This is a genomic window from Paenibacillus sp. L3-i20, from assembly GCF_022180385.2.
Classification (GTDB): Bacteria; Bacillota; Bacilli; order Paenibacillales; family Paenibacillaceae; genus Pristimantibacillus.
In genome coordinates this window covers 288,358-403,700 of record NZ_BQME02000001.1, presented here as the reverse complement: position 1 = coordinate 403,700, position 115,343 = coordinate 288,358, and the positions used below count along the sequence as shown (strand labels likewise).

Here is a 115,343-nt window from a genome sequence, read left to right as displayed (position 1 = left end):
AATATTTCAAGGCTTCGGCGACATATGAGTAAACTCGATTGCCGAAACAATAGGAGGAAAATAATATGACTGAAAATCAAAGATCAATAGAACAACTTTCTATAGATACTATTCGTACACTTGCTATCGATGCAATTGAAAAGGCGAAATCTGGACATCCAGGAATGCCGATGGGTGCAGCACCAATGGGCTACCAGTTGTTTGCAAAAACAATGAAGCATAATCCTTCCAACCCAGAGTGGGTTAACCGTGATCGTTTCGTATTGTCTGCGGGACATGGATCAATGCTGCTATACAGCTTGCTTCATTTGTCAGGTTATGATCTTCCTATGGAAGAGCTTCAAAACTTCCGCCAATGGGGTTCGCTAACACCTGGACATCCTGAATTCGGTCACACAGCGGGCGTAGACGCAACGACTGGTCCACTTGGACAAGGGCTAGGGATGGCTGTTGGTATGGCAATGGCAGAAGCACATCTTGGTGCTGTTTATAACAAAGAAAACTTCAAAATTATTAATCATTTCACATATTCGATTTGCGGCGACGGCGATCTCATGGAGGGAATTTCTCATGAAGCGGCTTCACTTGCAGGTCACTTGCAACTTGGCAAGCTCGTAGTTATGTATGATTCCAATGACATCTCGCTTGATGGCGAGCTAAGTTTGTCTTATTCCGAAACCGTTCAAAGTCGTTTTGAAGGATATGGCTGGCAAGTGCTTCGTGTAGAAAACGGAAATGATCTAGCGGCATTGTCCAATGCTGTTGCAGAAGCGCAAAAAGAACTAAACAAGCCAACTTTGATTGAAGTTAAGACAGTTATCGGCTATGGCAGCCCGAATAAAGGCGGCAAAGGTGGACACCTTGGAACGCATGGTTCCCCGCTAGGTACAGATGAGACAAAACTTACGAAGCAATATTATGGATGGTCAGAAGATCACCAGTTCCATGTACCTGATGAGGTTAGAGCACATTTTGGTGATGTAAAAGGTCAAGGTGAAGCGGCTAACGGAGAGTGGAATGCTCAATTTGCATCTTATAAAGAAGCATATCCAGAGCTGGCTGCTCAATTCGAGCTTGCAATATCCGGCGACCTTCCAGAAGGTTGGGATGCGGAACTTCCGCACTATACAACGGAAGACAAGCCTTTGTCTACTCGTGTAGCTTCCGGTAACGCTTTGAACGGTCTTGCGAAAAACGTTCCAAGTCTTGCAGGCGGATCTGCTGACCTTGAAAGCTCAACGATGACTCATTTGAAAGGTATTGCACAGTTCAAGCCAGGCAGCTACGATGGCCGTAATATCTATTTCGGTGTACGTGAGTTTGGTATGGCAGCAGCTATGAACGGTATTAGCTTGCATACGGGTATGAAAGTATTCGGCGGAACTTTCTTTGTATTTACTGACTACTTGCGTCCAGCTATTCGTCTTGCTGCTCTAATGAATCAGCCAGTTGTATATGTGCTAACACATGACAGTATCGCTGTTGGGGAAGATGGCCCAACACATGAGCCGATCGAGCAACTTGCATCAATTCGCATTATTCCAGGTTTGACAGTTATCCGTCCTGCGGATGGCAATGAAACTTCTGCTGCTTGGGCATACGCAGTTGAGAATAAGTCTAACCCTGTTGCACTAGTGCTTACGCGTCAAAACTTGCCGATTCTAGAAGGTACAGTAAGTGGTGCTCGTGATAATATCCGCAAGGGTGCTTATGTTGTATCTGATGCTGCTAATGGCAGCCCGCAAGCGCAAATTATTGCAACTGGGTCTGAGGTTCAACTCGCTGTTGCTGCTCAGAAGGAACTAGCTGAACAAGGCATTTTCGTTCGTGTTATTAGTATGCCAAGCTGGGATCTATTCGAGAAACAATCGAAGGAATACAAAAATTCCGTGTTGTTGCCTGAAGTAAAAGCACGTCTAGCTATCGAGATGGCTCATCCGTTTGGTTGGGAGCGTTACACTGGCGATCAAGGCGATATCCTTGCGATTGACCGCTTTGGCGCATCGGCACCTGGTGATCGTGTAATTAAAGAATACGGTTTTACGGTCGAGAATGTCGTTAGCAAAGTGAAAGCAATGCTATAATAACGGCTTCTAGTCATTAATCCCATATATAAAGGAGCACACTTCATCATGTCTCAATTTGAAAATGTATCTGTTGTCAAAAAAGCAAATGTATACTTTGACGGCAAAGTAACGAGCCGTGCTGTTCTGTTCGCAGACGGCACGAAAAAAACGCTTGGCATCATGATGCCTGGCGAGTACGAGTTCGGTACGGATTGTCTTGAAATTATGGAGATTTTGGCTGGTGATCTTAAGGTTCTACTGCCTGGTGAATCCGAATGGCTGCATATCCAAGGAGAAGGCGTGTTCAACGTTCCAGCCAACACAAAGTTTAAGCTACAAGTTGCTGAAGTTACGGACTACTGCTGCTCATACATCTACGAATAGACATTTGATGGAGAAGGAACCCTTCGGGATGCGAAGGGTTCCTTTCCTATTATTGGGTCATTTAACAAGTTAACCACTTTCAAAATAGTCAATTCAGCAAAGATTCGTTATTTTGTGACAATAGAACCTGCTCACGCATTGAATCCTTTCATACAAATCGGCTAAAGTTAACATATACAACTGAGTTGAAAATTGGAGGTTCGTAACGAATGAAAGAAAAAAACTACACGCCGTTAGTAGCTGTGCTTACTGTCGTCATTGTAGCGCTTATCGCCATACTGTTTTTCCTGCCTGCGTATGACGGGGAAATCGGCTTCGATGTAAAGATATTGCCGATGTTGAATGCGATATTTAATAGCTTCACGTTTCTTGCGCTGATTGTAGCTTTAATCGCAATTCTCAAGAAGAATATAAAGATGCATCGTACATTTATCGGTCTGGCGTTCACGACTACAACACTATTCCTAGTTTCTTATGTTACTTATCATTATTTGACTGAATCGACGCCTTTTGGCGGCGAAGGCATTGTAAGAAGTATTTACTTTTTTATCTTGCTAACACATATCGTCCTAGCTATCGTTGTCGTGCCGCTTGCCTTGCTCTCCGTTGCTCGAGGTCTTTCGAATCAAATTGATAAGCATAGGAAAATAGCGCGCTGGACGATGCCGATTTGGCTTTATGTCAGCTTGACTGGTGTTATCGTCTACTTGATGATCTCGCCTTATTACTAAAAAAGAGTCTAACGTTTTACTAATTCTTCATCTACTTTTCACTCGGCCTTTGCTTGTGTTTACCTATGTAATCCGATATTCTTAATTAAAAGTTGAAAGTCGTTCTCCTATTACGGGAAGGACAAGTTCGAACAATTTAGGAGGTATTCGTTATTATGAGTAAAACAATTAAATTCGATTATAGCAAAGCTCTACCTTTTGTAGGTCAACATGAAATTGATTATTTGACGGATCAAGTGCGTGTTGCTCATGAGCAACTACATAATGGCACTGGTGCAGGCTCAGACTACTTGGGCTGGATTGATCTGCCTTCAAACTATGATAAAGAAGAATTCGCTCGTATTAAGAAGGCATCCGAGAAAATTCAATCTGACTCTGAAGTATTGATCGTCATTGGTATTGGCGGTTCCTATTTGGGCGCTCGTGCAGCAATTGAAATGTTGTCGCATTCTTTCTATAATATTCAATCGAAGGAACAACGTAAAACTCCGCAAGTATTATTTGCAGGAAACAATATTAGCTCGAACTATGTTACTCATTTATTGCAATTGCTAGAGGGTAGAGACTGGTCAATTAACGTTATCTCCAAATCGGGTACAACGACTGAGCCTGCTATTGCTTTCCGTATTTTCCGTGCTGAGCTTGAGAAGAAATATGGCAAGGAAGAGGCTCGCAAACGTATTTACGCAACAACTGATAAGGAGAAAGGAGCACTTAAAAAGCTTTCTTCTGAAGAGGGTTATGAGTCCTTCATCATTCCTGATGACGTTGGTGGACGTTACTCTGTTCTAACAGCTGTTGGATTGCTTCCAATCGCGGTTGCCGGTATTGATGTTGATGCGATTATGCAAGGTGCGGCAGATGCAGCAAAAGAATACAGCAATCCTAACCTAGCAGAAAATGAAGCTTACCAATACGCTGCAGCACGTAATGCTCTATACCGTAAAGGTAAAGCAACTGAAATACTTGCGAACTATGAGCCAGCTTTGCATTTCGTATCGGAATGGTGGAAGCAACTATTTGGTGAAAGTGAAGGCAAAGATTACAAAGGTATTTACCCGGCTGCTGTTGACTTCTCGACGGATTTGCATTCCATGGGCCAATTTATTCAAGAAGGTAACCGTAATATCTTTGAAACTGTCATTCAAGTAAGAGAAGTAGGGGAGCATATTACGATCCAAGCAGATGCTGATGATCTGGATGGTCTAAACTTCTTAGCAGGTAAAACGATGGACTTCGTAAATAAAAAGGCATTCGAGGGAACGCTTCTTGCTCATACTGATGGACAAGTGCCTAACCTAATTGTAAATATAGCAGATATGACACCATATACATTTGGTTATCTTGTTTACTTCTTCGAAAAGGCTTGTGGAATCAGCGGCTACTTGCTAGGCGTTAATCCATTCGACCAGCCAGGAGTTGAAGCATACAAGAGCAATATGTTCGCTTTGCTTGGCAAACCAGGATTCGAGAAGGAAAAAGCGGAGTTGGAAGCTCGCTTGTAGTAGGAAAGACTAGGGGATTTTAAATGATGTTAAATAGATACTCCACTGTCAGAGCTGAATCGAATAAGGAGATCGTTATTAAGAGGTCTCGTTTTATCGGATATGCGAAGCCGGTTGAAACGGAAGAGGAGGCAGTTGCTTACATCGATGAGATTAAGCGACTGCACCGGTCAGCAACGCACAACTGCTCGGCTTATGTCGTAGGTGAACGAGACCAGTGGCAGAAGGCTTCAGATGACGGTGAGCCCAGCGGAACAGCTGGCAAGCCTATTCTTGAGGTCATTAAAAATAAAGGTCTCAAAAATGTTGTTGTTGTCGTTACCCGTTACTTCGGAGGCATCATGTTAGGCGCTGGTGGTCTTGTAAGAGCTTATACAGATGGAGCAGTTGCTGGGATTGAAGCAGCTGATGAAATTGTAAAGGTGCTTCACCGTGAAGTGTTTGTTGACGTAGATTATACGTGGTATGGTAAGCTGGAAAATGAGCTTCATGGACGTGGTACACGAGTTGGCGGTACTGATTTCACCGATAGAGTGAAGGTGCGGTGTTTGCCTGAATCGCCAGATTCGGAATCATTTATTGATTGGATCACTGACCTAACGCAAGGACAAGGTATTATCACGATAGGTGAAGAATTATACTTCATTGATGGTGAGTAAACGTAACAAAGAGTCGAGCCCTAACGGTGCTCGACTCTTTGTTACGTTTACCAGTCCAAGAAGTTATAATGTTGACATATATAGGTAAAACAACTACCATATAGTTAGATATCTAACTGATAATAGAATGAGGTGATTTCTATGAAAGCATGCTCCATCAACTCTAAGAGGCCCAAGTTTTTTGGTTGCTTAATTTGTTATGTTGCAGGGTGGATCATGTATTGGAGCCAAAAGATTAGACAGTACAAAAGTTAGTGAGTAAGAGTCTCTTTGGTAGCATGTTCATAAACGTGACAAACGTTTATAATGAGTATGTAACTTAAGAGCGGTAAGAAAAGGGAGACCACGATGAATACGACACTAAATGGATCCATTGGATTTTGGCTGAAAAAGAACTTTAGGAACGCTTGTAATTATTTAGACAATCGTCTTGAAGAGCAAGGTCTTACAAACTCGCAATTGGGTGTTCTTATTATTTTATGGGAACAAGAAGGACTCACCCAAAAGGAGATGGTAAGTATTCTCGGCATCCAACCAGCTTCCATGACATTTTTACTTCGTGGTTTAGAGAAAAAAGAAATGATTCGCCGCGTTCAAGATAAAGTTGATACTCGAATTAATCGAATCTTTTTGACGGAAAAAGCAATGTCAGTTAAAGATGTTTGTTTATCTATTGTTGAAGAAGGCGAGAAGATGATTCGCCAAGGCTTCTCAGATCAGGAAATTGAGTTAATGCTGCATTGGATGAGGCGAGTGGACAAAAATTTTGATTAGGTGGATTTGTCCATATCACATGCCAGTCTTATACTAGCTATTAACATTTATGATTGCAGTAAATAAATAGGTCAGTCTTCATCATATAGTTAGATATCTAACTATATAGAAGTCGAAGCGTTGGATCTTGGACATTCTTATTATGAAGTTTCATTCCATAATCATTATTTAAATATACGGAGCTCACCTATAGCATTAATGCCCTTAATGCTTACGATGTTCAGTCAAATGTAGGAGCTCATAATGAATAAAAATATATCAATTGTAGAGGAGGAGCTTTGATGAATACAACAGCTATAATAATTGTTGGTTGTTTGCTTGTAGCCTGCTGTGCGTTTATCGCTGTGAAGGTGATGCGAAGAAAAACGAAATGATAGGTACAATAATCGATTATATGGTCGTACTCTCGTTAACTATTTACTGTACTTATCCATCCAGTAAGTTTGCCATTCATCAAAGTTCATATCGTGCACTTCTTCTATCGTCTTACCATCAATTGAATATCCACCACCTAATTGAATAACATTGTTATTCGGTGACTCATTAGAAATTCCTCCAATTGGTTTATTGTCAATAACAAAGACGATTACATCTACGTTTGCAGTTGAAATAGGATGGTTTGTTACAACAAATTTTTCAACGTAAACGGTTTTGCCCAACAGCTTAATTAGGTCTAGGTCTGGATCCTGTAATCCCCAACTCATCATATACGAGCTATTTAACAGATTCTCTTTTGTTAAAAGAAAACTTGGTTGTCGTCCCTCATAAGATATAATCTTAAACTTTTTGTTTTCCAAATATCTAAGTAATTCTACAGGTGGACCTTCTTGTTTGCTGCAAGCAGTTAAAAAGAGCAGAATTATGGTAACCATCATTGCTATTTTTTTCATGAAAATCCCCCTGAAAAAAAATGTACGTAGAGAGAATGCTCTGCTTAAAGAAGCTGAGCATTCTCTTATTCATTTTAATACAAAAAGTTTATTGTGGGGACTTACGTTTGCGTATCCACATCAATGTAATAAGCCCAATTGCAATAATTGATAAGATAATGATGGATGGTAAATTAATGATTGGTGGTTTAGATGAGTTTGCTTCGCCATCTGAGCTACCGCCACCACCTAACTGTATAACGCCATTTACGGTTTGTTCAGATGCATTTTCAGCGTTGATACTTTGAATGGTATTGTTAAATTGAGTCAGAGAGATACGTTCATGCTTTTTAATATTCAAAAACATATTGTCTCTCATTGTAAGGATACTTCTCTCTCCTGTTAATGTTGCGACTTCAAGGGCATATATGTCATGTTGCATGTTATATATTAACGAAAGTTCATCGGTCGCTTCTAACATTTTTTTTGCATTATCTAGTGAGGGCTGATAAGTATTAAAATCTTTCTCGACTGCTTCTCGAATATTTTTGTCCGCATATCTAGTGATGTTTTGCGTAGTGTCAGCATGAACTAATCCAGGGATAAGTAGGCAAGTGGTCAAAGTAATGATTACTATACATTTAAAAAGGTGTTTCACAAAGAATCTACCTCCTTTTAATATATATTTTGAACAGTAGATGCCCATGTAAATCCAGCATTACTGACGAAGTTACTATAGCTTAATATTTTTTTTGATTTATTCGAAGGGTCAATGAAATAAACGTCTTCTTTAGAGCTATTAGTATCTTGATAGTAGCCGTAAATGACTAGCGCATGCCCATCATTATTAGGATAAGTTACACCAATTGGTTTTTTCTTGTTTAATTGCAGGTACACTTTGTAGCTTGTATGCGACATAAGCTTCTACTGTTTGTGAAACCAGTAATGTGAGGACAATAGCGAGGGGGATAATAAGAAAATGTTTTTTTAAATGGATATACATTTTCTGTTTCATAAGTGTTACTCACTTCTTTCTTAAATAGAATGTATTTTGAACCGGCCGGTATCAAAAACGTTTTAAATATGTGAGCAAAGAACAATGCTGTAAGTAAATATGGGATACCCAATTTAATATCTAAATGTGTGAAAAAGGCCATGTCGATATTTTTATATATTTTACATAAAAAACGATTTGTGTAAACTCCTTTTTGAATCATGATGATCATAATAGTCTACAATTTCAAAGCTCATCTGAGGTGTGGAACCCGCTTATTATTGCATTTCCAAAATATAAGCAAATCGAATAAAACTTTAAAATTTATGTTATTTACCATTGACTTCCTTTAGCGGGGGATGCTACATTTATAATACCTAGTAAGCTCATAGGAATTATGTAATTATGAGTACGGTATTACCGACGGCACGAGCCGATGGTTTGGAGGGTTAGTCATAGTGAATGCTTTATTTCGGGGAAAAGGTTGGAGCTTTGGATTTAGATCAGCAATTATGCTTTATTTTATCTTCCTAATCGTATTGCCGATATTCGGGATTTATACGCAATCCTTTTCACTAGGCTGGACTCCATTTTGGGAGAGTGTTACTGATCCACTCGCTTGGAAGGCTGTACTATTAACGATCAAGCTGGCAGCTATCGCTACTATAATTAATATTTTGCTTGGTACGATGATTGGCTGGGTGTTGATCCGCTACCGATTCCCTGGTAGAAGTTTATTGAATAGCCTTGTGGATTTGCCATTTGCACTTCCAACTGCTGTTGGTGGACTACTGATCCTATTACTGCTTGGACCTAATAGCTTAGTAGGCTCATTAGCAGAGTCGATTGGTTTAGAAATTGTGTTTCATGAACCAGCTATTGTTGTAGCAATGTTATTTGTTACATTTCCATTTGTTATTCGTGCGATTCAGCCTCTACTTGAGGAACTGGACAAATCAGAAGAGGAAGCAGCCTATATGTTAGGTGCGTCCAAAACGATTACGTTTATCCGTGTTATCTTCCCTGCGATGCTTCCCGGCATCTTGAGCGGAGCTATGCTCGCTTTCTCCAGAGGACTTGCTGAGTTTGGTGCAGTAGTGCTCGTAGCAGGCAATATTCCCGGGAAAACATTAGTCGCATCGGTATATATTTTTGGTGAAATCGAAAGCAACAATCCTCAAGGAGCGGCAGCAGTATCTGTCATGCTTCTTACGTTGTCCTTCCTCATACTCTGGGTAGTCAACCTTCTTCAAGCTAGGAGGTCAGGACTATGACGGTTAGAAAGCTCTGGATTATTTTGACCTATATCGTATTCGGAATTCTTCTTATAGCACCACTCGTTAAGATTTTCACTGGTGCATGGGAGGATGGAGTTGATGGTTTCCTTGATGCACTATTACGACCCCAATCCCTTCATGCTTTAATGATGACTGGCATAATAGTTGTTGTTGTAACTGTCATTAATACGCTGTTTGGTGTAATGCTTGCCCTTTATCTTGTTCGAGCAGAATGGCTTGGAGTAAAGCTGAAGCGACTGCTTAACAGTATTGTTGATCTACCGTTTGCGGTATCGCCGGTTATTGGCGGTCTCATGATCGTGCTCATTCTTGGGCCGAATGCTGTAATGGGTGCTTTTTTTGAAGATGCTGGGATCAAAATTGTTTATGCATTGCCAGGTATGATTTTGGCGACATTGTTTGTTACGTTCCCCATTATGGTGCGTGAAGTAATGCCTGTTCTTCAAGAGATTGGTGCACAGCAAGAGGAAGCAGCATCCACTTTAGGTGCTTATTCGTGGTATACCTTCTGGAAAGTTACATGGCCCTCTATACGCTGGGGTGTCATATATGGGGTTGTCCTAACTGTTGCACGTTCATTGGGCGAGTTCGGTGCAGTGCTTGTCGTCTCAGGAAATATAATGAACAAAACTCAGACGGCGACAACATTGGTTTATCAGGATGTAGAAAATTTTAATGTCGTTGCAGCTAATGGTATTGCGCTAGTGCTTGCGACATTCTCTGTAGCGTTGTTGCTCCTAATGGAATGGTCCAAAAAACGAAAGGAAGTGCATTAACGATGCATATTGAAGTGCGCAATTTGGACAAAAGCTTCGGTGATTTCCACGCAGTCAGAAATGTAAGCTTTGACATCGAAAAGGGAAAGCTGATTGGTCTGCTTGGACCAAGCGGAGGGGGGAAAACGTCCATTCTTCGTATGTTGGCGGGTCTTGAGACACCAACCTCTGGCGACATCGTGTTTCATGGCAAGCGGGTTAATGATCTCCCGCCGCAAGAGCGCGGTATCGGCTTCGTTTTTCAAAACTATGCACTGTTCAAACATATGACAGTATACGATAATGTTGCGTTTGGCTTGAAAGTTAAGAAACAATCCAAAGAACAAATTCGTGAGCGAGTGATGTACCTAGTGGAGCTAACGGGTCTAAAAGGATTCGAACACCGTTATCCGCATCAGCTCTCGGGCGGTCAGCGTCAGCGGGTTGCATTCGCTAGAGCGCTTGCACCTGAGCCGCAATTGTTACTTCTTGATGAACCGTTTGCTGCAATCGATGCGAAAATTCGTTCGGAGCTTCGCACATGGCTTAAGGATATGATTGAGCGTGTTGGTATTACCTCTATTTTTGTCACCCATGATCAAGAGGAAGCAATTGAGGTAGCGGATGAAATTATGATCATTAATAAAGGACAGCTAGAACAGAAGGGCAGTCCTTGGGATATTTATAAAAGCCCTGAAACACCATTTGTTGCAAGCTTTATTGGGGAATCGTCTATCGTTGAAGATATCTCTTCACTGAAAGGTTTCGAAAATTCTTTTAGCGATATAGAAACAAAAGCACTAATTCGTCCTGAATATATTGAGATCGGTAAACCAGGTGAAATTAAGCTTGCGTCAGCAACGATGCCGGCGACTGTAAAGCATCTGCATTTCCGCGGTAGTGAATGGATGGTTGAGCTGGAAGTTGGCAAGACGAAGCTTATTACGTATCGATCACTGGAGAAGGATGTGCTCCATCCCGGTGAAGCAGTAAATGTTCTTGTGCATCGTGCTTACCTATTTAATGATTTCGATAGTTGGATTATGGAAAATCCGCTTAAAGTAGATCCAATGCCAATTCATATTTAAGGGGTCGACCCCGTAGAAAGAGTGTTGTTATGATGATACAAATTCAAATAACAGCAAGGCGATTATTTCCAGTGCTACTTGCCCTCTTACTATTAATGGCAGCGACTGGATGCAGCAACAAAGCAGTTCCGAGTAATGGAAATGAAGCAGTTGACGGTGATGTTACGTTAGTAATTGGAGCATATTCTGTTGTAAAGGATGCTTTCGCAGAGTTGCTCCCTAAGTTTCAAGCCGATTGGCTCCAGAAAACGGGGCAGCGAGTAACGTTCCAAGAGTCATATGAGGCATCGGGTACACAAGCAAGAGCGATCGTCGGAGGTTTTGATGCTGATGTAGCAGTTCTTGCAATGGAAGGCGATATTGGCAAAATTGCTAGTGCAGGGTTTATAACTCATGATTGGAAAGCTAAGCACGGGGGCGGTATGATTACTAGCTCTATCGTTGTTCTTGGTACACGTACAGGCAATCCGCTAGCGATTAAAGATTGGTCTGATTTAGGTCGTGATGGAGTTAAGGTTCTGTATCCGAATCCTAAAACTTCGGGTGGCGCACAATGGGATATTAATGCCATCTATGGCGCTGGCCTGAAAATTTCGGAAGAACAAACCGGTGAAAAATCTCCTCAATATGCGAAGGAATTTTTGAGTGCCATACATGCCAATGTCGAGTCTCTAGATAAGAGCGGAAGAGCTTCGATGGCAGCTTTCGAGTACGGAGTAGGCGATGTTATCGTTACGTATGAAAATGAACTGCGTGCTCGTATTAATAAGGGCGTTCAGTATGACATCGTTATTCCTAAACATACCATTATAATCGAAAACCCAGCAGCAGTTGTTGATAAAAATGTAGATAAACATGGGACCAGGGCAGTTGCTGAAGCATTCGTTGACTATCTACATAGTGAGGAAGTACAGCGACTGTTCGTCAAGCATGGATTCCGTTCCCTAAATCGTGTAGTTGCAGAAGAGACCAAGGAGCAATTTGTAACACCCGAAGGGTTATTTGATATCGGATATTTAGGCGGATGGGATCAGGTTCGTGAGGAGCTGTATTCTAAAAAAGGTGTTTGGTATCAAGTATTAGCTGGTATATAATGTACAATCTGAAAAACGCTAGTGGCCTTACTCTCGTTCTTCATTATTCCAGATAAAAAATGGCCGTACAGGATTCGATACTGTACGGCTATTTTGCTATTTCTAAATAAACGACGGTTGCTTTCTCATTGGAAATCGAATACCATTAGATTAGAATAATTCTAATTAGTTAGCATACCAATCGATTAAATAGTTGACTATAGATGGGATCAATATCGAAGGAGTGATAGAATGGGTGTTACAGCTGAAATCGATAAAGTAAAAAAGTGTTTGATGGAGAACGGATACAAGCTGACGACACAACGTGAAATCATCGTTCGCGTTTTGCTTGAGAATGAACAAGATCATCTTAGTGCAGAAGATGTGTATATGCTTGTAAAGAGTAAATTTCCTGAGATCGGACTTGCGACGGTATATCGCACACTAGAGTTACTCTCAGAACTACAAATTGTAGCCAAGATGAATTTTGGTGACGGTGTAGCTCGATTCGACCTAAGAGGCGATGATCATGAACATATGCATCATCATTTGATTTGTCAGAAGTGCGGATCACTCGAAGAAATTAAGGAAGACTGGTTGACTGAGATTGAAGAGCGTTTGGAGAAGGAATATGGGTTCAAAGTAATTGATCATAGGCTTGATTTCACTGGTACTTATCAGAGTTGCTCGAAAGAAACATGCAAGCGTGGCAGCAAAGCTGTATCCTAATTATAAGACAACATATGTGGATTTCCCTATAGAAAACGAATGGCTATACAGGTTCTCTTACTGTATAGCTTTTTTCTTATTCCATTTGACGCTGAGAATGGATGTCACTAGAATGGGGAAGATGATGGAGTGTCCGGTATAGTAGAAAAAGGAGGGACTAAGTTTTGAGACGTATTTTACTCATTGAAGATGAGGTTAATCTTGCGAGATTTATTGAGTTGGAACTTCAACACGAGGGTTTTGCTGTAACTACTGCTTTGGATGGAACTACGGGATTGGAGCTGGCTTTGGCAGAACAATGGGACATCATTTTATTGGATCTCATGTTACCTGGAATAGATGGTTTAGAAGTATGTAAGAGGATCAGAAAGATGAAGCAAGTACCGATATTGATGATTACCGCTAGAGATAGTATTACGGATCGAGTTTCTGGACTCGATAGTGGAGCAGACGATTATATTTCGAAACCTTTTGCGATTGAAGAGCTATTGGCAAGAATTAGAGTAGTGTTCCGAAGACAGCAAGAAGTAGTCGAAGAAAGCCAGTACCTGCTCAGCTGCGGTATTTTGCGACTTGATTCATCTTCCCGAATCGTTAGCCGCGGAACGGATACAATCGATTTAACGAAACGTGAATTCGCATTGCTGGAGGCTTTTATGAAAAATATTAATCGCGTGCTGCATAGAGAAACGTTGCTTGATATAGTGTGGGGCTATAATGCAGTGGTGGATACGAATGTCGTAGATGTTTACGTTCGATACTTGCGTAATAAAATTGATCTCCCTGGTACGACTAGCTATATAGAATCCGTTCGCGGTATCGGATATGTGATGCGGAAATGAAGCGAATATTATCGATTTTCTCATACATCCCTATACATTGGAAGCTGACGATATGGGCGGCTCTATTGTTATGTCTTCTGTTTGTTGCTAACAATGTCGTCCAATTCGTATTTGTAGAAAAGTGGATGATGAAGCAGGAAGAACAACGAATTGAACGAGAGATGAAAGAACTTCTTAACGTACTGCTCGCCAAAGAAATTACTCTGGAACAACAAAATCATGCTCTTATTCTTACTTTTTTGGAAAGAGAAAATGTGCGGAATGGCATGATTAGAATATTGTCAGAGGAAGGGGAGCCCATTGTGGTTGCAGCAGATAATATGTCTGAGCAATGGGTTAATCGAAAGCTAACGGACGAACATAGCAGAGATGTGTTATTTGTAGAAAACGAAATGATTGTTATGAGGAAACCTATTACGATATTCAGCTTTCAAGGAACGGTGGAGGTTGTTCGAAGTATAGGTGAAATTGAGCGGTTAATAACGGCATTTTATCGCATTATGCTGATAAGCTGTTTTGTGGGCATCATCATATGTGGATTAGGTGGTCAATTGTTGGCTAGAGGGCTCATGAAACCTTTGCAATCGATGAATGAAACAATCCGAAAAGTAAAACAAAATGGACTGCAAGAGAGAATGTCACCTGGCAGTGCCAATGACGACATCTCATCACTTAAAAAGATGTTTAACGACATGATGGATCAAGTGGAACGATCGTTTCATCAGCAAAAACAATTTGTGGAGGATGCTTCTCATGAACTTCGGACTCCAATCGCTATTATTGAAGGACATTTGGCACTCTTGCGCAGATGGGGAAAAAACGATCCAAAAGTGCTGGAGGAGTCGCTACAAATTTCTATGACCGAATTAGTTCGACTGAAAGGTCTGGTGGAAGATTTGTTAGTCTTATCCCGTGCAGAACAATTGAATGCAATAAAAGTGAATGAGTGTTGTTCCAACCCAGTCGAAGTGATATCGGAGGCAGTTAAGAAGATAGAAGTTGTTCATCCACATTTTAAATTCCAACTTGAGATTGATCCGCTTCAAGGTTTGACACTGAAAATGAGTGACATTCAGCTGGAGCAAATTATTCATATTTTTGTTGACAATGCAATTAAGTATTCGGGGAACAGTAAAGATATAGTCATTTGTGGCTCGAGTAACAAAGAGAATGTGACGCTTACGGTAAAAGATTTTGGCATTGGGATTTCGGAGGAGGATATGCCATTTGTTTGGGATCGTTTCTACCGTGCGGACAAATCGAGAAACGGCAGTAGTGAGGGTTACGGCCTAGGGTTATCTATTGCAAAACATATTGCAATGAACATAAAGGGAGATATTCGCTTGTTAAGCCATCCCGAAGGAGGGACAAGCGCAATTATGATTATCCCAATTCATTCGACAATCAAGAAATAGCCTGTATTATTTTCGTTTTCACAGCGTTTTCTCATTTTCATCATATACAATAAGTTTGGTAATGATATTCATTATCAAATAAAACGATCGGAAACGAGAGGGAGTCAAACGATGAGACAGAAGTATGTAGCAGGTTTTCTTACACTAATGATGATGGCAGTATTCGTTTTGTCTGCATGTGGTTCAGAAAGTAGCAAAGGTGAAGAGAAAGCTGTTGAAAATGCAGGAGCGGCGAAAAAGAATCAAGTCGTTAATGTATTCACGGCTAGACATTATGATATAGATTTTGCATTGTTTGATGAATTCGAGAAACAAACAGGTATCGTCGTAAATGAAATTAAAGGTACAGCTGAAGAGCTTGTTGAACGTATGAAGCGTGAAGGCGAAAGCTCAGAAGCAGATCTATTTATTACAGTAGATGGTGGCGTGCTGAATTATGCGAAAGAAAACGGCGTTCTACAACCTATCAAGTCAGATGTTATTAATGGTAATGTTCCAGCGAAATTCCGTGATAAGGACAACAACTGGGTTGGCGTAGCTACAAGAGCGCGCATAATCGCATATGCTAAAGATCGCGTTAAGCCAGAACAACTATCGACTTATGAAGCTTTGACTGAAGAGCAATGGAAAGGCAAAGTGCTTGTTCGTACCTCTGGAAATCTTTACAACCAATCGCTTGTAGCTTCAATGATCGCGTTGAACGGTGAAGCACAAACAGAGCAATGGGCTAAAGGTATTGCAGGAAATCTTGCTCGTGATCCAGAAGGCGGCGACCGTGACCAAGCGAAAGCAGTAGTAGCTGGTCTAGGTGATTTAGCGATTATGAATACGTATTATGTTGGTCAAATGCTTAACTCCAAAGATGCTGAAGAAGTTAAAGTAGCTCAAAACATTGGCATATTTTTCCCGAACCAGTCCACTACAGGTACACATTTGAATATTAGTGGTATTGGTCTTGCTGCACATGCAAAAAACAAAGAAAACGCTATTAAACTAATTGAATATATGACTGGTAAAGAAGCTCAAGAAAAATTGATTAACAGCAGCTTCGAGTTCCCAGTCAATGAGAAAGCCGAAGTCCCTGCATTGCATAAAGAGTGGGGAGAGTTCAAAACGCAAGAGCTTGATTACGCGAAACTAAACGAATTTAACAAAAAAGCAACTGAGCTTATGAATAAAGCTGACTGGAAATAGGATGAAGAAACTATCTCATCTCCTTAGATTTAAGCACAAAATAAATGGTTGGATGTTAATAAGCGGAATAGGGGCTCTTGCAGCTCTTCTTCCGTCTCTTTATATTTTGACGGGTCTACTTAGCAAACCGAATGAAAATTGGGCTCATATAAAGCAATATATGCTAATTGATTATGCTTGGGAGTCAGTGATTCTTGTAGTAGGTGCTGTATTCGTTACATTAATTATCGGTGTTTCATTAGCTTGGCTGACGGCAGCTTATGAGTTTCCTTTGCGGAAATTTTTTTCGTTTGTACTCGTGCTTCCACTTGCGATTCCTCCCTATATCGCTGCATATACGTATGGGGAAATGTTCAGTTACACGGGCAGTATCCAACTTTTTTTGCGCAATAGGCTGGGACTAACAATCGATCAAAATTATTTTGATATTATGTCGATGGAGGGCGCAATTTTCATATTTTCGTTATCCCTTTTTCCATATGTATACTTAATAACAAGAACGTTCTTGGAAAAGCACAGTGCGTCTTACATCGAGAATGCTAGGCTTCTCGGTAGACATCCTGTAGCTATATTTTTCAAAATTGTGCTCCCATTATCACAAGGTGCTATCGTTGGCGGTGCAAGTCTTGTTGCTTTTGAAGTACTTAATGATTATGGCGTATCCAAACATTTTGGACTGCAGACGTTTACTACTGCAATTTTCAAAACATGGTTCGGTATGTATGATGTTGATTCTGCGATTCGTTTGGCTGGATTGTTAATGAGTATAATCATTGGCATATTCATAGCTGAGAGATTGTTGCGCCGGAGGAAAAGATATCATAGTCCCGTCAATCGAAGCACCCCGCTTCGCCGAATTTCACTTGGTTACATGGGCAGTACATTAGTTATTAGTTTCTGTACAGTGGTGACACTATTATCGTTTTTTATCCCAGTTACACAATTAATAGTGTGGGCCACTTGGACATATTCTGATATTTGGAATGATAAGTTCATTACTATGATTGGGAATACATTGCTTGTATCGTTTTTTGCAGTTCTCTTCATTATGATACTTGCTGTAGTTGCTGCTAATGTAAATCGTACTTGGCGCTCAACCTTTACACTAACGCTCAGCAAACTGCTTTCGATGGGATATTCGATTCCAGGGGCAGTGATGTCGATTGGAGTTTTGGCAGTTTTTATATCGGTAGATAAGAGACTGGCGGGATTTTATGAGGCGTTAGGGCTCGGATCGAACAAGCTGGTGCTAAGTATGTCATTAATTATGCTTGTTTTTGCATTTGTAATCAGATTCGTATCGGTTGGTTTTAATGCAGTTGATGCGGGGTATGACAAGATTGGCAACCGTTATTCGGAAGCTTCGAGGATGCTCGGACATGGAATGACTGCAACGTTTTTTAAAGTGGATTTGCCATTAATTAAAGGTGCACTGTTAACAGGAGGTATTCTTGCTTTTATGGAGATTGTAAAAGAACTCCCGCTGACATTACTGCTTCGGCCTTTTAACTTTGATACTTTATCAACGAAAGCTTATCAATACGCAAGTGACGAGCAAATCCATCAAGCTTCTATCCCGTCCTTGCTAATTATCGTGCTCGGCATCGTGTCAGTATGCCTATATCATTGGATGGGAAGGAGGGGAACGGAATGACATTTGTATCAGTGAACAATATGACTTACGCCTATCCAGGTTCCTCCTCTGATGTGATTGTGGACTTTTCACTAGATCTGAATCAAGGGGAAATTGTAGGGCTGCTAGGGCAGAGCGGCAGTGGGAAAAGCACATTTCTGAGACTAGTTGCCGGTCTAGAAACGCCTAAAGCTGGAACTTTGAATATTGATGGTGTAACGATGGTTAGTGATCTTCATTGTGTTCAGCCTGAGCGCCGCGGAGTTGGAATGGTGTTTCAGGACTACGCTTTATTTCCTCATATGACAGTTGCACAAAATGTAGCATTCGGTCTGCACAACATGGGCCGCTCGGAGCGTAAGGAACGTGTGTCTGAGATGTTGGAGCTGGTGAGGCTTGAGAGTTATGGGAAACGTTATCCTCATGAACTGAGCGGAGGTCAGCAGCAACGTGTCGCATTCGCCCGCGCACTCGCTCCAAAGCCGAAGCTGCTCTTAATGGACGAACCCTTTAGTAATCTCGATGCAGACCTTAGAGCAAGTATACGGGAAGAGCTGAGGGGGCTCTTGCGGATATCAGGCATTACGTCCATTTTGGTGACGCATGACCAAGAGGATGCGGATGCCATTTGTGATCGCATCGTTCGAATGCCGTCACTTGTATTAGCATAAGTGAAATAAGAGTTTATCGTTATGGTGCATGGGGGATTTTCAAGGAGTCATTCTTTGAAGCTGAATTTCTGAAGTTTTTGACGCAGTTATTACATATACAAGCTTTACCAAGGCTAGTCTCTGGAATAAGTGCGAGCAGTTCTTTAGGAATAGTTGTGTGGAAGCACCAGCAGTCGGAAAGCGGGGCGGATTGCTCCATCTCGCATTTGTTGTTTTCTCCACATAGCGGACATCTATCACTCAATGTTATATCACTCCTTTAAGGGACAGCCCCGTGATTTACTCACGGGGCTGTTCGTTTAAAATATAAGAACTTATAAGTTTTTCATCATATAAGAGGCTTATATTTCTCCGCGAAACGTAAGCTAAGCCTCCAAAGGACGGTTTTAGCCGTTTACGCTTTTTCGGTACTTTTTAGTACAAATTTATCAATAACATGTTTCACACCATCATCGTTGTTTGAAAGAGTAACGTAATCGGCAAGTGCCTTCAACGTATCAACAGCATTTCCCATCGCAACACCAAGTCCTGCTGCTTCAATCATCTCACGATCGTTCCACGCATCTCCGATTGCAATCGTTTCATTCATCGTGCAGCCAAGGTGAGAAGCCAAAAATTGGAGTGCATGTCCTTTTGTTCCTTCCTTATGCATAAACTCCAAGTAGTGCGCTTTTGACTTCGTAATATGAACACGATCTCCAATAAGCGGTTGAAGCTCGAGAGCGATCTCATCCAGACGCTCCGGTTCGTCGATAATGAGTAGTTTGTTCATCGGTTGCTCGATGAGTTTATTCGTGTCTGGTTCGATACGATATGGAATATTAGTAAGCTCTGAGTAGGCTTTTATTCGATCATTATCATGTGCGCCATAAAGTTCATCATTTACATACAGCTGAAGATGAAGTCCGTTTTTCTCACAGTAAGCGTGGAGTTCTTTAGCTGCATCTATAGGCACATACCGTTCATATAATACTTGTCCGTCGAGCAGTGTTTTGACGAGTGCTCCCTGATAAGTAATAATAGGTACATTAAGATTAATTTGGCTCGCGATCTTTTGAGCGGAAGCGAACATACGTCCAGTGGCCAGTGTGACGGTCACACCTTGTGCAATAGCGGCCTCCATTGCTTTTTTTGTACCTTCGGTCACAATTAGTTCATCATTTAATAATGTATCGTCTACATCAATGGCAATCAGCTTATACATACTAGGGGTGTAGCTCCTCTCCCTGTCACTATAGTAACAATAAGGATGATTGTAGCGAAAAACTAGCATACATACAAGGAGATAATGGAATGAACAACTACACTGATACACCAGCTAAGCAACGATCGGGCTTCTTATATGTTATTGGGATAGTATTGCTGATCGGAATCGGTTATGTTTTTGGAATGCTCTCAACAAGTATGCGTTATCCTATTTTAAAGGAACCAGAATTTAAGCAATTGAATGCTTCGTACACAAAAATATTAAATGATTACTTGGATGGCGCTACACCTGGAAAGTTAATTAATGGTGCGGCGGAGGGAATGGTCGCATCGCTTGAAGACCCTTATTCGCAATATTTGGTTGGAGAAAAAGGGGAGGAATATACGCAATCCTATGAAGGACAGTTTTATGGCATAGGTGCTGAGATGAGGCAAGAAGAAGGACTATTCATTATTACAACGGTTATTAAAGATATGCCGGCGGAGCGTGGCGGGGTGTTGCCTGGCGATGCGATTTTGGAAGTGGATGGGAAGGAAATGAAAGGGAAGTCCTTCCATGAACTTCTTGCCCTTGTCCGTGGCGAAGAAGGTTCATCTGTTACGTTGACACTTCTAAGAGGAGGGGAGAAAGAACCGCTTAAAGTTACGCTTAAGCGTGCTGCCATTCCTGTACATACAGTCACTTCTGAACGACTTGCAGGCGATATCGGTCATGTGACGATTAGTCGATTTGCAGAAGACACAGCTAAGGAATTTGAAGCTGAGCTTGCAAAGCTTGAGAAAGAAGGTCCATTAAAGGGTTTATTGCTCGACATGCGATCGAATCCGGGCGGGCTTTTGAAATCAACGATTGATATTGCAAGCATACTAATACCAAAAGATAAAAAAATATTGGACGTTGTATACAAAAATGAAAGTAATATTATTAGCTACCGCTCACATCAGAAGGACCAATGGACGATTCCAATAGCTGTTCTTGTTAATAATCGTTCCGCTAGCGCAAGCGAAGTAATGGCTGCTGCACTTAAGGAATCTGCTGGAGCTGTTGTAATAGGCGAAAAAACGTATGGCAAAGGTGTCGTTCAGGCATTTAATCAGTTCCCTGACGGATCTGTATTGACACTTACGGAAGCCCAGTGGAAAACACCGGGGGGTGTTTGGATAAACAAGGAGGGTGTAGCCCCTGATCATGTCGTACCGCTTCCTGATTATGCAACTCTAAGACCGCTTGCTATTGGAGTAGAGATGAAACGTGGCAGCTATGGCGACGACGTGAAGACGATTCAAACGATGTTGAAGGAATTGGGCTATGGGCCAGTTGGAGCAGAAGGTGTATTCGATGTAGAAACGGAAAATGCACTCAAAAAGTTCCAATCGGCAGAAGGCTTGCAAGCAACTGGACAGTTTGATGACAAAACTGGATATCGATTAATTGAGCTTCTCCGTACGAAGCTTGAAAAAGAAGACACTCAGTTGCTTAAAGGTATTGAAGTATTAAAAAATAAATAGTAAACATACAAGGGACCCTCTCGAAGTTCATAATTGAACGACGGGAGGTCTTTTTTCATTTCTAAATCCAAAAATATTCATACCTTAAATTAGGGATTGAACAGCAGTGAGTACAATGTGAATAGAACGGGGGGTATTTGGAAAATAAAACATGGAGTGGACATATACTGCTACCGATAAGGAGTAATGGTATCGGTTGGTGGGATTTGGGCCCACGGGACGCCATGCGAGACATGGAGAACCCCGATATGTTAGTTCCACCTGTCATTGATGCCGGGACGCTTCCAAACCTGAAGTTCTCGTTCTCTGACATCCATATGCGGCGGCTGGTCGCGGGAAGTTGCCGATAGCCACTACACTTGCGGGGGTGAACATGAGACTCAACCAATTTTCCTATTTCGACTCAAATAGCCGCATCGTTGTTAGAAATCAAACCGGGCGCTATGAGAGAAATGCACTTGCATCCAAACAATGATGAATGGCAATATTATATTTCGAGCACAGCGCGCATGACGGTTATGGCACCTAATGGTACAGCTCGAACTTTCGATTATCGTGCTGGGGATGTCGGATATGTACCGTTTGCATTTGGTCATTATATCCAGATTACTGGAAATCAAAGCTTATGGGTTCTGGTGATGTTTAAGAGTGACCGCTTTGAAGATGTTTCGCTGAATCAGTGGATGGCTCTCACACCGCAACAACTAGTAGAAAATAACCTAAATGTAGGACCAGAATTCATCAAATATTTGCAGAAGGAAAAATTGTTTATAGTAAAATACCCGGGGTATTCCTATTATCCAAAGAACGAGTAGATAAGAAAAATGATTAATAAAAGCAGATAAACAAATAATGAATCGTTAATTCTGAATTATGACCCGAAAGGCGGACTCTTAAAAAAGTGTCCCCTATCGGGTCATAGTTCTGATTTTAGGTGTTAGCTGTTTATTTTGTTTGTCCGAAACCCTATTCATTCCGACTTGATGGAGAAGGGGAGTCAATTAGAGAATAGTGAAAAAGTCCATAAAAATTATATGGACTAAAGTCACGATTACTATTATTATAAGTAAAGTATTCTATTATATGGAAGGGAAGTCAGTGAAATGAAAAGAATTTTCTCAAGTATCTGTATGGTGATTATCCTCAGTGTCATTTTTATTTGGCGCACAGAGGTGAATGCCAACAGCGTGCAGTCCGTGAACGGTTTGAGAGGAGAATATTTCGATAGTATTGATCTTACAAACCCGATATTGACCCGAAACGATGCTACTATTGACTTTAAGTGGGGGGATGGGACTCCTGATGCATCTATCGAAAGTGACACGTTTTCTGTTCGTTGGACAGGATATGTCGTACCCAAATATAGTGAGTCGTACCAATTCCATATGTATGCAGATGATGGAATTCGATTGTGGGTTAATAATCAGATAGTTATTGACAAATGGGTTGATCAAAATATAGAGCATTCTAGTATACCAATATACTTAACGGCAGGAACTAAAAATGAAATACGAGTAGAGTACTATGAGAATTTTGGTGTAGCTAATGTCATGTTACAGTGGTCTAGTAATAGCCAAGCTAAAGAAATAGTACCGCACGCTCAGTTGTATATACTTGACCAATTGAATGGAACGGGCTTACGAGGTGAGTATTATAATGATATTAATTTGAAAAATTTAAAGCTTACTAGAACTGATGCTAAAGTTGATTTTTCTTGGCAGGACAGTTCACCTTCTCCATTACTTGAGAATGATACTTTCTCCGTCTTATGGACTGGTTACGTGGCTCCTAATTTTACAGATACGTATACGTTTTATATGGCATCTGATGATGGTGTGAGGATATGGGTTAATAATCAATTGATACTGGATAAGTGGGAAGATCAGTTTGGCGAATTTACTAGTATACCGATCCAACTCATAGCAGGTCAGCGGTATGACATACGAGTTGAATATTTTGAGAATCGCGGTCTTGCAACAGCAGCGTTGAAATGGTCGAGTCAGAAGCAAGTAAAAGAAGTTGTTCCTCAAAGTGCTCTATTTCCCCCTGATAAGGGATTTGGAACTGGTCTGAAAGGGGAGTATTACCACAATGTTGACTTGACTAACTTAGAATTTTCGAGAACAGATGCAGTAATAGATTTTTCATGGGAAGCAAGTTCTCCTTCTCCTTTAATCGATAGCGACACTTTTTCAGCAGTGTGGACAGGTTTTGTAGTTCCTAAGTTTACGGATACATATACGTTCTATATGGCATCTGACGATGGTGTGAGAGTATGGGTGAATAATCAACTCATATTAAATAGATGGAAAGACCAGGCTAGTGAATTTGCGAGCGTCCCCATACAGCTTAATGCGGATCAACGTTATGACATACGAGTGGAGTATTATGAGAATCAGGGTGTTGCAACAGCGGCCTTGAAGTGGTCTAGCTCGAAACAATCTAAAGAAGTTATTCCGCAGAGTGCTTTATATCCTCCTGATAGAGTGAGTGGGACAGGGTTAAAAGGAGAGTATTATAATGATCGTGATCTTAAGGAGTTGAGACTCACGAGGCAAGATAAAAACATAGATTTCTCATGGACAGAATTTTCCCCAATTGCAGATATGGAAGCGGATACATTCTCTGCTCGCTGGACAGGTCAGATTGTTCCCGAGATTACAGATGACTATACATTTTACATGTTATCGGATGATGGTGTTCGGATATGGGTGGATAACGAACTTCTTTTAGACAAATGGGAGGACAACAACATCGAGCATGCCAGTACGCCGATACGTTTAACGGCAGGGGAGCGATACGATATTCGAATAGAATATTTTGAAAACTTTGGCCATGCAACAGCAATCTTAAAATGGTCGAGCCCAAGTGTAAATAAGAGTGTCATTCCTCAATCTGCTCTAAATTACCCAGTCAGTTACAAAAAAGAGATAGGTGCTACAAGGTATGTCTATGATGCTCAAGGAAAATTGATATCAGTAGAAAATAAAAATGGCGAAGTTATCAACTACTACTATGATGCCAATGGAAATTTAATCTCGGTACGGAAATGATAGAAGTAGATAGAAGATTAAATTTGGAGGAAAATATGATAAAGAAGTTAAAATACTTACTGATTATCGCAATACTACTAGTTATGCAAACACAACCTATGCAAGCACAATCTGTGCAAGCTCAGAACATTGCTGATAGTTCGTTTGCAACAGAATCCTTCTACGATGCAACAAGTAAGCTGAGAATGATAAAGTTTAGGCACTACGGACAAGAGTTAATGCAAAATTATGAATACGATTTGAATGGAAATCTACTGAACAGTACGACTGATTGGTATAAAGATACATTTGAAAGTGGACAATTCAACTCAACTCGATACTACTCAGGTTACCCAAATAACGCTGGAAATGTTACCGGCATTCGAGAAGAAGTCATCAATGGAAATTATTCTGTTTATGGAGAATCACCAAGAAGCCAAGATTGGTGGGAGTTCTTGCATTCAGACCGTAGCAAGCTCCGATTTGAACCGAATACAACTTATCAAATTAAATTTAAGTACAAAATAAACATGGTTTCTGATAACAATAGCTATTTTTATTTTTTAGCGAGGGCAGCAGGAAGTGACCATAGTAAAGATCGAGGTTCTCATACATGGACGGGTCAGGTAGGTGAAGTAGGAAATAAAGTAGTTACCTTTACTACAGGTCCCGCTCATGATTACTACTTAATTTGGGGAATACATTATGGTGGGGCAATGTCAATTGATGATATTCAAATAAAAAAAGTAAGTGAATCATTTGAAAGTGGCAGCTACGCTGTAACGCCTTTTACTCAGGGACACCCTGCACACGCTGGAAGTATTACGAATATTCCTTCAAAAGTAGTGAGCGGTAGTTCCTCAATTTTAGGAGAGTCATCAAGTAGCCAAGAGTGGTGGGAATTTCTGTATACAAATTTAAATAAACAACAATTTGAACCCAATACGACATATCAGGTGAGTTTCAACTATAAGGTGAATATAGTTTCCGATCGAGATGGCTATTTCTACTTTTTAGCGAGGGCATCGGATGGTGACCATAGTAATGATCGCGGGAGTAATACATGGATAGGGAAGGAGGGTGAGGTAGGAAATAAGGTATTCACGTTTACGACAGGACCTTCTAATAATTATTATTTGATATGGGGAATCCACTATGGTGGTTCTTTGTCAATAGATGATGTAGAAATAAAAAAAGTAGAGGAGTCATTTGAAAGTGGAGATTATTTGGTTGCTCCATTTACTAGAGGAGCTCCAGCATATGCAGGTAGAATTACGAATGATCCATCAAAAGTGATCAGCGGGAAATATTCTATCCTTGGAGAATCAGAGAGCTCGGTAGAATGGCTAGAGTTTTTACATTCGGATAAGAGAAAGCTTCAGTTTGAACCTAATACGACATATCAGGTGAAGTTTAATTTTAAGATAAATCAAAACTCCGATCAGAATGGAAATTTCTACTTTTTAGCAAGGTCGTTAGATGGACAAGTTCCAATCTTTGATCGAGGAGGAACAACGTGGACAGGAGAAGTTGGAGAAATTGGTAAAAAAACAGTCTTATTCACGACCGGCGATTCCCCTAATTACTACTTAATCTGGGGAGTACATCGTGGTGGTTCTTTGTCCATTGATGATGTGAATATACAGAAAATGAGCTAGTAGGAGAAAAGGAAGTTTGATGGCCTTGTCCCATCTGCCTTGGCAAAAGTCGAGAGGCAACTAATATTGAGGAGGAAATAGAAGTGAAAAAGTATTTGCTTGTTGTATTATGTATTGTGCTAATAATAACGATGATTCCATTTGGGATAACAGATAAGCGTGTTAGTGCTGTTTCAAAAGCAGATGAAAATTTACCACCTACCAAGGTTGTAAATGTTGATTTGTACGAGACGGAGTCAAAAGAATTATTAGAAGAACAGATGCCAAAGCAAGACTTAGGAGAAAAAGGACCTCAAACACTCCCATTTGTGCCGGGACTTGTATCCAAAAATAAGAAAGAAACGGGTAAACAAATCAAATTTGAAGGGCCACGCGCATATGATAATGCGAAAATGGCTTTGATGAATACATATGTCCCTGATCCAAGTATTTTAAAAGCAATTTCTAATATGAACATTAAAACAGCCCAAGCACCTTTTTCAATTGATTCTCAACAGGAAAGTATATCTACGTTAAACGGAAACTTAAGCGTGGAGACAACAGACCTTACCTTGCCGGGGAGAAATGGTCTTTCCTTTACACTGGGGAGATATTACGACGCCTCGAACGCGAACTTATATGAAGCAGAGGTGTATCCTAATGTATCTTGCTTTTGTCAAGTGACCTTTAATGCTACTCAATATGACCAAAGACAATATAATGGACAAATAGTTGATGTTCCATCCAGTTTTATTTCCGGCAGGTTTGAATATAGTCCGATGTATGTAACTGATGGGACTATGAGTAATACATGGGATGCGCTAGGATGGTTGGTTTATGTACAATTAAATAGAGGTAAAACGACCTATACAGAATGGTCGTACCCAGATGCAAACGGTGTTCAGTACAGAAGAGTACAACAATTCCACCAACAGACCAATGAAATGTTTTCTTACGGTTCATCTGATAATATATTTTTAGGATGGAAAAATAAGGCGAAAGAAAAGACTTACGAAGAAAAGGTATTCCCAATTGGAAAAGGGTGGATGTGGAATATACCATTCATTAAGACGGTAGAAGGGAAAAGTTATCTCAATTTTCAAGGAAAAGGAACTTATGAAATTTCAGGAAATAATTTGAAAGGTTATCCGTTTCAGGATTTGAGCCTCGCTCATGACACGTCCGTTACTGTAAACGGAGTTCGCTCAAATACGGTATTAAAGTCTATTGAGGGGACATATCATTACTTTGGGTCTAACGGGCGATTAATTCAAATAGCTGATCGGTACGATAATACGATAAAATTTCATTATAGTGAAGATCCGACATATGGAACCGTACTAACCAGTATTATTGATGCAATAGGCAATTCTATTAATATTTCGTACGTTTCAAATAAAGTGATATTGACTCAAGGTGATAAGACAGTCACATACACAAAGGATGAACACATAACATATGACCCATTACCACCATTTCAACAACTAAAGACAGAACTCTTGTATATTGTAGAGGATTCGCTAGGAAGAGAAACAGCTTATCTCTATGACATGAAAGATGTTAATTTTAGTCTTATAGGTACCAATCCTACTAAAAAAAATATAGCGGCATTGCTATTGCACACCTTCCACCCAACAAACTCAAGGACACGATATGTGTATGAAGCTGCACCTGTTACGCGAAGTATAGGAGCTAATGCCGTACAGAATGCATATAGAATTGCTTCCCGCAGAGAAATTGTCAGCAATAAAGCGTACAATTTACGCTCTTTCACTTATACTAATCCACAAGGGCATAATACGGATTATGCTAGCAGTTACGGGACAAACATCTCAAATTTTTATGTCAATATGAATGATGGACGTACGACAAATGTATTTGATCATCGTAAGAAGGTAGCTAATGCAGACGAAGCACCACAATTTTATACGAATAAGGCAACTGTAACCGCAGGAGATGAGCAACGGATTACGACTTATCAATATGATGAAGCCAGAAAAATCTCATCACCGATTCAAACTAAAGTTCAATATAAAAAAGGGAATGCGACAACCTCAGAAGTTCAAACCTCAGTAACCTATAATAATTACGGTAATGTATTGACGGAAAGGAATGAGCTTGGTCTAACGACTACCTATACCTACGATTCGGTGACACATTTGCTAAGTAGTATATCCAGCCCGGTATATACGGGTCAAACCCGTTTTACTGAATACAAACGTAATGCTCATGGAAGTATTACTCAAATGACAATACGAAATAACAATGTTAATGGCACATTAATAGCTCAGAGTGAATATAAAAACTTCGATTCTCATGGCAATGTTAAGCAGACAATTATTAAAGATGATAACCGTAATATTACGTATGAAACAGAGTACGGAAGTATCTATTTAGGTGCATTCCCAACCAAACAAAAAATAGCAACAACAAATGCAAATAATCAAGTAGAGGCCATTGAGAACCGACTAGACTATTATCCGTCATCTGGATTGATTAAATCAGTCACTGATGGGAAGCTCAATACGACAAACTATCAATATGATAAAGGTAATCGTTTAATACGAGTCACACATCCTGATGGATCTTTTGCAACTGCGGAGTTTATAGATGGTTCTGCTAATCAAGCTGTATTCACTGATGAAACTGGTGTCAAGACTCGTAATATATGGGACCGTTTAGGCAATTTGATCGAAGAAGCTGTATTAGATGGAACTTATCGAGTACTACGCTCATACGAATATGATCATTATGGGCGCGTTCTATGGGAGAAAGACAATCTGGGTCGAGCAAAGCAAATTGAGTATGATGCATGGGACAGAATTAAAAAAATAACGAATCCAGATAATTCATTCGAACTAAAAGAGTATGATGAATTGAACCGCCGAATGATCTCGACTGATCCAGAAGGTAATAAGTGGCGGAACACAACGGATATACTTGGTCGAACGGTACTGACAGAAGAGTGGCGTGATGGTCAATACCGGCAGACGTCTTCTATGGTTTATGACTATGATGGTAATGTGTTGTCCCAAGAGAATGCAACGGACACTACACTGTATTCTTATGATGTATTAGGTCGAGTGATAAAGGTGAAGGATGCTCTAAATAAGGAATACGACTATGCGTATTCACTAGCAGGTATGTTGAAATCAATTAAATTCCCTGATGGAAACCAAGTACTAAAGCAATATGATGAGCTTGGGCGTTTAATTAGACAAACGAATGAACTGGGAATGAATGATACCTACTCCTATGATTTAAGTGGTAATATGATTAGTCATATTGATCGGAAAGGGCAAACGTTTTCCTACGCTTATAATAATCGCAATCGATTAATTCAAGCCAAAGCACCAGATGAAACAAAAACCTATTCGTATGATTTATCGGGAAGACGACAGTCTATGACGGATATAACGGGGTCAACGTTATACGAATATAAGGGATCTACAGGGGAGTTATTGAAAACAACCTATCCCGATCAAAAAAGCATTAACTACACGTATAATAGCTTAGGCCTCCGAGATTCGATGACAGATCCTTTCTCTTATGCTACAACCTATACGTATGATAATCGTAATCGCTTAACTGGTGTTGGGGCGTCAGCTACTGATCAAGAAGTATCCTATACGTACTATACCAATAACTTAATGAAGAATATAACGCTGAAGAACGGTAATAAGACGCTTATGAACTATAAAGGTTTGCGTCTACAAAACATGTCTCATCAGAAGAATGATGGATCATTGCTACACTCGTTCCAGTATGGGTATGATGGGAATGGAAATATCATCAATTCTTCAGGCAGCCAAGCGAATGTAGCCATCAATAAATCCTACACATACGATCCATTAAGCCGAATTGCGACATCGAGTGAATTTAATGAAAGCTATTTGTATGATAATCGTGACAATCGGGCTACACTCAGTACGGAACAGCCTATTAATAATGCAATGTTTTCAGATAAATCCTACACCTATGATTCTCAGAATAGACTTACAAAAGCAGTAGTAGATGGGAAAGAAGTTACCTATCGTTATAATGGCGATGGATTGCTTTACGAACGAACAGAAGCTGGCGTTACGACGAGATATTATTACGACGGACCAAACATCATCGCTGAAGGAACTGTGGATAGCAACGGAAATGCTACATTCAAAGCAAGATATGTACGTGGGCATCAGTTGGCTGCAAGGCAGGATGCAGCAGGTCAAGCTTATTATTTGCACAACGGTCATGGTGACGTCATTGAGATGCGCGATCATACAGGAAACGTGTCGTTGAATGAATATACCTATGATTTGTGGGGGAATACGCTAACAGCGAATGAGCAGATTGCAAACCCGTTCCGTTATTCAGGTGAGCTATGGGATTCCACATCTCAATTACAGTATCTCCGGGCTCGTTGGTATGACCCAAGCTTAGGGCGCTTTATTAATAAGGATACGTATGAGGGGGAACTAGGGAGTCCGCTTAGTTTGAATCTTTATACGTATGTAATTAACAATCCGTTAAGGTATTTTGACCCTTCTGGAAACCAACATATTGATATTGGATCTAACCTAGATGCGTATCGTTCAGATCAGATTAAAATGTTATATTTGAGATGGCAACTAGGGGACGATAGTTGGATGAATACAGTCTCTGATGATGTCGGTGAACAAGTTTGGAATATGGCAAAAAGTGATTGGACATTAGAAGATGCATTTAAATGGTTCTCAGCGGGGGTTTTGACGGGTGCAGTGTTAGCGAATCCTTCTGCTGGTTTCGCTGCTCTTGAGGTCGCAACAACTGGAACTTACACGTATGGAACCGTCGCGATAACGGGCGGTGTTACATTAGCAGTTGCTAAATTGACTAATTCAAAAACAGTTACAACAATCCCGGGATTAAATGCAATCGCTCAGAAATCATTAGATGTTAAGAGATCCGTTACTGGAATTATTCGTAGCGATGGTACAGTAGAAGCAGTTTTACAGGATGTTGGTTACAATGTTACACATAAAGGACTTGGACTGACAAAAAAAGATTTAGGATTTAATCTTTTCTATCATGATGGGAAGTGGCAGGTGACTGGTTCGGGTCGAGCTGCTGAAATGAAATGGGCGAAGCCTTCTGCAGCTGATGAGGAAAAAATAAAAAAACTGTTTGGTTTGAATTAAGGAGTGTAATAAATGAAGTTATTCAATAAAATACTAACCCATCACATACTTTATTGTCCCATATGTTTATGTGAATTGTATTACTATGCAGGAGCTACGGATGGTACGGAGACCTTTAAATGTGTTACTTGTTTAAAGTACTTCGATAGACAGAAGAAACAGCACAACATTGTTGAAACAGACAAACCCAATGAATGGAATGAATTATTTTTTAAGAATGATCCATCGCATGCGTTTTACCATGGTACACCGACAAGTATTAGATTTAAACCGAAGTGGCTATCTTGGATTGACAAGTTCACGAAAAAAAAGTAATTATTTAATCTAATCAATATTTCAGAGCAGTGGTAGGGACCCATAGTCTAAACACCTTAAATAAAAGGTATTGGGCTATGGGTATTTTTAATACTGAAGTAAGTAATGAAAGATTTGATGAGTAAGAATCTATTTAATGATGTAGAACGTGAGTATGAATTGTAGCTACTTCTTCACTATTGGTAGGAATTGCTGGAAAACTAGATTCGATAGTAAATTTGGACAATTTCTCAGAGCGCTTTGGGAGAGCGTAAAATATCTTCGTATTATGAGGTTAGCCAGCTTAATCTGGTTGACCTCATTTTCAATTACAATAGCTGTAGCCGGGGAGGACGATAAAATATCAGGGCAATAAGCCCGTTACACAAACTGTCCACCTGCTATTGTGCAAACCATGATTAAGCTGGTTGAGACCTAGATCTCGAATAACACGCGAAGCTATGGACGTGCAATGGTTAGTAGGACCGGCGATTTCATTTGTAGGAGGAGCTTATGAGACCTGTTATTGGCATCGATGTGTCTAAGGGAAAAAGCGAAGGATTCATCTTACTTGAAAGAAACAAACCTTACGGTAAACCCTTCTGCTTTCAGCATACTCATGAAGAAATGAATGTCTTGTTACTAACATTACAAGAGGTTGGAACGTTGGTCGGTCTGAGACCCGTTGTTGTTCTCGAATCCACTGGGCATTACCATCTAGGAATTGTAGCTGTATTGCAAAAGAAGGGCTATGAGGTCATTACACTCAATCCACTTATCCCGCAACGTGCACGTAAATCCAAACTTAGGAAAGTGAAAACCGATGCCGAGGATGCTAAGCATCTAGCAGAGCTCTTTTACAAAGAGGAGCTCCAAGCAGCTCCATCAAGACCCCTTGAACAAGACGAGCTACGATTCTTATGTAGGCAGCACGAAATGATTAGCCATACCTATGTTCAAGCCCAGCTTAACTTCCAATCGATATTGGATCAACTATTTCCGCTGTACTCCACCCTATTCGGTCAGCTCTTCTCTAAAACTGCACTTGAGGTATTGAGGAAATATCCTACACCGGAACACGTCCTCACCGCAAATCATGGGGAAATTGAGACGATCATTCGGACACACTGCAATCGGTCGATCTCCTGGGCATCGCTTAAAGCCGACGCGATCATTTGCGCTGCTAAGAACAGTCTCATCGTGGAATACAGCCCATCACAAGTTAGAGCACTGCTTCTTATGATTAGCTTGCTCATGGAGTATCAAAACCATCTTGCTGATCTTGAGCAAGCCATCAAAATCAAAGCGACAAGCATACAAGGTTTTGATTTGTTGCGCTCTATTCCTGGTATTGGAGATAAGCTTGCGTCATCCATTCTTGCAGAGATTGGGGACATCTCCTCGTTCCCTCATGCCAAAAAACTTGTTGCATTTGCAGGTATTGATCCTAGCGTATTCTCATCAGGTACGTTTACAGCCACTAAAAATCGTATAACAAAACGAGGGTCTTCCCGTCTAAGAAGAGCGCTCTATTTGGCTGTGCTTTGCGGTATTCGAGGAGCAGTGAGAAACGAACGTATTCGGAATTTTTATGACAAGAAGAGGCTTGAAGGAAAGCCTCACCGGGTTGCACTTATTGCTTGCACCAAAAAATTATTGCATATGATTTTCGCCATGCTTAAAAAATCGGTTTATTACCACTCTTCCTAATCCGTTAAAAAGGATAATTTTACACAAAACTCCAGTTTTCATTGGGGGTTACTTTCGTATTGTCTTTTTCTATATTTTAGAAAAAAAGTTTGTGCGAACGTATTGACATGATATTAGCTGGTTTGTGTAAATAGAAAATATCAAAAAGGTCTTCCCTATGAATCGTTTTACATCAGATTTGGTCCAAGCTCTAGTCACAAAACAGGATATCACAGAAGTTTTTCGCTCACACCTGGAATTAGCTATGAATCATTTGTTAGAAACGGAAATAACAGCGTTTCTAAATTATGAAAAATATGACCGTATTGGCGTGAATTCTGGAAATTCACGTAACGGTGGATACGTACGTAAACTACACACCGAATATGGGGGCCTAGAGCTCACTATTCAGCGAGATCGTAATGGGGAGTTCAGGTAGCAGACCGTTGCTCCGTACAAGCGTTCCAATGATACGCTAGAGTCCTTTGTTATTCACTTGTTTCAAAAAGGCGTCACGATGACGGAAATTGCTGACCTTATTGAGAAGATGTATGGTCATCACTACACGCCACAGACGGTCTCCAACATGACGAAAGTGATGGTGGAGCACGTAGATGCCTTCACTAAACGGCCGTTAGTAAAGCGTTATGTGTGCGTCTACATCGACGCTACCTACATTGCAGTAAGACGTGAAACCGTTTGCACATAAAGTACGTGTATCTGATCGTGCAACGATTTGTGAAGATTTTAAGTCGGTCTATCGAGCAGAGGATGAGCAAGCCGGTTTGGCAGCGCTACATTCCTTCTGTGATAAATGGAAATCTTCCTATCCTAAAGTAACAAAGTCTTTACGAGAAAACCCGCACATCCTCACGTTCTACAGCTTTCCTAAATCGATTTGGAGAAGTATCTATTCAACGAATGTAATTGAATCATTCAACAAACAAATTAAAAAATATACGAAGCGGATGGAACAGTTTCCACATGAAGAAGCACTGGAAAAGTTCTTAGTATGCCAGCTAGAAGGCTATAACCAGCGCTTCGCTACACGCTGTCATATCGGCTTTGATCAAGCACGTGCAGAACTACAAGAGTTGTTCACCACTAAGGACTAATTCTTTCTTCTATAAGAAAAGGTTATTTTCATTTACACATAATTCTCGACGCTCCCCGCTTTGGTATGACTCAAGGTTAGTGCGTTTTATTAATAAGGATACGTATGAGGGGGAACTAGGGAGTCCGCTTAGTTTGAATCTTTATACGTATGTAATTAACAATCTGTTAAGGTATTTTGACCCTTCTGGAAACCAACATATTGATATTGGATCTAACCTAGATGCGTATCGTTCAGATCAAATTAAAATGTTATATTTGAGATGGCAACTAGGGGACGATAGTTGGATGAAAACAGTCTCTGATGATGTCGGTGAACAAGTTTGGAATATGGCAAAAAGTGATTGGACATTAGAAGATGCATTTAAATGGTTCTCAGCGGGAGTTCTGACGGGTGCAGTGTTAGCCAATCCTTCTGCTGGCTTCGCTGCTCTTGAGGTCGCAACAACTGGGACTTACACGTATGGAACCGTTGCGATAACGGGCGGTGTTACATTAGCAGTTGCTAAATTGACTAATTCAAAAACAGTAACAACCATCCCTGGATTAAATGCAATCGCTCAAAAGTCATTAGATGTTAAGAGATCTATTACTGGAATTATTCGTAACGATGGTACAGTAGAAGCAGTTTTATAGGATGTTGGTTACAATGTTACACATAAAGGACTTGGACTGACAAAAAATGATTTAGGATTTAATCTTATGTATTATAATGGGGAATGGACGGTTACTGGTTCAGGATATGCAAGCTCGATGAAATGGGCAAAACCCTCTAAAGCCGATGAGAAAAAAACTTTTTGGTTTGGAATAAGGGAGTGTTTTGAATGAAGTTATTCAAGAGAATACTAACCCATCATATACTTTATTGTCCCATGTGTTTAAGCGAATTGAATTATTACGCAGGAGGTTCAAAAGGTACAGAGACGTTTAAATGTGTTAATTGTTTAAAGTACTTCGATAGACAGAAGAAACAACGTAACATTGTAGAGACAGATATACCTAATCAATGGAATGAATTATTTTTTAAAAATGATCCATGGCATGCATTTTATCACGGTACACCGACAAGTATTGCACTTAAACCAAAGTGGCTAACTTGGATTGACAAGTTTACGAAAAAAAAGTAATTATTTAATCTAATCAATATTTCAGAGCGGTGATAGGGACCCATAGTCTAAACACCTTAAATAAAAGGTATTAGGCTGTGGGTATATTTAATACTGAAGTAAGTAATGAAAGATTTGATGAGTAAGAATCTATTTAATGATGTAGAATGTGGGCCTCTATTGAAATACAGATACGAGGTCAGAAGAAGTAACGGATCAATGATTCGTTAGGATGAATTTTGTAGCTTATACGTATTCACTAGCAGGCATGTTGAAATCCATTCAATTCCCTGATGGCAACCAAGTGCTTAAACAATATGACGAGCTTGGGCGTTTAATTAGACAAACGAATGAACTGGGAATGAATGATACCTACTCCTATGATTTAAGTGGTAATATGATTAGTCATATTGATCGAAAAGGCCAGACTTTTTCGTATACGTATAATAATCGCAATTGATTAATTCAAGCCAAAGCACCAGATGAAACAAAAACCTATTCGTATGATTTATCGGGAAGACGACAGTCTATGACGGATATAACGGGGTCAACGTTATACGAATATAAGGGATCTACAGGGGAGTTATTGAAAACAACCTATCCCGATCAAAAAAGCATTAACTACACGTATAATAGCTTAGGCCTCCGAGATTCGATGACAGATCCTTTCTCTTATGCTACAACCTATACGTATGATAATCGTAATCGCTTAACTGGTGTTGGGGCGTCAGCTACTGATCAAGAAGTATCCTATACGTACTATACCAATAACTTAATGAAGAATATAACGCTGAAGAACGGTAATAAGACGCTTATGAACTATAAAGGTTTGCGTCTACAAAACATGTCTCATCAGAAGAATGATGGATCATTGCTACACTCGTTCCAGTATGGGTATGATGGGAATGGAAATATCATCAATTCTTCAGGCAGCCAAGCGAATGTAGCCATCAATAAATCCTACACATACGATCCATTAAGCCGAATTGCGACATCGAGTGAATTTAATGAAAGCTATTTGTATGATAATCGTGACAATCGGGCTACACTCAGTACGGAACAGCCTATTAATAATGCAATGTTTTCAGATAAATCCTACACCTATGATTCTCAGAATAGACTTACAAAAGCAGTAGTAGATGGGAAAGAAGTTACCTATCGTTATAATGGCGATGGATTGCTTTACGAACGAACAGAAGCTGGCGTTACGACGAGATATTATTACGACGGACCAAACATCATCGCTGAAGGAACTGTGGATAGCAACGGAAATGCTACATTCAAAGCAAGATATGTACGTGGGCATCAGTTGGCTGCAAGGCAGGATGCAGCAGGTCAAGCTTATTATTTGCACAACGGTCATGGTGATGTGATTGAATTACGGGGCAGTAGTGGGAATAACGCATTGAATACCTACACCTATGATCTCTGGGGAAAACCACTTACCGCTACAGGAACAATTGCCAATCCGTTTCTTTATTCAGGTGAGATGTGGGATTCAACATCGAAGTTACAATATTTGCGGGCCCGTTGGTATGACGGAACTGACCCCGAAATGTGAGACAAAGTAAAACACCTTTAAGTAGAAGATACGACTATTGTAAAATAATCGTACAACTTGGAGGTGTTTTTGCTTGGGAACAAGATTAAGTTACCCTGTAGAGGTAAAAATGAAAGCTATTGAAATGAGGTTAGTAGGTGTACCTGTAAAGGATGTGATGGATCAACTGCTCATTCGTAATAAGACCCAATTAAAGACTTGGATGAAATGGTACCGGAACGGTGAAGTCCATCGATTAGAACAACCAGTAGGGAAACAATACAGCTTTAATAAGGGGCCTGAATTTTCCACAGAATTAGCGAGACTAGAGGCTGAAAATCGTTTCTTAAAGCAGCAAATTGATCTATTAAAAAAGTACAAGGAATGGGAAAGGAAGTGGTTCGAGAAGGCGTAGCAGCATGTATGAAGCAATCTGAGGGAAGCATGGATGTCCAGATGATCTGTATGTTGTTCGGTATTTCAAGAGCAACCTATTATCGTTGGAAGAAGGAGCCTTGTAACAGCAAAGGAAAAGTAACGGAGCGAATTCGTGAGCTTTGCCACTACCATCGATTTCGTTGCGGTTATCGAAAGATCACTGCGCTCCTTCGTGAAGAAATGAGGATTAACCATAAAGCGGTACAGCGAATTATGCAGCAAGAAGGATGGCAATGTAAAGTTAAGGTTAAAAAACGGAAGAAGAACGGAGCGCCAGCACATGTGGCTGAAAACCTGTTGAAACGACAGTTTAAGTCTGATCGACCGTTGCAAAAGTTAGTTACAGATATAACGTACTTGCCATATGGGCCTAAAATGTTGTATCTTTCAAGCATTCTAGATCTGTTTAACGGAGAGATTGTTGCTTATACACTAGGCGACACGCAAGACACTGCCTTTGTTCTAGACACGTTGCATCAGTTGCCCGAGCTACCAGAGGAATGTGTCCTACACAGTGATCAGGGTTCTGTGTATACCTCTAGCGACTACCAGGAGGCTGTAAAAGGAAAAGGCATTACCATGAGCATGTCCCGTAAAGGTACGCCCGTCGATAATGCCCCCATTGAATCGTTTCACGCCTCACTAAAGTGCGAAACATTCTATCTCGACCGTTTAACGTGTACCACGACGGCAATCGTGATGCAGACAGTCAAAGATTACATAGACTATTATAACCGTATTCGTATTCAAACGAAACTAAATAACCAGTCACCGATTCAGTATCGACAACTGGTTGCTTAGTTAGGTGTTTTATCCCTGTCTCATAAACGGGGGTCAGTTCCGACCCAAGTTTAGGGCGTTTTATTAATAAGGATACGTATGAGGGGGATATAAAGAATCCGTTGACGCTGAATCTTTATACGTATGTGCATAATAATCCTTTGGTGTATGTCGATCCGAGTGGAAATAAAATTGAATTTTCGAGCAAGGCGAAGGAAAAACAGAAGGAAGAATATAAGGCAGCGATAGAATACTTAAAAAAATCACAAACTGCAAAAGCACTAATTGAACTACTGGAAGCATCAAAAGAAACGATCACAATCGAATTTATTAAAGATGATAATGATCGCTATAATTATAATACGAATATTTTATATTGGGATATCAATAGTGGGATTGTCTTGGGTGATGGAAAATCCATTCAGAGTGCAGCGCTCGGTTTGATACATGAGATGGGGCATGCATCTCAAGATTTAAGTGGGTCTTTATCGAAGCTTTCTTCGATTGACGCAATAGAGGCGGACAACTTGGAGAAAGTTGAAACTCCCATTGCAACGGAGCTTGGCGAATTTACACGCAAAGATTATTATGATGTGTCTGGAGTTTATACGATGCGTAATTCCACTGACTGGGGAACAAAGAACAATCGTCCGTGGTATTGGTATACATGGCCAGGTAATTGGGGCAAAAAATATGACTATACCGTTGGTTCAAAAGATTGATGATAAATTAAAATAAAAATATGTTTAGAGGGAAGAGGTGTATGAATCTGCGCAAATATTTACTTGTTGGACTTATTATATTGTTAATACTTTCAACCGTTATCATTATAAGTCTGCTACTATTCAATAAAGGCTCAGTAAAACCGTCAACTGAATTTTCTGAATTTATCAGAAGTGGGAATCTCAATGATCTTAGCTTAACAATTTATTATTTAAGCCCTACTATTCTTACTCGTCAGCCAGTGAGTGAAGCTGATTTAGCCGATGGAAAGTTCGAGTATAGGGTCACGATTTATGGCAGTCGTCTGGTAGAACATATTGATCTGCTTAATCAGATAGACAATACTGTCTTAATACCAGTAGAGCACGAATCTCGCATGAATGCTCGATTGTATTACGTGTTTGAAACTAAGAAAAATGGTAAGTTATTCAGTGTTTCCATGTGGGGCAAAGATAACAGTATATTTGTCAATGGGATTGAAGTTCAAGAGAGTGACATTTTTTACGATGTAGCAAAGTCATTTTTGCCTGATGATGCAGTCAAAGAATTGGAGACATACCTAAATCAATAATAGGGTGCGACTTTGAGCCGTCAAGGAATAACCACTCCTTGGCGGCTTCATTTTTTGCTACGCTGATACCCAATCAAAAGATATAAACATATGTCGTGGTTGGGAAATTATTTAGAACTTCTTACTGTAACAACGATATATAATTAGGATTTCTATAATCGTCTAAAAAAAAAGAAACGGTTAATGGGGAAAAGGTTACCTATCGTTATAATGGCGATGGATTGCTTTTCGAACGAACAGAAGCTGGTGTCAAGACGAGATATTATTACGATGGACCAAATGTAATTGCTGAAGGAATTGTGGATAGTAATGGAAAGGTCACTTTCAAAGCAAGATATGTACGTGGGCATCAGTTGGCTGCAAGGCAGGATGCAGCAGGTCAAGCTTATTATTTGCACAACGGTCATGGTGATGTGATTGAATTACGGGGCAGTAGTGGGAATAACGCATTGAATACCTACACCTATGATCTCTGGGGAAATACACTAACTGCTACTGAACAGGTTTCAAATATTTTCCGATACTCTGGCGAGCCTTGGGATTCGACAACTCAATTACAGTATCTGAGGGCGCGTTGGTATGACCCGAGTTTAGGGCGTTTTATTAATAAGGATACGTATGAGGGGGACTTGGGCAATCCTTTAAGTCAGAATCTCTATACGTATGTATATAATAATCCGTTAAAGTATGTTGACCCAAGTGGTAATGTTCCAGTAGAAACAATTTTGGATTTTTTAAGCGCTGGTCATAGTACATATAAAATGTATAAAGAACCAAGTTGGGAAAACGCAGGAAATTTAGCTTGGGATGTCGTATCCGTATTTGTACCATATGCGCCTGGTTCGTATGTAGGAAAAGCAACTAAAGCAGTGACTAAGCCAGCAGTTAAAACAACTGTTAAATATGCTCCTAAAAACAATGCAGACGAAATCAGAATGGAAAAACAGAATGCAAGAAGTCAAAAATTTAGTTGTAACTGCTTCACTGCGGGGACAAAGGTTCAAACAGACGAAGGGGAGAAACCTATCGAGGAAATCGAGGTAGGGGATAAAGTACTTTCCAAGAATGAAGAAACTGGAGAAGTGGAATATAAAGAGGTCGTAAAGCTTTTCCAAAAGCAAGCTGATGAAATTTATTATGTCCGTATCGGTGATGAAGTCATCGAAACAACTGGATTACATCCATTTTGGCTTGATGAAAAAGGGTGGACTCTCGTACAAGACCTAAAGGTTGGAGATTTGCTTGTTTCAAGTGATGGCACTAAACTAGCAATAGATAAGATTGAGAAAGCGCCAAGACAAGCTACAGTTTACAATTTTATGGTTGCGGACTATCATTCTTACTTTGTATCCAACCTTGGAATATGGGTTCATAACTGTACAATTCTTACGTCAGGTAAAAATTTCAAAAGTCACTTTCTTGATCATAAAAAATTACTAGAAAACGCACTTGGAACAAAGTATCAAAAATATAACGACGAAACCAGTTCAAGATTTTTAAGTGATCTTGGAAGTATGATTGATGATGGTAAAGTCAAATTTGTAGGGAATGCAACATTACAAAAAGGTGGAGAAGTATATAAGGTTTATCGAGGTAATGGATTGACAATGACTACAAAACAAAATGGTGAGTGGCATACTCTTTTGGAGTCAGGAAAAGGTATGGATTTGAAATTCTTGTTTGAATAGTAAAGAGACGAGGGATACCTATGCATTTAGAAGACATCAAAAGCGTAATTCAAAATAACTTTTTAAGTAATGTTTATGTAACGGGTATCTTGTTACCTTCAGAAAGAGATAATGAACTTGCAGAGTTTGTGCCTTATAGAAGTTATCTGTTTTTTGAGTTTGGTGATCAACTCGTAAAAGTTGAAGCAATTGAGCAATATTCAAAAATTTCAATTGCATTAACCCCAACCTTTAATGTAAGGGTAGAGGTAGAAGATGTGATTCCGACTAAATCAAATATTAGCGACATTATTTTTGATAATAGTTTGATTGACAACAAAGTTAGCAAAATTGAGATGTTCAATATGCAGGTAAACAGCAATGAAATTATCTGCGATACTTTAAGGTTATCCATAACGAACAACACTAATAAACAGGAACTATTTTTAGACCCTCAATTCTTTGGGATAAATATTGGAGGTTCTGGGGTAGAAGAGTTATGGAGGTATAATCTACCGGAAGGATACAAATCAATATCAACGATTATCGAACTATAAATAATTTTATGTAATTTCATTGACCTTGAGGGCGGCAATCCTCAAGGTCTTTTCTTTTACCCCCACCCAGTGCCGAATGAATCGAGAGGTACGTTCCGAAAGAACTTTACGCTCATCTATCCCGTACCAAAATTCCATCAAAATAGTGTACGCACAGCTAGATGCTTGAATTTTATAACCTATTTGTTGTACTGCTCTCCTTCTCAGTTATACTGAAATCCCTAGATATCTCCAAGTTTTATGCCGAAAACCTTATCTTCGTTTTCTTGCGGTTTTCTCAGATAAAATGCCTTCCGCAATTATTATCAGACATACATCGACTATGGATAGTAAGAAGAATTTTAAATAGTCCGCAACGATCTGGCAATATGCTCCGATGGTTATAGCAGAACGACAGTCTGGTGACGACCAGTTTACATAGAACAGGCGAGGTAACGCTTAGGCTAGCCGCTTTCCTGACTTCACAGCCGCCGCGCGGTGATACATCAATCGAAAAGGAAGGTACATCAAATGAAGACAAGAACAACCGATTTCTGGTTAATTAAAAGTACCAAAGCCGCCAACGTTTACATGGACGAGGTTGCCAAGGAGAGCAACTTTACCGAGAAACATAAGGGGTATACCATCGTGCCGCAAAAGCTTCATAGGTGCTACGGTCTTAACGAATATGAGAAGCTGATTTTGGTGGATATTATCGCCTACATGAGCGACAAGGACGAGTGTTATCCGACAATGGAGATGATAGCGAGAAATATCGGGTGCAGTTCCAAGACGGTAGAGCGTCATATTAAGAAACTAGAGGACAAAAAGCTAATTCTGGTCAGCCAAAGTAAGAACAACACGTATTCCTTGCCGAACTACCTGCACGTACATCCATATCTGCTCCTGTCAGAGAAGACACATGAGTTTATCGGCAGTGTGAGGAAGCAGGTAAACGAGAGGGAACTGACGCTGTGGATTCAAGTAGTTGTAAACAGTGACGGTTACACAGCGTATACCGCCCGTCTCCAAAGGCTTCATGAAAGACGCTTCTCCACGGATAAATTCGCTGAAACGGAAATATTGGACAGCTACGCTCAGTATCTAACAACGGCGTTTGCCAAGCGATTTCCGCTAGATGTCAACGGGTGAAAATCTAGAGTCTGTTATTTCAGCAGACTCCCTGTCCAGATAGCCGTCAGTCAGTCGGTTAAATGGCAAAAATTAAGGCTGTAGACTATGTGTCCGCGATTCCGACAGAAAGTCGGCAATGGTAGACAGAGAGTCTGGGATATAGACACATAGTCTGGTACGAACCGACTGAAAGTCTCACTAATAAGAATCATTAATAAGATTCAATTTAATAAGAACCAAAGTAAGAATCACTTGAGAAGAAACAGCAGACACGCCATGGGCGGTCTGCGATTTCGAAGGAGATTCTAGATTCTTGGATGAAGGGTAAAGACGGCGGATAACTCTTATGGATACTTTACTCAAGAATCAAAGATGGAGTTCCGCCGCCGCTCCCCTCGCCCATCGGGCGGCTCGCTCAATGTCTCTGAGACCGCACAGGAAGCCTTTACAGGCATTTAATACAATAGAAATATCGAATGTTGTGTTGTGGCTCTACGAGTCTTACAGATGTTATCGGGGTAGTGGGAAGAATCACTCAGAACGTCCAACTAGGTAATCAAGGCTAACGTCAAAATAATCTGCCAAGGTGTAGGCAACTTCTAGACTAGGTATTCGTGTCCCTCTTTCCCAATGACTGACGATAGTTCTGTCAACTCCCAAAAATGCGGCGATGTCCTGTTGTGAGACAGATTTCATGAGGCGTAAGATTTTGAATCGCTCTGCAAATATTTCTCGATTGAACATAAGAAAAAACTCCTTGACTAGTGACTTTAAGTCACCTTATAATCGAAGTGTGGAATGTGACTATAAGTCACGTTTAAGATCACTATTCCATTAATCGTAAGTAATGCCAGTTTAGCAGTTTTGTCATATCAAGAAAAGAGCACGTCAAAATTTATACAGAGTAACGATAATCCCAATTATCGTAACGGTGGGGGGAATTTACAGGTGAATGTCATCGGTTATGTCAGAGTATCGACACAAGGACAAGCCAAGGATGGGTACAGCTTAGCGTACCAACAAGACGAAATCCGTTCGTACTGTGAAGTACAGGGATGGAACTTAATACACATCTTTACCGACGAGGGAATCAGTGGGGCGAAGGTGGATGAGGATGCACTTGAGGTGGATAGAATTGGATTTCAGACCATGTTAACCGCTATTGCCGCCCAAGATGTAGATGCAGTAGTTGTTCTTAATACAAGCCGTTTATGGCGGTCTGATATCGTGAAGGTGTTGGTTCATCGGGAGTTTAAGAAGCAAGGCGTAAACGTGAAAAGTATTGAACAACCAACCTACTCCATTAACAAGAAAGACCCTTCTGATTTCCTAATCAATGGACTGATGGAATTACTGGACGCATACCAAAGGCTTGAAATCAGCATGAAGTTAAGTCGAGGACGTAACAAGAAAGCACAGCAGGGCGGCTACGCAGGTGGACGAGTGGCATTTGGCTACAAAGCTAGTAAGGGTCAAAAGGCAATTACCATCAAGCACAATGAAGCGGTAGCGGTTCAACATCTGTTTGAACTCAAAGAATCCCATTCCGACTGGTCGTTGTCACTGTTGGCGTATCAAATGAACAAAGACGGCTTTACAACACAGCAAGGTAAGCTATTTACAAAGGTTCAAGTCAAGCGAATACTTGACCGCAAATCGTTTTACCAAGGACTCTATCTATACGGCGATATTCAAGCTGATGGGCTTCATCAAGCCATTATATAGGCGGTGGGGCAGATGAGCGAACAAATGGACACATATAGTCGCTACGTAGAGGAAGAAGACACATTCCACAAGCAGTTAGCAACATTGGAACAATGCCAATGTGCCATATTCCACTATATCTTTCGGTATGGTGAGCAGTTTAATAAGTTAATGGTTGAAGAAGTGTTATTGAGCATCAATCAAGTAGAAATAGATGTTCGATTGGAATTACTACATCTACGACTAGCGAAAGCTTTTCTAGCCTATGAAATGAATCTAAACTAACGCTATCTTATAGCGTTTAAAGAGGAAGAATAGACACGCTTACCCTTCAATGTACACCTTTCTTGGTGAATACTAAACAGACGATGCGGCTATTCTTTTTCCCTAAACGCTATAAGTCGCAAAGGGGATACTCAACATGAAGCACCATAAGCAACAGTTTATCTATGTCGGCGTTGATTTACATAAGCGGACGCATACCGCCGTTGTTATTAATTGTTGGAATGAGAAGTTAGAAGTAATAGAATTTGAGAATAAGCCATCGGCTTTTTCAGCGGTAATCACTAAGGTAAAGAAGCATGTCAAGGAAGGTATGACGGTTGTATTTGGATTAGAAGATGTGGGCGGCTATGGAAGGTCGTTAGCTGTTTACCTTGTAGAGAATCATTTCCTAGTCAAAGAAGTTAATGCCGCTCTATCGAACTGGAAACGTAGAAGCTATGCCATGACAGAAAAGCATGATAGTTGGGATGCGGAGAATATTGCCAAGTTGCTATTGGATGAATTGGATAGATTGCCAACAGCCCAACCACAAGATGACTACTGGATATTGAAACAGTTAGTTATGCGACGGTATAGCTTACGGGACACACTTGTCATGCTCAAGAATCAATTACATACGCAGTTAAGTTACAACTATCCAAGCTACAGCAAGTTCTTTTCCGAAGTGGATGGGGCAACGGCTTTAGCAGTATGGCATGAATACCCTTCACCGTATTTACTGGAGGGCGTGACACTTGAAGACCTCACAACCTTTCTACGAGAAAATAGCAGAAATACATGTTCCACAAAGAAAGCTACGCTCATCCTTGAAAGTGTACAAGCAGATGGAGATACGAAGCGAAAAGGTCAGGAATACCGTGATTTCCTCGTTCGTAGTCTTGTGAACCAAGTTCGAGATGTACATCGTGAGATGAACGATGTAGAGGACAATATCCGTGATATTATGGAGAAGCTAGACTTTAAGCTGAATACATTTACAGGCATTGATACGGTAACAGCTTCCGCTATCGTAGCTGAGATTGGTGATATAAGCCGATTCAGTAGTGCAGATAAGTTAGCGAAATATGCAGGGCTTACACCAAGCCAGATGAGTAGCGGTGGCAGAGGTAAAGACCGTAACCAAAGGCAAGGAAATAGAGCCTTGAACAAGATTCTGTGGGGGTTAGCAGTCAGACAAGTTCAGACCGCTAGAACGTCTAAGAAGCCACTGAATCCTTTATTCTATGCTTACTATGAGAAGCGATTAAGTGAAGGTAAAAAGAAGAAACAAGCCATCATTTGCATTATGCGAAGACTAGTAAGCATCCTTTATAGTATGATGCGGAACAAGTCGGAGTATCGTGTTCCACCTATGCCAGAACTAGCGGCGATAGCTTCGTAAAGTTATCGTCGTTCCCTTTGTTGGTTTTAAGTTTATAACTAACGAAGGGGAGAAACCTATCGAAGAAATCGAGGTAGGGGATAAGGTTCTTGCGAAGTCTGAATACGATTCTAATGGCGAGTTGGCTTACAAAGAAGTTACGGCTTTATATCGTAACCAACGTGATGATATTATTAAATTGCATGTTGGGGAACAAGTCATCGAGACGACCGACAACCATCCGTTCTGGGTTGAAGGTAAAGGGTGGGTCTTCGCAGATGAACTGCTAGTAGGAGATAAACTTCAAAAAGCTGATGGAAGCAATTTGACGATTGATAAGGTTGAGTTCGTTAAGCTTGATGAGCCTGTTACAGTATACAACTTTACGGTTGCGGATTTCCATACTTATTATGTAACTGATTTAGGAATATGGGTTCATAATACAGAGTGTGGTTATAAAGACATTACAGTTGGAAAAAGCGTGAAAAATGTTTCAACTAATGTTAAAAGGGCGGATTTCGAGAGTAGTCTTATGGGAGATGGTTGGACTAAAACTGTTACTAAAGACGGTAGTGCTACCATCTATTCAAAAGACGGTGCTAAATATGTTGTACGTGATAAATCTAATCAGGGACAACCAACTGCCGATTTTTACGCCAAAGGAAGCGACAAACCAACAACCAAAATAAGATTGGGGGCTGATGAATGAGTCAGAACAAATTTATAAAGGATAAAAAGCAGTTTGAAGAGGCAACACATTGGGTAACAAAGACGTTCAACTATGAACAACGACTACCCAACCAAGTTTGTAAAGTTCCCTTTCAAAAAACTGTTGTGCTTGATTTCGATCATGCAATGAGTCGTAGTTTTTGGAACGAACTGGAGGAATTGATGTGCTTGTCCGGTGATTCATTTGTTATTATGGCTGTTTTAGACCCGAATCCTGTAGATTACTACTATAAAGAGTTCTCTCGGTATAATTGGTGCGTTCTACAGAAGGGAACTACGGCTGATGAATACTGGAGTATGCTTGAACAAGGACCTGAAGAGAGCCCTGCTGATGCTATTTTATTTAATTCTGAGGTCGTAGTAATGCTATCTTCATCCATGAAATGGGCAATATGGGGGGAACGGAGTTACGGTATTTGTGTTCTAGGCTTTAATGATGCCGATATTGGTGACTACAACAGTGAGTCGTGGTTTACAATGGATAAAGCAATCACCGATTTAGTGTCACTTAACTTTAGAAATTATACCGTCCCCGAAGAGATTATCTCGAAGTTGATGAAGTTCTACAGTAATATTTAATGTAAATCTTATGAGACCTTGGGGGCGGCATGGTCAAGCCCCAATTTAGTAGACATTGAAAAAAGCCCTAGGAAACAAGCTGGCAACGGTATTCAACCGGAGTCAGCTTGTTTAGTTTCTTCTGAATTCGTTCTTCATTATAAAAATGAATGTAATCTTCAATACGCCTTTGAACTTCGGCTATATCTCGTATATCATAAGGATAGAGTGCTTCTACTTTCAGATGAGAGAAGAAGCTCTCCATTGAGGCGTTGTCATAACAATTTCCTCGGCGTGACATGCTGATTTGGGCGCTAACCTGTGGCAGCATGTTGTGGTAGGCATGAGACGTGTACTGGCTCCCTTGATCGCTGTGAACGATCAATTCAGGTAGTTTCCCAGTCGCGTCTTTATGTTTGTTAAATGCCTTTTCAAACGTATGTAATACTAATGGATTGTCATTGTTGAAACTCATATGATATGCAATAATTTCTGCGTTAAATAAATCCTTAATTGCATAGATATATCTTTTGGTCCAACACGCGGTATTGCGTAATGTCAGTCACCCATTTCTGGTTTGGCTTTTCAGCTTTGAAATCACGGTTTAATAGATTCTCCGCAATCCGTCCATCGGAAACGGCGACTTGGTAAGAAGTAGGATGGAATCTCTTACGTCTAATAATGGCTCTTAGTCCCATCTCTTTCATGAGTCGATATACTCTCTTATGGTTAACACGTTCACCATAACGACGCTCTAGTTCCATTTGAATCCTACGATACCCGTATGTGCCCTCACGTAGATCATAGATAGCTTGTATACGTTCTTGGGTTGTTCGATCACGATCCATTAAAGAGGTGTGCAAATACCGGTAATAGCCACTTCTTGATACTTGCATAACCTCACATATTCTTTGTACGGTATAATCAGGCGCCATCTGTTCTACAACCTTGAACCTGCTTCTTTTTGTACCTCCTGTATCCAGATTTTCAAGCACTTTTTTAGCATCTCATTCTCCCGAGTAAGCTTCTGAAGATGCCTATCTTCGTCCGTATACGCTTCACGTCTTCCTCTATTATCCATAAGACCGTACTCGCCAAACTGCTTATACTTACGCATCCAGATCTTAACCCGAGCAGGATCTTCTATTCCAAAGCTCTTTTGCAATTTGGCATTTCGTCATTCCTTCTAGCTTCATGCTGATCGCTTTCATCTTCAGTTCTTGACTGTACGTTTTTAACTTCTGTCCTTTTATCGCCATGCCAAACACCCCCTAAAATAGTTTAGATTAACCCGGGGGCTTTTTCTAATGTCTATTTTAAGGGGCGCGGTTCAGGTAGGAACTGACCCCCGTTTATGAGACAGGGATAAAACACCTAACTAAGCAACCAGTTGTCGATACTGAATCGGTGACTGGTTATTTAGTTTCGTTTGAATACGAATACGGTTATAATAGTCTATGTAATCTTTGACTGTCTGCATCACGATTGCCGTCGTGGTACACGTTAAACGGTCGAGATAGAATGTTTCGCACTTTAGTGAGGCGTGAAACGATTCAATGGGGGCATTATCGACGGGCGTACCTTTACGGGACATGCTCATGGTAATGCCTTTTCCTTTTACAGCCTCCTGGTAGTCGCTAGAGGTATACACAGAACCCTGATCACTGTGTAGGACACATTCCTCTGGTAGCTCGGGCAACTGATGCAACGTGTCTAGAACAAAGGCAGTGTCTTGCGTGTCGCCTAGTGTATAAGCAACAATCTCTCCGTTAAACAGATCTAGAATGCTTGAAAGATACAACATTTTAGGCCCATATGGCAAGTACGTTATATCTGTAACTAACTTTTGCAACGGTCGATCAGACTTAAACTGTCGTTTCAACAGGTTTTCAGCCACATGTGCTGGCGCTCCGTTCTTCTTCCGTTTTTTAACCTTAACTTTACATTGCCATCCTTCTTGCTGCATAATTCGCTGTACCGCTTTATGGTTAATCCTCATTTCTTCACGAAGGAGCGCAGTGATCTTTCGATAACCGCAACGAAATCGATGGTAGTGGCAAAGCTCACGAATTCGCTCCGTTACTTTTCCTTTGCTGTTACAAGGTTCCTTCTTCCAACGATAATAGGTTGCTCTTGAAATACCGAACAACATACAGATCATCTGGACATCCATGCTTCCCTCAGATTGCTTCATACATGCTGCTACGCCTTCTCGAACCACTTCCTTTCCCATTCCTTGTACTTTTTTAATAGATCAATTTGCTGCTTTAAGAAACGATTTTCAGCCTCTAGTCTCGCTAATTCTGTGGAAAATTCAGGCCCCTTATTAAAGCTGTATTGTTTCCCTACTGGTTGTTCTAATCGATGGACTTCACCGTTCCGGTACCATTTCATCCAAGTCTTTAATTGGGTCTTATTACGAATGAGCAGTTGATCCATCACATCCTTTACAGGTACACCTACTAACCTCATTTCAATAGCTTTCATTTTTACCTCTACAGGGTAACTTAATCTTGTTCCCAAGCAAAAACACCTCCAAGTTGTACGATTATTTTACAATAGTCGTATCTTCTACTTAAAGGTGTTTTACTTTGTCTCACATTTCGGGGTCAGTTCCGTAATCCTCAAGGTGTTTTTTGTTTATCTGCACTCATTGCCGAATGAATCGAGTGGCACGTTCCGAAAGAACTTAACCCTAATTAGTCCCATACTTAAGCGGTTTCTAACCGCAGGGACTACGGGGTTAGCCTAAAGAACTAGTGTTCAATAGAACTCTTAGGAATCCTCCACTTCTAAACAAAGAAAAAGGGGGGAGTTCAAGTGTGGCACGTTAATACCTGCAAGAAAATAGAGGAGATCAGCTCATCATTCGAACTAATCATCCTCTATTAACAATAGGTTATCTCGTCGCTGCAATTGATTTGGTTTGATAGATTTTGGAGGCAAGCACGAAGCAAAAGACTCCCCATAACGCCATAATTCCCATCCCTGTCCAGAAGGTGCTCGACAACACGCCGTTTGCATAGATGAGCCCGTCACGCATTCCTTCAACGAAGTAGGTGAGCGGCAATATTTTAGGTACTACTTGCAGCCATTCAGGCAATGATTCAACTGGGAAGAAGATGCCGCTAAGGAACATCATCAGCATACTGGCGATATTAGCTAAGCCCATATAAGATTCAATTGTTTTGCTGAACGAAGAGAATAGATAGCCCATCGCATTGAATACTAACGTTCCAGCGAAAAAGGCGATTACGAGGCTAAGCACATTTAGATTGAGGTTAGCTCCGAAAAATAACACGCCAACGAGTGCTAAAATGATTACTTGGACGATGCCTAATAAGAAACGTACGAGCATACTGGCTAGTCCGAATAATCCCATTCTAGCGGGTGTCATGCGAAAGCGCTTTAATAGCCCATTTTTACGCATATCTACAATATTCACCATGCCGAATAGACCACCTTGAGCGACAGATAATCCAATCATGCCGGTGAACAAAAAATCTTGATATTCTGTATCTTCAGATGCGGAAGTTACAGATTCCATACTAATGGTATAAGTAGGGTTTGCACCTACAACGGCTAGGTTGGCTTGCTGAATGAAAGTATCGAGTATGCTGGAAACAGCTTGTGTGGTGGCTCCTTGCTCATGTTCACGATTGACGATAAGTTGTACCTCAGAAGCACCTTCCTTCTCTGGAAGAACGATTAAAGCGCTAATATCGTTCTTCTCAACCAGCCGTTTACCTTCTTCCAACGTTACTATCTGATCATCATTGAGGTCAAATACAGGTATTTGTCCCAGCCCATCAAACAGTAGCTTTGAAGAGGCATTCGGAACTGCATCGACAAAGGCTACTTTAGCCTTGAAGTTGTCACTGGAGCCTCCTCCTCCGAAAATAATCATAAATAAAACCATCAATATGACAGGAAAAAAAACGTTCCAAAACCAAACTTGTTTCTCCCGAAACATCATTTTTATTTGCGCATTGAACATACTTGTGAATTGTTTTATTGCCATCGTTTAATCCCTCCATTCCTTGCCCGTGAAGGCAATGAACACATCTTCCAAGCTCATCTCGCGAATTGAAATTTGCTCAAGTCGATAGCCGCATTCTTTTGCGTAACCAAATAGTTCGAATAACGTTTCTTCGGGTTGAGTAGACCATAGCTTAAGTGAAGCGCCCTCAAGCTGTGTTCTCACGACAGATTGTTGCAGCATTGCGACTTTCTCTGATTCTGCTGCTGCAGCTTCTCCATCGAGAAATGACAAGCGGATCTCACGTTCTTTCGTTAGACGATCTATTAGTGCTGCAGGTGTATCGAGTGTTACGATTTTTCCTTGGTCTACAATACATACACGGTCGCTAAGCTTCTCGGCCTCTTCCATGTAATGTGTTGTAAGAATAGTTGTTTTACCTAATTCCTTTAGCTTCAGAATGATGTCCCAAATGTTGCGGCGGGCTTGCGGGTCCAATCCAGTTGTTGGCTCATCCAGGAAAATAATATCGGGGTCGTTGATCATAGCGAGTCCAATAGCAAGTCGTTGCTTCTGCCCGCCAGAAAGTTTCTTGACGTATTTGTTCTGCTGATCGGTCAAACTGATCATTTCCATAACTTCAAGCGCAGGACGGGATTTAGGGTAAAAGGTAGCAAACAACTCCAAATTTTCTTTTACAGTTAGCAGGTCAAACAGAGCACTTGATTGTGGTTGGACACCAATCTCGCGTTTAATCTGTTCACTGTTCTTCATCCAGTTTAAGGAACCAAATCGAATATCGCCTGAATCAGGAGGTAACAGCCCTTCAATCATCTCTAATGTTGTTGTTTTGCCAGCACCGTTAGGACCGATTATTGTAAATATTTCTCCGGGTTCAACCGAGAAGCTAATGTCCTCCACAGCTAGAACAGAACTAAATGACTTGCGTAATTGGCTTACTTCCAATACGGGCATCATGTAAACCTCACCTTCGAAAGTGTATTCATGACCTTTTCTTATTCATTGTAAAATTGTTCAATAGGGGATTACAGAGTCTCTAGACCGCTCTTCAATCAGTCTTAGGTAGGAGAAGCAAATTAATCATACATCTATGTGACGAAGGAATGTTTAATGAACTGGTTTCTGCCTTCTAGGAACGGTGGTATTATGAGTAGTATTCACTAAGTAATCTTTGCAGAATGTAGGTAGGTAAGTGAAGGGAGATATTTAGTTGTATGTGGCTCACCTATTCTTTATTAGCAGCATTGGGGTTCGGTGTGAGAGGAATTCTTTATCATTGGACGAGTCAAAAGCCAATTAATCGTAATGCGCTGCTTTGTGGAACATTTGCGATGGGAGCAGTCGTCAATTTAATAATTGCAATTATATTATCTTCACCATGGTCGATGTCTTGTTTAATCGGTATTCAGATGGGAGTGTTCTCTTTCGGCGCTAATGCGAGTATGTTCAAAGGATTTGCGGTCGGCAAAGCATCACTCGTTGCTATTCTGACAGCACTTCCGTCAGTTGTTGTTGTCATTGTTGCTTATTTTCTATGGAATGAGCAGTTGCGCAGCGTACAGCTTATTGCCTTTCTCATCATTATTGGCGGGGTTCTGCTAGTGCGTTATTCCAATGATATTTCGCTTCGTAATTTACAAGGTGCTCAGTGGGGTCTGCTTGCGATGTTACTATTTGCGGGAAATGACCTATCTGGTAAGTGGTCTACAATTATGGAAGCTGAGCTATATCCTACAATGGTTATGATGTTTGCAGCAGGTGCAACATGCTTTGGTCTTTGGTGGCTGAATGATAGGCGGCTCGTTAGAAGCAAGACCGTTGAGGCTGGAGCATCCTCTGAATTGCTGCAATTATCGTCGATTGGTGTAGCGACGGAAAAGGCAGCTTGGAGCGAAAAACAAACCTTTTTTATAGGGATGGCAATCGGTTCAACGAATACGGTTGGTATGATGCTTATAGTAACTGCATTTGATGTTGGCAAAGCAGGGCTTGTGTCTGCAGTCGTTGCACTGAATGTATTGATTGTCTTGCTGTATACGAGATTTGTTGTTAAGGAAAAGTTTACACGAACCGAAGTTGCTGGCATTATGTTATCCTTTTCAGGCATTTTGCTTATGAGGCTGTTTGGGGCGTAGGACGGACTGTAGTAGCTACATAAATAAAACATTTATATGGATTTCAATGTTTAATTATTTCGTATTGGCCATGACAGTTTCACGTCAAGCAGGTGTATCTCAACAAATATTGAAAGTAGTAGACCGTCGCTTTAAATCATTCTTCAACTTAATAAAAAAGGCAAAGCATAGTGAATATCGCTTTCAAGATATAAAAAAGCCAAAGTATTTGAAAAAAAACAGCTATTATATTTATTTTTTCAACAAATGCACTCAATATCAAAAACGGATTCTTTCGTTTAGCTATATCAAATGATTACAAGAAAGCTAATTCAACCTTCGGTGTTTGTCAAAGTAGTTGTCGCGACCCTAAACTTCTTCTTCTAAACGCCTGTTGCCAGTGTTACCTGACCAACATGTTGGATGTGAAGCTTTTGCTGCTTCATAGACGTGTTTTCGTTTATCAAAAGTCTGTTTCTCCTGTCCTTGATACCTTTGGTTAGGAGTTAGGAAGTTATGTTTGTAGACTAATCGTTGGAACTGACCATTTGGTTAGTAGAATGATATGCAGTTGCTAAACTAAGATGTTTGTATAGAATATACTTTACGTTGTTAATGAACAGAGTTAGAATGAAGTGCAGCGTACTTAAGCGCAAGTACTAATAGAAAGTAGCAGATGCAGCTATGAGCATTTTCTTCCACATTTTAGTTACGAACGTGTTGCCTATGGGTATAATGGTAGCGCTCGGCATTGTTTTGCAGAAGTCATTTTCGCTAGATATTAAGACGTTGTCAAAGCTGAATTTTTATTTATTTTCCCCGGCAATTATGTTTGATTTAATTTACAATACAGCAATTTCGGGCGGTGTTATTGCTCAAGTTCTTTTGTTTTTTGTACTATTTATGGCAGGGCAATACATATTAGTTGAAGCTGTTATACGGACAAGGGGCTACAGTCCAAGTATGAAAAGCGCTATGCGCAACAGTGTGTTGTTTTACAACAGTGCGAATTATGGAATACCGCTTAATCAGCTTGCGTTCGCGGGCAATAAGGAGACACTTGCTATTCAAGTGCTTATTATGATGACGCAAGCATTTGTGCCGAACACCTATGGTGTCTATAGTGTAAATGCACATAAGACGGATATGCGCCAAGTTTGGAAAACGATCTTTTCCATGCCGATTATTTATGTCATTCCACTGGCCTTTCTACTGAGAGGTTTTAATGTACCAATCCCTCAGCCCATAGAGACGCCGATAGGCTATCTCTCAAGTGCATTTATAGGGACGGCACTTATTACATTAGGTGTGCAACTTGGCAGTATGGAATGGCGAATTAAACGTTCCTTGCTAGTTGATGTAAGCCTCTCTGGCATATTGCGTCTAGTGGCAGGTCCAGTTCTTGCAGCGTTGATCGTTTGGCTGATGGGACTGGATAAGATGACAGCAGCGGCGTTAATCGTTTCGTCGGCTGTGCCTACTTCGCTGAGCAGTGTACTTCTTGCCGTGGAATTCGACAACGAAAAGGAATTTGCATCACAAGCTGTTTTTGTATCTACTCTACTAAGTATTTTTACAGTGACAGCGGTTATCTTTTTCTTGCAAATTGAAGTGTAAGTATATCACTATAGCTAGTGGTTGTCCCAAAAGTAGGTTCGTTACTTGAGGATACAGCTCGCCTTATGAAAAATAGGCAAAAACCAGAAGTGGCAGTGTTAAGGGAGGTTATCCCTGCACTGCCCTTTCTGATTTTTGGTCTATTGTCATAGCTAACGAGGGTTGACCGCACCGCGCGAGAAGCCCCCTGCCCCCTGCAACAGCAAAAAGACGCTGCTCCAAAGTAGATTACTCTACTTATGGATCAGCGCCTTTTTCGTGTACCCGTTGAATATCAATGTTGTTACATAACGATATATCGTTTAAAATATATTTAGCGTAATACGATATATCGCAAGAAGGGCGGATGAACTAATATGAGTAATGATTCAATGAAAAAGAGCAAGGAATGGAATAGCTGCGATCAATTGTTTCTTAATCATAGAGGGGAGCGTGAGTTAAGCTCCTCAGGAAGAAGATATTTTACAAGAGGTGGAGTGAAGTTTGCACTTCTTGAACTGTTGCAAGGAGAGCCGATGCACGGATATCAGATGATGAAACATCTGGAGGAACAATCTGGAGGTACTTACAAGCCATCGGCGGGCTCTATTTATCCAACGCTACAAATGCTTAGAGATCAAGGGTATGTTTCTTCATCTAAGCAAGATGGGAAAAAGATATTCGAGATTACTGAAGAAGGTTGCTCATACTTGCAAGAAGAGCGAACAAATTTTCAGGAAGCCGAAGAGAAGAAAAAAAGTGTAGAAAATCGTGGAAATGCATATGAAGAGCCAACACCTTTTGAGCAAGAGAGTATGGAGGAAGAAAGAGATTGTGACGTTCGCCGCCGCAATCGCAGACTGACTCCAGCTGGTAAGGAGTTGCTCCACCTTATGAAGGCTGCTGAAAGGGTCGCGATGGAGGATGATGCTAAGGCTGTAAAACTCAAAGAAGCTTTAAATAAATTAAGAGACTCGCTAAGAGAAATTACGGGAGGGATGTAGCAAGATGGGCGAAAGAGGCTATCAAGAAAGAGTTCATCAGAGCCCAAATGCTGCAAGAGGACTGGGGACACGGAAGTTCGGCAGCGGCGAGAAGGTGAAGCCGGCAAGCATCCTTGATATGTTCCGCCGCATTATGGAGCATGCCAAGACGGAATGGAAGTCGCTTGTAATTGCACTCTGCTGCATGATATTCATTTCGTTGTTAGAATTCGTTATTCCACAGTTAACTAAATACACGATAGATACGGTCATTGAAAATAAGCTCTTCAACAAGCTATTTATTATTGGAGCATGTGTGCTGGGTGCGGCAATTGCCCTTGGCGTGTTGCGTTATTTAAGTACTTCCGTAATGGCAGCAATTGGTCAAAAGGTGCTTTTTAAACTTCGTAATGATCTTTATCGCCACTTGCAGCGGATGGATGTAGCTTATTATGATCGCACTAGAACAGGCGATTTAATGTCTAGAGTAACGAGCGACGTCAGCGTACTTCAACAGCTCATATCCTCAAGTATGATGCAGCTTTTCACAGACTTTTTTACGTTTACTGCCATAGCTATATATATGTTGTGGATTGATTGGAGACTGACATTGCTGCTGCTCGCTACGTTCCCATTCATGATATTGACGACAAAAATATTTGGCAAGCGAATACGCTCTTCCTTTCGGAAGGTACAGGAGTCGCTCGCAGATGTAAGTGATCATCTGCAAAACACGTTAACAGGTATTAGGCTTATTAAGTCATTTACGGCAGAAGAATATGAATCGGAGCGGTTTTCTGAGCGAACTAGTCGCAATATGGAAGCGAATGTGCAGGTAGTACGACTGCGTGCTGCATATGAGCCGATTATTGATTTTATTAATTTCGTTGGTCTTGCTATCGTACTTGTATTTGGAGCATGGTTAGCTATGAAAGATCTTATGACGGTAGGTACAGTAGTAGCTTTTATTGCCTATTTGCGACTGTTGCAAAATCCTGTCCGGCACTTTAGTCGTATTCTTAACACAATTCAGCAAGCGGCTGCTGCATACGAGCGTATCGTAGAAGTGATGAATACAAAGGCAGAGGTTGTAGACAGTGAAGATGCTGTAGTCCTTCCGCAAGTAAAGGGACATATTCAATTTCGTGATGTGTCATTTGCGTATGCTGGCCTAGAAGAGGGAGAAGTTTTAAGAAACTTCGAATTGGAGTTGAAATCCGGAGAAATGACAGCTCTCGTCGGTTCATCTGGTTCGGGTAAATCAACAATTGCCCATCTGATTACTAGATTTTATGATGTACAGGCAGGTAGTATTTCCATAGACGGTTACGATTTGAGGGATGTTACGATGGAATCCTTAAGAGAGCAGATTGGAATCGTTTCACAGGATATTGTATTGTTTAATGGATCGATTGAGGAGAACATTAGGTACGGTAACCACCATGCCACGGAAATGGATGTGCTTGAAGCTGCAAAAGCGGCAAATGCATCAGAGTTTATTGGGAATTTCAAACATGGTTACAAAACTCAAATTGGTGAACGAGGGGTTAAGCTTTCAGGTGGGCAGAAGCAGCGTCTTTCCATTGCTAGAGCGATTTTAAAAAATCCGAAAATTATTATTTTGGATGAAGCAACGGCATCTCTGGACACGGAATCAGAGCAGCTCATTCAAAGTGCTCTAAATACTTTGCTAAAGGGGAGAACGTGCCTCGTCATAGCTCATCGGTTGTCTACTATTCAACAAGCAGATCACATTTATGTTTTGGAGAACGGTAGTATAGTCGAACATGGTACCCATACGTTGTTGCTAGAGCATAAGGGAAGGTATAAGCAGTTATACGATTTACAATTTCCAGCGGAAAAATCGAATGTTGAATAAAAAGTAGTTAAGTTTTTTGTGAAACTTCATGAATATGATAGTTATTAACCCTTCTTATAAAAAAGAGGGGTCTTTTTGATGAAATTATGCTATAAATTGTCCCGGAGCCACTCTTGTGAAAATGGTAAGACCACGTTAACATTGTAAAAGATACCATTAATTAAACAATAATAGGTTAATTAGGAGAGAAGGAGGAGATTGTTTTGCAGCCAGCGTCATCCGATATCATTGTCGCATCAGATTTGAAAAGAACCTTTGGCAAGGGGGCGGGCGCTGTTCACGTATTGAAAGGCGTCGATCTATCGATTCAACCAGGGTCGCTAATTGCATTTAAGGGCAGATCAGGTTCAGGAAAGACGACACTTATTAATTTGCTCAGCGCGCTAGACCGTCCAAATGAAGGACGAATTATATTTGAGGGACGAGATTTGTCCTCCATGTCGAGCAAAGATCGCGATGATATACGCCGAACAAGGATGGGATTAATTTTTCAATCCTTCGCCCTCCTTCCTTTAATGTCCGCTTATGAAAATGTCGAGTTTGTCCTACGTGTTTCTGGTTTTCCTTCAAAAGAACGAAAAGATGCAGCAATTTGGGCACTGGATCAAGTAGGGTTAAAACAGAGGATGAATCATCGTCCATTCGAAATGTCAGGCGGGGAGCAGCAACGTACAGCCATTGCAAGAGCGATTGCTCACAAACCTAGCTTGCTGCTAGCTGACGAACCTACCGCAGAATTAGATACCAAAACTGGGTTTCAAATTATGAAAACATTTCGCAACTTAGTAGAATCATCGGGAATGACCATTATCATGACAACACACGACCCAGCTATTATGGAAATTGTAGATCATGTGTACGAATTGGAGGATGGACAAATTGTTATTCCGACCTAAATACAGATTTTACATGATTATGAGCTTCATTTTGATAATGACGTTAACAGGATGCTCCTTACTTCCGGTAGAGGAAGAGCCATTGAAGCCGCCGCTTGTAAAACCACCGCAAGAAGTATATCGAACTGCTGTAGTTGAAAAAGGACCGATAGCCCGTGAAATTGTTGCGAACGGAGCACTGGAATCCTATCATTTTGAACCTTTGGAATTTGTTGCTGGTGGTGGAGAACTTAAAGAAGTATTGGTTAGGGCTGGAAGTAAAGTGAAGAAGGGTGATGTGCTCCTTCAGTTAGAGACAGGAAATATGGATATTGAATTGAAACAACTGGAATTAAATATGGCTAAGGCCGTTCAAGCTATTAAAGTAGCGAAGCTTGCTGAAGATAGTGAAGCGCTTAAAATTGCATCGCTTCAACATGATGTCGACCAAATGAAATACAAAAAATTATCAAAAACATTAAATTCGAAGCAGCTTATTGCTGGAATGGATGGTGTAATTACATTTGTTACATCAATGGAACCAGGCGAAGAAATAGAAGCATACGAAACATTAATTATTATTTCTGATCCTTCGAAGCTGCGGTATTCTTTCCAAGTAAATGGTATAGAAGATATTCTAAGTGTCAAAGTAGGATTTAAGGCTAGAGTTAAGTTTGGTTTAAATGAATTAGAAGGGACAGTTACACAGACGCCATCCTCGGCACCAGATACGAAAGATGAACAGTTACGTACGCGAAATTCAAATTACATGTTTATTGAATTTGATAAACTTCCGGATGATGTAGTTATTGGACAACGAGGAGATGTGAGTATCCAGCTAGAAGCGCGGGAAGATGTATTAATTATTCCACGCAGTGGTTTACGCAGCTATTTAGACAGAAAATTTGTTCGTGTTCTGGAAGAAGAAAACAAGATCAGGGAAGTAGATGTTGAGATAGGAATCGATGGTCAAACAGTCATTGAAATTAGAAAAGGCCTTGAAGAAGGACAAGCGATCATACTGCAATAATAATTACTGGAATTCTGGAAAATAGTAGCATTTGTGATGCCTTGGGACCTGGGAGGTTTGTTGCATGGCTTTATTTGTAATGATTTTGCGCAAGATGGTACAGAACAAATGGCTGGTCTTTAGCATGTTCATTGGCATCCTGATCTCGATCGCACTTGTAAGCAGTATGCCGATTTATTCGGAGGCCATTCTGTCACGTATGCTAAAAAAAGATTTAGAACAATTGCAAATGAATCGAAACGTATATCCAGGGGGCATTTATTCTAATGTTATTTTCTCAGGAGATACCCCTGAGGATTTGATTAAGAAGTTCAACAAAATCGATAACATGATTAAATCGGAAGCTGCTGCAGGTTTTGAAATTCCTGTACAAGAGCTAGTTACAGATATTTCTACTATACCATTTAATATGAAGTTAGTAGACGATCCGAATCCAGTAGTAAAAGATAACACTAAAAAAGTAACGATAAAATCAATTGACGGTTTAGAGAAGCACATTAAAATTAAGGATGGAAAAATGCCTGCAACTGGGCCCATTGATGGCGTGTATGAGGTTTTGGTAACCGAACGTGCGCTAAATTTTTTTGGAGCAGTATTGGATAGTGTATTTGTCATTGAAAATGAAAAAGTAAAAACTAAAGTAAAAATTAAACCAGTAGGGATTTTTGAAAAGGCGAAGGATGACGATCCGTTTTTTCGGTTTGGCAATTTAGGAGACCTAGATAAAAGTGCTATTCTTCCTTTCGAAACAGCGGAAAAGCATCTGATGAAAGAGCAAAAAGTACCTGTGGCAGGAGCAGGGTGGTATATCGTTCTTGATTATTCGAAGATGGAATTACGACATATTCCTTCCTATGAACAATCGTACGAGTCGATACGCAATTTTATATCAAATGATTTTACCGCTTATCGAATGGGAACAAAAGCAAATGCACATGAAACAATAGCGGTCTACACTTTAAAAGCAGAAAATTTATACACGCTAATGTGGGCTTTGAATATTCCAGTCTTGATTATGCTTGCCTTTTATATGTTTATGATTGCAAATTTGTTGGCTAATCGGCAGAAAACAGAAATTGCAGTTCTTCGAAGCAGAGGAGCTGCTAGATGGCAGATCATTGCCTCTAACCTTTTGGAGATTATACTTCTATGTGGTATTGCCCTTGCACTTGGGCCGTTACTAGGTGCAGTCTTCACAAAAGTATTAGGAGCCTCTAGTGGCTTTATGGAATTTGTGCAGCGTGTGGGTACACCCGTTCGAATTGTAGAGGCAGCTTATCAATATGGACTTTTTACAGCATTATGTTGTTTGTTAATATCTATTATTCCGATTATTGCAGCAACACGTGTATCCATCGTTGACCACAAGAAACAGATGGCAAGAATGGTGAAAACTCCGTTGTGGCACAAAATATTTTTAGATATCATAGCACTAGGTTTATCTATTTATGGGCTATTTACATTCCGGAAATGGTTAGCTGATCTGCAGAAACTCGATCTAGAAACAACCGATTTAGCGATCGATCCACTACAGTTCATTGTTCCTGCCCTATTTATTATGGGTTTGGGGTTACTACTTCTTCGGTTCTATCCATGGATTCTTAAAATTGTATATTGGATGGGAAAGAAGTGGTGGCCACCTTCCCTATATGCAACACTAATTCAAGTGGGTCGTTCCAGCAACCAATATCAATTTCTAATGATCTTCTTAATAATGACGATTGCTACAGGTGTGTTCAGTGCATCTGCTGCGAGAACGATTAATCAGAATACAGATGAAAAAATTCGTTACAGCAATGGAGCGGATATGACGTTAGGCATCAACTGGATTAGTGATGGTCCACCTCCGCCAACTATAGAATCTCGAGGAGGTGGAGGTGGGTCGTCCGGGTCATTTACAACGCCCAAAGAAATTAACTATAAGGAGCCTGCTTTTGATGGATTTTTGAAATTGCCGGGCGTTCAGCATGTTGCCAAAGTATTTACTAAACAAGATGCAACCTTTAACGTTAAAGAAGAAGCAGGAATTGCTACATTGATGGGTATTGATACAGATGATTTCGGCAATACAACATGGTTCCGGGATTCACTGCTTGACTATCCTTTAAATGATTATTTGAATCTACTCGCGACCGACTCCAGTGCTGTTCTCATCTCAAAGAAGTTAGCAGAAACCCAGAAGGTGAAAGCTGGTGACATTATTTATGTAGGGTGGACTGGGGTGGAGCGGCAACCCTTTAAAGTGTTTGGCATAATTGAATATTTTCCAACATTCAATCCTATTCAACGTGTAGTTATCAAAGAGGATAGACCAAAAGAAACTCCAATGTTAATTGTTGGTCATCTTCCGAGGATACAATCTATGCTTAAACTTGAGCCCTATGATGTCTGGCTGAAGCTTGATCCTAAAGTTACGACTGCAGAAGTCTATAAGGCTATTGAAGAAAAGGAGCTGCCAGTAACAAGTATTGTGAATACAAAAGAAGATTTAACTAGAGCTCAAAATGATCCATATCTACTAGCTCTAAATGGGATACTCACATTAGGGTTTGTTATATCTATTCTCGTTAGTTTTATTGGATTTTTATTATATTGGATATTGTCACTTAAAGGAAGATCTCTTCAAAATGGTATTTTGCGGGCAATTGGATTATCCTTGAAAAATCTAATAATGATGTTAGTTGTGGAGCAGTTATTAACCTCTGGCGTCGCCGTGTTGTTCGGCATCATTGTCGGCAATGTAGTAAGTATGTTGTATGTTCCCAACTTCCAAATTGCGTTTAATCCGAGCACCCTCGTTCCACCGTTCACGGTCAGAATTGAGTCGGGGGATATTATGCAGATTTATATGATGGTTGGCACTATGCTACTAGTTGGCCTTACCATATTAGCCTTCATGCTATCTCGTCTGCGTATCCATCAGGCGCTCAAACTTGGGGAGGATTAAAGCATGATCCATTGCGAAGGACTTGTGAAAATTTTTAAAACAGCTGATCTAGAAGTATTTGCCCTTCAAGGACTTGATTTGCAAATTGAAACTGGCGAACTTATGGCTATTATCGGAAACAGCGGTAGCGGTAAATCTACGTTGCTTAATATGCTAGGAGGGCTTGATCGGCCGACCGCAGGCAAATTGATTGTAGATGGTAAAGATATGCTGAAGTTTAAGGAACGGGATTTAGTTAACTATAAACGTAAATGCGTTGGATTTGTATGGCAAAATAACGCGCGTAACTTAATTCCCTATTTAACAGCTCAGGAAAATGTGGAGCTTCCGATCCTTCTGACAGGCAGTCGTAAACGTTGGAGGGCGAAGGATCTACTGGATGCTGTAGGGCTTAGTCATCGAGCCAAAAACAAGCTTTATCAACTTTCTGGCGGAGAGCAGCAACGGGTTGCTATCGCGATTGCACTAGCTAATCATCCGAAGCTGCTTCTAGCAGATGAACCTACAGGGTCGGTTGATTCCAAAATGTCTAATCAAATACTGGATTTATTCCGTGAGCTAAATCGAAATATGGGAATAACGATTGTAATTGTTACCCATGATCCTGAACTTGCGAAGAAGGTGGACAGGGTTGCTGCTATCCGCGATGGGAAAATTTCATCTGAGATGTTGCGTAGACGCTCTTATGCAGAGGAACTCGCACTGCTTGAACAAGACGACTCTGATAGCTCCCATGTCGAATATGCGATATTGGACAAAGCTGGACGTCTGCAAGTGCCGTCAAATTATTTAGATACTCTTGGGCTGAAAAATTCGAATAAAGTGCGTTTAGAAATGGTAGACGGGAAAATTGTAATTCTTCCACCTGAAGAAAAGGAAGAGTAATTAGTAGATGAGAAGGGGCTTGCTTTGCAAGCCCTATTTGCGCAGATATAGCCGGCTCGTTGCTTCCCAGCATTCTCCTGGCCGCAGCGTAACTAGTCCTATTTGGTCTGAGGGCAAATCAAGATTAGGGGCATTGACAACATTAATTTGCGGGAAAGTTCATTCCTTAGTTCATTGACTACTTGTAGTTTGTCTTGTTTGGTGATTTTTCCTTGTTTTGAACTAAGGCATTCAACTTTTTTAAATACGCATTCTCCATACGCAAACGTTCTACCTCTGCTTGTAAAGCCTCTACTGATCCTTCTGCTACTGTTTACTTCTTTTGTTCTATTGGATCTTTCTTCATGGATGATCGCCCCTTTTTCTTTGGTTATAGGGCGTCAATGCCATGTAATTCTAAACTTCTTTGCCAGCTTAAAATGGTACTATGGCTCGCAATTTTAAATACCGCAGCCGTTTCTCTGACAGACGTCCCATATTCGTTCATATGATTAAGTACGTCTAGTTTGTCTTGTACGGAATATGTTGTATAGCCATTTTCAAATGCTTCCTCACCATGATACTCATATTGTCTAATCCAGTTTGAAAAGACAGAATGATGAAGCCCTAAGGATTTCGTGATGGCTTTCAAGCTGTCTGGTCCCTTTTGATAACGTATAACAGCTTGTATTTTTTCATCTGTACTGAACCTGATCATAGAAAAACTGCACCTCCGATTGTTAGATGGTATCTAACAATTGAGGTGCAGTTCAGTGTGAGGCGGTTGTCGTTATGTATTCGATGTGCGTCCTTCACTATTTTTCAGACGTTGTGTGAACAGTTGCTCAATGACAAAACGTTTGCGTCGATTGACTGGCAATTGTTTGGCATCGGACTGTGCTGTACCGAAATAGATGGTGTTGCTTGCAATCGATTTTATTTTGGAGATGTTGATAAAGCAATTCGTACTAATCTGAAAAAAGTTATTTTTTTCGGTTAGTTGTCCAATTTCAGCGGCACTCAACTTTTTTTTCCTATTATAATTTCTACCATGGAAACTAACGAGCCCTTGACTCCCAATCTTGAAGTATAATACGTCAGCCTCTAAATCAATTTCTTCATAAACATTCCGTTCTTTTAGCGCTACAATCATCATCCCAAATCCCCCTTAGACAAGTGAACTTCCGAATTGATAGCGCTTACATTATATCATAATCCTTTCTCAATGTGAAGTATCTTATTAAAAAGACATTGTCGGAGCTACAGGCTTATGCTATGTTCAAATTACATTTAATATAAGTTGAAGGGTTGGGATTATTTGAGCAGTCTAGTGAACGGTTGGGACAAAGGGATTTTTTACGTAGGTTCATATGGAGAGAAAAGTGATGCTACTATCCATGCTTGTACAATGGAAAAGACTACGGGCAAGTTACATATTATTCAGCGTTTCACGAATGTGGAAAATGCATCATTCCTCGCTATTCATCCTGATGGGAAACGATTGTATGCTGCAAAAGAGATCGGCGAGTCAGGCGGACAGCCAGGTGGGGAAGTCGCAGCTATATCAATTGAAGTTGAAACAGGACTACTCAAGGATATTACTAGCGTAGCTTCAACGATCGGGCAACATCCATGTTACGTCAGTGTGAATCAGGAAGGAACGGGGCTGTATGCCGCAAATTATACGGGTGGAAATATAACGTTGCTGCCATTAACGGAAGATGGTGAGCTTCAGAATGCTGCATCGTTGATGCAGCATGAAGGGGAGCCAGGTCCTGTTGTAGATAGACAAGGTGCTCCACATGCGCATTGTGTTGTGCCAATACCGGGAACACCGTTTGTAAGTGCTGTAGATCTCGGAATCGATGCAGTTGTAACCTATCGATATGATAAAGAAGCTGGCATTCTCGCTAACCACCATATTACGAAGCTGCAAGGTGGAACAGGGCCCAGGCATATTGCGTTCCATCCAAAGCTTGCAGTTGCTTATGTTACCAATGAATTGGCATCTAGTGTAACTCTACTTCATCTTGATAAGGATGCTGGTCTACTCACAGAAGGTGCTACTTATTCTACAATTCCTACGGAGTATACAGACTACAATGATTCAGCTGATATTCATGTATCGTCAGATGGTAAGTTTCTATACAGCTCGAATCGTGGACACAACAGCATTGCCGTATTTGCTATTGATGGACAATCGGGTACATTGACATCGATTCAACATATTGGCTGTGGGGGAGAGCAACCTCGTAATTTCGGTCTTACACCGGAAGGTGATTATGTACTTGTAGCTAATCAAAAGACAGGTAACATTGTTGTATTTAGACGTGATAGAGAGAGTGGAACGATTTCGGAAACAGGATTTACGCTGGAACTAAACGCACCCGTTAGCATATGTTTTGCAAATAACAGCCATTAACATGATTTCTTGTTGTAAGTTGCTAGTATAAGAGAGGCAGGTCTTGTAGCGTGTCATCAAAAGCATCGGAGATTGGTAAGTCGAGTAACACCTTGCGTGCTGCAACTGTATACTCGATTTTATTCGCTATCAGCTCTGTACATCTACTTAACGATTCGATGCAATCGGTCGTAGCTGCATTATTGCCAGTTTTCCATGACTCATTAAATCTTACTTATGCGCAAGTTGGTTGGATTGCATTTACGCTGAACATGACCTCATCGGTTATTCAGCCAGTAATAGGTATGTTTTCTGACAAACGACCAACACCGTGGATACTCCCTATAGGGATGTTCAGCAGTATGCTTGGAATGGCTGGACTTGCTTTCGCTCCAAATTATACACTGTTACTAGTTGCTGTTGTATTTGTTGGTTTAGGTTCAGCAGTTTTTCATCCGGAAGGATCACGTGTCGTTTATTTGGCAGCAGGCAATCGGCGGGCCTTTGCACAGTCCATTTATCAGGTAGGCGGTAACTTTGGGCAAGCACTTGCTCCTCTTATGACTATTTTTATTTTTATACCACTCGGTCAGAGGGGGGCAGTATGGGGCATGCTGCTAGCTGCGCTTGCAATCGCGATTCTATTCAAAGTAGTTCCGTGGTATTCGTCGCAATTAGTAGAGTATGGGAAGCTTGCCGCCATAAAGAAAAAGTCAGGCGCAATGATACAGCCAGCGCAGCCTCTTGATAGAAAGGTTATAGCATTAGCGCTTTCCATCTTGCTTATCGTTGTATTTGCACGAGCGTGGTACGGTTCTGCAATAGCCAGTTTTTATCAGTTTTATGCGCGAGAAACGTATGGACTAAGTCTCGGTCAAGCTCAAGTACCGTTATTTCTGTTTATGGCTGCTGGCGTTGCGGGAATCTTTTTGGGCGGCATGATGGCAGATCGAATCGGCAGGAAAAAAATAATGTTGATTTCGATTATCGGATCGGCTCCGTTTGCCCTCATATTGCCGCATCTTTCGTTAGGGTGGGTTTATCCAGTTATCACTGTAATGGGATTTATCCTTCAAGCAGGATTTTCTGTCAGTGTTGTGTACGCACAGGAGCTAATGCCAGGGAAAGTTGGAACGGCATCCGGCTTAATTACCGGATTGTCATTTGGAATGGGAGCACTAGGTGCTGTTGTTTTTGGAAATATTGCAGATGCTGAAGGAATGAGATATGTCATGCTGTTAGCCAGCTTCCTGCCTTTCATTAGTATCATTGCAATATTTTTACCGAAGGATCGAAGAGAGAAGTAATAGGCAAGCGAGGGGCTCATAAGTCCTTCGCTTGTTTTTATATTTATTGACATTTTTACAAACGTAATTATATAATATCTATAAATTAAGCAAACGAATATATTATACGTTTGTTTTATACAAGGGGTGAAAGGATTGAATTACGATTTAGATGATCGTTTCTGGAGCGCAACGTTAACTGAAATGAAGCAAGGATATTTCCATAATGATGAAGATGATCACTATTGTTGTCTCGTTTGTGGAGAACGATTCGAGAATGGTGAAGTATTTCAATTGCCAGAATCAGGACGTTTCTACGAAGCTAAGAAGTTTGTACAATTCCATGTGGCCAAGCAGCATGGTTCAATGCTTGATCATTTGCTTGGGCTAGATAAGAAGGCAACAGGGCTTACTGATTTGCAGAAGGACATGATTCGTGATTTTGCAGCCGGCTTTACCGATAATGAAATTGTTAAGCGCTCTGGAGGCGGGAGTGCTTCTACTATACGTAATCATCGCTTTGTATTGAAGGAGAAGGGCAAACAAGCTAAGTTGCTTCTCGCAATTATGGAATTAATGGATCAAGGAGTTACGGGCTGGCCCAAATTTGAGTCGGTGCTTCACACAGCTACGCAAGTAGATGAACGGTTTGCAATTACGGAAGAAGAGCATAAGGAAATTATTAAAAAGCATTTGCCAGATGGACCTAATGGTCCGTTAACTTCGTTTCCTCGCAAAGAGAAAAAAAGGATTGCAATACTGGGGCATATAGCATCCTTCTTTCAATATGATGCACGTTATCGAGAGTCAGAAGTGAACGAGCTTTTGGAGCAGTTTTCAAGTAAAGAATATGTGACAATAAGACGTTATTTGATCGAGTATGGTTTCTTGGATCGTAAAGATGATGGGTCACAATATTGGGTGCGAATGACAGGGGAGGATGGGAACAAAGTGGATACTAAGGAGTCAAAGAGGGAAGTTAATTCGGAGTTAAAGGCGGGGTTGGAGACATCTGCCAAGCGGCCTGATAAAGCGACGCGTAAAGAGCTAATTGCTGACTATCAGGAGCGTGCTCGTATAATGGGTGTGTATCAAATTGTTAATAATTCGAATGGTCGGATATATATTGGGGGCTCAACGAATATGGATGGCCTTTGGAATAAAGAAAAGTTTATGCTCGAGCTAGGGTCTCATACGAATAAGAAGTTACAAAAAGATTGGAAACAGTTTGGTGCTGATCAATTTACGTTTCTAGTTCTGGAGACGGTTAAAAATGATGGAACAATTAGGTATGATTATAAAGATGTCTTCGATGAAAATGGCAAGGAGCTTGGTGATGTTGCTAAGCGTTACAAAAGGGATGTCGAGACTTTGAAAGAGCATTGGCTTAATAAGCTGCAGCCTTTTGGAGACAAAGGTTACCACTAACGACATAATGAAATTTTCCAGCCAATTATAGCTGAGTGCTTTTTGCACCTTATAAAATGGGAGTGAGTAGGTTTATGTCAGAGCAAGTAGTACCAACAAAATCGGCCGGAAATTTGCTCGGTAATAAATTTGTGCAAACGATCTTGTTATCTCATGTATTGCTCCAAATCGGGATATGGGTTCGAAACTTTGCTATTTTGATGTACGTGACGGAGATGACAAATAATAATCATTTTGCTGTTGGTTTAATGGTCTTTGTTGAAATTTTCCCGATCTTTGTATTTTCAATTATAGGAGGAACATTCGCTGATCGTTGGAAACCGAGATTGACGATGATATGGTGTGATATATTGTCAGCGATATCCGTATTTGCTGTGCTGCTAACAATTATATATGGGTCATGGCATATGATTTATTTAGTCACGTTTATTTCTGCGATTCTCTCGCAATTTTCTCAACCCTCTTCAATGAAGTTATTCAAACAACATGTGGAACCTGCAAAATTGCAAGGAGCTATGGCTTTGTTCCAATCTCTGGGCGCTATATTTATGGTAGCGGGACCAGCGCTAGGTGTTTATAGTTACAATGAGTTTGGCATTAATATATCAATTGGTATTATGGGCGTAGCATTTTTGTTGTCGGCTATCGTATTGTTTCGAATTCCAAAGGATAAACAGCCTGACCGAACAACAGAGGTTGCTGATAAGCAGTTCTGGAATGAGCTGAGCGCAGGTCTAAAGTATGTGTGGCGCAGTCCTGTATTGAAAGCCCTCGGCGGAGCATTTGTCCTTGCAGGAACCGCGGTTGGAGTCGCGCAGACGCTTGGTGTATTTATCGTTATTGAACGTCTTGGACAGGAGAAAGAGTTTTTACAGTTCCTTTTGATGGTTAACGGCATAGCAATGTTAGTCGGCGGAGGATTAGTTATGGCATTAGCCAAAAAGCTGTCTGCACCGAAGTTGCTTGCAATTGGTATGTGTATTAGCTCGTTAACGATGATTGGAATCGCATTATCAACTAGTGTTCCTTTGACGCTTGGGATTCAATTTTTTAGCGGACTCGGATTTCCATTCATACAAATTGGCATTAGCACAATGATACTTCAATGGACGGAAGAGAAATATATCGGTCGTGTTAATGGTGTTTTAATGCCAATGTTCATGGGGATGATGGCTATTATGTCGTTAGTTGCAGGTTTGTTGAAGGATTTTTTACCATTAGTAGCTATTTATTGCGCAGCGGGAGCATTTATGTTTTTAGGCATGCTGGTGATGGTTCCCGTATTAAAACATAAAGCTCCTGACTATGCTAAACAGACTGTAGAAGAGGCAACTGCATAAAATATTCGAGAAATAGCAAAGCACATCTATTCCATTCTTAAATGGGGTAGGTGTGCTTTTTTCAAAATATAAGAACTTATACGTTTTACATGTTATAAGAGGCTTATATTTCTCTGCGAAACGAAAGCTAAGCCTCCAAAGGACAGCTTTAGCCGTTTACGCTTGGCAGTTTACCAATTTAAGATGTGACACATCATTTATTTCGCTGAGGTACCTCGTCATGTTTTAGTTCTAGGGACAGATACAAAAATTTCTGACTTGACAATTAGAATGATAATCACTATCATCTTAATGAGATTAATTATCAGATTGATACGGTGCGGGGTGGCATAATGAAAAAAATTAAGTACTGCAAGCGCAACTTGAAAAACAATTCTAAGCCGCTCTATAAAGCGATGAAGGAAAAGTTCCCAGAAATTAAACGTAAAAAAAGCGATTGCCTCGGTAATTGTAAAACGTGCAAAGTGGAATGTTTTGTTGTCGTTAAGTCAAAATGTATAAGCGCGCCATCCCCCGAATTGCTATATAAACGTTTGAAAAAAATGATTGGTTAATATTAATGTTGGGAAATATAGGAGGGGCGGCTATTTGCCGCTCCTTATTTTTATGTTAGAATAACTATAAATAAGAAGAGTGAGGTGCACGTTTATGAATGATGCATTGGCCAAAGCGTTAAATGATCAAATGAATTTCGAATTTTATTCCGCACATGTGTATCTTGCAATGGCTGCTTATTGCTCAGATGACAGCTTAGACGGCTTTGCAAACTTCTTTATTGTACAAGCTGAAGAAGAACGGTTCCATGCAATGAAAATTTATAAATTTCTAAATGACCGTGGACGTCGTGCAACACTTGCTGCACTTGGCGAACCCAATAATGACTATACTTCAGTACTACACGCATTCGAGCAAGGCTACAAGCACGAAATGCAAAATACGGAGCGCTTCTACCATCTATCCGACCTAGCAATGAATGATCGTGAACATGCTACAATTAACTTCTTGAAGTGGTTTATCGACGAGCAGGTTGAAGAGGAAGCTCTATTTGATAGCATTATTAATAAGCTTAAGCGTATCGATAAAGATAGTAATGCTTTCTATATGCTGGATTCAGAATTTGCAGGTCGTTCGTTTACTCCTCCAGCTGAATAATGAAGCAGGCGAAACAATAGTAAGAGCAGAGTCTTCATGGGTGCATCACATGCGTCCCTTGAAGGCTCTATTTTTCTTATGTAACGAATTAAGGTAAAGTATAATTAAACCAACATAACAACTTAGAGTGAGGTGCTTATATGATTGAAATGGCAAAGAGGGAAGATGTTAATGAAGTATTGCCGCTGCTTTTATCAGCAATTGGTTCTATCGCGTATACACTTACAGGAACCAATGAAGATGATGAGACATGGCAGGTGCTTTCAGATTATTACCTACAAGAGAACAATCGGATCAGTTATAGAAATATAATTGTTGATCGGAGAGATGGAGTAATTGCGGGAATGTTGATCGCTTATCTTGGTGACGAGGCTGAGCAATTAGACAAACCGATTAAAGATAGATTAAAGCATCTGTATGGTGAAGCGTCAGCAGCGAAGATCGTTAAAGAATGCCAAGAAGGTGACTATTATTTGGATGCAGTAGCAGTAGATGAGCGATATCGTGGACAAGGAATTGCGAGCAATCTAATTACTGCTTTCGAAGAGAGAGGCAAGTCACTCGGCTGCAAGCAGCTCTCCTTAATTGTAGAGAGTTACAATACACGAGCTTATTCGCTATATAGCAGACTAGGATACATTGCGGATGGAAATATAACGGTGAGTGATGGGATATACAGTCGAATGGTTAAGAAATAAAGCTACAAATAGTCTCTGCAGCTCGAATGCAGAGGCTTTTTTCGACCTTTTTTACGTATAAATACGTAACCAGTGCTTAAAGAACTAGGCGCAAGAACACTGATTTCCTTTGAAAATAGTTCTAATAATATTCCCGATTTAATAGACAATGATAGAGTAGGAATGATAGGATTATTTGGTACATACTTCTTTGGAGTAAATGGTGCAATATGGGGGATTAGTTGATGAAAATGAGATGGTATAAGGTTGTAGTTGTTCCAATGCTTACTGTAGGATTGTTACTTTCACCTCTAACAGGTATTAGTAATACATCAATATCTGCAGCTGCAGCAAAGAATGCAGAAAGTATAAATCTAATGGTTGATGGCCATAAAGTGAAGCTATCTGCACCAATCTATAAGGAAAATGGCGTTGCAATGGCGCCGATGAAGGATCTCTTGGATTGGTTGGACGTATCTTCCGTTCTAGAAAAGAAATCGCAAACACTTATTATTAGAGATAGTAACATTACGATTACTATGGCAATTGGAAAAAAAGAAGCAATCGTTAATGGGAAAACGATGAAAATTGATACGGCTGCAGCTTTAAAAAATGACATTCCATATGTGCCTATTAGATTTATTACTGAGCAACTGGAAGGTTTAGTAGAATGGGATAAAGCGAGTAATTCTGTTGTAGTGATGAGTTGGTATTACCTGGATTATGAAGAAAACGAGGAATCAGAAGGCGAAGAGATTGCATTAGAAAAGTTTTCATCAGCGGAACTCGTAAATATGTTTGATGAAAGTGTCGTTATGATTATGACAAATCGTGGATCAGGCAGTGGAGTTGTTATTGGTGAGGATTTGATTCTTACGAATTATCACGTCATTGAAGATGGTACCTCAGCAACAATTAGTACAATTTATGAGGATGAAATTAAGGTCAAGGGTGTCGTCGTTGCGAATGAAGAGGCTGATCTTGCCATTATTCGTACAGAGGAACCGCTAGATTTGTTGGCTGTTGAATTTGGATACGACTATGAAGCTCGCAAAGGTGATAGAGTTTATGCGATTGGAAGCCCGCAAGGTTTACAGAATACGGTTTCTACTGGACTTATAAGCAATATGGCTTACGAGCAAGGGATTAGTTACATACAAACAAATGCTCAAATCGATCATGGCAGCTCCGGTGGTGCTTTGTTTAATGAATACGGACAGCTTGTTGGTATTACAACATCTGGCTATGACAATTCAGTTGCTGATTTGAACTTTGCTGTATCGAGTTATCATGCAGCCATGTTGTTCGAAACGATTACAGAAGAAAATGTGAATAAAGCTAAGTTTTTAACGCCAAGTCTTCCTGTTACTTTAGTAGGTGCACCTTTAAATGATGTTCAGAAGCTTATGAAAGAAGAGTTCTCCGCTGTTCCAACATCTGACGGCGAAGCTAAGTTAACGGATTGGGAAGTTAAAAGAGACTCAGATGGTTGGCTAGTTTTCAATGCGAATATTGATCCAGTCTTTTATTTGTATTATGGAGCATCAAGTGCAGCCGAAATGAGACTTTGGTCTGTAAATCTTAGTCATGAGCTACATGCTATGTTGCCTGATGAAAAAATTCAAGTTGTTATTTCATTCCAGCGTGATTATGATTTCCAACCTCGTAATCTGAAGCAAGAAGAAGTTTCATCGCTTGGCAACAACAAGTGGAGAGTTCGTTACCCGGTCATAAATATACAGTTTAAGGATCAACTTTACATTCAAACTAGAATATAAGAACATGCTGGGCGCTACTTGCTGCATAATTGCGGCAAGTGGCGCCTCTTCTTTTTTACTCCGAATTTCGGTACAATAGAAGGCAACTTGTCGTAACAGCGGCAATGAATCGAAATCGATTTGGCTAGATGCCAAAGTTAGAGAGGTATTACCATCCATGAAAGTCGTGTTATCCACATTAAATGCCAAATATATTCATACTTCACTTGCACTTCGTTGCCTAAAAGCTTTTAGCGAGGAACAATTCGACATCGATATAGCAGAATACACGATCAAAGACCCAGCAATGAACATCGTTTCCGATATTTTCTCCCGCAATCCGGATGTGGTCGGATTCTCTTGTTACATTTGGAATATAGAAGAAACAATTACGGTTATCAACATGCTTCGCAAAATAAAACCCGATGTACGAATTATACTTGGCGGTCCTGAAGTTAGCTATGATACCGGCTTTTGGATGGAGCGTATTCCAGAAGTTGACTTTATCGTTATCGGAGAGGGTGAAGAAACGTTCCATCATCTTCTCACCGAAATTGAAGGCGAAGGCAAATATCATATGGTATTTGGTATTTCGTATCGGAAGAAACGTGATGAACAAGAGGAAGTGCTTATTAACCCGCCACGTCCGAAGCTTAATTTAAATGAACTTCCGACTCCGTATCGATTTAAGGAAGACATTCCTCAACTTGGAAGCAGAGTTGTTTATTTCGAGACGAGCAGAGGATGTCCATTCAGCTGTCAGTTTTGTTTGTCCAGTATTGAAGTAGGCGTTCGATACTTTGACATCGAGCGAACGAAATCAGATATTTTATATTTGATCGCAAATGGTGCGAAGCTAATTAAATTCGTTGACCGCACGTTTAATATTAAACGTGAATATGCGCTTGATATGTTTCAATTTCTAATTGAAAATCATCAGGGCTGTGTATTCCAATTTGAAATTACGGCAGATATTATGAGACCCGAGGTATTGGACTATTTGGCTGAACATGCTCCTGCAGGAGTATTCCGCTTTGAGATTGGCGTACAATCGACTAACGATCCAACTAACCTAGCTGTTCAACGTCGTCAAAATTGGTCTAAACTTGTCCGTACAGTAACAAAGGTTAGGGACTCCAAAAAAATCGACCAGCATCTTGATCTCATCGCAGGTCTTCCGCTTGAAAACTATGATACCTTTAGAGGTACATTTAACGATGTGTTTGAGCTTCGCCCGGAGGAGCTGCAACTTGGTTTCCTAAAGATGCTTCGCGGTACAGGTCTGAGGCTCGATGCGCATAAGTGGGGCTATATCTATATGGATAGAGCACCTTACGAAATGCTGGGCAATGATTTGATGCCTTTTGGGGATATTGTTCGGATCAAACGGGTAGAAGATGTACTGGAGAAGTATTGGAATGCTCATCGTATGGACCATACATTGCTTTATTTGGTTGATCGAGTATTTACATCACCGTTCGATTTCTTCCAACTGTTCGGCGATTATTGGGAAGGTCGTGGATGGCAAAAGATTGGTCATCAATTAGAAGATCTATTTTCAAGACTATGGTCATATCTGGAGACGTTGGAGCCAGGTGAGCAGCAGCTCGATCATGATGTATCGTTAGGATTAATGAAATATGATTATTACCTCAACCATAACTACAAGCCGCGCAAAACTTGGTGGGAGTTCACGATGGAAAAGGCGGAGTGGAATGAGTGGTACAGAGAGCTTGCTCTTAACCCTGGAACTGTATCCGAAGAGTTCGCAGCTTTAGCGCTTGGCGAAAGAGAGCTTCATAAACATGCTGTTCTCGAAAAAATTCCGTTTGATCTTGCTACTTATTTGGCGACAGGTGAAATTAACAAGGACAAGCATACGATGCTAATTATGTTATATGCGCTTGATCAGACGACTAACAAACCTAAGCCGCGACCTTATATGCGAGTATTAGATCCTGTTGTTGCTAATTCCCAGTAAATAACGAATTGAGAAATATGAAAAACATCAAATCTCCTAATGGGATTTGATGTTTTTTTTGTAACTTATTCCAAACTCATGCGTATTATATTGATTATTGTTAGGAGGGATATACATGATGTGGTCACCAGTTGATACAACGTTTTTTTCACCAAAGCTTTCAGCAGCAATAGCTGCTGTCGCAGACAGCTCGGAAGCGGGCTTTATGCGTGAAATGCTAGAGCAACTAAATATGTCTGTGTTGTTACATAAAGTAGGGACGCCAGATGATTTTTTAAAAGTGATTGGGCAAACAGAGAACGCTCCTCAGTTTCTTCTTATTAGTGCTCATGGTGATGAGGGTGGGCTGGAATTCGGAGAGTATATGGAAGAAATTGATGTGTCTAGCTTAGAGGATGAAGTGATGTTGCCATCCACTATAGGTAATGCGATTTGTCTTCCAGGAACAGTTATTATTAGCGCAGCTTGCACGGGAGGAGTAGAAAGTGCTGGAAAGGCATTTCTACAAGGCGGAGCACTTGCTTATATCGGAGCCGATGATTATGTATCTGGCATAGCAATTCCATTGTTTTTGATGCACTTTTTCTATAAGTTAACAAAAGAAGATCCATACACATTAGAGGAAGCATGGGAGCACGCTGCTTCTTATGATGAGGAAAGCAGAATGTTCCGCTTATACACACAAGAGGCTACATATAAGATTGATGATAATGGATTAAAAGTTAAAATCTAGATACTGATTAATGGAATTAACGTACAAAAATCCTCCGAAACCGCTATTTTAGCGGGGACGGAGGATTTTTGTTGAATTGCATATTAACGAATTAATGGGATGCTGCGGGTTGAAACAACTCAAGGTGTTCGCCATCCGGCCCGTAAAAAAAGAAATAACGAGCGCCGTTCGGCAATGTAGTTATTTCTGTGTCATGAAGCGAAACGTTCAGTTCTTTAATTCGGGATAGTTCACTTTCGATGTCATCGACTGTAAAGGCGATATGGTGAACTTTTCCTTCTGTTGGCAAATTATCGTTGTAACCTTGAATAAGTTCAATTTCCGTTTCTTCATGACCAGGGAAAGATAGAAATGCTAATTTGATTATGTCGTTTGTATGAATGGATGTTTGTTTATGCTCTAGTCCTAGTATAGTTGTGTAAAATGTAATAGAGGCTTCGATATTTTTAACCATAATGCCAATATGCTCTAACTTCCGAATTGCCATAACAAGGCTGTCCCCTCTCAATTAACGTCTTTTTTCAATAGAGATTACGTATGGGGCAGTTTTTCGTTGCAATTGACGATAAATAACAGCTTGTGCAATATTCTGTGGGAGACCTGCAGCCCAATCCTCAACAGCAGCCGCTTCTTGTTCTCCTCCTGGATGTCCTGGATAAAGAACACAGGTAACAATGCCTCCGGCACGGAGCAGCGTCAAACTTGCTTGAAGTGCATCAATCGTCGTTTTTGGCTGCGTAATGACACTTTCGTCTCCTCCAGGTAAGTAGCCTAGATTAAACATAATCGCAGCTATATGACCCCGATCAACCGGCTCGACTGCTCCACTCATAGTTGCATGATCTTGCAATAGAAGCTGCACGTCTGGCAGTCGGCTGCTTTCAGCTAACGGAGCTAGCCGCTCGTGCGTTCGATCCAGCGCTGACTGCTGAATATCAAAGGCATAGACACGGCCCTTCGGCCCGACGAGTTCAGCTAGCGCTAACGTATCTACTCCTCCGCCTGCAGTAGCGTCTATAACGGTATCGCCGGGAAGCGTGCGTTCTGCAATCCACTTATGAGCCATGCTAAGTACAGATAGGAAACCCACTTCGCTACACCTCCGCCTGCCAGAACTTGCCTTGCCAGCTATTGCGGCGGCGCAGTTCAAAATCAATGCCGTTTAGTACTTCCCATTTCTTCTGGCTCCACATCGGTCCAATAAGCAAGTCGCGAGGTGCGTCGCCAGTTAACCGGTGAACGATCATTTCTGGCGGCAGAAATTCAAGGGAATCTACAATGAGCTTAATGTATTCATCTTGCTCCAGAAAGCGCAGCAGTCCAGCTTCATATTGCTTCACCATAGGCGTCTTGCGCATGAGATGAAGCAAGTGAATCTTGATGCCTTGGACGTCCATTCGAGCCACAGCACGTCCTGTATCGAGCATCATCTCATGTGTCTCTTGCGGCAAGCCGTATATAATATGAGCGCAAACTCTAATATTTCGTTCACGCAATCGGCGTACAGCATCTACATAGCAGGCCGTATCATGCGCGCGATTAATAAGTTCCGAGGTAGATTCGTGAACCGTCTGCAGACCCATCTCGACCCATAAGTAAGTACGTTCATTCAATTCGGCTAAATAATCAATAACATCATCGGGCAAACAGTCAGGACGAGTTGCAATGGATAGTCCAACAACGCCAGGCTGCTTTAATATTTCCTCATAATACTCTCGAAGTTCTTCGACAGGCGCATACGTATTCGTGTAAGCCTGGAAGTAGCCGATATAGCTTGCAGTTGGCCATTTCTGATGCTGGCGATCCCGAATTGTATTGAACTGCGTAACGAGATCATCACGCCGACTTCCGGCAAAATCTCCTGACCCTCTGGCGCTGCAGAATGTACAACCGCCCTTCGCAATAGAGCCATCACGGTTAGGGCAAGTAAAACCTGCATCCAACGTCACTTTAAATACTTTGCATCCTAATTGCTGACGCATTTCGTAATTCCATGTATGAAATCTTTTATCCCCCCAAAGCATTGGTTCGGGTGGTGAAGTGTCCAGTTGAATTATGTTATTCCCCTTCTTTCAAAACATTCAACCTTCATTTTATCGAAATTGAGAGCGAAAAGCCATGGTTTATCTTTCGGAAGTTTCCTATTGTTCGGATTTTGGTAAAATTGGAAATAGTGAAGTGTGAAAATCGAATTAGGCTTGCAAAACCTAACATGATGTGTTAAATTAAAAGTGCGACAAATCAACTAAAAAACCTAACATTATAATAATGAAAACGCACACATGAAAAGTCGATTAAATGGAAATCTTGTATAATAAATCGATGGGGTGATGTGAAATGAATATGACAAAAATACCGAATGGCGACGAAAAAGTAACTGTTGAGCTTACTGTTAAGGAACTAATGGCACTTACAGGGGTTCACTTCCATGCCAATCATGAAGTAAAAATATCTGCCCGCAAAAAGCTGAATGTTGTACTTAAGGAAACTTGGGAGCAGGAAAATCGTGATAATGCCCCTATTCCTTATCAATTATTAAGCTAATGCGAGGAACATACATCTAAATATAGACGTAAGCCGCTTGCTAAGACGCAGCGGCTTTTCTTTTGCGTTAAAACGCTTTACAATCATGTCAATGTTGGTCACAATAAGGACTGATTCAATATTGCACCGTATAACAACAATTGAAGGAGATATATGATATGCGATTACGAGGTAGAAAAGGGATAAGAGAAAGTTTGGAAAGCCAACCTGAGTTAGTTGTACTGGATGCTGCCCCTCATATGGGTAAATGGCGTGAGTTTTTCGGCAACGATAATCCAATCTACGTAGAATTAGGTATGGGAAAAGGCAGATTTATTAGTCAAATGAGTGTTCGCAACCCAAACATCAATTTCGTTGGTGTGGATATGTACGATGAGTTGCTTCGTCGCGGGAGTGAAAAGGCTCGTCTAGCATGGGCAGAAAAAGGGATAGAAAGCCCTCCGAATTTGGCGCTGCTTCGCGCAAATATTGAAGGAATCGAAACGATGTTCGCACCGGGCGAACTGGAGCGAGTTTATTTGAATTTCAGCGATCCATGGCCTAAGGGTAAACATGCGCGTCGCAGATTGACTCATGAACGATTTGTATCCAAATATATTGAAATATTGAACGAACGTGGAGAGATTCACTTTAAGACGGATTCACAGTCTTTGTTCGAATTTTCACTAAATAGCTTTGCAGATATGGAGCTAATTATGCGTAATATTTCTCTACACTTACACAAAGAAGGTCCGCGCGAGGATTTGGTGTTTACGGAATATGAGATGAAGTTTATGGAAAAAGGTCAACCGATTCATCGCGTTGAAGTTGTTATTGGTGAAGAAGCGCTTCGCGTTCATCGTGCTCGCAAGCTTGAGACAGCACGATTGGAATCAGCACAAGTAGAAGAAGATTCAGAATCAGACGACAATTAGTTACTACTAGTAGTGCATAGGACAAGGCGGTGACTAACTTAAGTTTGCATCGCCTTTTTTCGTCAGGATTCTCTTTCTGTTCCCCATAAATTATTCTAATTCGTCAATTTCCCACCTCTATTTTCTTTACCTTTGCTTAAGTAGTGAAATATTTCGATCTTTCTTCTACCGTTCGTATTACAATTCACAATGGATGGAAAAGCTGTTAGCGATGGCAAAAGCAATTTATTCGACACATTTCGACAATTACATTAATAAATATTAATAGTTGTGAAACAAATGAGGACATTCGTGCTAAAAATGCAGGAAATGGTTGAGAATAAGACGGAAGCGAAGCAAACAGAGGGGAAGTGAGCTTTGTATGAGGATGCAAGCGTTTTTCTGACCAAATAAAGCTCAATTAAGCCTAATTCTCATTTTGACAAAGTAATGGATTCAGAGGAAAATCAGTAAATCAAACATCGCAGCTTACTGTATACAAAGAAGGCTTGGTCTTACAAAAAAAGAGATTAGACGCAAGCTACACAAAAAAGGGGTTTCAAGGGGGCAGTACCATATGTTCTTTAGTGTTGTATTTATTATGTTTCAAGTGGTGCTCATATCAATCGCGGTGTATCAATTTACACTCTCGTTGTTTGGGTTTATGAAGAACAAAAGCAGAAAGAGGCATGCACCAAGGAAATCATTTGCTGTCCTAGTTGCTGCACACAATGAAGAGCAGGTTGTAGGTGCTCTAATTGAAAATTTAAAGAAACTGGATTACCCAAAAGAACTTTATGATATTCTCGTTATTTGTGACAATTGCACGGACAAAACAGCTGATATCTCTCGCAGTATGGGTGTAACAGCATGTGAACGTACAAATACTAATCTTCGTGGCAAGGGATATGCGATTGAATGGATGCTCAAGAAGCTTTGGAGCATGCCTCGTCAATACGACGCTGTCGTAATGTTCGACGCTGACAACTTGGTAAATCCTGATTTCCTACAGCTTATGAATGATGATTTGTGCGAGGGACATCAAGTTATTCAAGGATACTTAGATACAAAAAATCCAGATGATTCATGGATTACGGCTGCATACGCAATCACTTATTGGTATTGCAATCGTTTGTGGCAGCTATCCAGAACGAATCTGAAGATGAGCAACTTCCTTGGTGGAACGGGTATGTGCTTTGAATCTAATTTGCTTAAGGACATGGGCTGGGGTGCAACAAGCCTGGTTGAGGATTTGGAGTTCTCGATGCGCTGTGTACAAAGAGGCGTATATCCAATTTTAAACTATGATGCAAAAGTGTTTGATGAGAAGCCGGTAACATTCAGAGCATCTGCTAGACAACGCTTGCGCTGGATGCAAGGACATTTCAACGTAGCTCGCAATTACTTCTTCCCGCTTCTATGGGCAAGTATCAAGGAACGTAATATAGTTAAATTTGATGCGGCAATCTATACGGTTTCGGTTTACAATACATTGCTCGGTTTTGTGCTAACTGTAGTTTTATGGATTGACGTTGCAGTACCTGCTCCAGATGTTTTCCATTCCATTTACAGCTCTTTGCCGTGGTGGATAGTTGGAGTCGCTGTTCTTGCTGCAGTATTGCAATTCCCAGCAGCTCTAATGCTTGAGAAAGTTAAATCTCGTAAGATGTATATGCATTTGCTTACACTTCCGTTTTTCCTTATTTCCTGGTGGCCAATTACTTTTTACGCTTTCTTTACTCAAAACAACAAAACGTGGAGCCATACACAGCATACACGTGTCGTTCGAATTGAGGAAGTACAGGGTAAATAGACGGTTGACACTTGTAAATCATCTGTGATATAGTTTATTGGTATTGCAATTGAAAATGTTCGCACAAGAAGAGGCACCCGCTTCTCACCTTTCGGCTTGGCTGACTGGTTTTGCGATAATCGAATGAGTATGCCGTCAATTCCAAGTTGAATTGACATTAGCAGAATCAATGGACGGTTATGAGATGCGGGTTCGAGCGAACCCGCATTTTTTTGTTTGACATTAAATATTTTAATTCCACTATGGAGGTGGCACGTTATTAGCAGAGAACATCAAATCAACGATGAGATCCGGGCCAGAGAAGTGCGCTTGGTTGGCGCGGAGGGAGAGCAAATCGGAATCAAATCGATTCGTGACGCGATCCAGCTTGCGACTGAACTTAATTTGGACTTGGTGAACGTCGCGCCTACGGCTAAGCCGCCGGTATGCCGCATTATGGATTACGGCAAGTTCCGTTATGAGCAACAAAAGAAAGAAAAAGAAGCTCGCAAAAATCAGAAGATCGTTGAGCTTAAGGAAGTTTGGTTCCGCGCTAACATCGAGGAGAACGACTACCAGACGAAATTCCGCAATGTTGTGAAGTTTCTTAACGAAGGCGATAAAGTTAAAGCTTCTGTTCGCTTCCGCGGACGTGAAATAACGCATGCGTCGATCGGACAACGTATTCTTGATCGTTTATCCAAAGAGGTTGCCGAAATATGCAATGTAGAGCGCGCTCCTAAGCTGGAAGGCCGGAGCATGATTATGATTTTGGCACCAAAAAACAACAGCTAACCACTGATTAACAACCTTAAGGAGGATAACTGACATGCCAAAGATGAAAACACACAGCAGCTTGAAAGACCGCTTTAAAATTACCGGTACTGGTAAAGTGAAACGTTACAAAGCATACAGAAACCATTTGCTTTCTCACAAATCAGGACGTCAAAAACGCGTTCTTGCGGGTCAACCGCTTATGGCAGCAGGCGACGTTCGTCGTTTGAAGCAAGGCCTATCTAACATCTAAAATAAATAATTTCAACCTACAGGAGGTTTCCACAAATGGCAAGAGTCAAAGGCGGTTTTGTCCGCACTCGTCGTCGTAAACGAATTCTAAAGCTAGCTAAAGGTTATTTCGGTTCGAAACATCGTCTGTTTAAAACAGCGAAGGAGCAAGTTGGTAAGTCTCTAATGTACGCTTACCGCGACCGTCGCAACAAAAAACGTGACATCCGCAGACTGTGGATCGTTCGTATCAACGCGGCAGCTCGTATTAACGGCTTGTCCTACAGCAAGTTCATGCATGGTTTGAAACTTGCAGGCGTTGAAGTAAACCGTAAGATGCTTGCTGATCTTGCAGTTAACGACATCAGCTCATTCAACTCGCTTGCGGGTGTAGCTAAGCAAAAAATCAACGCGTAGTCGTTGTTTTCTATAAAGGGTTCTGCCTTCAGTCATTCGTGACTTGAGGCAGGACCTTTTTTCGTTAGAGCGGACAAACAAACAGGCAGTCAAGTCCTTTCCTGAATACTGTAAAGAATAACGGGAAAGGAGGGATTTGGCATGCGTAAAGTATCTAGAGAGCAAGTAAGGAGACTGGTCGGCAAATCCATCTATGCTGTTCGAAAAGACGGTTCTGTCGTAAAGGGAAAACTACTTCGTTTACATGGAAATAAATTGATCATTGCTCCGAGAAGAAGTAGGAAAGGCAAAAAGGTGCAAACAAGTTTCTTTTTGCTGCCACTAATATTGTTTGATTTATTAGCTATCGGAACGCTTGGGTTCTGGGGCGGTGGCTTCGGCTTCGGAGGTGGCTTTGGCGGTGGTTTTGGTGGTCCAGGCTTTGGTGGTGGCTTCGGCGGTGGTTTTGGCGGTTGCGGATGTGGATTTGACAACTGCGGCTGCGGTGGAAATGGCAATTTTGGACCTAACAATCGCGGATTCTTTTAACCAGTAACTAGCAATAATTAGATGCTGATGACGGGGCTAACGGCTTTTGCAACTCATAACATTGAAGATCCGGGTAGAATTGGACGGTCTGATAACCAAGCTTATGGTAGAAATGCTGAGCTCTGGTATTGATCCGATCTATGAGCAAACGGACAATGTGGCAATGATGAGCTCTGCCGTAGGCCTCGGCATGAGCCATTAAGGTAGTGCCAAAGCGGAACCCCCGATGTTCTGGATGAGTAACAAGCATGTCAACAGAGAGCGTCGCTTCAATGACTTCGAAATGAACAAAAGCTACTGGAGGTCCGAACTTAGATCTAGTTGCTACATATGTGACTCCTCGGCGGAACTGTTTCGGGATTTCTCCGATCGTGTGAGCATCATGTGGACGGGTAGTATAAGACATTGGAATAAGCTCCGTACGTACAAGGCGAACAAGCTCATTGTCGTCAGTTCTAGATTTTCGAGCACGAATCATAAGTATCCTTCCAATCCTGAGCGACGTTCATTAAACCGCTCTGCATGAGATTGCCTTCTTAGGCTACAATAGTATATGAGCAAGAATGAAGATATGCGACGAGAAGACGTTTGGCAAGATTCGGATTTTATGGTTCTTGACGAATAAACTGAATCGGCATATAATAATGAAAAGTCATATAAATCGGCATTGATGAGGACGAAGTGTTAAGGGCCCTTTTGCTCAGAGAGCGTACGGATTAGCTGCAACCTACGCCAAAATCCCTTTTCTACGAGCTCACCTCGGAGCTATCCTCCTGAAAAGCAACGAAGTTGCGTATTAGGGAGCATCGCAAGGCAAGCGTTAAAGTGCCAATGGTAGAACGTCGATATGTGCACAGCGTTCTTACCTATGGAGGTTATACATCGGGAGATGTATAACGAAATTGGGTGGTACCACGGAAGCTAAACCTTTCGTCCCTTTCAGCTTATTATTTAGCTGAGGGATTGAAAGGTTTTTTTGTTTTTCTTGAGAGGAGGACGACTGATGGCAACGCAAGGTGCAACACTTAAGTCGAAAGAGGAATTAATCGAGAGGCTCTCGAAGCCTGAGGTATTATCTGGTTCAGAAATTTTGCTGCGTAGTCTTTTACTTGAAGGTGTTGATTGCGTATTTGGATATCCGGGCGGAGCAGTATTGTATATTTACGATGCGATGCACGGTAACCCTGATTTCAACCACTTGCTTACTAGACATGAGCAAGGAGCGATTCATGCGGCTGACGGCTACGCCCGCGCTAGCGGCAAAGTAGGTGTTTGTATTGCGACATCGGGTCCTGGAGCGACTAATCTTGTAACGGGTATTGCTACAGCGTTTATGGATTCAGTACCAATGGTTGTAATAACAGGAAATGTTATGTCCACATTAATTGGAACAGATGCGTTCCAAGAGGCGGATATTACTGGTATTACGATGCCAATAACGAAACATAGTTATCTGGTTCGTGACGTAAACGACTTATCTCGTGTAATCCATGAGGCGTTCCATATTGCGAATACTGGACGTAAAGGTCCAGTTCTAATCGATATTCCTAAAGATGTATCTGCTGCGAAAACTCTTTTTAAGCCGGTAACAGAAGTAAGCATTCGTGGTTATAACCCTACAGTTAACCCGAATAAACTGCAGCTCGACAAAATGATCAAAGCGATTTCCGAAGCGAAGAAGCCAATCATTCTTGCTGGCGGCGGCGTTGTATACTCAGGTGCTCATGAAGAGTTGCTTGAATTCGTAACGAAGACGCAAATTCCAGTAACGACAACACTTCTTGGTCTTGGTGGGTTCCCAAGTGGCAACGATCTGTGGCTAGGTATGCCAGGCATGCACGGAACTTTCACAGCGAACACTTCCTTGCAAACAGCGGATCTCCTCATCAATATCGGAGCACGCTTCGATGACCGGGTAACTGGTAAGCTAGCGGGTTTCGCACCACTTGCAAAGATTGTGCACATTGATATCGATCCGGCAGAGATCGGCAAAAACGTTCCGACAGACATTCCAATTGTTGGGGATGTAAAAACCGTTCTAGGCTTGGTGAATAAAATGGCAGTACGGGCAGACAATGCCGATGAGTGGAGAGCGCATATTCAAGCGTCCAAAGCGAAGCACCCATTCAAATATATCGATTCCGAAGTTGAACTAAAACCTCAGTGGGTTGTGGAAATGATTCATGAAACAACTAACGGAGATGCGATTGTAACGACTGACGTAGGCCAACATCAAATGTGGGCTGCGCAATATTATACATTTAATAAACCTCGTTCATGGGTAACATCTGGTGGTCTTGGCACGATGGGCTTTGGATTTCCATCAGCAATTGGTGCTCAGATGGCCAATCCTGACCGAGTTGTAGTATCGATTAACGGCGATGGCGGCATGCAGATGTGTGCACAAGAGCTTGCGATCTGTGCGATCAACAATATCCCAGTTAAGGTTGTTATTTTGAACAATCAAGTACTTGGAATGGTTAGACAATGGCAGGAGCTCATTCATGAGAACAGATTCAGTCATATTGATCTAGCGGGTAGCCCGGATTTCGTTAAGTTATCTGAAGCATATGGTGTCAAAGGTTTCCGAGCGTCTAACAAAGCTGAAGCACGTGAGGCATGGGAGGCAGCTCTCAGTCATCCTGGTCCAGCAGTTGTAGAATTCGTCGTTCGCAGAGACGAGAATGTCTACCCGATGGTCGCGCAAGGTAGCACCATCGATCAAATGATCATGGGGGATGCAGAATGAAGAAGCATACGATCGCAGTTATTGTGAACGATCAGCCCGGCGTTCTGCAGCGTGTATCCGGCTTGTTCGGGCGCCGTGGCTTCAATATTGAAAGTATTACAGTTGGTACGAGCGAAGAGCAAGGTTTGTCGCGTATGGTCATCGTCACTTCTGGCGATGATCATACGTTAGAACAAATTACGAAGCAACTGTACAAGCTTATCGATGTTATTAAAGTAATAAACTTAAGTGCAAATGCAATGGTAGGACGCGAACTTGCACTCATTAAAGTACACGCAGAACCTGCGACTCGTCCCGAAGTACTTGGTGTCGTTGAGACTTTCCGAGCAGCAGTAGTCGATATTGGCACTCATTCGCTTATGGTTCAGGTTGTAGGTGATACGGAGAAAATTGACGCAATGGTAGAGCTTCTTAAGCCTTATGGCATCCGTGAACTTTCACGCACTGGCGTAACTGCGCTTAACCGTGGTAACGTAAAGCAATAAGTTATCATTGATTTATCTATTATATTCATAATATTTCAACATCCCGCTTTGAGCGGGAGTTTAAGAGGGGAACCTTAGTAGGATCTCGATTCTCCCCTTAAGCACCCGCTCAAAAGGGTTAAATCAAAGGAGGCAATTATTATTATGGCAGTTACAATGTACTATGAAAAAGACGCTGATCAAGGCGTGCTTCAAGGTAAAACGATCGCAGTAATCGGTTACGGCAGCCAAGGCCACGCGCAAGCGCAAAATCTTCGTGACAGTGGTCTAAAAGTAGTTATTGGTCTTCGCCCTGGTAAATCGGCGGATGTTGCTAAGAAGGACGGCTTCGAAGTATTGACAGTTGCAGAAGCAACTAAAGTTGCAGATGTCGTACAAATCTTGCTCCCGGATGAGACGCAAGCGAAAGTATACAATGAAGAGATCGAACCAAACCTTAAGCAAGGTGCGGCTTTGATGTTCTCCCATGGTTTCAACATTCACTATGGACAAATCGTACCAAGTGCAGACAAAGACGTATTCCTTGTAGCTCCTAAATCACCAGGACACATGGTTCGCCGTACATACCAAGAAGGCTTCGGCGTTCCTGGTTTGATCGCTATCCACCAAGATGCTACTGGCAAAGCAAAGGCTATCGGTCTTGCTTATGCAAAAGGTATCGGTTGTACACGCGCAGGAGTTATTGAAACTTCTTTCAAAGAAGAGACAGAAACAGATCTATTCGGCGAGCAAGCAGTACTTTGCGGCGGTGCAACTGCACTAGTTAAAGCTGGTTTCGAAACTCTTGTTGAAGCAGGTTACGCTCCAGAGATGGCTTACTTCGAGTGTTTGCATGAACTGAAACTTATCGTTGACTTGATGTATGAAGGCGGAATGGCTAAAATGCGTGATTCCATCTCCAATACAGCTGAATATGGTGACTATGTAACTGGTCCTCGTATCGTAACGGAAGAAACGAAAAAAGAAATGAAACGTGTTTTGGAAGATATCCAATCCGGCCGTTTCGCACGTGACTTTATTCTTGAGAACCAATCCGGCCGCGCAATGCTTACGGCTACTCGCCGTAATGAAGCTGCACATCCAATCGAGCAAACAGGAGCTCAACTTCGTGAGCTAATGCACTGGATTAAGAAATAATAGCAATTATTCGCATATAATAGTTTTTAGAAGATCAACTTAATCCCGATCCACCGGAGCGTATGCCATTGCTTACGAGCAATGGCATATGTAATCCCCGTGTGTATCGGGATCATTCTGTTCACGGAGGTGCAGTGCTGAAATGCGGAAAATTTATATTTTCGATACAACGCTTCGAGATGGTGAGCAATCACCAGGTGTGAACCTGAACACGAAGGAAAAGGTTGAAATTGCTCTTCAGTTGGAAAAATTGGGTGTCGATCGGATCGAGGCAGGTTTCCCAGCAGCTTCTCCAGGCGATCTTGCTGCTGTTAACGCAGTTGCAAGGGCAGTTAAGAACGCAACAGTAATCGGTTTATCTCGCTCTCGCGAGACAGATATTGACGCTGTACGCGAAGCACTGAAGGGTGCACAAGATCCTTGTATTCACTTGTTTTTAGCGACAAGTCCTATACATCGTAAACATAAGCTGCGTATGGAGAAGGACGAGGTGCTGGAAGCAGCTGATCGTGCAATTCGATATGCAAAGCAATATTTTGACAAAATCGAATTTTCTCCAGAGGATGCAGGCCGTACGGAGCTGGACTTCCTTTGCAAAGTAACAGATATGGCTATTAAGGCTGGTGCGACAGTTGTAAATATCCCAGATACTGTTGGTTATATGAACCCGCAAGAATTTGGTAACATTTTTAAGACGTTGAAAGAAAATGTACCTAACATAGAAAAAATCCAACTAAGTGCGCACTGTCATGACGATCTTGGTATGGCAACGGCGAATGCACTAGCCGCAATTTTGAATGGTGCTGACCAAATAGAAGGAACGATTAACGGCATCGGAGAACGTGCTGGTAACACTGCAATTGAAGAAATTGCGATGGCACTTGCTACACGCCCTGATTATTTTGGAGCGCATACTACGCTGAATTTGAAGGAAATTGCTAAGACGAGCCGACTAGTAAGTAAATTAACTGGTATGGTTATTCCGGGGAATAAGGCAATAGTTGGAGCCAATGCTTTTGCTCATGAATCGGGCATTCATCAAGATGGTATGTTGAAGGAGAAGACGACTTATGAAATAATTTCTCCAGACACGATCGGCTTGAAGGAATCGAAGCTAGTTTTAGGTAAACATTCTGGTCGTCATGCGTTCAGAGAGAAGTTAATTGATCTCGGATACGAACTGGAAGATGAAGCGGTCAACACAGCTTTCGCGAAGTTCAAAGATTTGGCAGATCGCAAAAAAACGGTTGTTGATAGCGATATACGTGCAATGCTGGAAGAGAAGCTAATCGATACGCCGGAAATATTTACGCTTGAGACGATTCAAGTGAGCTATGGCAATCAATCGACGCCACATGCGTCTGTACGTATTCGTACGGTTGATGGCGAGATTCGTGAAGAGTCTGCTGAAGGAAATGGCTCAGTTGACGCAATCTATAACGCTATTGATCAAGCGACGAAAGAAACCGTTGAGCTTGAGGATTATTCGATTAAATCGGTTTCTCAAGGTAAAGACGCGCTAGGTGAAGTTCATGTCATCTTGAAACAAGATGATATTTCGGCACAGGGACGCGGGCTCAGTACTGATATTTTGGAAGCAAGTGCAAGAGCTTATCTCGATGCGGTTAATCGATTACTTGATAAAAGCAAATCGCCTAGCAAACGCGATAAAATGAGTCTTATTTAGTTGATAAACGAAATAATTAGGCAACCAATAACAGCACGGCAGGACTACGTCCAATGCTATGCTGTTTTTTTTAATAGCGTTATAGTTATTAACTATAAAGTTCATAGATTTTATATCTTTGTATAAAGCTAGCTTTTATGGTACAAATGATAATAGACTGAGAATGATATAGAGGAGTGTTAAAATAATATGTCAGAAGTGAAAAAAATTGCAGTTCTTGGCGGCGACGGAATCGGACCTGAAGTCGTTGGAGAAGCACTAAAGGTATTAAAAAGAACGGAAGAACTATTCGGATACCAATTCGAAACAGCAGATGGACTGTTCGGCGGAATTGCGATAGATGAAAAAGGAACTCCGCTTCCGCAAGAAACGCTTGAGCTTTGCCAAAAGGCTGATGCTGTATTGTTAGGTGCTGTCGGCGGACCAAAATGGGATAACAACTCTAAGGAACTTCGTCCAGAAACTGGCTTGTTAGGCATTCGGAAAGCGCTAGGATTGTTCTCTAATATTCGTCCAGCAACTGTATTTGACTGTCTAAAGGAAGCTTCAACGCTTAAGCCTGAAGTACTTGAAGGAACTGATCTTATCGTAGTTCGTGAGCTTACTGGAGGTATTTACTTCGGAGAGAAATTCCGTCGTGAAGGTGCAAACGGAGAAGAAGCAGTAGATACATGTGTATATAATGTAAATGAGGTTGAGCGTATTGCTCGCCAAGCATTTGATATTGCGATGACACGCGATAAACGCCTAGCTTCGGTTGATAAGGCAAACGTGCTTGAAACTTCCCGTCTATGGAGAGAAGTAGTAAACCGGGTTGCTGTTGAGTATCCAGAAGTAGAGCTAGAGCATATTTTGGTAGACAACTGTGCAATGCAATTGCTTCGTCGTCCATCAAGTTTCGATGTTATCGTTACAGAAAATATGTTTGGAGACATTCTTAGTGATGAAGCGGCTATGTTGACTGGTTCAATTGGTATGTTGTCCTCTGCTTCACTAGGTGAAGGCAGCTTTGGCCTGTACGAGCCGGTTCACGGTTCAGCGCCTGATATCGCGGGTCAAGGTATTTCTAATCCAATAGCTACAATCCTATCTGTAGCGCTTATGTTCCGTCTAACTTTCGGATATCATGATGCTGCAAAATCGATTGAAGATGCGGTTAAAGAAACGCTTGATGCTGGACACCGTACAGGTGATATCGCAGTGGATAAGAGCAAAGCAATCGGAACAGAAGCTATGGGAGATCTTATTGTAACTGCTATGAAAAAATAATTCAGCACGAATAGATTACTAGCTTACGAGTCAAATGATATCCTAATTATAACCATTCCAATAAGGTAATTGATGTAATATTGACTTTATTATGGGTGAATGATACTATTTTTTACTAGAGAGACACCTATGAATCGAAAATCACAATAGCATTTTTGGGATAGAATAAGGAGGAGTTTGATCATGGCAGAACGTTTGGTAGGACGCCCGGCACCTGATTTTACTATGGAAACAGCAACAGGAAACGGTCAAGATTTTGGTTCCGCATCACTTGCAGATTACAAGGGAAAATGGTTGGTGTTGTTCTTCTATCCACTCGATTTTACATTTGTATGTCCAACTGAAATTACAGCACTAAGTGCAGTTGCTGAAGAGTTTAAGAAGCTTGACACTGAAATTCTCGGAGTAAGTGTTGATAGTAAACATAGTCACCGTGCATGGATCAATACACCTGTAAACGATAACGGTCTTGGTCAATTGAACTTCCCCCTAGCTGCTGATATCACGAAGAGCGTTGCTCGTGATTACGGCGTGCTGATCGAAGAAGAAGGTATCGCGCTTCGCGGTCTATTCATCATCGATCCAGAAGGTGAAGTGAAGTGCCAAGTTGTTAATCATAACAACGTTGGTCGCAGTGTTGAAGAAACACAACGTGTATTACAAGCGCTTCAATCCGGCGGGCTATGCCCAATTAACTGGAAACCCGGCCAAAGTCATTTGGTTTCGAAGTAATTTTTTACGACAAATAAGGCGTTTAAATATAAAAAAAGGGACAAACTTCTCATCTTCGGATGTGGGAGTTTGTCTCTTCTTCGTTTGTGGTGTCAAATTAATACAATTAAGAAATATTAATAAATAGCTAGAGGGCAGGAATTTACTGCTTTTGCAGCGAATACATAATAAATTAAGGCAATACTTACCGAAGTGGTTTGACTCGAACAAACCTTAAGCGAATGCTTATAAAGTAAGGAGAGTGTCAACATGAGCTTTTGCTGTGGAGCCAGTATGATTGGAACTAAAGGGACGCTAAAGCATTATCGAACACATATTCACAATGTGCCGATACTGTTTTGTCCTGTCTGCCATCAAGTAGACATTCATTATTTGGCCCAACAAGAGTATGATATTTTAGCTGATTATGCTCATGGAGACGGTGCAGCCGAAGTGGATTTTGTAGATTATGTTGAGCAAGAGGATCACGAGCTTCTTGAAAACTGTGTTAATCATGAAAATGAAGAACCACTCGAAGTTGTGCGTAACCAGATCGATATGGCGCTTGATTTGCTTGCATTTGCCAAACAGATTGACGATAAGGAATGGCAGCTCGTACTAAAAAAACGACTAGGCATTCTAAATAGCAGGCGGAATAAACTTATGCGAGGTCGATCTTCAGTATAATAATATGGGAACTATCAAGCCTCCCTTGCGGAGGCTTTTCTGTTGTTAACTTCAAAAGAAAATGAAATTATTTTAATGTGTACCCCCGGAAAGGGATATAACATTTACGAAATTATAAGTAGCGAGGTGGAGCAGTTGTTGCTGATCCTATTTAAGCGGTTTCTGCGTAAATGGGTTCCTAATGAAGCTGAATCATCAGAACCTAAGCTTGCGCCAGAGCAATATATTATAAAAATTAGACAAGGCGAAGAACATTTACGCGAGCAATTTATCGCTGAATATTCCCCATACATAGCTAAAGTAACAAGCGGATTTTGTAAACGGTATATCGAACCTGGAAGTGACGATGAGTTTAGTGTAGCTATGCTTGCATTTAATGAAGCAATCAATCATTTTGATAGTGATGCAGGAAAGTCATTTCTAGGATTTGCGAAAACCGTCATTCAACGTCGGCTTATTGATCATGTCCGAAAAGAGCAAAGGCATTTGCAAGTCGTTCCGTATAGTATGTTTGATTCAGAAGCTGAGGATCAATCAACCTATAACGTTTTGGATACGAAACAAGCAATGGCTGCGCACGAAACAAATCGTGCTGATACTGAAAGAAAAATGGAGATTGCTGAGCTTAGCCAAGAGTTAGGGAAATACGGCATTACTTTTGCTGAACTGGTCGAGCTTTCACCTAAACACGCTGATTCCAGAATGATGTTGATCGGGATCGCAGGGACGCTGGCAGCTGATGCGAATCTGTTAGAAGTATTAAGACAGACTGGGAGAATGCCTATAAAAGAGCTCATTCTTGCATGTGCTGTTTCTCGAAAAACGATTGAACGAAATCGGAAATACATTATTGCAATTGCCATTATTATGACAGGTGCTTATCCCTATATGAACGATTATTTACGTATCAGAAGTGATCAAACGATAAGCAGCAAGGAGGTGAGCCAATGAAGCGTGGAGTTGTAGTAAGTATCGATAAAAAACATGCTGTAGTAATGACGGCAGATGGTCAATTTGTTCGAGCTCCCATTCAAGGCTCGCCTGAGATCGGTGAAGAAATTGCTTTTGAAGACGAAATCGCGAGGCCAAGGCGATTAAATAGATCCATTTATCGATATGCTGGGGCGGCAGCTATGCTCTGTATATTGCTGTTTGCGGGCCTTGCCTATTCGTTAATAGGGTCGAATCCCGTTGTTGCTTATCTCACGATAGATATTAATCCGAGTGTAGAGATTGGTGTGGATAAGGATGAGAGAGTTCGTGAATTGCGAGCTTTAAATGAAGATGGGGAAAAGATTATTGCGGGAATCCGTTACAAAGCAGTCAAAGTGGAAAGGGTTGCTGCGTCTATTTTGGAGGAAGCTAGAAAGACTCATTATCTCGATTCCACTCACGAAGATATTTTTATAGCAAGTATGGTGCTGGGTGGACAGGAGCAGTTGGATACAGATTTTGAGTCAGTAATGACGAAGAAGCTGGATCGGGAGCTGCAAAGCTGGCTGACAGATCATTCCTCAACAACAAGTAAAATTTCTATTACAACATTAGCCATCCCTGAAGAGTTAAGAGAAGAAGCAGATGCGAATGGAATATCGGCCGGGAAATTTGCAGCCTACTTAGTAGCAAAAAATGAAGGTTACGATCTAACGTTGGAAAAAATGAAAGATCAGTCAATTGACTCCATTATGGAGCCGATTGGTGGTGTCAAAAAAAATGTCGAAAATAAGGACGACATTTCTACAAAGCAAATGTTGCAGCAATTGCTTGCAGAAGAAATAGAAAATAAGGGGAAAGAGAAGTCGGTAAAACCAACTGATAATGGAAGTGCAGAGCAACCAACTAAAAAGCCAACAACACCTCCAACTGCAAATCCTTCATTGAAACCAACATTGAAACCGACACCGAAGCCTACTCCGAGGCCAACGACGAAACCGAGTCAGCATCATGGGGGAAATGATCGTGATGAAGATGACGATGACCATGACTATGATGAAAAAGATGATGACGATAATGATAATCGAGGTAATAGTGGTTGGAAGGGAAACAAGGATAGAGACAAGGACACGAATGTAAGTAAAGACAAACATAATCATTCAAAAGATAAATCAGTTAAACCAACAGGAAAGCCGAAAGACTCGTCAAATGAGAGCAAAGACGATGATGATCGTGACGATGATCGGGATAATGACGGTGACGATGACCGTAATGATGAACGTGATAAAGACAACGATAATAATGATCGTGATGAAGACGTTGATGATAATGATCGTGATGAAGACGATAATAATGATCGTAATAAAGACGACGATGAACGAAAAAATGACAACGATGATGACAAAAATAATGAACGTGACGATGATGACGATGAAACCCATAGTGATGATGAAAAAAAACATAACAGCGGTCAAAAGGGAGAAGGCGGAGTTGATCATCGGGAGCGGGATGATGACGATGACGACAAACGAGACGAAAATCACGAGCATGAACGTAATGATGAAGGTGACGGAAGTGATAATGATGACGATTCAGAAAAGGATCGTGATTGAAAAAAATGCTATCCACTGGTATATAAGTCCCGGTCTTGTGCGCAGAACAGCTTCTGTTCCATTTAAAATAATCGAGTATTTTCGACTATTTGCAGCGCATATTTCGACAGGATTTCCGATTGACAGCCTTTGTAAAGTAAACCTATGATTAGAAGAGAGTGAAATATATTTCATTATCTATAGTGTTTGCCGGGGAGGAATAGTAGATGCAGGCCATTCGAAAGCGTTATTTCCCGGCGCTTGCCGAATATATACGGGGCGGTAAGGAAGCATCGCTTATTCAAGCTAATGAACTGGGGAAACAACTATATGGCCTTAATTACGAAGAGATCATCGCCGTTCATGAAGAGTGCATACAAGCTTTAGCTGCTAATGTTGAAACGAAAGATGCTATTCAATTATACCATCGCTCATTTGTATTTTTGATGGAGCTGATGGTTGCTTCCCGTTTCAAATTAGAAGTAGATGCCGCTGGAGAAATTGTTGAGTTGCCAGTCGATCGAAAAATAACTGAAATTCGTGAAAAGATTGTCCGCTCCAGCCGATCATTTGAAGAAGAGAAAAATAAATATGAAAATATACTACAGCATTTAGATAGTGGAATCGCATTATTTGATAGTGATGGTTTTCTGCTATTTATTAATGTACAAATGGCGAAGGTGCTGGATATTCCACGGAAAACGCTTGCAGGTCGCAATATAAAACAAATATTGCTCCATCGAAAGTTAAATATTCAAACGAGACGAACGATACTAAGGCTTTATAGAGAGATTTTTTTGAAAAGAAACCGCTACTACGAGTTTCAACATAAAGACGGCAAACATTTATTAGCAACAGTGACTTATGGTGATCAACTTGATGGTGACTTTCTATTTAGTGTAAAGGATGTTTCGGAGTATAAGCAGATCGAGCAAAGTGCTATGCAAAATGATAAACTCGCAATGCTAGGGAAAATTGCTGCAGCGATTGCTCATGAGATTCGTAATCCGTTAACAAGCATACGAGGTTTTATTCAACTTTTAAGGCCATACTTGCTCGAAGTAGGCAAGGAAGAGTATGCACGCATTATTTTGACAGAAATAGATCGGGCTAATGATATCATTTATGAATTTCTTAATTCGTCGAAGCCGTCAGCACCAATGAAACAGTCTACTTCAATTGAACATCTTATTCGGGAAGTTGTTATGCTAACAGAGAGTGAAGCTTTACTTCGGAATTGCGAAATATCAATGGAATCGTATCATTCCAAAGCGCTCGTGTCTATCGATATTAAGCAAGTGAAGCAAGTCATCCTCAACATTGTTAAAAACTCCCTAGATGCAGTCGAAGAAGTTCAATCCGAGCGAAGAGGCCGAATTGATATCGTATTAACTGTTAATGGACAATATGCTGAAGTGCTTATAAAGGATAATGGAAAAGGCATTGACAAGACGACGATGGGCAAGCTGTTTGATCCCTTTTTCACGACGAAGCAAGAGGGTACTGGACTTGGCTTATCCGTTAGCTATCGTATCATTCGCAACCATGGCGGGACGATTCGTGTCGACAGCGAAGTTGGAAGCGGTACAAAATTTATCATCTATTTGCCATTAGCTGAATAAACGTTTAGAATCGAATCGGGGTCTATTGCCCCGATTTTTTTCATTTGGGGAAAGCGAGGGATGAAAGATGGCAACATCATTTATATACGGGGCTAGAAGCGGCGGTCAAATGCCGGAAGCATTGGTCCGATTCATTACGGAGGAACAATTAAAGGGAAGCGGTGTCTCTGCAAATCTTATTGTTCAGTCAGAGATTGATGCGAGATTAAGAAGCAGCTATACGAAAGAAATATTTCAAGCAAAACCAGAGCAGACTGAGGTACTGCCTACTTTTGGATTGTTTGAGGTGCCATACATAGTGTTTGTTGGTTACAAGGCTGGTTCTGGTTTAGATGGTTTGAGAAGAGCGGCGGCTGCGGCGGCAAAAGCTTTGAAGAGTATTCGAGTTAAAGGAGCAGAAGTGCTGCTACAGTCAACAGTTATTGGTCAAGATATTACAGATAAAGGTGCCGATGCAGTAGCACAAGCGTTGACAGAGGGATTCCTATTAGCACTTCACGATAGAAAACCGCTTAAGAAAGAGATGGCTGAGCGTTTTTTACTCGAAGCTGTTACTTTTAAACCAGAAGAGGGATTCGAAGAGAAGCATGGAGATAAGTTAGTGTGGGAGCAAGGTATTGTTCGTGGCCAAATCATTGCTGATGGTGTTGGTTATGCTCGCGATTTAACGAACTTGCCAGGTAACGATCTTACGCCGGAACGTCTAGCGTTCCATGCTGAAGAGCTTGCAAATACACATGATCTCGAAATCGAAGTTATCGATGAGTGGACAGCAACAGAACAAGGAATGGGCGGCTTACTTGCTGTTGGACAAGGCAGTATTAATCCTCCAAGAATGATCGTCATTCATTATAAAGGGGCCCCTGAATCTTCAGAGACATGGGGATTGATCGGTAAGGGCATTACTTTTGATACTGGTGGTATTTCACTCAAAAAGGCTCCTGGCATGGAGGAAATGATCTCCGACATGGGCGGTGCAGCTGCTGTACTTGGTGCAGTAAAGGCAATTGCTGAGCTTAAGGCACAGGTCAATCTTATTGCAGTTATTCCTACTGCTGAAAATATGCCGTCTGATCGGGCATACAAGCCAGGGGATGTTATTCGGACAATGAGCGGATACACAGTAGAAGTAGTGAATACAGATGCAGAGGGCAGAATCGTTCTTGCTGACGGACTGACAACTGCTATTCGCAGAGGAGCAACGAAGCTCGTTGACGTGGCTACTTTAACAGGAGCAGTAATGATAACGCTAGGTTATGAGGCGACAGGTGCAGTTACCAACAATGATCAACTTATGAGTGAAGTGATTCAAGCATCGGAGAAGTCAGGTGAGCAAGTATGGCCGCTACCTACTTATCCGGCTTTTAAAAAGGCTCTCAAAAGTGATGCTGCAGACTTAAAAAATGCAGGAAGCAGTTACGGGGGCGCAAGTATAGGCGGTTTATTCATTGGCCACTTTGCTGAAGATCTTCCGTGGGTACATTTAGATATTGGCGGAACGGCTTGGATAGAGTCATCCAGAGGATGGGAACCAAAAGGTGCAACAGGAGTAATGGTTAGGACGCTAGTAGAATTGACGAGAAACGCTAATTAAATACCAATAATTAACATAAAATCACAGTAATCCGAGTGGAGGTGTTTGTTGTGACATACGATGAAATCATGCAAGAGCTTGAGCGGCTAGGTACAGAGCAGACAAAAGGAACTTTCATGAGACATGGCGCAATGGAGCCTCTATTTGGAGTCAAAATCGGTGATCTAAAGAAATTAGTGAAATTCGTCAAAAAGGATCAAGCGTTAGCAGAGCGTCTATATGCGACAGGTAACTCTGATGCAATGTATTTAGCTGGGATTAGTATTAATCCAAAGCTTACATCCAAAGAGCTGCTGCAACAATGGGTCAAAGAGGCATATTGGTATTCACTCGCTGAGTATACAGTGTCTGGTGTCGCTGCCGAGAGTCCATTTGCTAGGGAACTAGCACTGGAATGGATTGATTCTCCGAATGAAATGGTCGCTAGTTGTGGATGGAGTACATATGGGGGCTACATTTCGATAACGCAGGATGAGAAGCTCGACATGATAGAAATTCGAGGTTTATTAGAACGAATTAAAAGAGATATTCATCACGAGCAAAACAGAGTAAAGTATACGATGAATACGTTTGTAATAACTGTAGGTGTCTATATATTGCAATTGCAGGATGAGGCAAGGGAGATTTCGGAAGTGATAGGTAAGGTGCATGTGAATGTCGGAAATACAGCATGTAAGGTGCCTCTCGCCTTGGATTATATCGATAAAGCTCAAGCAATGGGGAAGACTGGAACGAAGAAAAAAACATGCATCTGCTAGTGCTTTCCCTCGTAACTATATGAACTTTCTTATTGATGCTATAAATCGATGAAACCGATGCCAATATGATTATGGTTGGTAAGCGCTTAATGTACTAAAATATGAAGAAGTTACGCAACTGATTATTGTAGTTGGTACGCTTCTTCTCTTTCAAAGTAAGAGAGAAGATCGGCGGAAATGTATGGAAACAACCGCCATAGAAAATAATAGGATGGTTATGAATAGAGAGGGTGGAATTTTCTGCAATGAGCATCCATGATGAGCGCAACTCTTCGCCTTGGAAAAGCTACTATGGTCCCAATCTTGGTTATGTCCAGGAGCAATATGAGCTGTTCCTGAATGATCCGAATGCAGTTGAAGCATCGGTTCGCGAAATGTTTATCCAATGGGGGGCACCGCCTTCCACAGCTGCAACTGCGTCTGTCGCAGCAGCGCCGGCAACCAATGCCGGAGCCGTACAATCAGCAACTACAGCAACAAGTGGTCCGATTGACAGCAATATGTTGAAGAAGGTCGTTGCCGCGCATCAGCTCATGCTGAATATCCGTAGGTATGGCCACTTAGGTGCGGATATTAATCCGCTTGGAATTAGTCAGGTTGCGGATACAAAGTTGCTTGAGCCTGAAACCTTTGGACTTACGAAGGAGGATCTTGCATCAATTCCAGCTTCTTTAATCTGGGATAACGCTCCTGAGACGTTGGCGAATGGATGGGACGCAATTGTGCGACTCAGAGAAATTTACACCCGTTCGGCAGCATACGAATTTACACATATACATGATGAAAATGAACGCAATTGGCTTCATAAGCAAGCTGAATCGGGATCATTCCCGGCTCCATTATCTGCAAGAGAAAGAGAAGCATTACTTGAGCGCTTAATGCAAGTTGAGCAATTCGAGAGCTTCCTTCACAAAACATTCGTAGGTCAGAAACGCTTCTCAATTGAAGGCGTTGACATGCTAGTACCTGTGCTGGACGAAATCGTTCGTGCGGTTGCACATGATGGAGCACATCACATTTTGATGGGTATGGCACATCGTGGCCGTTTGAACGTGTTGACACATGTACTTGGCAAACCATACGAGAAGATTTTTTCCGAATTCCATCATTCCCCGAATAAGGAACTTATTCCTTCCGAGGGCTCAATGGGCATTAACTATGGTTGGACAGGTGACGTGAAGTACCATTTGGGTGCTGACCGTGCTGTAACTGAAGGGGAGACTGTTCGCGCGAAATTGACGCTTGCAAACAACCCGAGCCATTTAGAATTTGTTAATCCTGTTGTTGAGGGCTTCACGCGCGCAGCACAAGAAGATCGCAGCAAGCCGGGCTTCCCTGAACAGGATCAACATGGTGCAGTTACAATCTGCGTACATGGCGACGCTGCATTTATCGGCGAAGGTATTGTTGCAGAAACATTGAACTTCAACAATTTGCAGGGCTACCGTAACGGTGGAACTCTTCATATTATTGCAAACAACCGTCTAGGCTTCACGACAAATAGCGTTGACTCTCGTTCGACTCATTATGCCAGCGACTTGGCAAAAGGTTTCGATATTCCGATTGTTCACGTTAATGCTGATGAGCCAGAAGCTTGTCTTGCTGCCGTGCGTCTTGCTTGCGAATATCGTCTACGCTTCAACAAAGGTTTCGTTATCGATCTAATCGGCTACCGTCGTTATGGTCATAACGAAATGGATGATCCAGATGTAACACAACCGCTTGTCTATTCGAAAGTGCGAAATCATCCAACTGTAAGCGTTCTTTATAGCAATCATTTGAAGGCTGAGCAAGCTCTTTCTGAACAGCAAGTAGATGCTCTCCGTGCAAAAACAGCGGCAACGTTGCAAGCTGCCTATGACTCTATGAAAGCTAATGAAGGCAAAACGCATGTACAGGCTCCGCATGAATCAGGTCGTGTTGTTCCTGAGGATGTTCGTACAGCAGTTCCTTTGGAAGAACTGAAAGAAATTAATCTTGAGCTTCTGAATCGTCCTGAAAGTTTCACAGAGTATACGAAACTTCAACGTATTCTTCAACGTCGTGCAACTGGATTAAACGATGGAGAAAAGCTTGATTGGGCACATGCTGAAGCATTGGCATTCGCAACGATTCTTGCCGACGGCACACCAATCCGTCTAAGCGGTCAAGACTCCGAGCGTGGAACGTTCGCTCATCGTCATATTATGCTGAATGATAATGCTTCCGGAGCGAAATTCTCTCCGCTGCATATACTTCCGCAAGCGAAAGCATCATTTGCTGTTCATAACAGCCCATTGTCAGAAACAGCCGTTCTTGGCTTTGAATATGGTTATAACGTATTTGCTCCAGAAACATTCGTTATCTGGGAAGCACAATATGGAGATTTCGCCAACGTTGCTCAAGTTATTTTTGACCAATTTATTTCTGCAGGCCGTGCAAAATGGTCACAGAAATCAGGTATCGTAATCTTGCTGCCGCATGGTTATGAAGGTCAAGGTCCAGAGCACTCCAGCGCTCGTCTGGAACGTTTCCTGCAGCTTTCGGCTGACAACAACTGGACTGTAGCTAACTTGACTTCTTCGGCGCAATACTTCCATTTGCTGCGTAAGCAAGCAGCAATGCTTGGAGCAGACAATGTGCGTCCACTCGTAATGATGGCGCCTAAGAGCTTGATTCGTAATCCTCGTGTTGCGTCTCATGGTGTTGAACTTAGCGAAGGCTCCTTTAAACCAGTGCTTCCGCAATTTAATCTGACTGAACCAAAAGCTGCTAAGGAAAAGGTGAAACGCCTTGTTCTTGGTACAGGTAAAGTTATGGTCGATCTTGAAGAAGCAATGTCATCTGCTGGTCAAGATGAGTTCGCATGGTTGCGCGTTGCTCGTGTAGAGCAGCTGTATCCGTTGCCGCAAGCAGAACTTGAGCGTATCGTGAGCCAGTTCAATAAGTTGGAAGAAATAGTATGGGTACAAGAGGAACCGAAAAACATGGGCTCCTGGTCTTATATGGAACCACGTCTGCGCGCACTTGCGCCAGGTAAAGTTCAAGTTCGCTATATTGGTCGTCAAGATCGTTCTAGTACGGCAAGCGGGCATCAGGAAGTTCACGCAGCAGAACAACAATCTATTATTTCTTCCGCTTTGAATGGTCAGCCATTCGAATCGAGTTTGGTAAGGGGGTAGCAACAATGGCAGATATTATAGTACCAGAATTGGGAGAATCCATATCCGAGGGAACAATTACGAAGTGGTTTGTTAAGGAAGGCGACACAGTAAATCAAGGTGACGTACTTCTTGAACTTGAAACAGATAAAGTAAATATTGAAATTAGTTCGGACAGCAGCGGTGTTGTATCTAGCATCGCAAAAAAAGACGGTGAAGTTGTACTAGTAGGCGAGGCAATCGGTTCGATCGGTGCCTCAACTGGAGCACCAGCTACACCTGCACCAGTAGCTACTCCAGAAAAACCAAAAGCGCCTGAGGCTGCAGCACCTGCACCGGCGGCTGTTGCACCGGCAGCAGCTCCGACGGGGGTAGCTGTTTCCTTAGCAGCTTCTGTTAATGCAACTCCAGCGGCTCGTAAGTTAGCTCGCGAGCAAGGTATTGATCTAACACAAGTACAGGGCAAAGATGGAATCGGTCGCATCTATCCTGACGATATTCGTTCGCATGGTGTACAAGCTCCAGTAGCGGCTGCTCCGGCAGCAGCGCCAGCAGCACCAGCGGCACCTGCAGTTAACGGTAAGGAGACTGAGCGTAAGCGTATGTCTCGTCGCCGCGTAACGATTGCAAATCGTCTTGTTGAAGCACAACGTACTGCTGCCATGTTGACTACATTCAATGAAGTTGATATGACAGCAATCCTTGATCTTCGCAAACGTCGCAAACAAGCTTTCTTTGATAAAAATGAAGTAAACTTGGGCTTTATGTCTTTCTTTACTAAAGCTGTTGTAGGTGCATTGAAGGCGTATCCGCTTCTGAACGCAGAAATTGACGGAGAAGACATCGTTGTGAAGAAGTTCTACGATATCGGTATCGCAGTTTCAGCTAAAGAAGGTCTTGTTGTTCCAGTTGTTCGCGATGCAGACCGTTTGAGCTTCGCAGACATCGAAAAAAATATTGGAGAACTAGCTAAAAAAGCTCGTGCCAACACACTAGCTCTTAGCGATTTGCAAGGTGGAAGCTTCACTATTACAAATGGTGGCGTATTCGGTTCCTTGTTGTCTACTCCAATTCTTAACACACCGCAAGTTGGTATTCTGGGTATGCACAAAATTCAAATTCGCCCAGTTGCAATCGACGACGTAAATATGGAAAACCGTCCGATGATGTATATTGCATTGTCATACGATCACCGTATCGTTGATGGAAGCGAAGCAGTTCGTTTCCTAGTAACAGTGAAAGAGCTTTTGGAAGATCCAGAACAATTACTTCTACAAGGCTAATACATTTTATAATGAGGGGATAGCAGCGCAAATAAGCGTTGCTATCCCCTTTATTTTTCATGTGTAACTCCAAACAAAGTGAAAAAAGCCCGGAGCAGCTTCGCCCAAGCGATTAACACAATTTAAGGTTAGGTGCGTAATGCGCTAAAAGAGTACTTCAGCATTTGTGGTCCTGCAATATTGGCGGCAATACAGAACCACTCGGAGTGAATAATGATTTTGCTAATGAGTAAAAAAGCAGTTCCCCCGATCAATTCGAAAGCAATAAATTGTTTCCATTGCCAAGCTGGAATAATATAAACCGTGAAATGCTCGCATCCGCTATTTAATAATCGTCGTTTCAAGGTTAAGCCCTCCTGCTAATTACACATTACAATTGTAACTAACGTATGCTGAGCGGCTTATCCAACATTCATAAATAATTGCTCCATTGCTTCCTTTAAAATCCCGATCAATTGATGGATATGAGTTTGTTCTACGATAAGAGGCGGCATTAATCGGATTGTTGATGCATTGGATGCATTAATCAATAGTCCTTTTTCCATGCACAAAGCAGCTAGAGAAGGAGCCATTCCTTCAGGGAGATCAAAGGCAATGAGAAGCCCTTTTCCACGTACTTCTGTAATCGGAAAAGTATTGGCAAGTTCGTTCAGCGATTGTTTTAAGTGACGACCTTGCAGATCAGCGTTAGCTGCTAAATCACGGTCCAGTATTTCTTGTACAACTGCAAGGCCCGCTGCCATTGCAAGCGGCTGACCAGTATACGTTCCTCCTTGATCGCCAGGTTGGAATAAATCGTATGCTTCTGTTGTCAGCATTGCAGATAGTGGAAATCCGCCGCCAATCCCTTTTCCAAGCGTCATTATATCCGGTTTAATGCCGTAATGCTCGTAAGCGAATAACTTCCCCGTACGTCCAAGTCCTGTTTGTACCTCATCAACGATTAAGATAATACCGTACATATCGCACATTTTGCGGATTGCGTATAAATAAGCTTCACTAACCTCATGTACTCCGCCTTCACCTTGCACAAGTTCAATCATTATAGCGCAAGTATTGTTCGTTACAGCAGCGAAGCAGGCATCAATATCATTAATCGGAACATGTATGAAGCCATCTACTTTTGGGGCAAATAGGTTTTTCCATTGCGGCTTGCCTGTTGCAGACATCATCGCTAAGCTGCGTCCGTGGAAACTATTTGTCAGTGTTATAATTTCGAAAGCACCATTCAGATGAAGTGCGCCATGTTTTCTAGCCAGCTTAATTGCACTTTCATTAGCCTCCGCACCAGTGCTAGTAAAGAACACTTTATCCATTCCGCTAATCGTTGTTAGCAGTTTGGAGAATTCAATCTGTGGTTTGTTGTAAAATCCGGGACTAGCGTGAACGAGTGTTGCTGCTTGCCTCGCCAGTGCCTGCTGAAGAACCGCAGGTGAATGACCAAGTGCTGTTACTGCCCACCCACCAATAAAGTCCAAATAAGTTTTGTCCTCTGTATCGAGAAGCAGCATACCTTCACCGCTTGCCATTATGACATCTGGACGATTCACCGTGAACAGTACATGCTTGTGAGCTGCTTCGAGCAAACCCGCTGTTTGAGAGTTTGTTGTGCTATCTTTTTCAATCGAGGAAATGTTCAACATCGTTAACCTCCGTTCAATTTCGCGCTACTGAATAAATATACAACAATTAGAATATATATTCAATCGGCGGAACTATTATTTTTTCAGGAGTTTGTGTTAATAGGCTTTTGTTTTGAGGAAAATAAAAAGCGATGCAAGTAATCTGCATCGCTTTTGAATATACGGAGTATCATTTGGTCGTTAAACTAATTTTGTCTGCCTTAGCCCAAGTGCCGACCGGCATTATTTCGTAAGTGATTCCAAGCGCTAACTTACCGTTATTCTGTAGTTCGAATACTCCAACTGCTCCTTTACGTGTTTGAACCTTGTACTGCGCTGTCAAGCTCGAGCCATCAGAACCTTTCAATTGAATCGAACGATAAGCAAATAGTTCATCTCCAGGATCTTGGGTGAGTGAGACGCTTAATGTTGTTTCGTTCACTGCTTCTACTGAGGCAATACCCAGTGGTGCAATTGTTTCTGCAACGAAGCTAGCTTCCTTTACATTAAACCAGTTAGAGGAGACCGTGTACTTTTGTCCAGGTTGCAATGTGGTACCTTGTGGCAAACGGAACTTCGGCTCTTGCTTGCCATCTGTTGATTGTGTGAAACCGACATAGGATACTGTAAGTGGTTCGCCGCCTTGGGGTGTTAATACCGCTTGTCGTGTTGCAAGAGAAGGGATCACCTGCATTAACTGACCATCTAACTTGTTATTCTCGTCCAGAACAGCTGCATTTCCTCCACGTCCCCCTGCATAAGCTGAGATGACATATCCGTAGTCAATGACATTATTAGAGCGAAGTGAATTTATTTCAAATGTATCAGCTGTTACTTGACTGACAGCGTTCAACTGAATCAATTCGTCGCTTGCAGCTACTGAAAGGTTTTGCTTGCCTTTGTAGTTCAGAGTATAAGTCGTACCTTCCTTCATCGTTTGCACGGGAACAATGTATGTTGCGATTGAGCCTGTTTTTAACCTTGGTTGGTTGACCAACTTAATATCACCATCAAAGACAAAATTGGCAGATGCTGCAGCCATAGCTTCATCCGCTTGCGATAGCGGAGCATTAAAGGTTACTTCAAAAGCGATCTTGTTAAGCGCCTTTATAGAAGTGATTTCAGCGTTCTCAGAACGAATGGCTTGCTCTGCTTGAACTAGGAGCATTGCCGTTTCACCACGAGTAATTGACTCGCTTCCAATCGATAAACCGTTCATCCAATGTTGAACCGACTTTACATCACGTTGCAAAGCCTTAGCGATCAATGATGCCATATCTGAGCTTGTTGTAGCATGGTTAGGAGCAAGCTTCTCTACGTTATCAATGAGGCCGTGAGCAAGGGCTGAGCTTAAGTAAGCGTCATACCATTTTGCACCTTGGACAGCTGTGTTGGAATCAACTGTATCGACCTCAAGCGCTAGTAGAATCATTTTTATAAGTTCAGCGTTAGTAACGATTTTTTCTGATCGCACTTTACCATCGGAGTAACCTTGCAATACATCTTTATCAATGAGATGTTGAATAGATTTATCTTGTTGAAACTGGAAGTTAGTAATCGCTGCTTTCTGAATTTGTGCAACTGGTGCAAGGGATGCAGCATGTACTTGGAAAGGAAGTAATGCACCACCACCGATTATTGCTGATAATGCTACAATTGCAACCTTCTGATTAACTTTATTCATATTCGTTCATCCTCCTAGAGTGAGTAAATCGTGTGTCATACCTGTATGATAGATCACAACTCTAACGGGGCGGATAAGAGAATATAAACTATTTATAAACAGAATGATAAAGAAGTTCACAGTCATACAATATCATTAAAATACTATAGGGAAGTTACACCGTAAACCGATACCCAGCTCCCCATACTGTCTCAATGAACTGTGGATTGGAGGGATCAGCTTCGATTTTCTCCCTAATACGGGAAATATGAACGGTAACGGTTGCAATCTCGCCATTAGAATCAAGTCCCCATATTCGATCGAACAGAACATCCTTATTGAACACTCGATTAGGATTTTCAGCTAGGAAAACAAGCACTTCAAATTCCTTAGTTGTCAGCGAAATTTCTTTGCCATTTAGGAAAACGCGTCGCGATGACTTTTGAATCGAAAGCTCGCGTATGTTGATTTGTTCAGCTTCGATGACCTTTCCGCCTTTGTAACGTTCGTACCTTGCTAGATGAGCTTTCGCCCTCGCTACCAATTCGTTTGGACTAAATGGCTTTGTGACGAAATCATCGGCACCTAGTCCGAATCCTCGTATTTTATCGATTTCTTCTTTTTTTGCGGAGACGATTAAAATAGGTAGATCCAGCTTCTCACGAATTTGTTTGCAAATTTCAAAACCGTCCATTCCCGGTAACTGCAGGTCAACAATAACAAGATCATAATGGCCTGTGAGAGCCTCTGTAAGCCCTTCATGGCCATCATGGCATAGTTTTACCTGATAGTCATGCAAGAGGAAGTAGTCACGTTGCAACTCAGCAATATAAGGGTCATCTTCAATAATTAATAGCTGCTTCATAGTTACCTCACCGATGATCTACAAATTTTTTGAGTACAAAAAAGATTGTTGTTCCGTTGCCATGAGAACTCTCGGCCCATATTTGACCGCCATGTCCTTCGATAATATGTTTGGCAATTGCAAGACCAAGTCCATTGCCACCAGCAGATCTGCTACGTGAAGGTTCCTCGCGATAAAAACGTTCAAAAATATGAGGCAATGAATCTGGATGAATGCCAGGGCCGTTGTCTGAGATCCAGACTAGACAATCTTCCGTTCGCATACTTATGCCTACTTCGATTTTCTTTGGCTCTTGAATCATGTACTTCAGACAATTATCCACTAGATTGATGATGACTCGTTTAAGCTTTTCCCGATCGGCTAGAACATAAGCAAGCTCGTTTCTTTCATTGCTCCATGTCACATCAATTTTGCCTTGATCGAGCTCAATAGACATTTCCTCTAGACTGTGTCTGAGAAATCCATTTAGTTCAAGCTGTTGGAAGGAATAAGGTTCCTTATTCATATCGAGCTTCGAATAGTAGAGTAGCTCATCGACCAATCGTTCGAGATCAGAAGCTCTTACGTGAATGGCGTCAACGTATCTGTCTAATTTCTCTTTTGTATTTGTAACTCCGTCTCTAATTCCTTCTGCGTACCCTTTTATCGTAGTAATGGGTGTTCTCAGGTCATGCGAAATATTTGAAAGTAACTGCTTACGATTGTCCTCGTAATGGAGTTGTAGTTGAACTGATTCAAGTAGCTTTTGTCGCATATCTTCAAAGCTCATTAAGAGCTGACCGACCTCATCATGGGAGTGAGGGTGCAGTTGGAAGGTGAGATCGCCATTTTTGATATGTTCTGCCGATCTTCGAAGCTCATCAAGCGGTTTTACAATTTTCCGAGTTACATAACGATAGAGCAGAACACTAGTTAAGAGCAGAATAGCAAGAAAAACACCAATTAAAATGGGCAGTAACTTTCGAACCATCTCTGCGAAAGGGCTTCGTTCTTTTGTAACATAGACGCTCCCCTTTTCAGCACTGTCAGTTGAAAAAAGAAAATCAAACTTGGCATATGAGTAAAAGCGGCTTCCTAAATTCATTGTGTTGCGGATCGAGTTATTGTTCATTTCGTAAGTTGGAAGAAGCGTTGCAAGATCAGCACTTTGCAGCGCTGGTGATGCATATATAATTTCATGTTCAAGGCGGACAATGAGTCCAGCCTGTACCATTTTTAGCTGATTATCGTACTTTTCCAGAAGCTTATTATCTTTTAGCTGAGCGGGATCATGTTTGGCCAAATATTTCAGATCAAGAAAAATGCTCTCCTCTTCTTCGGAAAGAGGATTCAAAGAATAATGAATGCGGTAGAAGCTGCTGATGCTGCGGAAATCGCCTGTGACAGCAACGGATAATAAATATGCTGCTGCCGTAAAAAGGATAACAGAGACAATGACAACTGATGTGAAAGATAGTAATAGTCTGAAACGGATGGACATTAATCGTGTTCTCCCTTCTAAGTATAGACGATGGTGATAAATAGTTTACACGTTTCATCTGTCCTGAATATATCGTATTAGACAGGATGCATTATTTCGACATTTTAGTATAGGAGGGGGGATTAGGCAAGGCAAGGAAAGGAAATGGAAGCGGGTTTGAGGACTAAATGAGAATTATTTGTTATTCAGATCCATTACATGCTAAAAATAGTGAATTCGTTGCATGAAAGGGGATATGTGGTTGCTAGATATCTAGAGTTTGATGCGAGTCTAATTAGCCCATCTGGCAAGTGATACAAGTTTTATACGATGGCGAAAGTTTTGGGGGTCCACAAATGAATACTTTAAATTACTACGTAGGTTATTTAACACCTGGAAATGATAAAGTTACATTAGATGCTCATTATCAATCGGTCACTCTCGGTACACGTCTGATAATGTCTACTTACATTAAATTTAATATGTGAAAGAGTGTATGCTCTTTTTTTAGCTATATTGGCTAGGAGTGGGGCATTTTTTGTGAATGCATGGCATACCAAAATTGATTTTTTTTAGTTTGATCCAAATAATGAGCTGTGTTGAATATTAACGGGCTTAATACGTACGATCTTATCGATAAAATGGGGAATTAATTTATTGAATGGATACCAGCTCGATCATATTTTCGATGGTCTAAGAAAACTATTAATTTGGTTTCTAGTAAGTGATATATAGCGACCTTTAATTGCTTATAAAATTTTTTAGTCACCTCTTGTTTTGTAGCTGGAGCTTGTATTGGATCTGATGTAGAATATTGCATGTTAACTCAATCCTGTAACAAAAGCTTTTCCTTGTTGGTATTTATCTATTTTCACAAAATATATTACACTTTCAATTAGCTTTAAAAAATTCTCTATTCTAAACGATTGATCTATTACAGTAGGATTAATTTGAGTAATATTGTGAGAGAGGGGGCAAAATTTCGATGGAAGAATCGATATCAGAGATAGAATTAATTGAATTGGCCCGTCAAGGTGATGCAGGTGCATTCGGTCAGTTAATTCACTTGCATAGAAGTAAGGTATTACACTGGGTTGAAAGGATGACACGTGATTTATGCTTATCCGAAGATATCGTACAGGATGCCTCAATACAAGCCTATCTTAAATTACACTCTTTGACTGATTCCGATCGATTTGTACAATGGTTTCGCATAATTGTTATAAATCAGGTTCGGATGAAAATGCGCCGGGGAGGTCCGAATAAGCGTGAGCTTCTCTTTAGTAGCTGGCAATCGAAAAATGATTCATGCAGAGACGACTCAGACCTTGCTACGTGTCTAACTTTGGATTTGCCCTCAATGTTTGTTATTAAGGACGATCCAGCAGAGCAATTGCTGCAAAAAGAATTTCTGGAAAGCGTCGATGAGTATGTGAAGTGCCTTAATTGCAAGGAACGGGAGATGTTCAAAGCACGTTTCCTCCATCAGCGAACACCCGAAGAAATCGCAAGCGATTTGAACGTGTCAATTAAAACAGTTTACACTTATTTATACCGATCAAAGAAAAAACTTAATAGGATGTACAACGGGGTTAGTATCGATAAGTTCAGTGACGGATGAGTAGTTAGGTTTTACATCTTACTAGACAAGATTCGTAAGGAATCGATCTCATGATGAACATAAGAGTTGGTATATAGGCGATCTGAACGTTAGGAATTAAATAAGGAATTATTGAACGAGAAGAGATGCCCTCATTCATTAATCCCTTATTACGAGCGAGAGGGAAAACTCAACAATATTGAGATTCAGTAGAAGGTTATCCTAATTTTTCACTTCTAATTTTTTAATATTCATAGTATCGAGCAGTTGTTTAAGCAAGGAAAGTCCTTGTGTTTCCTCTTCTTTAGCTTGAGAGAGGATTTGAATTCCTTGTAAAGCTAGCTCGCTATTGTGTGGATCGCCGCACTGTGGGAATGGGAATAATTCGGAAAGGCTATATAGTTTTTTGGAAACGCTATCATAATGCACGGAGGCTTGTTTCAGAATTTTTCTTTCATGTATAGTATCATCTTCTGAGAGTCGATGTAAAAATGCTGCTGCATAGGCACGTAACTCGCAATAGACGATTATGTTATAAGCATTAAAGAATGGATGCAGTGAACGGTTCTTAAAGGCATTGATCCATGCATCATAAGCTGCTAAACCTTGAGCGATAGGGCCGATAGGGTGATCAAGGCTACCATTTGTATAACCATGTTTAACTGCAAAGCTAAGCATGTTATGTACAGCTTGCTGCTTGCTGATTTCATTACGCTCAAGAAGGGCGATAACATATATCTCCGCCGTTTGGCTATGACCGAGCTGATTATATGGCAGTGTATTCTCTTGCAATTTATCGATTACATGATAAACCTGATTATCGTCATCATACCCATAAATCATTCCGAATTCTGGGTGAAATAGATCCCAAGCAATGACCGGAAGGCCTCTGTCGATTGATGCTTTAATAATTTGGTGGGCTTGTTCTACGACTGCCGGTTCAACGTTAGCAAATGGTAAGAAGTCCAGGTTATATCCGAGATTAGATAGGGCTTCTTGCGTATAAGGCTCGCCAGCAAAAGTAGTCGGTCCCGCGATATGTATACTGTCCTCGAAAATATTCAAATAAAAAGCATGTCCTGTAAGCCCATTCACTTCATCTAATGAAATTCCTCGAAGCTCTGTATATTGTAATAGTCCCCACATGCAGTAAGTAAGAGAGGGTCTAGCCCCAATAAAGTGATCCTCTCTCCTCTCGGTATAAATGGTCGGACGTTCTAACAATTTTTTATTCATTCACTCACTCGTCTCCTCTTCAATTTCAATTACCGTACGATATAAAGATGCCATCGACAGAATAATTTTGAACAGAAGTTTGATTTTTTAGTTTAATATTTTTACTACGATCTACGTTGCAATATGCCGCATCTGTAGCTGCCATGATTTTAACTACTGAAACACTTGTTGTAGACAAACCTGAGAATAGTAATTTGGCTATGCCAGATATGAGTGGTATGGTTGGCATGGGTGGTATGGGCGGCATGATGTAATTCATCTGTAAAACCCTGTAATAGCAAGGTTTACGGGTTCCTTCGGGAGCCTGTTTTAAATTTATATCAAAAAAACATTCAAAGCGATTTCTTGGAAATTTAGCCCGATCGAATGTATGAAACGGACGGACATCGAATTTATTCCCCTATTTAGCGTAGTTAAAGTCGAATAGCATTATAAAATGTCTGACGTGCATTATGAGCATTCAATTTCCATTATTGCGGAGAGAAAAGCATTCATAATGTTAGAATGCCCCTTCAAAAAGTGCTCTTCGCACTTTCAGTTAGGTCTAGTAGTCAGACTGCTTTCAAACATATCAATGATGACCAAAAAATGTTCTGCTTCACGAAAAACATGATCCGCAAGCAAAGGGTGAATAATGCTCTTTATACGACACGCCTCAATTAAATCACGTGCTGTTTTCTTGAAATCACGAAGAGATTTAACAGATACCTTGTTCTGATCAAGAAATTGATCAAGGAGCGGGACGGTTTGTGACTGGGGACGCATGGACTCCAAGTCTTTAGCTTGAAATAGTAATTGGTCGAATTCTTGACTAAAGTTATTAGCTTGCTCTACAAGTTTCCGCTCGGATGGATCAAGTAGGTGGCTAATAAATTTGGCATGATCGGCCATAATTTTAAGGAAAAAAACGTTTTCGTCAATTATTGCATCAGGCAACGGCTCTAACTTTCCTTGATTTAATTCCGATAATCGATTTCTAAAATAGTTGGCTTCCCTGCTCACATGATCCACCAAAAGAGGGAAATTATTTGCACCAGGTAGTTGGCACGTTAATATTAATCCAAGTATTCTTCGTTTGAAGGCCCATATATAAGAAACTGCAGTGTGGACTTCCTCATTGAATCTTCTAATGACGGAGGGATCTGTCCCAGTTGTGAATGCATTGGCTTTATTTTCGATCGCATGAAAAACAGAATAAAAATGGTTGGCTTCATTAATCAATTGAGTGTCTTCGCATCGGAATCCAAGTTTCAAAAATAAGGAATGTTCTTTCATTATCCGTGACCAAAACCGTACTTCTTCCAATGAACGCACTACAAACGGATCCGCCAATAGCATGGCCTCCCTTGAACTATCACATTTCAAGTACTATATGAGAGGAGTCCTTGTCAGTATTCCTTTGGTGGAGTTGTATTAGTAGAATTTGAAGTATTCATCTATTAATACTACTATAATTTAGTATCCATATATTGCATAAAGTGATATAATCACAATCGAAATACGTCAGTTCACTCCGTTATAGAAGGGAGGTGAATAATGATGAAAAAGATGATATTACTTTTGCTGGTTATGTTGTTTTCTTTTTCTGTAAGCGCTTCCGCAAGTTCCTCATCACCTGAAACTTGGTACGTAGGTTCGGTACACGTGGGAGGAGAACATCAATTGACAGTTGATGTACTTAATTATGGCATAAGCAACGTTTCTATTACGCTGCACAAGGAAGGACCATCAGGTCAATGGACAGAGGTTTTCTATGATGCTGAAAACCTGATAAGCAATCAAATGTATACTTTTACTTACAACGTAGGTTACTTAGCCCCAGGCAACTATAAAGTTGTATTGGTTGTCAATTCCACAACTGCTCCAATGGGTTCACGTCTTGATAATGCCGACATATACTAGTTTTAATATGTAAAAGAGTAAATGCCCTACACTTAGCCTAATGGCTCGGTGAAGGGCATTTTTTTATAGTCGTGTTCTTATTCAATGAGGGTATATCTACTAATTTTCAACAATCTAATCAACTTAATTGGAAAATAAAACTATACTTTATTTGGAATATAAGGTATATTATTTTTCCTGCTATTTTCGCTGAGGTGATTGAAGGGTGCGGCTGCTCTCCAAAAAGCTTCATGGACTAGCAGAAATTCAACAGGAGGACCAATTAGAATGAATCGGAATAAGGATTGGATCAAGTTAGATGGCATTGGTAAGAGCTTTAAAGTCGCGACAAGAACGGCGGGGCTTAAGGAAGCGACCAAAGCCTTATTTGTGCGCAAACATACAGTCGTGGAAGCATTAAAAGATATCTCTTTCTCGATAGCAGAAGGAGAGATCGTAGGTTATATCGGACCGAATGGGGCTGGGAAATCGACTACGATTAAAGTGATGAGCGGCATATTAGTGCCGGATGAAGGCTCGTGTACTGTTATGGGCTATACGCCTTGGAAGAACAGAACAGAATATGTGAAGCATATCGGTGTAGTATTCGGACAACGATCACAACTTTGGTGGGATGTGCCTGTTATCGACTCCTTTGAGCTGCTGAGGGATATTTATAAGATCCCCGAACATACGTACAAGAAAAATGTAGATATGTTGACCGAAATGCTTGCGCTTGAAACGATATTGCAGACGCCTGTCAGGCAACTTAGTTTGGGACAGAGGATGCGATGTGAAATTGCGGCTTCGCTACTACATAGCCCGAAACTTCTGTTCCTCGATGAGCCTACGATTGGTTTAGATGCTGTCAGCAAACTCGCGGTCAGAAATTTTATTAAGCGGCTTAATCAGGAAAAGGGTGTCACAGTTATTTTGACCACTCACGATATGAGCGACATCGAGGCGCTGGCCCATCGCATTTTGATGATAGGAAAAGGCACATTGTTGTATGATGGATCATTGGATGAGCTGCGCAGTAGATTTGGTACAGGAAGAACGTTAACTGTGGATTATAGAGAATACCCCACGCCAATTGATATTCCTCTTACAACTAGGATGGAGTGGACCTCTGAACGAGCGGTGTACAGCTTTGATACAGAGCAGGTTGTTCTTGCCGACCTAGTCTCTCATCTATCCAAATATGTGGAGATCATAGACATCTCTGTTGAATCAAAGGCGATAGATGAAATCATCGTTCAGCTTTATGAGGAGCATCAGATATGAAGGCTTATACTTCGATTTGGCGCCTTCGGTTCATCAATGGGATGCAATATCGTGCTGCAGCTTTAGCAGGGATGGCTACCCAACTATTTTTTGGATTCGTTTTTATTATGATTTTTACGGCGTTTTATAGCAATAGCTCAACATCAATGCCTATTTCATTGGATAACTTGATTACGTACATTTGGCTGCAACAAGTTTTTTTGAGCTTCATTATGCTTTGGTTCCGAGATCAAGAATTATTCGCTATGATAACAAGCGGAAATATCGCCTACGAATTGTGTCGGCCGATGGACCTTTATCCTTCTTGGTATGCTAAGTTACTTGCCCAAAGAGTAGCAAGTGCAACCCTTCGATGTTTTCCCATTTTAACTATTATATTTTTGTTACCCGAACCATATCGCATGAGTTTGC

104 protein-coding genes and 5 pseudogenes (1 of these 109 running past the window's edge) are annotated in these 115,343 nt (G+C 41.1%); 84 read left to right on the top strand and 25 right to left on the bottom strand.

The window, feature by feature from the left end; all coding sequences use genetic code 11:
• Positions 1-65 precede the first annotated feature (65 nt).
• The 6 genes from tkt to MFF31_RS01890 all read left to right on the top strand — a co-directional run bounded on the left by tkt (position 66) and on the right by MFF31_RS01890 (position 6,119).
• The gene (gene tkt / locus MFF31_RS01915) at positions 66-2,084 is read left to right on the top strand and encodes a transketolase (RefSeq protein ID WP_238186481.1); all 2,019 of its coding nucleotides are present in this window, start codon (positions 66-68) and stop codon (positions 2,082-2,084) included.
• Between the two features lie 48 nt (positions 2,085-2,132).
• Complete coding sequence (gene ppnP, locus MFF31_RS01910) at positions 2,133-2,450, top strand: pyrimidine/purine nucleoside phosphorylase (RefSeq protein WP_238186480.1); 318 nt, start codon at positions 2,133-2,135, stop codon at positions 2,448-2,450.
• Positions 2,451-2,659: 209 nt separating this feature from the next.
• Positions 2,660-3,181, top strand: coding sequence for a DUF420 domain-containing protein (locus MFF31_RS01905; protein WP_238186479.1), 522 nt, complete (start codon positions 2,660-2,662; stop codon positions 3,179-3,181).
• A 155-nt stretch (positions 3,182-3,336) separates the two neighbouring features.
• On the top strand, positions 3,337-4,686 hold the full coding sequence (locus MFF31_RS01900) for a glucose-6-phosphate isomerase (RefSeq protein WP_238186478.1): 1,350 nt from the start codon (positions 3,337-3,339) through the stop codon (positions 4,684-4,686).
• A 26-nt stretch (positions 4,687-4,712) separates the two neighbouring features.
• On the top strand, positions 4,713-5,345 hold the full coding sequence (locus MFF31_RS01895) for a YigZ family protein (protein ID WP_238188447.1): 633 nt from the start codon (positions 4,713-4,715) through the stop codon (positions 5,343-5,345).
• Positions 5,346-5,693: 348 nt separating this feature from the next.
• A complete protein-coding gene (locus MFF31_RS01890; protein ID WP_238186477.1) occupies positions 5,694-6,119 on the top strand; it encodes a MarR family winged helix-turn-helix transcriptional regulator in 426 nt (141 codons plus the stop codon).
• 413 nt (positions 6,120-6,532) lie between these two features.
• Here MFF31_RS01890 and MFF31_RS01885 read toward each other — a convergent pair whose 3' ends face one another.
• From MFF31_RS01885 to MFF31_RS01875, 3 genes are all read right to left on the bottom strand, one after another.
• The gene (locus MFF31_RS01885; protein WP_238186476.1) at positions 6,533-7,009 is read right to left on the bottom strand and encodes a DUF4830 domain-containing protein; all 477 of its coding nucleotides are present in this window, start codon (positions 7,007-7,009) and stop codon (positions 6,533-6,535) included.
• Positions 7,010-7,097: 88 nt separating this feature from the next.
• Positions 7,098-7,646 (bottom strand): hypothetical protein, encoded by a 549-nt coding sequence (locus MFF31_RS01880; RefSeq protein WP_238186475.1) that lies wholly within the window; start codon positions 7,644-7,646, stop codon positions 7,098-7,100.
• A gap of 17 nt (positions 7,647-7,663) precedes the next feature.
• Positions 7,664-7,906, bottom strand: a complete 243-nt coding sequence (locus MFF31_RS01875) for a papain-like cysteine protease family protein (protein WP_238186474.1) — start codon at positions 7,904-7,906, stop codon at positions 7,664-7,666.
• Positions 7,907-8,494: 588 nt separating this feature from the next.
• Here MFF31_RS01875 and cysT point away from each other — a divergent pair.
• From cysT to MFF31_RS01825, 10 genes are all read left to right on the top strand, one after another.
• The gene (gene cysT / locus MFF31_RS01870) at positions 8,495-9,256 is read left to right on the top strand and encodes a sulfate ABC transporter permease subunit CysT (RefSeq protein ID WP_375541295.1); all 762 of its coding nucleotides are present in this window, start codon (positions 8,495-8,497) and stop codon (positions 9,254-9,256) included.
• Positions 9,253-10,056 carry a sulfate ABC transporter permease subunit gene (locus MFF31_RS01865; protein WP_238186472.1) on the top strand — a complete coding sequence of 268 codons (804 nt, stop codon included), beginning with the start codon at positions 9,253-9,255 and terminating at the stop codon, positions 10,054-10,056. Before cysT ends, MFF31_RS01865 begins: the two co-directional genes overlap by 4 nt.
• 2 nt (positions 10,057-10,058) lie before the next feature.
• Positions 10,059-11,123: a sulfate/molybdate ABC transporter ATP-binding protein gene (locus MFF31_RS01860; RefSeq protein WP_238186471.1), complete on the top strand. Its 1,065-nt coding sequence runs from the start codon at positions 10,059-10,061 to the stop codon at positions 11,121-11,123.
• Positions 11,124-11,155: 32 nt separating this feature from the next.
• Positions 11,156-12,217: a sulfate ABC transporter substrate-binding protein gene (locus MFF31_RS01855; RefSeq protein ID WP_238188446.1), complete on the top strand. Its 1,062-nt coding sequence runs from the start codon at positions 11,156-11,158 to the stop codon at positions 12,215-12,217.
• Positions 12,218-12,448: 231 nt separating this feature from the next.
• Complete coding sequence (fur, locus tag MFF31_RS01850; protein WP_238186470.1) at positions 12,449-12,925, top strand: ferric iron uptake transcriptional regulator; 477 nt, start codon at positions 12,449-12,451, stop codon at positions 12,923-12,925.
• A gap of 164 nt (positions 12,926-13,089) precedes the next feature.
• Complete coding sequence (locus MFF31_RS01845; RefSeq protein ID WP_238186469.1) at positions 13,090-13,767, top strand: response regulator transcription factor; 678 nt, start codon at positions 13,090-13,092, stop codon at positions 13,765-13,767.
• Positions 13,764-15,182: a sensor histidine kinase gene (locus MFF31_RS01840; protein ID WP_238186468.1), complete on the top strand. Its 1,419-nt coding sequence runs from the start codon at positions 13,764-13,766 to the stop codon at positions 15,180-15,182. The genes MFF31_RS01845 and MFF31_RS01840 overlap by 4 nt, the downstream gene beginning before the upstream one ends.
• A 111-nt stretch (positions 15,183-15,293) precedes the next feature.
• Positions 15,294-16,376 (top strand): Fe(3+) ABC transporter substrate-binding protein, encoded by a 1,083-nt coding sequence (locus MFF31_RS01835; protein ID WP_238186467.1) that lies wholly within the window; start codon positions 15,294-15,296, stop codon positions 16,374-16,376.
• A 1-nt stretch (position 16,377) separates the two neighbouring features.
• A complete protein-coding gene (locus MFF31_RS01830; protein WP_238186466.1) occupies positions 16,378-18,030 on the top strand; it encodes an ABC transporter permease in 1,653 nt (550 codons plus the stop codon).
• Complete coding sequence (locus MFF31_RS01825) at positions 18,027-18,680, top strand: ABC transporter ATP-binding protein (protein ID WP_238186465.1); 654 nt, start codon at positions 18,027-18,029, stop codon at positions 18,678-18,680. Before MFF31_RS01830 ends, MFF31_RS01825 begins: the two co-directional genes overlap by 4 nt.
• A gap of 19 nt (positions 18,681-18,699) precedes the next feature.
• On the opposite strand, the gene MFF31_RS01820 is transcribed toward MFF31_RS01825, so the two are convergent.
• Both MFF31_RS01820 and MFF31_RS01815 read right to left on the bottom strand, forming a co-directional pair.
• Entirely contained in the window at positions 18,700-18,924 is a 225-nt protein-coding gene (locus MFF31_RS01820) for a cysteine-rich CWC family protein (protein ID WP_282570409.1), read from the bottom strand.
• A gap of 150 nt (positions 18,925-19,074) precedes the next feature.
• The gene (locus MFF31_RS01815) at positions 19,075-19,884 is read right to left on the bottom strand and encodes a Cof-type HAD-IIB family hydrolase (protein ID WP_238186464.1); all 810 of its coding nucleotides are present in this window, start codon (positions 19,882-19,884) and stop codon (positions 19,075-19,077) included.
• 89 nt (positions 19,885-19,973) lie between these two features.
• On the opposite strand from MFF31_RS01815, the gene MFF31_RS01810 reads away from it, so the two are divergent.
• The 18 genes and pseudogenes from MFF31_RS01810 (at position 19,974) to MFF31_RS01730 (ending at position 42,835) form a co-directional block, all read left to right on the top strand.
• Positions 19,974-21,395: a S41 family peptidase gene (locus MFF31_RS01810; protein ID WP_238186463.1), complete on the top strand. Its 1,422-nt coding sequence runs from the start codon at positions 19,974-19,976 to the stop codon at positions 21,393-21,395.
• 224 nt (positions 21,396-21,619) lie between these two features.
• Positions 21,620-22,210, top strand: a pseudogene (locus tag MFF31_RS01805) (cupin domain-containing protein).
• Positions 22,211-22,498: 288 nt separating this feature from the next.
• On the top strand, positions 22,499-24,448 hold the full coding sequence (locus MFF31_RS01800; RefSeq protein WP_238186462.1) for a PA14 domain-containing protein: 1,950 nt from the start codon (positions 22,499-22,501) through the stop codon (positions 24,446-24,448).
• A 35-nt stretch (positions 24,449-24,483) separates the two neighbouring features.
• A complete protein-coding gene (locus MFF31_RS01795; protein ID WP_248565378.1) occupies positions 24,484-26,085 on the top strand; it encodes a hypothetical protein in 1,602 nt (533 codons plus the stop codon).
• Between the two features lie 83 nt (positions 26,086-26,168).
• Complete coding sequence (locus MFF31_RS01790; RefSeq protein WP_238186460.1) at positions 26,169-31,226, top strand: RHS repeat domain-containing protein; 5,058 nt, start codon at positions 26,169-26,171, stop codon at positions 31,224-31,226.
• An 807-nt stretch (positions 31,227-32,033) separates the two neighbouring features.
• A complete protein-coding gene (locus MFF31_RS01785; protein WP_238186459.1) occupies positions 32,034-33,230 on the top strand; it encodes an IS110 family RNA-guided transposase in 1,197 nt (398 codons plus the stop codon).
• Between the two features lie 157 nt (positions 33,231-33,387).
• A pseudogene (locus tag MFF31_RS01780) lies at positions 33,388-34,324 on the top strand (transposase).
• Positions 34,325-34,457: 133 nt separating this feature from the next.
• Positions 34,458-34,958 (top strand): hypothetical protein, encoded by a 501-nt coding sequence (locus MFF31_RS01775; protein WP_238186458.1) that lies wholly within the window; start codon positions 34,458-34,460, stop codon positions 34,956-34,958.
• Between the two features lie 188 nt (positions 34,959-35,146).
• A complete protein-coding gene (locus MFF31_RS01770) occupies positions 35,147-35,449 on the top strand; it encodes a hypothetical protein (protein WP_238186457.1) in 303 nt (100 codons plus the stop codon).
• 211 nt (positions 35,450-35,660) lie between these two features.
• A complete protein-coding gene (locus tag MFF31_RS01765; RefSeq protein ID WP_238186456.1) occupies positions 35,661-35,888 on the top strand; it encodes an RHS repeat domain-containing protein in 228 nt (75 codons plus the stop codon).
• A gap of 69 nt (positions 35,889-35,957) precedes the next feature.
• Positions 35,958-36,989, top strand: coding sequence for an RHS repeat domain-containing protein (locus tag MFF31_RS01760; protein ID WP_238186455.1), 1,032 nt, complete (start codon positions 35,958-35,960; stop codon positions 36,987-36,989).
• A gap of 73 nt (positions 36,990-37,062) precedes the next feature.
• A protein-coding gene (locus MFF31_RS01755) for an IS3 family transposase (protein WP_375541263.1) occupies positions 37,063-38,207 on the top strand; the annotation gives its coding sequence in 2 pieces (ribosomal slippage) (positions 37,063-37,333 and positions 37,333-38,207; 1,146 coding nt in all).
• Between the two features lie 41 nt (positions 38,208-38,248).
• Positions 38,249-38,374, top strand: a pseudogene (locus MFF31_RS25350) (RHS repeat-associated core domain-containing protein); the annotation flags it as partial.
• Complete coding sequence (locus MFF31_RS01750; RefSeq protein ID WP_375541294.1) at positions 38,351-38,908, top strand: M91 family zinc metallopeptidase; 558 nt, start codon at positions 38,351-38,353, stop codon at positions 38,906-38,908. The pseudogene MFF31_RS25350 and the gene MFF31_RS01750, both read left to right, overlap by 24 nt.
• A gap of 41 nt (positions 38,909-38,949) precedes the next feature.
• A complete protein-coding gene (locus MFF31_RS01745) occupies positions 38,950-39,480 on the top strand; it encodes a hypothetical protein (RefSeq protein WP_238186454.1) in 531 nt (176 codons plus the stop codon).
• Between the two features lie 221 nt (positions 39,481-39,701).
• On the top strand, positions 39,702-41,168 hold the full coding sequence (locus tag MFF31_RS01740; RefSeq protein WP_238186453.1) for a polymorphic toxin-type HINT domain-containing protein: 1,467 nt from the start codon (positions 39,702-39,704) through the stop codon (positions 41,166-41,168).
• A gap of 20 nt (positions 41,169-41,188) precedes the next feature.
• Entirely contained in the window at positions 41,189-41,704 is a 516-nt protein-coding gene (locus tag MFF31_RS01735) for a hypothetical protein (protein ID WP_238186452.1), read from the top strand.
• 477 nt (positions 41,705-42,181) lie between these two features.
• The gene (locus tag MFF31_RS01730) at positions 42,182-42,835 is read left to right on the top strand and encodes a helix-turn-helix domain-containing protein (protein ID WP_248565377.1); all 654 of its coding nucleotides are present in this window, start codon (positions 42,182-42,184) and stop codon (positions 42,833-42,835) included.
• 513 nt (positions 42,836-43,348) lie between these two features.
• On the opposite strand, the gene MFF31_RS01725 is transcribed toward MFF31_RS01730, so the two are convergent.
• The gene (locus MFF31_RS01725; protein ID WP_282570407.1) at positions 43,349-43,561 is read right to left on the bottom strand and encodes a helix-turn-helix domain-containing protein; all 213 of its coding nucleotides are present in this window, start codon (positions 43,559-43,561) and stop codon (positions 43,349-43,351) included.
• A gap of 204 nt (positions 43,562-43,765) precedes the next feature.
• Here MFF31_RS01725 and MFF31_RS01720 point away from each other — a divergent pair, with 204 nt between their 5' ends.
• The 5 genes from MFF31_RS01720 (at position 43,766) to MFF31_RS01700 (ending at position 47,474) form a co-directional block, all read left to right on the top strand.
• A complete protein-coding gene (locus MFF31_RS01720) occupies positions 43,766-44,542 on the top strand; it encodes a recombinase family protein (RefSeq protein WP_238186450.1) in 777 nt (258 codons plus the stop codon).
• Between the two features lie 12 nt (positions 44,543-44,554).
• Positions 44,555-44,806 carry a hypothetical protein gene (locus MFF31_RS01715; protein ID WP_238186449.1) on the top strand — a complete coding sequence of 84 codons (252 nt, stop codon included), beginning with the start codon at positions 44,555-44,557 and terminating at the stop codon, positions 44,804-44,806.
• 136 nt (positions 44,807-44,942) lie between these two features.
• Complete coding sequence (locus MFF31_RS01710; RefSeq protein WP_238186448.1) at positions 44,943-46,187, top strand: IS110 family RNA-guided transposase; 1,245 nt, start codon at positions 44,943-44,945, stop codon at positions 46,185-46,187.
• A 4-nt stretch (positions 46,188-46,191) separates the two neighbouring features.
• A complete protein-coding gene (locus MFF31_RS01705) occupies positions 46,192-46,875 on the top strand; it encodes a polymorphic toxin-type HINT domain-containing protein (protein WP_309296672.1) in 684 nt (227 codons plus the stop codon).
• Entirely contained in the window at positions 46,872-47,474 is a 603-nt protein-coding gene (locus MFF31_RS01700; protein WP_238186447.1) for a hypothetical protein, read from the top strand. The genes MFF31_RS01705 and MFF31_RS01700 overlap by 4 nt, the downstream gene beginning before the upstream one ends.
• Before the next feature lie 67 nt (positions 47,475-47,541).
• Here MFF31_RS01700 and MFF31_RS01695 read toward each other — a convergent pair whose 3' ends face one another.
• The 6 genes from MFF31_RS01695 to MFF31_RS01675 form a co-directional block, all read right to left on the bottom strand.
• The gene (locus MFF31_RS01695; protein WP_375541293.1) at positions 47,542-47,940 is read right to left on the bottom strand and encodes an IS3 family transposase; all 399 of its coding nucleotides are present in this window, start codon (positions 47,938-47,940) and stop codon (positions 47,542-47,544) included.
• A gap of 22 nt (positions 47,941-47,962) precedes the next feature.
• Entirely contained in the window at positions 47,963-48,448 is a 486-nt protein-coding gene (locus tag MFF31_RS01690; RefSeq protein WP_238186445.1) for an IS3 family transposase, read from the bottom strand.
• A 129-nt stretch (positions 48,449-48,577) separates the two neighbouring features.
• Positions 48,578-48,712, bottom strand: a complete 135-nt coding sequence (locus MFF31_RS25135; RefSeq protein WP_282570406.1) for a hypothetical protein — start codon at positions 48,710-48,712, stop codon at positions 48,578-48,580.
• Between the two features lie 119 nt (positions 48,713-48,831).
• Positions 48,832-49,976, bottom strand: a protein-coding gene (locus MFF31_RS01685) for an IS3 family transposase (RefSeq protein ID WP_375541263.1) whose coding sequence is annotated in 2 segments (ribosomal slippage) — positions 48,832-49,706 and positions 49,706-49,976 — 1,146 coding nt in all. Because the reading frame shifts where the segments join, the coding sequence is not laid out codon by codon here.
• A gap of 376 nt (positions 49,977-50,352) precedes the next feature.
• Positions 50,353-51,474 (bottom strand): ABC transporter permease, encoded by a 1,122-nt coding sequence (locus tag MFF31_RS01680; protein ID WP_238186443.1) that lies wholly within the window; start codon positions 51,472-51,474, stop codon positions 50,353-50,355.
• A 3-nt stretch (positions 51,475-51,477) separates the two neighbouring features.
• Entirely contained in the window at positions 51,478-52,410 is a 933-nt protein-coding gene (locus MFF31_RS01675; RefSeq protein ID WP_238186442.1) for an ABC transporter ATP-binding protein, read from the bottom strand.
• 257 nt (positions 52,411-52,667) lie between these two features.
• Between MFF31_RS01675 and MFF31_RS01670 the strand changes: the two genes are divergently transcribed.
• The 8 genes from MFF31_RS01670 (at position 52,668) to MFF31_RS01635 (ending at position 63,762) form a co-directional block, all read left to right on the top strand.
• Positions 52,668-53,588: an EamA family transporter gene (locus MFF31_RS01670; RefSeq protein WP_238186441.1), complete on the top strand. Its 921-nt coding sequence runs from the start codon at positions 52,668-52,670 to the stop codon at positions 53,586-53,588.
• 663 nt (positions 53,589-54,251) lie between these two features.
• Positions 54,252-55,184 (top strand): AEC family transporter, encoded by a 933-nt coding sequence (locus tag MFF31_RS01665; protein ID WP_238186440.1) that lies wholly within the window; start codon positions 54,252-54,254, stop codon positions 55,182-55,184.
• 356 nt (positions 55,185-55,540) lie between these two features.
• A complete protein-coding gene (locus MFF31_RS01660; protein ID WP_238186439.1) occupies positions 55,541-56,167 on the top strand; it encodes a PadR family transcriptional regulator in 627 nt (208 codons plus the stop codon).
• Positions 56,168-56,171: 4 nt separating this feature from the next.
• Entirely contained in the window at positions 56,172-58,025 is a 1,854-nt protein-coding gene (locus MFF31_RS01655) for an ABC transporter ATP-binding protein (RefSeq protein ID WP_238186438.1), read from the top strand.
• Between the two features lie 203 nt (positions 58,026-58,228).
• Positions 58,229-58,921, top strand: a complete 693-nt coding sequence (locus MFF31_RS01650) for an ABC transporter ATP-binding protein (protein WP_238186437.1) — start codon at positions 58,229-58,231, stop codon at positions 58,919-58,921.
• Positions 58,896-59,930: an efflux RND transporter periplasmic adaptor subunit gene (locus MFF31_RS01645; protein ID WP_238186436.1), complete on the top strand. Its 1,035-nt coding sequence runs from the start codon at positions 58,896-58,898 to the stop codon at positions 59,928-59,930. The genes MFF31_RS01650 and MFF31_RS01645 overlap by 26 nt, the downstream gene beginning before the upstream one ends.
• Before the next feature lie 64 nt (positions 59,931-59,994).
• Complete coding sequence (locus MFF31_RS01640) at positions 59,995-62,877, top strand: ABC transporter permease (RefSeq protein WP_238186435.1); 2,883 nt, start codon at positions 59,995-59,997, stop codon at positions 62,875-62,877.
• Between the two features lie 3 nt (positions 62,878-62,880).
• On the top strand, positions 62,881-63,762 hold the full coding sequence (locus tag MFF31_RS01635) for an ABC transporter ATP-binding protein (protein WP_238186434.1): 882 nt from the start codon (positions 62,881-62,883) through the stop codon (positions 63,760-63,762).
• Between the two features lie 131 nt (positions 63,763-63,893).
• On the opposite strand, the pseudogene MFF31_RS01625 reads toward MFF31_RS01635, so the two are convergent.
• Together MFF31_RS01625 and MFF31_RS01620 are read right to left on the bottom strand one after the other, a co-directional pair.
• Positions 63,894-64,459, bottom strand: a pseudogene (locus MFF31_RS01625) (transposase); the annotation flags it as partial.
• A gap of 72 nt (positions 64,460-64,531) precedes the next feature.
• The gene (locus tag MFF31_RS01620) at positions 64,532-64,897 is read right to left on the bottom strand and encodes a LytTR family transcriptional regulator DNA-binding domain-containing protein (RefSeq protein ID WP_238186433.1); all 366 of its coding nucleotides are present in this window, start codon (positions 64,895-64,897) and stop codon (positions 64,532-64,534) included.
• A gap of 144 nt (positions 64,898-65,041) precedes the next feature.
• Between MFF31_RS01620 and MFF31_RS01615 the strand changes: the two genes are divergently transcribed.
• From MFF31_RS01615 to MFF31_RS01565, 11 genes are all read left to right on the top strand, one after another.
• A complete protein-coding gene (locus tag MFF31_RS01615) occupies positions 65,042-66,163 on the top strand; it encodes a lactonase family protein (protein WP_248565376.1) in 1,122 nt (373 codons plus the stop codon).
• 50 nt (positions 66,164-66,213) lie between these two features.
• Positions 66,214-67,449, top strand: a complete 1,236-nt coding sequence (locus MFF31_RS01610; RefSeq protein WP_238186431.1) for an MFS transporter — start codon at positions 66,214-66,216, stop codon at positions 67,447-67,449.
• Between the two features lie 135 nt (positions 67,450-67,584).
• The gene (locus MFF31_RS01605) at positions 67,585-68,856 is read left to right on the top strand and encodes a DUF2087 domain-containing protein (protein ID WP_238186430.1); all 1,272 of its coding nucleotides are present in this window, start codon (positions 67,585-67,587) and stop codon (positions 68,854-68,856) included.
• A 74-nt stretch (positions 68,857-68,930) separates the two neighbouring features.
• On the top strand, positions 68,931-70,196 hold the full coding sequence (locus MFF31_RS01600; RefSeq protein ID WP_238186429.1) for an MFS transporter: 1,266 nt from the start codon (positions 68,931-68,933) through the stop codon (positions 70,194-70,196).
• A gap of 332 nt (positions 70,197-70,528) precedes the next feature.
• Entirely contained in the window at positions 70,529-70,750 is a 222-nt protein-coding gene (locus tag MFF31_RS01595; RefSeq protein ID WP_282570405.1) for a DUF1450 domain-containing protein, read from the top strand.
• Positions 70,751-70,844: 94 nt separating this feature from the next.
• The gene (locus MFF31_RS01590) at positions 70,845-71,348 is read left to right on the top strand and encodes a ferritin (RefSeq protein ID WP_238186428.1); all 504 of its coding nucleotides are present in this window, start codon (positions 70,845-70,847) and stop codon (positions 71,346-71,348) included.
• 140 nt (positions 71,349-71,488) lie between these two features.
• Entirely contained in the window at positions 71,489-72,046 is a 558-nt protein-coding gene (locus MFF31_RS01585) for a GNAT family N-acetyltransferase (protein ID WP_238186427.1), read from the top strand.
• A 72-nt stretch (positions 72,047-72,118) separates the two neighbouring features.
• A complete protein-coding gene (locus MFF31_RS01580) occupies positions 72,119-72,271 on the top strand; it encodes a hypothetical protein (protein WP_248565375.1) in 153 nt (50 codons plus the stop codon).
• Complete coding sequence (locus tag MFF31_RS01575; protein WP_238186426.1) at positions 72,271-73,803, top strand: trypsin-like peptidase domain-containing protein; 1,533 nt, start codon at positions 72,271-72,273, stop codon at positions 73,801-73,803. Before MFF31_RS01580 ends, MFF31_RS01575 begins: the two co-directional genes overlap by 1 nt.
• 157 nt (positions 73,804-73,960) lie before the next feature.
• Positions 73,961-75,763, top strand: a complete 1,803-nt coding sequence (locus MFF31_RS01570; RefSeq protein WP_238186425.1) for a B12-binding domain-containing radical SAM protein — start codon at positions 73,961-73,963, stop codon at positions 75,761-75,763.
• Positions 75,764-75,878: 115 nt separating this feature from the next.
• Entirely contained in the window at positions 75,879-76,496 is a 618-nt protein-coding gene (locus tag MFF31_RS01565) for a hypothetical protein (RefSeq protein ID WP_238186424.1), read from the top strand.
• Between the two features lie 91 nt (positions 76,497-76,587).
• On the opposite strand, the gene MFF31_RS01560 is transcribed toward MFF31_RS01565, so the two are convergent.
• Genes MFF31_RS01560 through mnmL form a run of 3 tightly spaced genes read right to left on the bottom strand, consistent with a single transcriptional unit; the run spans position 76,588 to position 78,520 of the window.
• Positions 76,588-76,983 (bottom strand): VOC family protein, encoded by a 396-nt coding sequence (locus MFF31_RS01560; RefSeq protein ID WP_238186423.1) that lies wholly within the window; start codon positions 76,981-76,983, stop codon positions 76,588-76,590.
• A gap of 21 nt (positions 76,984-77,004) precedes the next feature.
• On the bottom strand, positions 77,005-77,586 hold the full coding sequence (gene mnmM / locus MFF31_RS01555; protein WP_238186422.1) for a tRNA 5-(aminomethyl)-2-thiouridylate-methyltransferase MnmM: 582 nt from the start codon (positions 77,584-77,586) through the stop codon (positions 77,005-77,007).
• A 4-nt stretch (positions 77,587-77,590) separates the two neighbouring features.
• Positions 77,591-78,520 carry a tRNA modification radical SAM protein MnmL/YtqA gene (mnmL, locus tag MFF31_RS01550; protein WP_238186421.1) on the bottom strand — a complete coding sequence of 310 codons (930 nt, stop codon included), beginning with the start codon at positions 78,518-78,520 and terminating at the stop codon, positions 77,591-77,593.
• Positions 78,521-78,833: 313 nt separating this feature from the next.
• Between mnmL and MFF31_RS01545 the strand changes: the two genes are divergently transcribed.
• The 7 genes from MFF31_RS01545 to MFF31_RS01515 all read left to right on the top strand — a co-directional run bounded on the left by MFF31_RS01545 (position 78,834) and on the right by MFF31_RS01515 (position 83,675).
• Positions 78,834-79,040 (top strand): hypothetical protein, encoded by a 207-nt coding sequence (locus tag MFF31_RS01545; RefSeq protein WP_238186420.1) that lies wholly within the window; start codon positions 78,834-78,836, stop codon positions 79,038-79,040.
• A gap of 158 nt (positions 79,041-79,198) precedes the next feature.
• A complete protein-coding gene (trmB, locus tag MFF31_RS01540) occupies positions 79,199-79,954 on the top strand; it encodes a tRNA (guanosine(46)-N7)-methyltransferase TrmB (protein WP_238186419.1) in 756 nt (251 codons plus the stop codon).
• Positions 79,955-80,510: 556 nt separating this feature from the next.
• The gene (locus MFF31_RS01535) at positions 80,511-81,746 is read left to right on the top strand and encodes a glycosyltransferase family 2 protein (protein WP_238186418.1); all 1,236 of its coding nucleotides are present in this window, start codon (positions 80,511-80,513) and stop codon (positions 81,744-81,746) included.
• A gap of 276 nt (positions 81,747-82,022) precedes the next feature.
• Positions 82,023-82,520 carry a translation initiation factor IF-3 gene (gene infC, locus MFF31_RS01530; protein WP_238188440.1) on the top strand — a complete coding sequence of 166 codons (498 nt, stop codon included), beginning with the start codon at positions 82,023-82,025 and terminating at the stop codon, positions 82,518-82,520.
• A 34-nt stretch (positions 82,521-82,554) separates the two neighbouring features.
• On the top strand, positions 82,555-82,752 hold the full coding sequence (gene rpmI, locus MFF31_RS01525) for a 50S ribosomal protein L35 (RefSeq protein WP_238186417.1): 198 nt from the start codon (positions 82,555-82,557) through the stop codon (positions 82,750-82,752).
• 35 nt (positions 82,753-82,787) lie between these two features.
• A complete protein-coding gene (gene rplT / locus MFF31_RS01520) occupies positions 82,788-83,147 on the top strand; it encodes a 50S ribosomal protein L20 (protein WP_197934563.1) in 360 nt (119 codons plus the stop codon).
• A gap of 141 nt (positions 83,148-83,288) precedes the next feature.
• Positions 83,289-83,675 (top strand): hypothetical protein, encoded by a 387-nt coding sequence (locus MFF31_RS01515; RefSeq protein WP_238186416.1) that lies wholly within the window; start codon positions 83,289-83,291, stop codon positions 83,673-83,675.
• Between the two features lie 7 nt (positions 83,676-83,682).
• Here the strand turns inward: MFF31_RS01515 and MFF31_RS01510 are convergent, their stop codons facing one another.
• Entirely contained in the window at positions 83,683-84,153 is a 471-nt protein-coding gene (locus MFF31_RS01510) for a GNAT family N-acetyltransferase (RefSeq protein ID WP_238186415.1), read from the bottom strand.
• A 525-nt stretch (positions 84,154-84,678) separates the two neighbouring features.
• Here MFF31_RS01510 and ilvB point away from each other — a divergent pair.
• The 14 genes from ilvB (at position 84,679) to odhB (ending at position 103,322) form a co-directional block, all read left to right on the top strand.
• On the top strand, positions 84,679-86,424 hold the full coding sequence (ilvB, locus tag MFF31_RS01505) for a biosynthetic-type acetolactate synthase large subunit (RefSeq protein WP_238186414.1): 1,746 nt from the start codon (positions 84,679-84,681) through the stop codon (positions 86,422-86,424).
• Positions 86,421-86,909 (top strand): acetolactate synthase small subunit, encoded by a 489-nt coding sequence (gene ilvN, locus MFF31_RS01500; RefSeq protein ID WP_238186413.1) that lies wholly within the window; start codon positions 86,421-86,423, stop codon positions 86,907-86,909. Before ilvB ends, ilvN begins: the two co-directional genes overlap by 4 nt.
• 144 nt (positions 86,910-87,053) lie before the next feature.
• The gene (ilvC, locus tag MFF31_RS01495; protein ID WP_238186412.1) at positions 87,054-88,046 is read left to right on the top strand and encodes a ketol-acid reductoisomerase; all 993 of its coding nucleotides are present in this window, start codon (positions 87,054-87,056) and stop codon (positions 88,044-88,046) included.
• Positions 88,047-88,188: 142 nt separating this feature from the next.
• On the top strand, positions 88,189-89,733 hold the full coding sequence (locus MFF31_RS01490) for a 2-isopropylmalate synthase (RefSeq protein ID WP_238186411.1): 1,545 nt from the start codon (positions 88,189-88,191) through the stop codon (positions 89,731-89,733).
• 189 nt (positions 89,734-89,922) lie between these two features.
• Entirely contained in the window at positions 89,923-91,002 is a 1,080-nt protein-coding gene (leuB, locus tag MFF31_RS01485) for a 3-isopropylmalate dehydrogenase (RefSeq protein WP_238186410.1), read from the top strand.
• A 183-nt stretch (positions 91,003-91,185) separates the two neighbouring features.
• Complete coding sequence (locus tag MFF31_RS01480; protein WP_238186409.1) at positions 91,186-91,734, top strand: peroxiredoxin; 549 nt, start codon at positions 91,186-91,188, stop codon at positions 91,732-91,734.
• Positions 91,735-91,983: 249 nt separating this feature from the next.
• Positions 91,984-92,400 carry a hypothetical protein gene (locus tag MFF31_RS01475; RefSeq protein ID WP_238186408.1) on the top strand — a complete coding sequence of 139 codons (417 nt, stop codon included), beginning with the start codon at positions 91,984-91,986 and terminating at the stop codon, positions 92,398-92,400.
• Between the two features lie 42 nt (positions 92,401-92,442).
• On the top strand, positions 92,443-93,351 hold the full coding sequence (gene sigI, locus MFF31_RS01470; protein WP_238186407.1) for an RNA polymerase sigma factor SigI: 909 nt from the start codon (positions 92,443-92,445) through the stop codon (positions 93,349-93,351).
• Positions 93,348-94,946, top strand: coding sequence for an anti-sigma factor domain-containing protein (locus tag MFF31_RS01465; protein WP_238186406.1), 1,599 nt, complete (start codon positions 93,348-93,350; stop codon positions 94,944-94,946). The genes sigI and MFF31_RS01465 overlap by 4 nt, the downstream gene beginning before the upstream one ends.
• Positions 94,947-95,152: 206 nt before the next feature.
• On the top strand, positions 95,153-96,547 hold the full coding sequence (locus tag MFF31_RS01460) for an ATP-binding protein (RefSeq protein ID WP_238186405.1): 1,395 nt from the start codon (positions 95,153-95,155) through the stop codon (positions 96,545-96,547).
• Between the two features lie 67 nt (positions 96,548-96,614).
• Complete coding sequence (locus tag MFF31_RS01455; protein WP_238186404.1) at positions 96,615-98,141, top strand: leucyl aminopeptidase; 1,527 nt, start codon at positions 96,615-96,617, stop codon at positions 98,139-98,141.
• Between the two features lie 50 nt (positions 98,142-98,191).
• Complete coding sequence (locus tag MFF31_RS01450) at positions 98,192-98,899, top strand: DNA alkylation repair protein (protein WP_238186403.1); 708 nt, start codon at positions 98,192-98,194, stop codon at positions 98,897-98,899.
• A gap of 245 nt (positions 98,900-99,144) precedes the next feature.
• Complete coding sequence (locus MFF31_RS01445) at positions 99,145-102,060, top strand: 2-oxoglutarate dehydrogenase E1 component (RefSeq protein WP_238186402.1); 2,916 nt, start codon at positions 99,145-99,147, stop codon at positions 102,058-102,060.
• A 5-nt stretch (positions 102,061-102,065) separates the two neighbouring features.
• Positions 102,066-103,322 carry a 2-oxoglutarate dehydrogenase complex dihydrolipoyllysine-residue succinyltransferase gene (gene odhB / locus MFF31_RS01440; protein ID WP_238186401.1) on the top strand — a complete coding sequence of 419 codons (1,257 nt, stop codon included), beginning with the start codon at positions 102,066-102,068 and terminating at the stop codon, positions 103,320-103,322.
• A 128-nt stretch (positions 103,323-103,450) separates the two neighbouring features.
• On the opposite strand, the gene MFF31_RS01435 is transcribed toward odhB, so the two are convergent.
• The 5 genes from MFF31_RS01435 to MFF31_RS01415 form a co-directional block, all read right to left on the bottom strand.
• Positions 103,451-103,666 carry a hypothetical protein gene (locus MFF31_RS01435; RefSeq protein WP_238186400.1) on the bottom strand — a complete coding sequence of 72 codons (216 nt, stop codon included), beginning with the start codon at positions 103,664-103,666 and terminating at the stop codon, positions 103,451-103,453.
• Between the two features lie 57 nt (positions 103,667-103,723).
• Positions 103,724-104,965 carry an aspartate aminotransferase family protein gene (locus MFF31_RS01430; protein ID WP_238186399.1) on the bottom strand — a complete coding sequence of 414 codons (1,242 nt, stop codon included), beginning with the start codon at positions 104,963-104,965 and terminating at the stop codon, positions 103,724-103,726.
• A 169-nt stretch (positions 104,966-105,134) separates the two neighbouring features.
• Entirely contained in the window at positions 105,135-106,628 is a 1,494-nt protein-coding gene (locus MFF31_RS01425; RefSeq protein ID WP_238186398.1) for an S-layer homology domain-containing protein, read from the bottom strand.
• Positions 106,629-106,782: 154 nt separating this feature from the next.
• Positions 106,783-107,472, bottom strand: coding sequence for a response regulator transcription factor (locus MFF31_RS01420; RefSeq protein ID WP_238186397.1), 690 nt, complete (start codon positions 107,470-107,472; stop codon positions 106,783-106,785).
• A gap of 7 nt (positions 107,473-107,479) precedes the next feature.
• On the bottom strand, positions 107,480-108,952 hold the full coding sequence (locus MFF31_RS01415; protein ID WP_238186396.1) for a sensor histidine kinase: 1,473 nt from the start codon (positions 108,950-108,952) through the stop codon (positions 107,480-107,482).
• Positions 108,953-109,916: 964 nt separating this feature from the next.
• Here MFF31_RS01415 and MFF31_RS01410 point away from each other — a divergent pair.
• A complete protein-coding gene (locus tag MFF31_RS01410) occupies positions 109,917-110,552 on the top strand; it encodes an RNA polymerase sigma factor (protein ID WP_238186395.1) in 636 nt (211 codons plus the stop codon).
• Positions 110,553-110,753: 201 nt separating this feature from the next.
• On the opposite strand, the gene MFF31_RS01405 is transcribed toward MFF31_RS01410, so the two are convergent.
• Entirely contained in the window at positions 110,754-111,767 is a 1,014-nt protein-coding gene (locus tag MFF31_RS01405) for a BtrH N-terminal domain-containing protein (RefSeq protein ID WP_238186394.1), read from the bottom strand.
• Positions 111,768-111,874: 107 nt separating this feature from the next.
• On the opposite strand from MFF31_RS01405, the pseudogene MFF31_RS01400 reads away from it, so the two are divergent.
• A pseudogene (locus MFF31_RS01400) lies at positions 111,875-112,021 on the top strand (TCP-1/cpn60 chaperonin family protein); the annotation flags it as partial.
• 280 nt (positions 112,022-112,301) lie between these two features.
• Here MFF31_RS01400 and MFF31_RS01395 read toward each other — a convergent pair.
• Positions 112,302-113,105, bottom strand: a complete 804-nt coding sequence (locus MFF31_RS01395; protein ID WP_238186393.1) for a DUF2935 domain-containing protein — start codon at positions 113,103-113,105, stop codon at positions 112,302-112,304.
• Between the two features lie 198 nt (positions 113,106-113,303).
• On the opposite strand from MFF31_RS01395, the gene MFF31_RS01390 reads away from it, so the two are divergent.
• From MFF31_RS01390 to MFF31_RS01380, 3 genes are all read left to right on the top strand, one after another.
• Positions 113,304-113,669 carry a hypothetical protein gene (locus MFF31_RS01390; RefSeq protein ID WP_238186392.1) on the top strand — a complete coding sequence of 122 codons (366 nt, stop codon included), beginning with the start codon at positions 113,304-113,306 and terminating at the stop codon, positions 113,667-113,669.
• Between the two features lie 267 nt (positions 113,670-113,936).
• Complete coding sequence (locus tag MFF31_RS01385; RefSeq protein ID WP_238186391.1) at positions 113,937-114,932, top strand: ABC transporter ATP-binding protein; 996 nt, start codon at positions 113,937-113,939, stop codon at positions 114,930-114,932.
• Positions 114,929-115,343 carry the 5' portion of an ABC transporter permease gene (locus MFF31_RS01380; RefSeq protein ID WP_238186390.1) on the top strand. Its footprint extends 389 nt past the window's final position, so the window shows 415 of its 804 coding nt (coding positions 1-415); the start codon lies at positions 114,929-114,931; its stop codon lies off the right edge, out of view. The genes MFF31_RS01385 and MFF31_RS01380 overlap by 4 nt, the downstream gene beginning before the upstream one ends.

Excerpts from the sequence above, each read along its gene's own strand:
- tkt (WP_238186481.1), top strand. The coding sequence starts at position 66 with ATGACTGAAAATCAAAGATCAATAGAACAACTTTCTATAGATACTATT.
- ppnP (WP_238186480.1), top strand. The coding sequence starts at position 2,133 with ATGTCTCAATTTGAAAATGTATCTGTTGTCAAAAAAGCAAATGTATAC.
- MFF31_RS01905 (WP_238186479.1), top strand. The coding sequence starts at position 2,660 with ATGAAAGAAAAAAACTACACGCCGTTAGTAGCTGTGCTTACTGTCGTC.
- MFF31_RS01900 (WP_238186478.1), top strand. The coding sequence starts at position 3,337 with ATGAGTAAAACAATTAAATTCGATTATAGCAAAGCTCTACCTTTTGTA.
- MFF31_RS01895 (WP_238188447.1), top strand. The coding sequence starts at position 4,713 with ATGTTAAATAGATACTCCACTGTCAGAGCTGAATCGAATAAGGAGATC.
- MFF31_RS01890 (WP_238186477.1), top strand. The coding sequence starts at position 5,694 with ATGAATACGACACTAAATGGATCCATTGGATTTTGGCTGAAAAAGAAC.
- MFF31_RS01885 (WP_238186476.1), bottom strand. The coding sequence starts at position 7,009 with ATGAAAAAAATAGCAATGATGGTTACCATAATTCTGCTCTTTTTAACT.
- MFF31_RS01875 (WP_238186474.1), bottom strand. The coding sequence starts at position 7,906 with ATGTCGCATACAAGCTACAAAGTGTACCTGCAATTAAACAAGAAAAAA.
- cysT (WP_375541295.1), top strand. The coding sequence starts at position 8,495 with ATGCTTTATTTTATCTTCCTAATCGTATTGCCGATATTCGGGATTTAT.
- MFF31_RS01865 (WP_238186472.1), top strand. The coding sequence starts at position 9,253 with ATGACGGTTAGAAAGCTCTGGATTATTTTGACCTATATCGTATTCGGA.
- MFF31_RS01860 (WP_238186471.1), top strand. The coding sequence starts at position 10,059 with ATGCATATTGAAGTGCGCAATTTGGACAAAAGCTTCGGTGATTTCCAC.
- MFF31_RS01855 (WP_238188446.1), top strand. The coding sequence starts at position 11,156 with ATGATACAAATTCAAATAACAGCAAGGCGATTATTTCCAGTGCTACTT.
- fur (WP_238186470.1), top strand. The coding sequence starts at position 12,449 with ATGGGTGTTACAGCTGAAATCGATAAAGTAAAAAAGTGTTTGATGGAG.
- MFF31_RS01840 (WP_238186468.1), top strand. The coding sequence starts at position 13,764 with ATGAAGCGAATATTATCGATTTTCTCATACATCCCTATACATTGGAAG.
- MFF31_RS01835 (WP_238186467.1), top strand. The coding sequence starts at position 15,294 with ATGAGACAGAAGTATGTAGCAGGTTTTCTTACACTAATGATGATGGCA.
- MFF31_RS01830 (WP_238186466.1), top strand. The coding sequence starts at position 16,378 with ATGAAGAAACTATCTCATCTCCTTAGATTTAAGCACAAAATAAATGGT.
- MFF31_RS01825 (WP_238186465.1), top strand. The coding sequence starts at position 18,027 with ATGACATTTGTATCAGTGAACAATATGACTTACGCCTATCCAGGTTCC.
- MFF31_RS01815 (WP_238186464.1), bottom strand. The coding sequence starts at position 19,884 with ATGTATAAGCTGATTGCCATTGATGTAGACGATACATTATTAAATGAT.
- MFF31_RS01810 (WP_238186463.1), top strand. The coding sequence starts at position 19,974 with ATGAACAACTACACTGATACACCAGCTAAGCAACGATCGGGCTTCTTA.
- MFF31_RS01800 (WP_238186462.1), top strand. The coding sequence starts at position 22,499 with ATGAAAAGAATTTTCTCAAGTATCTGTATGGTGATTATCCTCAGTGTC.
- MFF31_RS01795 (WP_248565378.1), top strand. The coding sequence starts at position 24,484 with ATGATAAAGAAGTTAAAATACTTACTGATTATCGCAATACTACTAGTT.
- MFF31_RS01785 (WP_238186459.1), top strand. The coding sequence starts at position 32,034 with ATGAGACCTGTTATTGGCATCGATGTGTCTAAGGGAAAAAGCGAAGGA.
- MFF31_RS01770 (WP_238186457.1), top strand. The coding sequence starts at position 35,147 with ATGAAGTTATTCAAGAGAATACTAACCCATCATATACTTTATTGTCCC.
- MFF31_RS01765 (WP_238186456.1), top strand. The coding sequence starts at position 35,661 with ATGAATTTTGTAGCTTATACGTATTCACTAGCAGGCATGTTGAAATCC.
- MFF31_RS01760 (WP_238186455.1), top strand. The coding sequence starts at position 35,958 with ATGACGGATATAACGGGGTCAACGTTATACGAATATAAGGGATCTACA.
- MFF31_RS01745 (WP_238186454.1), top strand. The coding sequence starts at position 38,950 with ATGAATCTGCGCAAATATTTACTTGTTGGACTTATTATATTGTTAATA.
- MFF31_RS01735 (WP_238186452.1), top strand. The coding sequence starts at position 41,189 with ATGCATTTAGAAGACATCAAAAGCGTAATTCAAAATAACTTTTTAAGT.
- MFF31_RS01725 (WP_282570407.1), bottom strand. The coding sequence starts at position 43,561 with ATGTTCAATCGAGAAATATTTGCAGAGCGATTCAAAATCTTACGCCTC.
- MFF31_RS01715 (WP_238186449.1), top strand. The coding sequence starts at position 44,555 with ATGAGCGAACAAATGGACACATATAGTCGCTACGTAGAGGAAGAAGAC.
- MFF31_RS01710 (WP_238186448.1), top strand. The coding sequence starts at position 44,943 with ATGAAGCACCATAAGCAACAGTTTATCTATGTCGGCGTTGATTTACAT.
- MFF31_RS01700 (WP_238186447.1), top strand. The coding sequence starts at position 46,872 with ATGAGTCAGAACAAATTTATAAAGGATAAAAAGCAGTTTGAAGAGGCA.
- MFF31_RS25135 (WP_282570406.1), bottom strand. The coding sequence starts at position 48,712 with ATGGCGATAAAAGGACAGAAGTTAAAAACGTACAGTCAAGAACTGAAG.
- MFF31_RS01680 (WP_238186443.1), bottom strand. The coding sequence starts at position 51,474 with ATGGCAATAAAACAATTCACAAGTATGTTCAATGCGCAAATAAAAATG.
- MFF31_RS01675 (WP_238186442.1), bottom strand. The coding sequence starts at position 52,410 with ATGATGCCCGTATTGGAAGTAAGCCAATTACGCAAGTCATTTAGTTCT.
- MFF31_RS01670 (WP_238186441.1), top strand. The coding sequence starts at position 52,668 with ATGTGGCTCACCTATTCTTTATTAGCAGCATTGGGGTTCGGTGTGAGA.
- MFF31_RS01665 (WP_238186440.1), top strand. The coding sequence starts at position 54,252 with ATGAGCATTTTCTTCCACATTTTAGTTACGAACGTGTTGCCTATGGGT.
- MFF31_RS01660 (WP_238186439.1), top strand. The coding sequence starts at position 55,541 with ATGAGTAATGATTCAATGAAAAAGAGCAAGGAATGGAATAGCTGCGAT.
- MFF31_RS01655 (WP_238186438.1), top strand. The coding sequence starts at position 56,172 with ATGGGCGAAAGAGGCTATCAAGAAAGAGTTCATCAGAGCCCAAATGCT.
- MFF31_RS01645 (WP_238186436.1), top strand. The coding sequence starts at position 58,896 with ATGGACAAATTGTTATTCCGACCTAAATACAGATTTTACATGATTATG.
- MFF31_RS01640 (WP_238186435.1), top strand. The coding sequence starts at position 59,995 with ATGGCTTTATTTGTAATGATTTTGCGCAAGATGGTACAGAACAAATGG.
- MFF31_RS01635 (WP_238186434.1), top strand. The coding sequence starts at position 62,881 with ATGATCCATTGCGAAGGACTTGTGAAAATTTTTAAAACAGCTGATCTA.
- MFF31_RS01620 (WP_238186433.1), bottom strand. The coding sequence starts at position 64,897 with ATGATGATTGTAGCGCTAAAAGAACGGAATGTTTATGAAGAAATTGAT.
- MFF31_RS01600 (WP_238186429.1), top strand. The coding sequence starts at position 68,931 with ATGTCAGAGCAAGTAGTACCAACAAAATCGGCCGGAAATTTGCTCGGT.
- MFF31_RS01595 (WP_282570405.1), top strand. The coding sequence starts at position 70,529 with ATGAAAAAAATTAAGTACTGCAAGCGCAACTTGAAAAACAATTCTAAG.
- MFF31_RS01590 (WP_238186428.1), top strand. The coding sequence starts at position 70,845 with ATGAATGATGCATTGGCCAAAGCGTTAAATGATCAAATGAATTTCGAA.
- MFF31_RS01585 (WP_238186427.1), top strand. The coding sequence starts at position 71,489 with ATGATTGAAATGGCAAAGAGGGAAGATGTTAATGAAGTATTGCCGCTG.
- MFF31_RS01575 (WP_238186426.1), top strand. The coding sequence starts at position 72,271 with ATGAAAATGAGATGGTATAAGGTTGTAGTTGTTCCAATGCTTACTGTA.
- MFF31_RS01570 (WP_238186425.1), top strand. The coding sequence starts at position 73,961 with ATGAAAGTCGTGTTATCCACATTAAATGCCAAATATATTCATACTTCA.
- MFF31_RS01565 (WP_238186424.1), top strand. The coding sequence starts at position 75,879 with ATGATGTGGTCACCAGTTGATACAACGTTTTTTTCACCAAAGCTTTCA.
- MFF31_RS01560 (WP_238186423.1), bottom strand. The coding sequence starts at position 76,983 with ATGGCAATTCGGAAGTTAGAGCATATTGGCATTATGGTTAAAAATATC.
- mnmL (WP_238186421.1), bottom strand. The coding sequence starts at position 78,520 with ATGCTTTGGGGGGATAAAAGATTTCATACATGGAATTACGAAATGCGT.
- MFF31_RS01545 (WP_238186420.1), top strand. The coding sequence starts at position 78,834 with ATGAATATGACAAAAATACCGAATGGCGACGAAAAAGTAACTGTTGAG.
- trmB (WP_238186419.1), top strand. The coding sequence starts at position 79,199 with ATGCGATTACGAGGTAGAAAAGGGATAAGAGAAAGTTTGGAAAGCCAA.
- MFF31_RS01535 (WP_238186418.1), top strand. The coding sequence starts at position 80,511 with ATGTTCTTTAGTGTTGTATTTATTATGTTTCAAGTGGTGCTCATATCA.
- rpmI (WP_238186417.1), top strand. The coding sequence starts at position 82,555 with ATGCCAAAGATGAAAACACACAGCAGCTTGAAAGACCGCTTTAAAATT.
- rplT (WP_197934563.1), top strand. The coding sequence starts at position 82,788 with ATGGCAAGAGTCAAAGGCGGTTTTGTCCGCACTCGTCGTCGTAAACGA.
- MFF31_RS01515 (WP_238186416.1), top strand. The coding sequence starts at position 83,289 with ATGCGTAAAGTATCTAGAGAGCAAGTAAGGAGACTGGTCGGCAAATCC.
- MFF31_RS01510 (WP_238186415.1), bottom strand. The coding sequence starts at position 84,153 with ATGATTCGTGCTCGAAAATCTAGAACTGACGACAATGAGCTTGTTCGC.
- ilvB (WP_238186414.1), top strand. The coding sequence starts at position 84,679 with ATGGCAACGCAAGGTGCAACACTTAAGTCGAAAGAGGAATTAATCGAG.
- ilvN (WP_238186413.1), top strand. The coding sequence starts at position 86,421 with ATGAAGAAGCATACGATCGCAGTTATTGTGAACGATCAGCCCGGCGTT.
- ilvC (WP_238186412.1), top strand. The coding sequence starts at position 87,054 with ATGGCAGTTACAATGTACTATGAAAAAGACGCTGATCAAGGCGTGCTT.
- MFF31_RS01490 (WP_238186411.1), top strand. The coding sequence starts at position 88,189 with ATGCGGAAAATTTATATTTTCGATACAACGCTTCGAGATGGTGAGCAA.
- leuB (WP_238186410.1), top strand. The coding sequence starts at position 89,923 with ATGTCAGAAGTGAAAAAAATTGCAGTTCTTGGCGGCGACGGAATCGGA.
- MFF31_RS01480 (WP_238186409.1), top strand. The coding sequence starts at position 91,186 with ATGGCAGAACGTTTGGTAGGACGCCCGGCACCTGATTTTACTATGGAA.
- MFF31_RS01475 (WP_238186408.1), top strand. The coding sequence starts at position 91,984 with ATGAGCTTTTGCTGTGGAGCCAGTATGATTGGAACTAAAGGGACGCTA.
- MFF31_RS01465 (WP_238186406.1), top strand. The coding sequence starts at position 93,348 with ATGAAGCGTGGAGTTGTAGTAAGTATCGATAAAAAACATGCTGTAGTA.
- MFF31_RS01460 (WP_238186405.1), top strand. The coding sequence starts at position 95,153 with ATGCAGGCCATTCGAAAGCGTTATTTCCCGGCGCTTGCCGAATATATA.
- MFF31_RS01455 (WP_238186404.1), top strand. The coding sequence starts at position 96,615 with ATGGCAACATCATTTATATACGGGGCTAGAAGCGGCGGTCAAATGCCG.
- MFF31_RS01445 (WP_238186402.1), top strand. The coding sequence starts at position 99,145 with ATGAGCATCCATGATGAGCGCAACTCTTCGCCTTGGAAAAGCTACTAT.
- odhB (WP_238186401.1), top strand. The coding sequence starts at position 102,066 with ATGGCAGATATTATAGTACCAGAATTGGGAGAATCCATATCCGAGGGA.
- MFF31_RS01430 (WP_238186399.1), bottom strand. The coding sequence starts at position 104,965 with ATGTTGAACATTTCCTCGATTGAAAAAGATAGCACAACAAACTCTCAA.
- MFF31_RS01425 (WP_238186398.1), bottom strand. The coding sequence starts at position 106,628 with ATGAATAAAGTTAATCAGAAGGTTGCAATTGTAGCATTATCAGCAATA.
- MFF31_RS01420 (WP_238186397.1), bottom strand. The coding sequence starts at position 107,472 with ATGAAGCAGCTATTAATTATTGAAGATGACCCTTATATTGCTGAGTTG.
- MFF31_RS01415 (WP_238186396.1), bottom strand. The coding sequence starts at position 108,952 with ATGTCCATCCGTTTCAGACTATTACTATCTTTCACATCAGTTGTCATT.
- MFF31_RS01410 (WP_238186395.1), top strand. The coding sequence starts at position 109,917 with ATGGAAGAATCGATATCAGAGATAGAATTAATTGAATTGGCCCGTCAA.
- MFF31_RS01405 (WP_238186394.1), bottom strand. The coding sequence starts at position 111,767 with ATGAATAAAAAATTGTTAGAACGTCCGACCATTTATACCGAGAGGAGA.
- MFF31_RS01395 (WP_238186393.1), bottom strand. The coding sequence starts at position 113,105 with ATGCTATTGGCGGATCCGTTTGTAGTGCGTTCATTGGAAGAAGTACGG.
- MFF31_RS01390 (WP_238186392.1), top strand. The coding sequence starts at position 113,304 with ATGATGAAAAAGATGATATTACTTTTGCTGGTTATGTTGTTTTCTTTT.
- MFF31_RS01385 (WP_238186391.1), top strand. The coding sequence starts at position 113,937 with ATGAATCGGAATAAGGATTGGATCAAGTTAGATGGCATTGGTAAGAGC.